Origin of the sequence: Sphingomonas sp. BT-65 (assembly GCF_026107375.2) — a bacterium.
Lineage (GTDB): Bacteria > Pseudomonadota > Alphaproteobacteria > Sphingomonadales > Sphingomonadaceae > Sphingomonas.
In genome coordinates, this window is record NZ_JAPCIA010000001.1 from 2874871 (window position 1) to 2986882 (window position 112012).

The following is a 112012-nucleotide window of genomic DNA, read 5'->3' on the forward strand; positions in this document are numbered from 1 at the left end:
AGAGCACGGTATCGCGATAGTCGGTGCTCTCCGGCGTCATCAGCGCATCGCCGACGCGCTTGCCGTTGATCTCCGCCTCGAACGCGCCGAGCGCCGTGGCGTAGAGCCGCGCGCGGGCGATCGGCTTCGCCACCGCGAACCCGCGGCGCAGCAGGAAGGCGCCGCAGCCGGGAAAGGCCTGGAGCTGGTATTTGCTCGGTTCGGCGACCGGCCAGCCGCTGTCGTCGAACGCGACCGCCTGCCAGCCCTCGGGTGCGTGCAGCGTCGTGCGCGTGCCCTTGGTGGTCAGCCGGAAGGTGCCGTCCGGTCCCTCGGCGCGGAGCATCAGCGCAGTGGCGCATTCGTGGAGTTTGCGTTCGTTGAAGCCGCGCGGGTCCTTGACCGCGACCGCCACGACATGGCGGCCGGCAGAAAGCTGGTGCGTGGTGACTGCGGGCGGCTCGCTGCCCGAGCGAGTGTCGCGATTGGGTCCGCGATTCACCTGCTCGCCGTCGACCCAGACGGTCGCGGGGAAGTTGCAGACCGAGATGAGCGTGACCGGACCGGTCTTGGGCAGGTCGAAGGCCAGGCGGAAGTAGCGCGGGGTCTTGTCCTTCGAGCGATCGCCGCGCACCCATAGCAACCCGGCCTCGCGGTCGCCCTTGGCCATAGCGGTCTCGGCCGCGATCCACTTCGCTTGCCAGTCGCCGACATCGAGCAGCGCCATCTCCCAGCGCGCCATGGGACTGGTGGAAGTGCGACCGCGCGTGTCGCGCACGGTGACGCGCCAGTACACGATCGCGCGCGAGCCGAGCGGCTTGCCGGCATAGGGGATGTCGAGCGATGCGGCGCTCGCCACCTCGCCGCTGTCCCACAGGTCGGGCTTGCCCGCGCGCAGCAGCTCGGCGCTGCTCGCCGCCTCGATCCGGTAGTGGGTTTGGCGCACCCCACGGTCGCGGCTCTCGATCCGCCAGGACAGGCGCGGCGCGCGATCGTCGAGGCCGATCGGGTCGGTCAGGCCCTGCGCCTTGAGCCCGGCAACCTCGAGCGCGCCCGGCGCGAGCGCGGCGGCGGAAGCATGTGCAGAGAGCGCGGCCCCCGCGACTCCCGCGCCCTGCAGCAGGCGGCGCCGATCGATCCTTGTCCCGGCCATCTTCACCCCTCCGCTTCGCTTATTCGCAGCCCTCGCCCTCGCGCCGCTCCGCCTAGTCGCGCGGCCCCGCTGCCTCGATCACCTTGCGCGCCTCGGCCGGCCAGTCGCGGTCGGGGACGAGGAAATTGCCGCGCGCGTCATTGCCGATCTCGGGCAGCCAGCGCCCCCCGGTCGACATCGAATTGTGCCAGTTGCCTGCAGCCCGATTATCGGTCGAAATCTTGCGCGCGTACATCTTCCCGGCGGTGTTGATGTTGAGCCACTTGCCGCCGGTCTCGACGACGTTGCCGGTCACGGTGAAGTGCTTGCTGCCCTCGTCGAGATAGATGCCGATCCGGTTCGAGATGTCGAAGATGTGGTTGTTGCGGATCACCGAATTGGGGTTGGCCGAGAGGTTGTAGATCGCGCCGCCATCCTCGTACCACAGCTTCACGCCGTGGATGCGATTGCCCTCGACCAGCGTGTTCCTGAGCGTGGTCGGGGTGGTGAACTTGGGGTTGTGGACGTAGCCCTTCTGGTTCTGGTCATAGTTCGGGTTACCGCCCGCGTCGTTGTAGCCCCAGCCCCAGCCGACTGCGATCGCGTCGTACGGCGCGTCCGAGATGTCGTTGTGCCGGATCGTGGCGCCGTCCACGTAGGTCGTCAGGATTGCGGCGTTGTCCTTATAGTCCTGGCTGATGGTGACGACCGTGTTGTCCTCGATCACGAGGTCGCGGTTGATCAGGTTCGGATCGCTCGGGTGATGCGCGTCGGTGCGCACGCCGCCCGCCATGATCGCCCCGCCGGCGAGCACCGAGAAGCGGTTGCGCGCAACGCGGATGTTGCTGGTGGCTAGGCCGACGCCGGTCAGGTGGGCGACGGGCTCATTGCCGATGCCGAGCGCGATCTGGCCGAGCTGGGTGAAGTGATTGCCCTCAAAGGTCACGTCCCGCGCCGCCGAGACCTGCACCGCCGCGGGCATCTGGTGCCATTTGAGGCGCATCGATTCGAACTCGACACAGCCCCAGCCGCACTTGTCCCACGCGTCCTTGGGGCGGATCGGCGAGACGTCGCTGAGATAAGCGCCGCTCTGCTGGTTGGCATAGCCGGTCGGCTTGCTCGGGCCCATCCAGGAAGTGTGGGCGAAGGTCAGGCCGCGAAAGGTCAGCCGCTCGACCGGTGCGGCGGGCGTGCCGCTGATCGACACCAGCGTCTCCAGCGTCGGGACGACGACCTTGAGGTCTTTGATGTCCTCGTCGATGCCCGCACGCAGGTAGAGCTTGCCCGCCTGCGGGTCGATCACCCATTGGTGATAACGCGCATGCCAGTCGTTGGTCTTGCCGATCAGCTCGAGCGCATTGACCAGGAACAGTCGCGAATCCTCGGGGAAGATCGGCTTGGTGATCGTGTCATAGCCCCAGCTGTTGTTGTCCCAGGCGGGCTGCTGCATCGTCACGGTGGTGCCGCTGATCGACTTCACCGGCGAGTAGCGATCGGTGAAGAAGCCGGTCGCCTCGAGCTCGAGCCGGTCGGGGCGGGCGAGCTTGGCGATATAGTCGTATTTCGGATTGACGATCTCGAAGCCGTTGGGGCCGAACTTGACGTCGGATGCCTTGAGCTCGACCCAGGGCCGCTCGGCGGTGGTGCCGTTGACCCAGATCTGCCGCGTGTCGAGCCCCTTGGGCGTCGCGGCGACATAGATGCGGCGCTCCGCATCGTAGCTCGCAAAACCCGTGACTTCGATGCCTGACGAGATCACCGGTTTCGCGCCGTCCGCCGCGCGCCACTCGACGCTCTTGCCGTTCTGCCCGCCATCGGCGCGGCGGAAGACCAGCGGCTTGGCGAGCTTGTAGGGGCCGTCGGCGATCAGGACGGTGACATCGTCCTTGGCGTTGCTCGCGCGCACCAGCGCCTGGGCGCGTTCGAGGCTGCGAACGGGCTTGGCCTGCGTCCCCGGATTTCGGTCGTCGCCGCCGGGCGCGACATGCACCGTGACCTGCGCCAGCGCGGTCGAAGCGGAAAGCAGCGCAGCGGCCAGCGCCAGCGTCCGTGCGATCATCGGGAACCTCTCCTGTTCTAGTCGTCAGTTCACCCAGCCACCGTCGATCACGTTGACGGTGCCGGTGGTGAAGGCGCTCTCGTCCGAGGCGAGATAGACGGCGAGCGCCGCCGGCTCGCTCACCCGGCCGAAGCGGCCCATCGCCTGGCGCGCGGTGAACTCGGCATAGGCCTTCTCGAAATCGCCGGTGTCGTGGAGGCGCTGGATCAGCGAGGGCGTCTCGACCGTGCCCGGGCAGATCGCATTGCAACGGATGCCCTTGGTCACATAGTCGATCGCGACCGACTTGGTGAGCCCGATCACCGCGGCTTTCGTGGCGCCATAGGCGAAGCGGTTGGCCACCGCCTTGATGCTCGAGCAGACCGACGACATGTTGATGATCGACCCGCCGCCGCGCGCGATCATGCCCGGCAGCACCGCGCGGATCATGCGGTATTGCGCGGTGACGTTGATCGACTGGGAGAAGTCCCACGCATCCTCGTCGCAGTCGAGGATCGTGCCGGCGTGGACGAAGCCCGCGCAATTGTAGAGCACGTTCAATTCGGGATAGTCGGCGGCGATCGCCGCGACCTCGTCCTTGCTGGTCACATCGAGCTGGCGTGTCTCGGCGCCGTCGAGGCCTTCGAGCGCCTCGGCGCGGACGTCGGTGGCGATCACCCGCGCGCCTTCGCGGACAAAGGCTTCGACGGTGGCCCGGCCGATGCCCTGGCCTGCTGCGGTCACCAGTGCGATCTTGCCTTCGAGACGGCCCATAAACTCTCCCAGGGGGTTGATAACGGCGGTGGACATCGCCGAATGTATTCGTATGATGAATTATGTTTGACGCGCATGCAAGCTTCGACTTGTCCCTCGATCGCCGCTCGACGCTGGGACTCCTCGCAATGCTGCTCGGCAGCCCGGCCTATGCGGAGGCCGCGCTGGAACATGGCGGAATCGAGGATATCCGCAAGCATGGCGCGCGGGGCGACGGCCGCACGATCGACAGCCCGGCGATCAACCGCGCGGTAAAGGCTGCGGCAAAGCGCGGCGGCGGCGTGGTGCTGGTGCCGCCGGGGCGGTATCTGAGCTTCTCGATCCGGCTGCTCGACAATGTCACGCTGGCGCTCGCCGCCGGTGCGGTGATCGAGGCGGCGAACCCCGACCTCCATGGCCGCAACTATGATCCCCCGGAAAACTATCTCGAGGAGCAGTTCCAGGACTTCGGCATCACCCATGTCCACAACAGCCTGATCTATGCCGACGGCGCGTCGAACATCGGCGTGGTCGGTCCCGGCATGCTGCACGGCCTGGGCCTCGACCGCGAGGGGCCGGGCGACCATTGGTGGCAGCGCAAGACCTGGCAATCGGCCAAGGCGCTCGGCATCACCCCCAAGGAGCTGATGCTGCGTAACCCGCAGGAGACGGCGCAGGTCGGGCGCGCGAACAAGACGGTCGGCCTGATGAATTGCCGCAACGTGCGGCTGCAGGACTTCACCATCCTGCAGGCTGGGCATTTCGGGATCATCGCGCATGGCTGCAGCAACATGGCGGTCGAGGGCATCGTCATCGATACCGACCGCGACGGGATCGACATCGACTGCTGCCGCGACGTGCGCGTCGTCAACTGCACCGTCAACGCGCCCAAGGACGATGCGATCGTGCTCAAGAGCAGCGGCGCACTCGGCCGCAAGGTGGTCTGCGAGGACATCCTCGTCCAGGGCTGCAAGACCAGCGGCTACCTCATGGGCTCGCTGCTCGACGGCAGCTATCGCTTGTCCGACTATGGCTCGCCCGACGGCAATGGCGTGCTCGGGCGGATCAAGATGGGGACCGAGACCGTCGGCGGCTTCCGCAACGTGCGCATCGCCGATTGCATCTGCACCAACAGCCGCGGCATCCTGATCGGCATCGTCGACGGAGGCACGATGGAGGATGTGTCGGTGAGCGGCATCACGCTGCGCGACCCGGTCAACCACCCGCTGTTCGTGCACCACGGGGCACGCATGCGCGCGCCCAAGGGCACGCCGGTCGGCAAGATCCGCCGCATCCGGTTCGAGGACGTGCAGGTCTCCGGCGGCGACTGGCGCGAGCCGTGCGGGGTCGAGGGCTTCGCCGACGGGCCGATCGAGGACGTGACCTTCCACGGCGTCGAGGTGCATTCCGCGGGCGGCGGCACCGCGGCCGATGCGGCGCGCGAGCCCGAATATCGCCGCGAGACCAGCCTCGAGGTGAGCTACCTCAAGACGCTGCCCGCGTCCGGCTTCTGGGCGCGCCACGCCAGGCGGCTGACGATCAAGGACTGCCGCTTCAGCGTCGAGAAGCCCGACGCACGGCCGACCGTGGCGCTGCGCAACGTCGAGGGGGCGATCATCGACGGGCTCCTCTCGGACAAGCCGCGCGAGACCGCGATCGTGGCGAAGGACAGCAGCGGGATCGCGACGGGCGACATCCGGATGCTGGCGTGATCCAGCTGGGCGATCTCGCCTTCGGCGCGGCGTCGATCGGCAATCTCTATCGCGCGGTGCCTGACGACCAAGCGCGCGAAGTGGTGGTGCGGGCGTGGGACGCGGGCATCCGCTATTTCGACACCGCGCCGCATTACGGCTTCGGGCTCAGCGAGAAAAGGCTGGGCGCGGCGCTGGCGGAGCTCGACCCGGCGCAGACCGCGATCGTCTCGACCAAGATCGGCCGGCGGCTCGATCCGCGGCCCGATGCCGACCTGTCGGTGGCGCGCCAGGCCTTCGTCTCGCCCGAACCGTATGAGAGCGTGTTCGATTACAGCTACGACGCGGTGATGCGCTCGTACGAGGCTAGCCTGAAGCGGCTGCGGCGCGATCGAATCGACATCCTCTACGCGCACGACCTCGGCAGCTTCGCGCATGGCGATGCACATCCGCGGCTGTTCCGGGAATTCCTCGACGGCGGCTATCGCGCGATGCGTGAGTTGCGCGATTCGGGTGCGGTGAGCGCGATCGGGCTGGGGGTCAACGAGACCGCGGTGTGCATCGAGATGCTGGGGGCGGGGGAGATCGACCTGATCATGCTCGCCGGGCGCTACACCTTGCTCGAGCAAGACCCGCTCGACGACCTGCTGCCGCTGTGCGCCGAGCACGGCGTGCGCCTGGTGATCGCGGGGCCGTACAACTCCGGCATCCTCGCCAAGGGCGTGCGGCACGGCGGCGCGATCCCCAACTTCAACTACGAGCCCGCCCCGACCGCGATCGTCGAACGGGTGGAGGCGATCGAGGATATCTGCGCGCGCCACGGCGTGCAGCTCGCCGCCGCGGCGCTGCAATTCCCGCTCGCGCACCCGCAGGTCGCGTCGGTGGTGCCGGGGATGGGCTCGGTCCGCCAGGTCGAGGATGCGCTCGCGCTGATGGCGCGGCCGATCCCGGCGGCGCTGTGGGCCGAGCTCAAGGACACGGGCCTGATCCGCCGGGACGCGCCCGTCCCGGCGTAATCCGCGTCAGCCCTTGCGGCTGGCTTCGAATAGAAACCAGGCGCGCTCTTCGGCCTGGTCGGTCCAGTCGTCGAGGATGCCGCTGGTCGCATTGTCCTTGGCCTCGTCGACCAGTTCCTTCGCTTCGCGCAGCAGCTCCACCAGCTTGAGATTGTCCTCGCGCAGCTCGACCAGCATGTCGGTGGCGGAGACGAAGGCCGCGTCATTGTCCTTGATCGTCTGGCGGCGCGAAATGTCGCCGATCGAGCGCAGCGTGGTGTTGCCGGTCTTGCGCACGCGCTCGGCGATCTGGTCGGTGGTGGTGAGGATCTGCGTCGCCTGATCGTCGAGCATCAGGTGATAGTCGCGGAAATGCGGGCCCGATACGTGCCAGTGGAAATTCTTGGTCTTGAGGTACAGCGCATAGCTGTCCGCCAGGATGCCGTTCAGCGCATCGGCTACGGTTTTGGTGTCGTTGCGGTTGAGGTCGGTCGGCGTCTTCAGCGCGGCATTCGGTTCGGCCATGGTGGGTCCCCATTGGTTGAGTCGGCAATGAAACGATCCCTTGCCATATAGGGTCCCGTGCTGCGTTGCGAAAAGGCCGATCAGAGCGATCGAGGCACTAGATCAGGCGGAGCGCGCCGAGTGCGAGGATGACCCCGGCGGCGAGGCAGATGAGGCCGAAGCCGATGCGGTAGGCGCGGACCGGCAGCTTGCGCCACGCCTTCTCGCCCGCTAGCGCCGCGGCGGTGTTGACGACGAGCACCGCGGCGGTCGCACCGGCCGCGGCGAGCACCGGCGCGGGCTCCTGCGCGGCGAAGGCGAGGGTGAAGAATTGCGTGGTGTCGCCCGCGGCGAGGATGAACACGCCGAGCAGCGGGGTGAGGAACGCGCCGAGCTTCCAGCCTTCGAGCCGGTCGGGCGGCTTCAGGTGCCACAGCGCGCCCATCGCGGCGAACGCCAGCGCGAGCGCGAGCAGGAGCTGCTTGGCATTGGGCGTGAGCATCGGCGCGATCAGCAGGCCGCCGATCGCTGCGACCGCATTGCCGGCGGCATGCGCCAGCACGGCGGCGAGCGCGACGAGGAAGGGCTTGCCGAAGCGGTCGGCAAGGATCGCGACCAGCCAGGGCGAACGGTCGCCCGCCTGAGTCAGCAGCACCGCGATGAAGGCGGGGACGAGTGCGTCCATCAGGCCAAGATCATCCCGCAAGCCGAATGGCGCAGGCCGCGGCGAAGGCCGCGCCGGTGCGCGCGTCGTCGCGCCCGCAGCGCACCGCATCGCGCAGCAGCGACAGCCCGTCGGCGATCATCGGCCCCCGCTGGCCCACCGCCAGCGCGGCTTCGAGCGCATGGACCACGGGCAGGGCAGGCGTGATGCCGTTGGCGAGCGCGATTCGGCGGATCGCGTCAAGATCGGCGGCTAGCTCCGCCGTCGCAGCGCGGGCGCTGCGCGTCCCGATCGAATCGATTCGCTGACACAGCTCGTTCGCCAGCACCCAGTTGCGTTCGTCCCCCATCGCGCTTCTCCCCGGCGATATGCGTGGACGCTGCGCCCAGCATGGTTAACAGGCCGCTAATCTGCCCTCGCGCTTGACATTGTGCGCTCCACGCGGCATGCGCCCACCCCTGACAGCGGCCAGCCAGCGCGCGGCCGCTTTATTCTTTTGAACCAGACTGCAGGATTCGGGCGATGGCCAAGCCGACAACCGTCAAGATCAAGCTCGTCAGCACGGCTGACACCGGCTTCTTCTATGTCACCAAGAAGAACCCGCGCACTCAGACCGAGAAGCTGAGCTTCCGCAAATATGATCCCGTCGCGCGCAAGCACGTCGAGTTCAAGGAAGCGAAGATCAAGTAAGCTTCGCGCAAGCGAAGATTACGCAGCCCCGGCGCAAGCCGGGGCCCAGGGCCGCGGGCGAATCGCCTCGCGGCTCTTTCCGTTTGAACTCCTCCCCTTCAGGGGAGGTGGCATCGCAAAGCGATGACGGAGGGGCCGTCGTGCGCCAAGCGCGGCGGGCTGCGCCCGCCGCCCCTCCACCGCCTTCGGCGGTCCCCCTCCCCTGAAGGGGAGGACTAGAGGGATCAAAGCAGCGCCTGTACCTCCTCGACGAAGCGCATCACCGAGATCGGCTTGGTGACATAGGCGTTGGCGCCCGCCGCCCTGATCCGCGCCTCATCCTCCTGCCCGGCATAGGCGGTCACCGCCATCACCGGGATGCCCTTGAGCATCGGATCGCCGCGCATCCGCCCGATGATGTCGAGCCCCGAGATGTGCGGCAGCTGGATATCCATCACCACCAGGTCGGGGTTGAAGGCGCGCGCGGTCGCCACTGCTTCGCGCCCGTCGCGCACCGGCGAGGTCTCGAAGCCATGGGCCCGCAGCAGGTCGCAGAAAAGTTTGAGATTGAGTTCGTTGTCCTCGACAACCAGCACCCTTTTTGCCACGCGCAGCTTTCCATCAGAGGTCGCGAAAACCCTAGGCGATGCACGCGGGCGATACAAACGAGGACGCAACGACTTTGGCGCTGGCGGCGCTGGGCTGGACCGTGTCCGACGGTAATCGCGCGCAGCGGCTGCTCGATGTGACCGGCCTGACCCCTTCCGACCTGCGCGCCCGCGCGGGGGAGCCTGCCGTGCTCGGCGCGGTGCTCGGCTTCCTCGAAGCGCACGAGCCCGACCTGGTCGCCTGCGCCGAAGCGCTCGGCGTCGAGCCCGCGGCACTGGTCGCCGCGCACGCCAGACTGGAGAATGCATGAAGCCGCTGCTGATCTGCGACTGCGACGAGGTGCTGCTGCACATGGTACGGCACTTCAGCGCCTGGCTCGACGAGGCGCACGACGTCGAGTTCGACGTGTCGAACCACGACTGGGCCAATGCGATGAAGCGGCGCGGCGGCGATGCGCTGAGCGTCGAAGAGATCTGGAGCTTTCTCGGGGGCTTCTTTCCGGGGGAGATGGCGCGCCAGACGCTGGTGCCGCATGCGCGCGAGGCGTTGGCGGCGCTGGCGGAGAGCGCGGACATCGTCATCCTCACCAATCTCCAGGATCACTGCCGCGAGCACCGCATCGCGCAGCTCGACACGCACGGGATCGTGCATCGCGTCGAATGCAACCAGGGCGGCAAGGGTCGTCCAGTGGCGCAGCTGGTCGAGGAACATGGCGCCGGCGTCGCGGTGTTCGTCGACGACCTTGCCCAGCACCACGAATCGGTCGCGCGCGCCGCGCCGCACGTCCACCGGCTGCACATGGTGTCGGAACCGGCGATGGCGCCGCACGTGCCCCCCGCGCCGTTCGCGCATGCGCGCATCGACGACTGGCGCGAGGCCGAGGCGTGGATTTCCGCCCGCTTCGCCGCCGGGCAGCCTGCAGATCAGCTCGAAACCCAGGGAGAGACCCAATGACCGATGTCCATGCCAAGCTTGCCGAACTCGGCCTGACGTTGCCCGAAGCCGCCGCGCCGGTCGCCGCCTATGTGCCGACCGTGGAAGCGGGCGGGCTGCTTCACATCTCGGGCCAGCTGCCGTTCAAGGACGGCGCGGTGATGACCGGGCGGCTAGGCGAGGACCGCGACCTTGCCTATGGCCAGGAAGCCGCCGAGCGGTGCGGCCTGATGCTGGTCGCGCAGATCGCGAAGGCGCTGGGCGGCTTCGACCGGGTCGAGCGGATCGTCAAGCTCGGCGTGTTCGTCAACTCGACGCCCGGCTTCACCGATCAGCCGCAGGTCGCCAATGGCGCGTCGGAGCTGATGGAGAAACTGTTCGGCGAGGCCGGGCGCCATGCCCGCGCCGCGGTCGGCGTCGCGGCGCTGCCGCGCGGTGCCGCAGTGGAGGTCGACGCGATCGTCGCGCTGCGCTGAGAGAGCCTGTTTGGAAATGCGCCGAAAGGCGCATCCCGAACAGGCGCTGAAGCCGTTGCGCGTGTGACAATTCTGTTGCGCCGCGGCAACAGCGCCAGCGCAATTGCGCTCATTTCCACGAAAGATCATTGTGCGGCGCAGCGGGATACGGCAAGTTGATCAGTGGAAGGAAATAGCCGCGCCGGGGTGAACGCCCTGAGCCACATGGCGGCATCCCTTCCGCTGCAGGCGGGGACCACTCGTATTAGAGAAAGGGATCCCATGCGTTTCACTAAGTCCATTGCGGGCGCGCTGCTGCTCGCCGCGACCGCGACCCCGGCTTTTGCCCAGGAAGAACCCGCGGCGGCCGAAGCCGAAGCCGAAACGAGCGGGCCGCTGACCATCACCGGCGGCGTCACGCTGATCACGGACTATCGTTTCCGCGGCGTCACCCAGACCAACGAAGATCCGGCGATCCAGGGCACGATCAACTTCAACCATGAATCGGGCTTCTATGCCGGCGTCTGGGCCTCGACGATCGACGGCGGCCTCGACGGCAGCACGCCCGCGCTGACCGGCTATGGCGATGCCGAGGTTGATCTCTATGCCGGCTTCACCAAAACGCTGGGCAGTGGCGTCGGCTTCGACATCGGCCTGCTCTACTATCTCTACCCGGACGGCGCGGAAGGCCTCAAGACCGATTTCTTCGAGCCCTATGCCGCGATCACCTACACGATCGGCCCGGTCTCGACCAAGCTCGGCGCGGCCTATGCGTGGGGCGGGCAGGACGGCCTGGCCGGGTTCGACGTCAAGGGTGGCAACGACGACAACATCTACGTCTATGGCGATGCGTCGGTCGCCATCCCGACCACGCCGATCACGGTCAAGGGCCATCTCGGCTATTCGGCCGGTTCGCTCGGCTCGCTCAACGTTCCGGGCGTGCTCGACAACAACTATTTCGACTGGAGCGTCGGCGCGGAGTGGGTCGGTGGTCCGATCAAGGGCGGCGTGACCTATGTCGATACCGACATCTCGAACGAGAATGTCGTCGGCATCGGCAATTTCGCGCAGCGTCGCGGCCGCGGCTCGACCGTGCTGGCCTATATCGGCTTCGCGTTCTGATCGCTTGAGGAAGGGGGCCTCCCGGTCCCCTTCCGACGGCCGGACATGAAAAAAGGCGGCTGCGCCCGGCGCAGCCGCCTTTTTTCGTTCCGGCTGGCTAGCTGATCAGTTCTGCCCCGATCAGTTCTGCCCCGATCAGTTCTGCCCCGATCAGTTCTGCCCCGATCAGTTCTGCGGCGTGGGCGTGGGCGTGGGGGCCGGAGCCGGGGCGGCCGGCGTACCCGCGCCGGTGCGCGCGTCGCGGCCGTCGCCCTGCGGTGCGGCGACGATGTCGCGCGTCGTGCTGCCCTTGTCGACGACATTGGTGTCGGGGCTGCCCGCCGAGGAGCGGATGCCGGTATCGGCGGCGCTGTTGCCGCCGGCCGACTGGACCGCGGCGGCTTCCGAGGCGCTGCGCTGCGCGGTACCGCCGAACAGCGCCTCGAGCGCCTGCTGCGACGGACCGCCCGAATCCTGCGGGCGCGGCGCGCCGGGCTGGGGCGGACGCAGCGCGAAGTCGGGCGGGATCACCAGCGGCGCCTGACGCGCCACGGCGAACTCGTCGGGGCGCTTGCGGTTGAGCATCCCGCCGCTGCCGCAGCTCACGAGCAACATCGCCGAACCGCCGATGGCGGCTACAGCTAAAGACTTACGCATTGGCATTCTCCACAGGGGCAGCGTCGGCACTTGCTTCGGCTTCTTGTTTGTCACGCACGAACAGCGCCCGGATGAGCAGGATCACGACGCCGATGGTAATCGCAGCATCGGCGACATTGAAGACCAAAAAAGGGCGCCATTCGCCGAAGTGCAGATCGGCATAGTCGACGACATAGCCAAAGCGCGTGCGATCGACGATGTTGCCGAGCGCGCCGCCCAGCACGAGCGCCAGCGCGAACATGTCGTTGCGGTTCTTCTCGCGCAGCATCCACCAGCCGACGCCGGCGGCGACCAGCGCCGTCCCGCCCACCAGCGCCCAGCGCATCCATGCGGTCTCCGCGGCCAACAGACCCAGCGACACGCCCGTATTGGCGACAAAGCGCAGGTCGAAAAAGGGCAGGATTTCCTTGAACGCGCCCTCATAGGCGAGACCGAGCCCTTCGACGACGAACGCCTTCATCGCCTGATCGGCGATAAAGATCAGCGCGGCGAGCGCGAAACCAAGCGTACGATTGCGATTCATGAAACCACCTTGCTGCAGCGGTGGCACAGCGCGCCCTCGGCTTCAACCTCCGGCAACAGCCGCCAGCAGCGCCCGCATTTCTCGTGCTCGGTGCGCGCAACGGTGACCTCGCCGTCCTTCAGCTTCACGTCGGCGACGATGAATACCTCGGTGAGCTCGGCGGCGGGGCGCAGCATCTCGGGCACGGTGACCTCGGCTTCCAGGCTCGAGCGGATCGTCTTCTCGCGGCGATAGGGCTCGATCGCCTCGGTCACCTTCTCGCGCAGCGCGCGGATATCGGCCCATTCGGTCGAGATCGCGTCGTCGCCGGGCAGCGCGGGCAGTTCGGGCCATTCGAGGAAATGCACCGACCCATCCTCGCTCGGGTAGCGCGCCTGCCACACTTCCTCGGCGGTGAAGGCGAGGATCGGCGCGGCGTAGCGGACCAGCGCGTGGAACAGCAGATCGAGCACGGTGCGATAGGCGCGGCGCTTGGGATCGCTTTCCGCCTCGCAATAGAGGCAGTCCTTGCGGATATCGAAGAAGAAGGCCGACAGGTCCTCGTTCATGAAATCCGACAGCGCACGGGCGTAGCGGTTGAACTCGAACGCCTCGGCCGCCGCGCGCAGCTCGACGTCGAGTGCCCCAAGCTTGTGGAGGATGTAGAGCTCGAGCTCGGGCATCTTGCCGACCGCGACTTTCTCGGCATCGGTGAAGCCGTCGAGCGCGCCGAGCAAATAGCGGAAGGTGTTGCGGATTTTCCGGTAAGCGTCGCCGGTGCCGGCGAGCACTTCCTTGCCGATGCGCACATCCTCGAAATAGTCGGTCTGCGCGACCCACAGGCGCAATATGTCCGCCCCGCTCTCGCCGATGATCTTGAGCGGATCGACGACGTTGCCAAGCGACTTGGACATCTTGCGCCCCTGCCCGTCGAGCGCGAAGCCATGGGTGAGCACGGCGTCGTAGGGCGCGCGGCCGCGGGTGCCGGCGCTTTCGAGCAAGGACGACTGGAACCAGCCGCGATGCTGGTCGGAGCCTTCGAGATAGAGGTTGGCGCGCGTGCCTGCGCCATAGCGCGCCTCGATCACGAAGCTGTGGGTCGAGCCGCTGTCGAACCACACGTCGAGGATGTCGTTGACCACCTCATAATCGGCGAGAGCATAGTCCGGCCCGAGCAGCGCCTGATGGTCCGCGCCGAACCACGCATCGGCGCCGCCCTGGCGGAAAGCGTCGAGGATGCGCGCGTTGACCGCCTCGTCGCGGAGGTAATCGCCGGTCTGGCGGTGCACATAGAGCGGGATCGGCACGCCCCAGGCGCGCTGGCGGCTGATCACCCAGTCGGGGCGCCCCTCGACCATCGAGCGGATGCGGTTGATCGAACGCTCGGGCACCCAGCGCGTCCGCTCGATCGCGTCGAGCGCGAGATTGCGCAGCGTGGGGGCGTTGTTGTGCGGCGCCAGCGGCATGAAGCCCGCGAAATCGGCGGCCCCGGCGGCGGATTCGTCCTCGGCCTGCGCAGCGACGCCCGCGGGGCGGTCCATCGGGATGAACCACTGGGGCGTGCAGCGGAAGATGATCTTGGCCTTGGAGCGCCACGAGTGCGGATAGCTGTGCGCGAAATCGTCCGACGCGGCTAGGAGCGCGCCGGCTTCGCGCAGGTCGGCGCAGATCGGGCCGTCGCTGGCGACGAACTTCTTGTTGATGACCGATCCCTGTCCGCCGAGCCACAGCCAGTCGGGGCGGTAGAAGCCCGCATCGTCGACCGCGAACACCGGATCGATGCCGTGCGCCTTGCACAGCTCGAAATCGTCCTCGCCATGATCCGGCGACATATGGACGAGGCCGGTACCGGCGTCGGTGGTGACGAATTCGCCGGGGAGGAAGGGGCGGGGCTTGGCGAAGAAGCCGCCGAGACGGTGCATCGGGTGGCGGGCGACGGCGCCGGCGAGTTGCTTGCCAAAGAAAGTACCGAGTGATTTGCCGTCGCCGAGGGTTGGGTCAAATCCCCACCGTTTCATCGTGGCTGCTTGCAGGTCGAGCGCCAAAACAAAGCGGCGGCCGTTCCATTCGACCAACTCGTAATTGACCTCCGGCCCATACGCCAAAGCCTGGTTCACCGGGATCGTCCACGGCGTGGTCGTCCAGATCACCGCATGCGCGCCGACCAGTTCGGGCGCATTGGGCGCCTCCGTGATCTCGAACGCGACGTCGATCTGGGTCGAGACGACGTCCTCATATTCGACCTCGGCCTCGGCCAGCGCGGTCTTCTCCACGGGGGACCACATCACCGGCTTGGCGCCGCGATAGAGTTGGCCGCTGGTCGCGAACTTCAAGAGCTCGCCCGCGATCGTCGCCTCGGCGTCGAACTTCATCGTGAGATATGGATCGTCCCAGTCGCCGATCACGCCGAGCCGCTTGAACTGCTCGCGCTGGATATCGACCCATTTGGCGGCATAGGCGCGGCATTCGGCGCGGAACTCGGCGGCGGGCACCTCGTCCTTGTTGAGCTTCTTGGCGCGATAGGCTTCCTCGATCTTCCACTCGATCGGCAGGCCGTGGCAGTCCCAGCCGGGCACATAGGGCGCGTCCTTGCCCAGCAGGCTCTGACTGCGGACCACGATGTCCTTGAGGATCTTGTTCATGGCGTGACCCATGTGCAGATCGCCATTGGCATAGGGCGGGCCATCGTGGAGGATGAAGCGTTCGCGCCCCGCGCGCTGCTCGCGCAGACGCTCGTAAACGCCGATCTTGGCCCAGCGCTCGAGGATCGCGGGCTCCTTGGCGGCGAGGCCAGCCTTCATCGGGAAGTCGGTCTTCGGCAGGAAGACGGTGTCGCGGTAGTCGCGCTGCGAGTCAGTGTTTTCGGTCATGCGTTTCGGCCGATTAGAGGAAAGCGTGGGAAGGTGGAAGCGCGTTGCCCCTCCCGCGGCCGGGAGGGGCTAGCTAATTCGCAGCGCCGCTTTCGCCGCCTCGCAATCGGCCGCGATCTGCGCCTTCAGCGCATCGAGCGAATCGAACTTCGCCTCGTCGCGGAGGAACTCGATCAGCTCGACCTCGATCGTCTGGCCGTAGAGGTCGCCCGAGAAGTCGAAGAAATAGGGCTCGAGCAGCTCGACCGGCGGCTCGATGCTCGGGCGGATGCCGAGATTGGCGGCGCCGTCTAGCACCCGGCCGTCGGGCAAGTGCCCGCGCACCGCGTAGATGCCGTAGCGCGGGCGGAGGTAATTGCCGAGCTGGAGGTTGGCGGTGGGATAGCCGAGCTCGCGGCCAAGCTTCGCGCCGGGCTCGACCACGCCCTCGATCGCGAAGGGGCGAGTGAGCAGCGCGGCGGCCTCGCGCGGCTTGCCCGCCTGCAGCGCCTCGCGGATGCGGCTCGACGAGATGACCTCGCCCGTGTCCTCGACCGGGGCGATGGTGTCGACGCTGAAGCCGAGCTCTTCGCCCAGCGTGTGCAGCACGCCGACGTCGCCGTCGCGGCCCTTGCCGAAGGTGAAGTCAGCGCCGGTCACAACGCCGCCCGCGCCGATCAGCTCGACCAGCCGCTGCTCGGCAAAGGCGCGCGCGGGCAGACCGGCGAGCGCGGCGTCGAAGCCGAACACCAGCATCGCGTCGGCGCCCGCTTCGCCGAACAGGCGCTGGCGCTGGTCGAGCGTGGTCAGGCGGAAGGATGGCGTTTGCGGCCGGAAATAGCGCATCGGATGCGGATCGAAGGTGGCGACGATCGCCGGCCGCCCCTCGGCGCGCGCGCGCTCGACCGCGCGGCCCACCACCGCCTGGTGCCCGCGATGAAATCCGTCGAAATTGCCGAGCGCCACGATCCCGCCGCGCAGATGCGCCGGTACCGCGACCGCTCCGTCCAGCCGCTCCATTGGCGCGCCTATAGAGAGGCCGTCCGCACGTGCCAACTCACTGGCTTGGTCACTGGGCAGGGGCGATCCCCCCGCGCAGTACGCGCAGGACATTGCCCCCCATCACCTTGCGGATTTCCTCGGGCGTGAAGCCGCGGTCGACCAGTGCTTGCGTGACGAACACCAGCTGCGCGGTGTCGAAGCCGGTGGTGACCGCGCCGTCGAAGTCCGAGCCGAGCCCGACATGGTCGATCCCGACCAGGTCGCGGACATGCGCGATCGCCGCGGCGACCTTTTCCGGCTCGGTGCCGCAGATCGCCGCGTCCCAATAGCCAATGCCGATCACGCCGCCGGTCTTGGCAACGCCGCGGATCTCGTCGTCCGAGAGGTTGCGGTTGACCTTGCACACCGCCTGCACGCCGCCATGGCTGGAGACGACCGGGCGCTTGGCCATCGCCAGGATCTCGGCGACCGACTTGTGGCTGGCATGTGCGATGTCGACGACCATGCCGAGCGCCTCCATGCGGCGCACCGTCGCGCGGCCGAGCGGAGTGAGGCCGCCTTTGGCGATGCCGTGCATCGATCCAGCGAGTTCGTTGTCGAAGAAATGGGCGAGGCCGGCCATGCGGAAGCCCGCGGCGTGGAGCCGGTCGATATTGGCGAGCTTGCCCTCCATGTTCTGCAGCCCCTCGATCGAGAGCAGGCCGCCAACGGTCTTGCTTCCCTTGGCGCGGGTGGCGAGCAGCGAATCGAGATCGGCGGGGGTGCGGATCACGCGGAGCTGTCCGTTCGAGGCGGCCGCGGCGCGCTCGAGCTTCTGCGCGTGGAACAGCGAGCGTTCGAGCAGCGAGGTCCAGGTGCGCGGCGGCTGGAGCTGGGCGAAGGTCAGCAGGGTGATATTGTCGGTATCGGCGCCATTGGCGTCGTAATTCTGGTTCTTCGGCGTTTTGGAGACCGATGAAAAAACCTGCAGCGCGACATTGCCCTCGATCAGCCGGGGCAAGTCGACCTGGCCTTGGGTCGACCGGTCGTTGAGGCTGCGCTTCCACAGCAACGTGTCCTCGTGCAGGTCGGCGATCTGGAGGCTGGCGTGGAGCTTGCGCGTCTCGGGCGTGACGTTCGGGAGCTTGGTCGCGACGACCTTGTTCATGTCGCTCTCGACGATCCCCGGCGCGAGCGCGAAGAAGGCAATCACGGCGATCATGAGAAGGGCTAGCACCCAGAGCCACCACTTCCTCATCGGACTTCCTCCCCCGTCATGCCGGACTCGTTCCGGCATCCACCGTGCCGCAATCGCTGTCGCGCATTGTGTGCGGCAAGGTGGGCCCCGGAACAAGTCCGGGGTGACGATTACGTTAGGTTCGCCGCTCCAGCGTGACGAAACTGTAGGAGGGGCGGTCACCGTCGGCCGGATGATCCTCGCGCGCGGTCTCGCGCCATTCCGGGCCGAACGGCGGGACGACGGCGTCGCCTGCGGGCGAGACATGCACCTCGGTCAGCTCGATTCGGTCAGCACGGTCGAGGAACAGCGCGAAGATCTCCACGCCCCCGATCACGGCGACGTCGCCATCGCCCGCGAGCCGCAATGCGTCCTCGACCGAACTCGCGACCTCCGCCCCCTCGCGCTGCCACGACGCGTCGCGCGTCAGCACGACATGGCGCCGCCCCGGCAGCGGCGACGGAAAGCTCTCGAAGGTCTTGCGGCCCATGACCATCGGCTTGCCCATGGTCTGCGCCTTGAAGCGCTTGAGGTCGGCGGGCAGGTGCCAGGGCAGCTTCCCGTCCACCCCGATCACGCCATTGTCGGCCCGCGCGAGATGGAAGCTGATCAGACCGCGACCTCGGCCTTGATGTGCGGCTGGGCGACATAGTCGTGCAGCACGAAGTCTTCGTACTCGTAGGAATCGATCGAGGCCGGCTTGCGCAGGATCTCTAGCCGCGGGAGCGGGCCGGGCGCGCGGGACAGCTGCAGCTCGGCCTGTTCGAGATGGTTGGAATAGAGGTGGCAGTCGCCGCCGGTCCAGATGAACTCGCCGGGCTCGAGATCGCATTGCTGCGCGAGCATGTGGGTGAGCAGCGCGTAGCTCGCGATGTTGAACGGCACGCCGAGGAAGATGTCGGCCGAGCGCTGGTAGAGCTGGAGCGAGAGCTTGCCGTTCGCGACATGGCACTGGAACAGGCAGTGGCACGGCGCCAGCGCCATCGCGCCGAGCTCGCCCGGGTTCCAGGCTGAGACGATCATCCGCCGCGAGGCGGGGTTGGCCTTGAGCGTCTCGATCAGTTCCTTGATCTGGTCGACATGGCTCCCGTCGGGCGCCTCCCAGTCGCGCCATTGCTTGCCATAGACCGGGCCGAGATCGCCATTCTCATCGGCCCATTCGTCCCAGATGCTGACCTTGCGCGCGTTGAGCCACTTCACGTTGGTGTCGCCGCGCAGGAACCACAGCAATTCGACGATGATCGAGCGGATGTGCAGCTTCTTGGTGGTGAGCAGCGGGAAGCCCTGCGCCAGGTCGAAGCGCATCTGGTGCCCGAACACGCTGCGCGTGCCGACTCCGGTGCGGTCCATCTGTACCGCGCCATGGGCCAGCGCCCGTTCCATGAGGTCGAGATATTGCCGCATTGGAGCCGAACCTAGCCCAGCGCCGGTGCGCCGCCAAGCGCGGGCGCCCGCGAAGCTGTGGATCGTATTCCCTCCGAAATGGAACAAAGTCGCGCCACCGCGGAGACGGTTCGCCTCGACGGATTCGGGGCTTTGCGGCGACGTTGGCGTCATGGCGTCGCAAGCGCTCCTCCCATCCCCCGGCGCGCCGTTCGACGTGATCGGCCGGATCGTCGCGGACAGCGTCGCCGGGGAAAGGGTCGAGGTCGCGGCGTTCGCCTATTGCGACCCGGACGGACGGATGCTTGGGCTGCGCCACGCGCGCGGGACCGAAGCGGACGCGGTGGACTTGCCCGTCCGGCGAGTCGCGATCGACGCGCTCAGCCTCGACGCCACCGTGGTGGTGATGGCGCACAACCATCCGCGCGGAGAGGCCTGGCCCAGCCGCGCGGATCGCGAGGCGACGCGGCGACTGGCCGGCGCGCTGCACGCGCTCGGCGTGCGGCTGCACGAGCATCTGGTCGTCGGCGCGAATGGCGGCGCGTGGAGCTTCCGCGCAGCGGGGCTGTTGTAGCGCTATTCGTCGGTGGTCGATTCGGGCTTCGGCGCGCCGGCCTTCTTCGGCGCGGGCTGGTGACGGCAGGCGCGGATCGCCGAGGGATCGGGGCGCGGCCCCTCGGCCTTGAACATGGCGAGATAGCCGCCCGCCGAGGGCATGTCGCGCTTCGTCACCAACCGATAGCCGACCGCGGCGAACTCGCATTCGAGCAGCGCGGGCGGGGTGCCGTGGTTCTGCGTCTCGCGATCGGCGTCGACCACCACGACCAGCCCGTCGGGCCGCAGCGAGGGCCGCATCCGCCACAGGAACTCATAGGGCTCCTCGATCTCGTGGTACATGTGCACCATCAGGATGCGGTCGAAGCTGTTGGCGGGCAGCTTGGGATCCTCGGGCTCGCCGAGGCGCACGCTGACATTGTCGAGCCGCTCGCGCGAGACGCGCTGCGCCAGCGCGTCGCGCACCCCGGGGATGATGTCCTCGGCCAGCACGCGCCCGTTCTTGCCGACGCGCGCGGCGAGGCGGATCGTGTAATAGCCCTCGCCCGCGCCGATATCGGCGACGGTCGTGCCCGGCTTGATCTGGGCGAGGTCCATCACCGTATCGGCCTCGTTCAAGCGGTCGCGCGCCTCCTCGGTCGACCAGCGTGCCGAGACGATGGTGGCGACCGGCCGGTCGGCGGCAGGGAAGCGGAGGTCCTGGGTAGGCGTCGGTTGCGGGCGCGGCTCGGTCGCGTCGCACCCCGCAACCGCGAGGGCGATCAGCAGCAGCAGAGAGGCGCCCGCTGGCCTCAATCCACGTCCTCCACCTCGACCGTCTCGCCGGTCACGCGCTGTGATAGCGCAGCCGCCATGAACGGGTCGAGTGCTCCGTCGAGCACGTCCGACGGCGCGGTGGAAGTGACGCCGGTACGCAAATCCTTGACCAGCTGATAGGGCTGGAGGACATAGGAGCGGATCTGGTGGCCCCAGCCGATCTCGGTCTTGGCCGAATAGTCGGTCATCGCCGCCGCCTCGCGCTTGGCCAGCTCGGCTTCATACAGGCGGGCCTTCAGCATGCCCATAGCCGTCGCGCGATTCTTGTGCTGCGACCGGTCCTGCTGGCTCGCGACGATGATGCCCGAGGGCACGTGCGTGATGCGCACCGCCGAATCGGTGGTGTTGACGTGCTGCCCGCCCGCGCCCGACGCGCGATAGGTATCGATCTTGAGGTCGCTCTCGTTGATCTCGATATCGATCGAATCGTCGATCACCGGATAGACCCACACCGACGAGAAGCTGGTGTGGCGCCGCGCCGACGAATCATAGGGCGAGATGCGCACCAGGCGGTGCACGCCGCTCTCGGTCTTGGCATAGCCATAGGCGTTCTCGCCCTTGATCAGCAGCGTCGCCGACTTGATGCCGGCCTGCTCGCCGGCGTGATAGTCCATCAGCTCGACCTTGAAGCCGTGGCGCTCGGCCCAGCGCGTGTACATGCGCTGGAGCATCTCGGCCCAGTCCTGGCTCTCGGTCCCGCCGGCGCCCGAATGGACCTCGAGATAGGTGTCGTTGGCGTCGGCCTCGCCCGAAAGCAGGGCCTTCACCTTGTCTTCGTCGGCGCGCGCGGCGAGCGCGGCGAGCGCCTGGGTGCCCTCGATCGCCATCGCTTCGTCGCCCTCGGCGTCGGCCATCTCGATCAGCTCGGATGTGTCGGCGAGCTCGCGCTCGATCGCGCGCGTCGCGGTGATCGATTCGTCGAGCCGGCGGCGCTCGCGCATCACGTCCTGCGCTTCCCTGGGATTGTCCCACAAGGTCGGGTCCTCGACGCGCGCGTTGAGCTCGTCGAGCCGGCGCAGCGCCTTGTCCCAGTCGAGGAAGCGGCGGAGCAGCGCGAGCGCGTCGTTGATCTTGTCGGCATGTGCCTGCGCTTCGGCGCGCATCGTATAAACCTTTCAAACTTCGAGGCCACGGCAGAACCGGACCGTTTATTCGTCACCCCGGCCTTGTGCCGGGGTCCACCGGGCGGCAAGCGGGGCGCAAGAGGTTCAAGTCCATCCCTTCAGGCACCGTGGACCCCGGCACAAGGCCGGGGTGACGATGGGGGCCGGATTGTTGATCATAAGCCCGCTAGTAGATTCCGCCCTCGCGTTGCAAGAAGTCGCTGTCGCGCGGTCGCTCCTGCTGGACGGCCTTCTTCTTGACCTCGGCCTTGGGCGCTTCCTCCTCGGCGTCGCGGCGCGAGCGGCGGCGCGGCTCGCTCTCGGGCTTGAACGCTTCCCAGATCACCGCCGCCTTGGGGTCGGTGCCCGGCCAGGCGCCGAACACGCGGCGGCCCGAGGTACGGTCGATGCGTACCATGCGCATCCCCGGCGGCGCAGTGAAGGGCAGCACGTCGAGCCCCTCATAGGCCTTTTGCGCGAACTGCTTGAAGATCGGCGCGGCGAGCGTGCCGCCCTGGGCATAGCCGCCGAGATTGGTCGGCGTGTCGTAGCCGATATAGAGGCCGGCGATCATCTGCGGGGTGCCGCCGATGAACCACACGTCGCGTGGGCCCGAGGAGGTGCCGGTCTTGCCCATGATCGGGCGATTGAGATCGCGCAGGATCGTCGCGGTGCCGCGCTGGATCACGCCCTCGGTGATGTGCACCATCTGATAGGCGCTCATCGCGTCGATCACCTGGCGCGAGCGGACGACGGGACGCGGCATCGGCTTGCCGTCCCAGTCGGGCATGTTGCAGCGGTCGCACGGGCGCCAGTTCTGCGGCCAGATCACCTTGCCTTTGCGGTCTTGCGCGAAGTCGATCAGCGACGGGGTGAGCGCGCGGCCGTGATTGACCAAGATCGAATAGGCGTTGACCATCCGCATCACCGTGCTCTCGCCCGCGCCGAGCGAGTAAGAGAGATAGGGCGGATATTTCTGCTGGCTGACGCCCATCCGTTGCATCAGGTCGACCACCTTGTCCATGCCGGTGGTGTTCGCCGCCTGCACGGTCATCAGGTTGCGCGACTGCTCGATGCCCCAGCGCATCGTCTTCGGACCCGCGCCACGGGTGCCGCCGAAGTTGCGGAAGCATTTCTGGCCGAGCGCCGCACCCTGATAGACGCAGAAGGGACCGTCGACGATGATCGAGGCGGGGGTCATGCCGTTCTCGAGCGCCGCGGTATAGACGATCGGCTTGATCGTCGAGCCCGGCTGGCGCTGCGCCTGGGTCGCGCGGTTGAACGCCTGCACCGTGGCGTCGAACCCGCCCTGCATCGCGAGGACGCGGCCGGTATTGGGGTCCTCCACCACCATGCCGCCCGACACCTTGGGGATCGAGCGCAGCGCGAACACCCCGCCCTCGGGTGCGACGGCGATCACGTCGCCGCGCTTCAGGGCATTGAACGCCGCGCCGCCCTGGCCGCGCACCGGCATCTGCGCGCCGGAGGCCGGCAAGGTGCCGGTGCGGCCATCGCCAAAGCCGATCTCGGCGCTGCCGCCGGCCTTGGAAATCACGATCGCCGGGCGCCAGTCCTCGTAATCGAGGTTGATGTTGGTGTTGAGCAGCGCCGCGCGCCAATCGTCGCCGGCGAAGTTCGTCTCGCGCATCGGGCCCGACCAGCCGCGGCCGCGATCATAGCGCAGCAGGCCGTCGCGCAGCGCCTTCTGCGCCGCTTTCTGGATCTCGGGGTCGAACGAGGTGCGCACCCACAGGCCGCCGGCATAGACGCTGTACGGCCCCGCCTTCTCGGTCTCGCCGAAGCGGTCGAGCAGCTGGCGGCGGACTTCCTCGATGAAATAGCCGCCGAGCGGGTCGGCGCTGGGCGACTTGCGCGGCACCGCGCCGAGCGGGGCGGCGACGGCGGCGTCATGCGCGGCCTGGTCGATATAGCCGTTCGCCAGCATCTGCCCCAGCACCCAGTTGCGCCGTTCGATCGCGCGATCGGCGTGGCGCTCGGGCATATAGTTGGACGGGCCTTTGGGCAGGATCGCGAGATAGGCGAACTGCGGCAGGCTGAGCTGGCTCAAATCCTTGTCGAAATAGGCATGCGCCGCGGCCTCGACCCCGAACGCGTTGCGGCCCAGCGCGATCTGGTTGAGATAGAGCTCGAGGATCTGCTGCTTGGACAGTGTATTCTCGATGCGGAAGGCGAGGATCGCCTCGCGCGCCTTGCGGACATAGCTCACCTCGTTGGTGAGCAACAGGTTCTTGGCGACCTGCTGAGTGATGGTCGAGGTGCCGCGCGGCGTCTCGCCGCTGGTCATCCCCTGCCAGGCCGCACGCACCAGGCCGGGATAGTCGACCCCGCCGTGCTCGAAGAAGGTCTTGTCCTCGGCCGAGAGGAAGGCGCCGACCAGCAGCTTGGGATATTCGTCGTAGGACAATTCGACGCGGCGCTCGCGGGCATAGCTGCGCAGCGGCGTGCCGTCGGCCTGGCGGACATTGGTGGGCAGCGGCGGCTCATAGGCGCGCAGCATGTCGACCGAGGGCAGGTCGCGCAGGAACAGCGCCCAGAGCAATGCGGTGCCGACGCCCGAGAGCAGCGCGAGCCAGGCGAGCAGCTTGAACCACCAGCGGCGGCGGAGCGCCGCAAACCGGCCTCCGGCATCCTCTCGCGTCAATTTGAGCGTGAAATCGGGTTCGGTCGCGTCCGCCATGTCGGCGGCGGTTTAGCAGGATTGATCGGGCTTGCCAGCCAAGGATGCGGCGGGTTGTTTTGGTGTCTCAAATCCTCCCCTTCAGGGGAGGTGGCATCGCGAAGCGATGACGGAGGGGCGGCCGTCGAAGACGGCGGGCTACGCCCGCCACCCCTCCGCCAGCCTGCGGCTGGTCCCCCTCCCCTGCGGGGCAGGGGAGGATTGATTCACCGCGCCGCCATCCGCGTGGCGAAATGGATCGCGACCGCGCGGCTCACGCCCTCGGCGATGCGGCGGCGGCCGTCGGCGGAGTTGAGCAAGGCGGCGTCCTTCTCGTTCGAGATATAGCCGGTCTCGAACAGGATCGAGGGCACGTCGGGCGCCTTGAGCACCAGCAGCGAGGCCATGCGGTGGTAATTCTCGCGCACCGGGATCAGCCCCTGCGCCTCGCGCCCGAGCAGCCGCGCAAACTTGGCCGAGGCGTTCATCGTCTCGCGCTGCGTCAAGTCGATCAGGATCGAGGAGACGTCGCGATTCTGGGCGGCGAGATCGACTCCGGATAGGATGTCGGACTTGTTCTCGCGCGCGGCAAGGCGCGCGGCTTCCTTGTCCGAGGCGACCTCGGACAGGGTGTAGACCGTCGCGCCGCTGGCCTCTTCATTGTGCGCGGCGTCGCAATGGACCGAGATGAACAAAGCCGCGCCGAGCTTGCGTGCGATCTCGAACCGGTCGCGGTGGAGCAGATAGCGGTCGTCCTCGCGAGTCAGCGCGACGCGCACCCGGCCCGATCCGGCCAGTTCGTCGCGGATCGCCTTGGCGACCTTGAGCGTCAGGTCCTTCTCCTGCAGCCCTTCGGCCGAGATCGCGCCGGGATCGTGCCCGCCATGGCCGGCATCGATCACCACCAGCGGACGATCGTCGTCGTCGCCATAGATGCGCGGCATCCGGTAGGCGGCGGGGCGCGGCGGCACGGGCACCGAGACGCTGTAGGCATGGCGCGTCGAGGCGCGTGCGAAGCTGAACGGCGGGAGGAAGCTCATCCGGCCCTCCGCCGCGGCGCGCGCGAAGCGGGCATCGTCGACCGTACGCAGCTCGAGCGTGAGCGCGGTGCCGTCGGCCGAGAAGCGGCCGCTGGTGACGATCGCGGGGCGGGCGAGGTCGAACACGACGCGCGCGCCCTCGCCGCGCGCCGCCTGGCGCACGGCCTCCACCGGCCCGCCGACATCGGTGCGCGCGCCTGGGCTCGCACCCATCAGGTCGAGCGCGATGCGGTTGGGACCTGCGAGCAGGAAGCTCGACGCCTGCGCCACGCGATCGTCGAACTTGACGACGATGCGGTTCGACTGGACGTCGATGTCGCGGATCGTGCCTGCCCAGCTCGGTGCGCCGGTAAGCCAGCCGGCGAGGAGGGCGAGGAAAAATGACACCCGGGCGATATGCCGCGCCGGGCTGGGGGGGGTCCAGCCCAAATGCATGCAACAACACTCACATAACGAATTACCTGACGGCGATCCGGGTAGCGCCGCGCGGCTTCAAACGAGGTGAAGCAGTGCGGTTAACATCACATTCGGCATGATTTTGCCGGCAAGGGCGGCAGGGATTTGCCGGGTGCCGTCGCGCACCCGTATCCCTTGCGCTTCCGGTTGCCCGGTTCGTTGCAGGGTGCTACGCATCCCCGACCGGCTTGTGCCGGCCGTTCGCCGCCACCATCTTTCGGCGGTAATTCAGGTTGATGCTGTGATGTCGCAATTTTCCCGCCGCTCCGATTGCCAGGCCATTGCGGCCGGCCGGTGCGCGGCGGCGAAGCATCCGGGCCGCGGGCCCGGACGTGCGCGCGCAGCAGACGCAAATCTTCAAACCCGTAATCCTCGCTCCGTCGCAGACGCGACGGGCGACATCATTGACTGCGCGCCGCGGCTGACACCCGCAAGGCGCGCCCGGAGAACATTAAATGACCATGCGTATGCTGATCGACGCACGCCACCGGGAAGAGACCCGCGTGGCGGTCGTCAAAGGGAACCGAATCGAGGAGTTTGATTTCGAGTCCGCCGAGCGCAAGCAGCTCAAGGGCAATATCTATCTGGCCAAGGTGACGCGCGTGGAGCCCTCGCTCCAGGCGGCGTTCGTCGAATATGGCGGCAACCGCCACGGCTTCCTGGCCTTCAGCGAAATCCACCCCGACTATTACCAGATCCCCAAGGAAGACCGCGACGCGCTGCTCCGCGAGGAGGCCGAGCACGCCGCCGAGGAGGCCGCGCTGCGCGCCGAGGCCGAGGGCGACGAGGATCATGACGACGAGCATGACGGCGGCGACGTCGAGGTGCTCGAGCGCCCCGCCGACGAGGACGAGGAAGCCGCCGAGGCGGCCGACGGCGACGAGGAAGCCGGGGGCGGCCGTCCGCGCCGCCGCCGCGGCAAGGGCAGCGACGACCAGGTCGAGGCGCTGCGCCAGCGCCGCATGAGCCTGCGCCGCCGCTACAAGATCCAGGACGTGATCCGCCGCCGCCAGGTGCTGCTGGTCCAGGTCGTCAAGGAGGAGCGCGGCAACAAGGGCGCGGCGCTGACCACTTATCTCAGCCTCGCTGGCCGCTATTGCGTGCTGATGCCCAACACCGCGCATGGCGGCGGCATCTCGCGCAAGATCAGCTCGGCGGCCGACCGCAAGCGCCTGAAGTCGATCATGTCGGACCTCAAGCTGCCGCCGACGATGGGCTGCATCGTGCGCACCGCGGGGCTCCAGCGCACCAAGGTCGAGATCAAGCGCGACTTCGACTATCTCGCCCGACTGTGGGACGAGATCCGCGAGAAGACGCTGGGCTCGTCGGCGCCGGCGCTGATCTATGGCGACAGCGACCTGATCAAGCGCGCGATCCGCGACATCTATAATCGCGACATCGAGGAAGTGATCATCGAGGGCGAGGAGGGCTATCGCCAGGCCAAGGACTTCATGAAGCTCCTGATGCCGAGCCACGCCAAGAAGGTGAAACATTACTCGGATGCCGTGCCGCTGTTCCAGCGCGCGCATGTCGAGGACCAGCTCGCCGCGATGTACCACCCGGTGGTGCAGCTCAAGAGCGGCGGCTATCTCGTGATCAACCCGACCGAGGCTTTGGTCTCGATCGACATCAACTCGGGCCGCTCGACGCGCGAGCACAATATCGAGCAGACCGCGACCGCGACCAACCTCGAGGCGGCGCAGGAAATCGCGCGCCAGTTGCGCCTGCGCGACATGGCCGGGCTCGTCGTCATCGACTTCATCGACATGGACCACGGATCGAACGTCCGGAAGGTCGAGAAGGCGATGAAGGAAGCGCTCAAGAACGACCGCGCGCGCATCCAGGTCGGCCGCATCTCGGCGTTCGGCCTGATGGAGATGAGCCGCCAGCGGCTGCGCACCGGCGTGCTCGAGGCTTCGACCCGCCAGTGCCCGCATTGCGAGGGCACCGGGCTCGTCCGCACCGCCTCCTCGGCGGGCCTTTCCGCGCTGCGCCTGATCGAGGACGAGGCGGCGCGCGGGCGCGGCTCGCTGCTGACTCTGCGCTGCAGCCAGGAAGCGGCGTTCTACGTGCTCAACAAGAAGCGCGCGGACATCGCCGAGATCGAGGACCGCTATGGCGTGATGGTCGAGATCCTCTCCGACGGCGAGCTCGAGGGCGCGCGCATGTCGGTCGAGGCCAGCGGCCCGCCGCCGGCGCACGCGCCCAAGTTCGCCGCGGCGATCGAGGAGCTCGAAGAAGAGGATGTCGTCGAGGAGATCGACGAGGAAGAGGACGAGGAGGAAATCGAGGCCCGCGAGCCGCGCGAGCGCCGCGAGCGTAGCGACGGCGAGGGTGAGGCCGGCCGCAAGCGTCGCCGCCGCCGCCGTGGCCGCCGCGGCCGCCGCGACGAAGAGAATGGCGAGCAGCCTTCCGCCGACGAAGCCGCCGCCGACGGCGAGGCGGACGCGGACGAGGCGGCCGAAGACGCCGCCGAAGCCGGGGAGCCGGTCGCCGAGGACAGCGGGGAGCGCAAGCGCCGCCGCCGTGGCCGTCGTGGCGGCCGCCGCGGCGCGGACGAAGGCACGCCCGAGACCGTCGAGGAATCGGCGGCGGAGATCGAGGAAGCGACCGCCGAGGCCGGCATCGCCGCCGAGCCGCAGCCGGTCGAGGCACCGGCCAAGCCCAAGCGCACGCGCCGCAAGAAGGCCGAAGCCGACGTCGCCGAGACGCTCGTCGCCGCGCTCGACGTGGCGACCGAGGAAGCGGGGATCGCCGCCGAACCGCAGCCGGCCACGGAGGAAGCCTCGGCCAAGCCGAAGCGCACGCGCCGCAAGAAGGCCGACGCGGAAATGGCCCAGCCCGAGGCGGAAGCGCCCGTGGCGGCCGAAACCGCGCCCGAGCCCCAGCCCGAGCCCGTCGCGGACGCGCTGGCCAAGCCCAAGCGCCGCAGCCGCGCCAAGGCGGCGGCCGAGCCGGTCGCGCAGGATCTGGAGCCCGCTGCGGCGGCCGCCGCACCTGCGGAAGGACCGGCCGAAGCCGACGGCGCCGAGGCGTCCGAGGATAGCCCCGGCGAGCCTCGTCGTGGCTGGTGGCAGCGCACGTTCGGTGCGTGACCGGCAGGGCGATGCCTGATGCATGGACGGCGGGGATGGCATCCCCATTCCCGCCGCTCACGCACCGTTCAGGCGGGCCGATCCATCGCGTTCCGGGCCGTCCGGCCGCAACCGGCCGTTGATCGCAGGGGATAATCCGCCATGATGCCCGCCATGAAGCGGCTCGTTTCGATCCTTGCGCTGGTGCTGCTCGTCGGCATCGTCAATCCCGCCTTCGCCCAGTCGATCCTGCGCGACGCGGAGAGCGAGGCGCTGCTCGCCGACATGTCGCGCGACCTGATCAAGGCCGCCAATCTCCAGCCGAACAACGTCCGCATCGTCCTGATCAACGATCCGTCGATCAACGCCTTCGTCGCGGGCGGGCAGGCGGTCTATATCCATTCGGGCCTGATCGACGCCGCCAGCAGCGCCAACGAGGTGCAGGGCGTGATCGCGCACGAGCTCGGCCACGTCACCGGCGGCCATGCGCCGCTCAGCGACCGCATGGCCCGGGGCGCGACGAGCATCACCCTGCTCAGCCTGCTGCTTGGCGCGGCGGCGATGGCAGCGGGCTCGGCCGATGCCGGCATGGGGCTGATGCAGATGGGCCAGCGCGCCGCGCTCGGCAACTATCTCGCCTTCAGCCGCGCGCAGGAAGCCACGACCGACGCGGCCGGCGTCAAATTTCTCTCGGGCGCCGGGATCAGCGGCCGCGGCATGCTCGACTTCTTCAAGAAGCTCCAGCAGCAGGAATATCGCTGGGGCCTGAAGCGTGGCGGCGAGCAGAGCTATGTGATGAGCCACCCGATGTCGGGCGACCGCATCGCCACGCTCACTGCCGATCTCCAGGCCGATCCCGCCTGGAGCAAGCCCAGCAACCCCTCGATCGAGGAGCGGTTCAAGCGCGTGCAGGCCAAGCTGCGCGGCTATGTCTCCGATCCCAAGGATACGCTGCGCCGCTATCCCGACACCGACACCACGGTGCCCGCCCGCTATGCGCGCGCCTATGCCTATCACAAGTCGGGCTACCCGCAGCAGGCCGCGGCCGAGGCGGCGGCGCTGGTGCGGGCCGAGCCGCACAATCCCTATTTCCTCGAGCTCGAAGGGCAGATCCTGCTCGAATCGGGCAAACCCAAGGAGGCGATCGCGCCGCTCCGCGAGGCGACGACCAGCACCAACTACCAGCCGCTGATCGCCACCACCTTCGGCCATGCGCTGATCGCGAGCGAGGATCCGGCGAACCTCGCCGAGGCCGAGAAGGTGCTGCGCCAGTCGGTAGTGCGCGACCAGGAGAACCCGTTCGCCTGGTACCAGCTCGGCATGGTCTATGAGCGCAAGGGCGACAGCGCGCGCGCCGCGCTGGCGACGGCGGAGCGGTCGAGCATGATCGGCGATATGGGCCGCGCGGTGGCGAGCGGGCAGGCGGCGATGGCCGGGCTGCCGCAGGGCTCGCCCGACTGGATTCGCGCGCAGGACATCGTCATGGCCGCGCAGGGCATGCTCCAGGACAGGAAGCGACGGTGATCGAACGCATCGCGAAGAGCCCGCTGGCGCTCGCCGGCCTGGTGGCGCTGTCCGCCGCGCTCGGCGGCGGGCTGGTGCTCGGCGTGCAGGCGCTCGCCCCGGCGCATGTCGCGGACACCGACAAGGCGCGGATCGGCCAGGTCGTGCGCGACTATGTGCTGGCCAACCCCGAGATACTGCCCGAGGCGATGAAGCGCCTGCAGGAGCGCGAGACCGGGCAGGCCGTCGCGGCGAGCCGCACAGCGATCGTCGAGCCCTATGCCGGCGCGTGGGAAGGCAATGCCAAGGGCGACGTCACCGTCGCGGTCTATATGGACTATGCCTGCGGCTATTGCCGCGCGAGCCTGCCGATGATCGCGCGGCTGGTGGCGACGGACAGCAATGTCCGCATCGTCTATCGCGAGCTGCCCGTGCTGAGCGAGGTCAGCCGCACCGCCGCGCGCTGGGGCCTCGCAGCGGCCGAGCAGGGCAAGTTCAAGCCGTTCCACACCGCGCTCTATTCGGGCGGGCAGTTGAGCGAAGCCTCGATCGCCGCCGCGGCCGCCTCGGCGGGCCTCGATACGGCCAAGGCGCAGGCGGCGCTCGCCACGCCCAAGGTCGAGGCGGAGATCACCCGCAACCTCGAGATCGCGGGCAAGCTCGGCGTCTCCGGCACGCCGAGCTGGGTGATCGGCGACCGCGTGATCTCGGGCATGGTGCCCTATGAAGTGCTCGAACAGGCAGTGAAGGCGGCGCGCACCAAGAGCTGAAAGCCGCCGCGGGGGAGGGGATGATGCGTAATGGGTTCATCGGTTTCCTCGGGCTGCTGCTCACCGCGCTCGCCGCGCATCCGGCCGCCGCGCAGGACCCGCGCGACGCCGCCATCGCCGCGCTGGCGCGCGAGCATCCCCGCACCGGGATCGGCGCGGCGCTGATCCGCGGCGGCAAGGTCGTGTGGACCGGCGCGGCCGGCGTGCAGGCCGGCAAGCAGCCGGCAACGCGCGACACGCTGTTCAACGTCGCCTCGCTCACCAAGCCGGTCAGCGCCGAGGTGGTGATGCGGCTGGTCCAGGCCGGGCAAGTCGGCCTCGACGAGCCGATCGCCAATGTCTGGATGGACCCCGACGTCGCGGGCGATCCGCGCGCGAAGCGGCTCACCCCGCGGCTCGCGCTCAGCCATCAGACCGGCTTCCCCAACTGGCGGCCGCAGAACCAGCGCCTGGCCTTCGTGCGCGATCCCGGCACCGCCTTCGGCTATTCGGGCGAGGGCTATGAGCTGGTCGCGCGCTTCGTCCAGCGCAAGCTGCGCACCGATTTCGAGGATCTTGCGGAGGCGCAGGTGTTCCGCCCGATGGGCCTCGCCAATATCGGCTATACGTGGCGCCCGTGGATGGTCGGGCGCGTCGCGGTTCCGGCCAACGGCAACGGCTTTCCCGGCACCACCGGGCCGCGCGCGATCGGCCATTGGGTCGCCGCGGACGACATCTACGTCACCGTCGGCGACTATGCCGCGTTCGTTGCCGCGGTCGCGCGCGGCGACGGCCTCAGCCCGGAGCTCGCCGCCGAGCGGCTGCGCTCGCAGGTCACCGCGCCGGGTTGCGCGAAGCAGGTCGCCGGTTGTCCCGACAGCGTCGGCATGGCGCTCGGCTGGCAGGTGATGACCTTCGGCAAGCGCCGGCTGGCGGTGCATGAGGGCGGCGATCCGGGGGTCACCGCGCTCGCCTATTTCGATCCCGACAGCCGCGACGGCGCGCTGGTCTTCCTCTCGGGCGAGGGCGACGCGCCGCTGGCGATGCGCGTGATCGATGCGGTCGATCCGCAGTCGCTGGTGCTCGCCGGCTATCGTGCGATGCTGCGGTCGCGGGAAAAGTAGCGCCGAACGAATAATGAACGCTGCGGGTTGCGAACCCCGCATCCGTCCCTACATCGCGCGCTCAAAGCAAGGGGGACTTCGTGGAGCCGATCCTCTCCGTTCGCGGCGTCAGCAAGACCTATGCCTCCGGGCAGAAGGCGCTGGGGTCGGTCGATCTCGACATCAACAAGGGCGAGATCTTCGCCCTGCTCGGGCCCAATGGCGCGGGCAAGACCACGCTGATCAGCATCATTTGCGGCATCGTCACGCCGAGCTCGGGGACGATCACCGTCGACGGGCACGACGCGCTTCTCCAGCCGCGCGCGGCGCGGATGAAGATCGGCCTCGTGCCGCAGGAACTGTCGGTCGACATGTTCGAGACGGTGCAGGCGACCACCCGCTACAGCCGCCGCCTGTTCGGCCGCGCCGGCCATGACGACTATGTCGATCAGGTGCTCAAGGACCTCTCGCTCTACGACAAGCGCCATTCCAAGGTGATGGAGCTCTCCGGCGGGATGAAGCGCCGCGTGCTGATCGCCAAGGCGCTCGCGCACGAGCCCGACATCCTGTTCCTCGACGAGCCCACCGCGGGCGTCGACGTCTCGCTGCGCCGCGACATGTGGAAGCTGATCGGCGGCCTGCGCGAACGCGGCACCACGATCATCCTCACCACCCATTATATCGAGGAGGCCGAGGAAATGGCCGACCGGGTGGGGGTGATCAACAAGGGCGAGCTGCTGCTGGTCGAGCAGAAAGCCGAGCTGATGAAGAAGCTCGGCAAGCGCGAGATGGACATCGCGCTGGTCGAGGCTCTGGGCGACGTTCCTCACGATCTGGCCGAATGGCACCTGACCCTCGAGGACGAGGGCACGCGGCTGCGCTACACCTTCGACGCGCAGGCCGAGCGCACCGGCATCCCCTCGCTGCTGCGCAAGCTCGCCGACCTCGGCATCGCGTTCAAGGACCTCGATACCTCCAAGTCGAGCCTCGAGGACATTTTCGTCGACCTTGTCGAACGCCGCGATGAGGAGAAGGCGGCATGAAGGGCTTCAACCACCACGGCGTCTGGGCGATCTACCGCTTCGAGATGGCGCGCGCGCTGCGCACCTTGTGGCAGAGCCTGGTCACGCCGGTGATCACCACCGCGCTCTATTTCGTCGTGTTCGGCGGCGCGATCGGCAGCCGCATGCAGGAGCTGGACGGGGTTGCCTATGGCAGCTTCATCGTGCCGGGCCTGATCATGATGAACCTGCTGCAGCTGTCGATCTCCAACGCCTCGATCGGCATCTACTTCCCCAAATTCACCGGCACGATCTACGAGCTGCTGTCGGCGCCGGTCACGGCGCTGGAGATGGTGATCGGATTTGTCGGCGCGGCGATGACCAAGTCGATCGCGATCGGGCTGGTGATCCTAGTGACGGCGATGCTGTTCGTCGACGTACCGATCAAGCATCCCTTCATGATGGTGACGATGCTGGTGCTGACCGCGCTTACCTTCAGCATGTTGGGCTTCATCATCGGCATCTGGGCCAAGGGGTTCGAGCAGCTCTCGTTCGTTCCCGCGCTGATCGTGACGCCGCTGACCTTTCTCGGTGGCGCCTTCTACACGATCAACATGCTGCCCGATCCGTGGCGCACGATCAGCCTCGCCAACCCCGTGGTCTATCTGGTCAGCGGCTTCCGCTGGAGCTTCTTCGGCACCGGCGACGTGTCGATCGGGGTCAGCCTCGGCTTCACTGCGGCGTTCCTGCTGCTGTGCCTCGGCGTGATCGGCTGGATCTTCAAGACCGGCTGGCGGCTCAAGAACTGAGATAAATTCCTCCCCTGAGCTTGCTCAGGGGAGGGGGACCGCCGCGAAGCGGTGGTGGAGGGGCGGGCGGTGCAACCGCCGAGCTGCGCCCGGCGGCCCCTCCGTCATCGCTGCGCGATGCCACCTCCCATGAAGGGGAGGAGCTAGTTGCCCGCCACCGGCAGCGTGATGAGCGATCCCGCGCAAACGCGCTGGGTCGCCTTCACGAAGTCGCTCGGCTTGGCCTTGTAGATGTTCGGCACGAAGCTCTGCGGGTTGCGGTCGATCACCGGGAACCAACTCGACTGGACCTGCACCATGATGCGGTGGCCCTTCTTGAAGACGTGATCATGGTCGCGCAGCGGCACGTTCCACGCCACGACCTTGTTCGGCACCAGCGGCTTGGGCGTCGCGAAGCTCTCCAGCCAGCGCCCGCGACGCACCTCCATCGCGACCGGCAGCTGATAGCCGTTGAGGGTCTTGGGATAGTCGCCCAGCGCGCTCACCTTGGTCGTGGTGTCATAGTCGTCGGGCAGCACGTCGATCAGCTTGACCACCATGTCGCTGTCGGTGCCCGAGGTCGAGGCCTGGAGCGTCGCGCTGATCGCGCCGCTTACCGTCAGGTCATGCTCGAGCGGCGCGCTGACATAGCTCAGCACGTCGGGCCGCCCGTCGACGAAGCGCTGGTCCGCCGCCTCCCACCATTTCCATTCCTGCGAAGGATAGGTGATCGAGATCGGCCGCGCGCGGTACGGCACCGGGTTGGCCGGGTCCGACACATATTCGCGACAGCCCTCGCCCGCCGGCGCGGTGAACGACAGCGACCCGTCGGCATGGAGATAGAGGCTGGTCGCCTTGGTCCCCGCGGGCGGCCACTTGGCATAGTTCTTCCACTGCCACGACCCGCTCTGGAAGACCTTGGCCTCGCCCCGCGGCTGCGCGCCCTTGCCGTGCAGCCAATAGGCGAAGAAGGGCGCCTCAATGTCGCGCATGAACTCGGTGCCGCTCGGCTTGCCGAAGTTCACATAACCGAGATTGTCGCCCGGGCTCTTCCAGCTGCCATGGTTCCAGGGGCCGGCCACGATCATGCTCAGCCCCTTGGGATCGTCCTTCTCCATCCGCTCGTAGATCTTCCAGCCGCCGAGCGGGTCCTCCTGGTCCCAGAAGCCGACCACGTGGAGCGTCGGCACGGTCGTGCGGCCGAGCCGGTCGGTCCACACCTGGCGCTTCCAGTGATCGTCATAATCGGGATGTTCGATGATCTGCGTCAGCATCGGCACGCTGCCCTTGAAGTGCAGTCTGTCGAGATTCTCGACCGGCCCCAGCTTCAGGAACCAGTCGTACATGTCCACCGGCGGCGGCCCGCCGGGGTTGTAGTTGAAATCCTCGCCGTCCTTGTTGTTCTGGAGGCCATAGGTCCAGTCAGTGAGGTAGGAGAGGCGGAACGCGCCGTAGCGGTGGAGATCGTCGTTCATCCACCAGTCGTTCCACGCCGCCTGCGGGCTCACCGCCTTGAGCGCGGGATGGGGGCGAGCGAGCGCGACGGCGGCGGCGTAACCCGGATAGGAACCGCCGGTCATGCCGACGCGCCCGTTATTGTCGGGCACGTTCTTCACCAGCCAGTCGATCGTGTCGTACGCGTCGCTCGCCTCGTCGGGCGCGCTCGATCCCGCGGGGGAAAGGGTCATCGACATCGCGAACACGCCCTCCGACTTGTAGCGCCCGCGCATGTTCTGGGAGACGAGGATATAGCCGTCGTCCATCAGATATTTCATCGACGCTGGCACCGTCCTCGGCGCCGCGTTCGGCACGCCATAGGGGGTGCGCTGGAGGATGATCGGCAGCTTGCCGCTCTTGCCCGTGGGGCGCAGGATCACCGTCTGCAGCTTCGTCCCGTCGCGCATCGGGATCATCACCTCCTGGAAGGTGAAGGCAGCCGCCTCTGCCTGCGGCGCGGCGTTCTGGCGGGCCGGGGCAGGGGCAGTCAGCGCAGCCGCGGCGAAGGCGGCGGCAAGGACGGCGGCATTACGGCGGTACATCCACTCTCTCCCCGTTTGTGCCGGGAATAGAGGCGGGCCGCGGATTGCTGTCAATCGTCCCGGCGGCGCAGCACCGCGGGCCGCAGCACCAGCCCGTTGAGGTTGAGCAGCGCGTGGATCAGCATCGCGAACCACAGCTCCCCCGTCGCGAGGTAGAGAATCGCGAGCAGCGTCCCGGCGACGCCCGAAAACGCCATGCCGGTCCAGCCCTGATAGCGATGCGCCGCGGCGAACAGCAACGTCGCCAGCGCGAAGCCGATCCCGGCGTTGCCGGTCGCGACGGCGGCGAACAGGGGCAGCGCAAGGCGGAAGAACAATTCCTCGACGATCCCCGCGGCGATGCCCAGCGCCGCGGTCCAGCCGAACTCGCCCCCGCGCTGCGGCAGGATGCGCTCGATGTCGCCTGCGGTGAACGGACGCCGCCCGCGCCGCACCTGCCAGCGCGAGACCGCCAGGCCGAGCGCAGCCCCGCCGACGAATCCCACCAGCACGGCGATCTTGAGCGTGGCCATGTTCCCGCCAAAGCCGGCGAAGTGCCGCGCCTCGGCCTCGAGCCCCGCAAACTCGGCGGGCAGCTGCCACAAATTCCCGATCCGCCCCGCGATCGCGAGCGCGAGCAGCGCGCTCCCGCCGAACGCCAGCGGCGCGCGGCGCATCCAGCGGCGATAGCGGGCGATCCGTCCGCTGCCGGGCGGCACTCCGCCACCCCGGATGTACCAGGTATAGGCCGCGATCAGCCCGAGCAGCAGCGCCCAGTTCAACAGCGCGCGTCCTGATGTTGCGGCACCAGCCCGCTCCCCCACCCGGCCACCCATATCATACTGTCGTTGGGTGGCCGGGTGGGGGAGCGGGCTGGTGCCGTTTCAGCGCAGCTGAAAACAACCCCCATCAGCTGGTGCGGTGCTCGCCCTTGACCCAGCGCACCGTGCCCGAGCTCGATCGCATCACCACGCTCTCGGTGGTCATCCGGCCCGGGCGGCGCTTGACGCCTTCGAGCAGCGAGCCGTCGGTCACCCCGGTCGCGGCGAAGATGCAGTCGCCCTTGGCCAACTCGGTCAGGTCGTACTGCTTGTCGAGGTTGTCGATGCCCCATTTGCGGGCGCGGGCGCGCTCGTCCTCGTTGCGGAACACGAGGCGTCCCTTGAATTGGCCGCCGACACAGCGCAGCGCGGCGCAGGCGAGCACCCCCTCGGGCGCGCCGCCCTGGCCCATATAGACGTCGATCGTGGTGTCGGGGTCGGTCGTCGCGATCACGCCCGCGACATCCCCGTCGCCGATCAGCACCACGCCGCAGCCGATCGCGCGCAGCTCGGCGATCATCTTCTCGTGGCGCGGCCGGTCGAGCACGCAGGCAATGATCTCGCTGGGCTTGACGCCCTTGGCCGCGGCGATCGCCTCGATGTTCGCGGTCGGCGACTTGTCGAGGTCGATCACCTCCGGCGGATAGCCGGGGCCGACCGCGATCTTGTCCATATAGACGTCGGGCGCGTTGAGCAGGTTGCCTTCCTCGGCGATCGCCAGCACCGCGAGGCTGTTCGGGCCCGCCTTGGCGCAGATCGTGGTGCCCTCGAGCGGATCGAGCGCGATGTCGATCTTGGGGCCCTTGCCTGGCGCCGAGCCGACCTTCTCGCCGATATAGAGCATCGGCGCCTCGTCGCGCTCGCCCTCGCCGATCACCACGGTGCCGTCCATGTAGAGCGAGTTGAGCGCGCCGCGCATCGCCTCGACCGCGGCGGCATCGGCTGCCTTCTCGTCACCACGTCCGACCAGCGTGGAAGCGGCGATCGCCGCGGCTTCGGTGACTCGCACCATCTCGAGTACCAGGACGCGGTCGAGCACCTTGCTGGCGGTCTGCATGATCGGCGAAGCCCTCTCTCTATTCGGTTCCGCTGCGCGATAGGAGCGCGCGAAGGGCTTGTCGATGGGGGCCAACGCTGTCATCCATTCAAAAGCCGGCGGCGCTGCGAAACTAAAGGCAAATCGCTGCGTTCGGTACGTAGCGGGGTTTCAAGGGGCGCGTGACATGCTGACCTTGCTCATTGCGTTGAGTGTCGCGAGCGAACCGCCCCGGGTGGTAACCTTGCCCCGGCAAGCGCGCACCGCCGCGATCCGCACGCGCACCGCGCGCAAGCCGATCCCCCGCGTGCTCCCACGGCCGTCGCAGCTCTGCGTGACCGGCAGCTGCTCGCACGCGACCGACACGAGCTACCGTTTTATCGGCGCGGTCAGTCCGGCGTGGAGCGCCAAGATGGACGTGGTCAAGTCGACCGGGGTGCCGTGCGGCCTGCAAGGTGCACCGGTCTGCCCCAAGAAAGGCCGCCGGCTGCTCCACGCCAGCATCGACTGACCGTTCCCGCGCCGCCGCCGTTGTGCTAACGCAACAACCGGGAGGGTCTTGCCCATGTCCGTGTTGCTGATTGCCCTTGCGCTTCAGGCCGGCGGCGAGGAAGCCATGATGCAGGCGTATCGTGAACGGACTCGCGCGGTGATCCCGTGCACGACCACCGATGATGCGGACGAGGTCACGATCTGTGCCCTGCGCGAGGCCGACAAGAGATATCGCCTACCCTTCGTCACCGCGCGCGCCGCGGATAACGTGCCCTACCAGACCGATCGCGTGCTTGAGGACGTGATGTTCCAGTGCGGCGTCAGCGGGCCGTTCCTCGCGCAATGCAAGGGCATGGTCGGCGTGACGGTGAGCGCCGGGTTCGACGGCAAGATCGTGCGCAAGCGTGAGCCCGCGCCCTGATCAGGGCTTGGGCACGGTATCCCGGACCCAAAAATTGCCCCGCTGATGCGTGACCTCGAGCTTCATGGCGGTGACGCGCCAGCCCTGCGGCGTCCGCGCGAATTCGTGCGTATAGGTGCCCCACACCTCCCATAAAGGATCGCCATTGCCCGTCATCCGGTTCCACGCATAGCCGGCCGAGGTCATCCGCGCGCGGTCACCCTCGATCGTCACCATATGGTTGGTGCGCATGTGGAAGCTGGTCTTGGCGGCGGTGAGGTTGGCGGACCAGGCCTTGATCAGGTCGTCGGCGGCGATCTCCGCCGCCGGCTGGCCCGACAGCGACTGGAAATCGACCCGGATGCGGTCGGCGAAGAAGGCGCGCGCGCCGCGCCAGTCCTTCGTGTCCACCGCGCGGTCGATGCCGTCGGCGATACGGACGAGCTCGGCGATGGTGGCGGCGTTATCAGCCGTGACGGGGGTGCTCTGGGCGAACCCGGCGACAGCAAAGGCAACAATGGGGGCAAAGGCAACAGGCAGCATGACAGCGGCTCCGGACAGGATCGCGTCAGCCTAGCGCGCCAACCTCATTCGCCCAAGATGTGCATCCACATCGGCTCGCCGGCGAGGCTGGGCGAGCCGCGCAGTTTCTCCAGTGCCTGCGCGATCGAGCGTTCCGGCACCTCGTGCGTGACGATCGCGACGAGCACGCTGCCGTCGGGCATCGCGCCGCGCTGGATCAGCGATTCGATCGAGACGCCGGCGTCGCGCATCGCTGCGGCGATCTCGGCCAGCACGCCCACCTTGTCGGCGACGGTAAAGCGGAGATACGCGCGGCCGCGGCGCTCGCCGGTCGGCGCGGAGGGCTCCTTCGAGAGGCTCGCCGCGGGCATCGCATAGGGCGGGCCGAACTCGGTGCGCGCGATGTCGATCAGGTCGGCGACCACCGCCGAGGCGGTCGGTCCGTCGCCCGCGCCCGCGCCCTGGAACAGCAGCCGGCCGACGAAATTGCCCTCCGCCACCACTGCGTTGGTCGGGCCCAGGACATGCGCCAGCGGGTGGGCGAGCGGGACGAGGTGCGGGTGGACGCGCTGGAACAGCCCGTTGCCATTGAGGTCGGCGATGCCGAGCAGCCGCACGCGATAGCCGAGCGCCGCCGCCTCGGCGATGTCGGCGGCGAGCAAATGGCGGATGCCGCCGATCGCGACGTCGCCGAACGCCGGCTGCGTCCCGAACGCGATGCTGGCGAGGATCGAGAGCTTGTGCGCGGCATCGATCCCGTCGATGTCGAAGCTCGGATCGGCTTCGGCGAAGCCGGCCGCCTGCGCCTCGGCCAGCACTTCGGCGAAGTCGCGGCCTTCGGCTTCCATCTTGGACAGGATGAAATTGCAGGTGCCGTTGAGGATGCCGTAGACGCGGTCGATCTGGTTCGCCGCGGCGCCCTCGCGCAGCCCCTTGATCACCGGCACGCCGCCCGCGACCGCCGCTTCGAACTTCATCGGCGTGTCGGTCTTCTCGGCGACTTCGGCGAGCTCCAGCCCGTGATGCGCGATCATCGCCTTGTTGGCGGTGACCAGCCCCTTGCCTGCCGCGAGGGTCGCGCGCGCGAGCGCCAGCGCCGGGCCGTCGGATCCGCCGATCAGCTCGACCACCACCTCCGCGCGGGGGTGGCGCGCGAGTTCGGTCATGTCGTCGACCCAGTCGAAGCGCGTGATATCGACGCCGCGGTCCTTGGCGCGGTCGCGCGCGCTCACTGCGACGATCTCGATCGGCCGCCCGGCACGGCGCGCGATCAGCTCGGCATTGGCGTCGATCAGGCGGATCACGCCCGCACCAACAGTCCCAAGGCCAGCAAGCGCGACTCTCAAGGGTTCGGGCAAGTTATTCCCCAATATACGTCACCCCGGACTTGTTCCGGGGTCCACCGGGCGACACGGACCACCCGCGAGGCTCTTTGCGGCACCGTGGACCCCGGAACAAGTCCGGGGTGACGGAGATAAACTTGGGCGGCCGTTACTTCTTCGTCAGCCCGATCTCGCGCAGCCGTTCCGCCAGGTAATCATGCGCGGTGATCGGCGGCTCGCGCTCGGGGTTCGCTGCAGTCACGCATTGCGGCAGCGCCTTGATCAAGAAATCGGGCGCGGGATGCAGGAAGAAGGGCATCGAGTAGCGCGGGGTGCCGCGGCGCTCGACCGGCGGGTTGACCACGCGGTGGGTGGTCGAGGGCAGGACATGGTTGGTCAGGCGCTGGAGCATGTCGCCGACATTGACCACCATCGCGCCCTCCGGCGGGCGCACCGGCAGCCACTGGCCGTCGCGGTCGAGCAGCTCGAGCCCGGCTTCCTCGGCGCCGAGCAGCAGCGTGATCAGGTTGATGTCCTCATGCGCCCCGGCGCGGACATTGGGCGCATCCTCGGTCACCGGCGGATAGTGGAGCAGGCGCAGCACCGAGTTGCCGTCCTTCACCGCCGGGTCGAACCAGTTGGGCTCCAGCCCGAGATGGCGCGCGATCGCCGAGAGCAGCCGGTCGCCCGCAGTATCGAACGCGGCGAACAGCTCGAGGAAGGTCTCACGAAACCCCTCCGGCCGGTCGGGCCAGATGTTGGGCGCCATGTTCGCCTCGAAGCGGTGGCCGGCGGGCAGCTCGCGGCCGATATGCCAGAATTCCTTCAGGTCGACATATTCGGCGCCTTTGGCGATCTCGGTCTTGAACGGCGTATAGCCGCGCGCGCCGCCGCCGCCCTCGACAAAATAGCCGCGCTTCTCGGCCTCGGGCAGGTCGAAGAACGCCTTGGTCGCCGCCCAGGCACGGTCGATCAGCGCCTGCGGCACGCCATGGTCGCTGACCATCGCGAAGCCGAACCGCTCGAACGATCCGCCCAGCGCGGCGGCGAAGCCGTCCGGATCGCGCGCCTGGTCGGCCAGGCTGACCAGCGGGACTTGGGCGAGCGGCGTGTCGAGCATTGCAGGGTGACTCCGGAAAACGATTCCTTCTGAAATAGACCGTCGCGCGCGCCACGAACAGAGGCGGGAGAGGCGCGGTGCCGTGCGCCCCTCCCGCAGTCCATGCGCCTACGCAGCGCCGGAATGGATGACCGCGGCTATTGGCCGAGCACGGTGAGCGTGCCGCGGCTCTTGGCATCGCCCGCTGGATCGAGCTCCAGCGTGAAGTCGCTGCCCTCGCTGGTCTTGCCGCGCAGCTCGCTGCCGTTCGCGGCGATGGTGAACCCGGCGGCCTGCATCTGCTCGCGGAACCAGTTGCGCACCTGGTCCGCCGTGGCGGGCGCGTCGAACTGGACGCGGACCGTATCCTCTCCGCCCTTGTCGCGGTTGGCGTCGATGTTGAGGTTCGCGATCGTCGAGCCGGGATAGAGCTTCAACCCGTCGATCTCGAAATTCTCGGCGCCGATGTCGAACTTGGGCAGCTTGAGCGATCCCTCGAAGCCCGGCGCCTTCACGGATACGCGGCCGTCCTTGTCGGTCTTGATGCTGGCGTCGCCTTCGCCGCTCTTGACCGAGATGCTCGCGCCCTCGCCTTCACCGCCGCCGCAGGCCGCGAACGCGACCGCCAGAGGAAGGACCAGCCAGTTCCGCATCATCGTGACAACTCCACCGTATTAGTTGAACAACACACTAAGCGATGCGGCAAAAAAGATCAACCCGCGGGGTGACGCGCCCGCGGCGATGCGGCATTGGGCCCCGCATGGACGCGCAGACCTCTCATCAGCCCGGCGAAGCGGCCAACCGGTCGCCGATCCCGATGGCGGAGTTCGTCGCGCTGATCGCATCGATCATGGCGCTGACCGCGCTCGGCATCGATTCGATGCTGCCGGCCTTGCCTTCGATCAGCGACGAACTGGGCGTGGCGCAGCCCAATCACCGCCAGTACGTCATTACCGCCTTCATGCTCGGCTTCGGCGTGGCGCAGCTGTTCCACGGGCCGCTCGCCGATCGTTACGGGCGCAAGCCGGTGATCGCCGTCGCGCTCGGCTTTTACGTGGTGACCAACGCCGTTGCGGCCTTTGCGGGCAGCTTCGAGCTGCTCCTGCTCGCCCGCGCGGCGAGCGGCGCGGCGGTGGCGGCGGGACGCGTGGTGACGGTGGCGCTGGTGCGCGACTGTTTCCAGGGCCGGGCGATGGCGCGGGTGATGAGCCTCGCCTTTATGACCTTCATGGTCGTCCCCGTATTGGCGCCCGCCTGGGGACAGCTGATGGTGCTCGTCTTCGGCGACTGGCGGCCGATCTTCGGCGGCATCGCGCTGATCGCAGCGCTGGTGCTGATCTGGTTCACGCTGCGCATGCCCGAGACGCTGGCGCGCGATTCGGTGCATCCGCTTGACCTGCGCGAGATCTGGCGCGGCTACCGCACCATGTTCCGTGACCGCTGGGCGGTGGGCTACACCTTCGCCACCACCGCGATCTCGGGCTGCTTCTTCTCGTTCATCGGCTCGATCCAGCAGATCGTCTACGACGTGTTCAAGCGGCCCGAGCTGCTCACCGCGGTGTTCGCCTCGGTCGCGGGGCTGATGGCGCTCGGCTCGTTCATGAACTCGCGCCTGGTGATGCGCTTCGGGATGCGCTTCCTGTCGCACTTCGCGCTGGTCGCGACGACGGTGCTCGCGGTGATTCACCTGACCGTGATCCTCCTCGGCGGTGAGAATCTGTGGGTGTTCATCGTGCTGCAGGCGCCGATGATGGCGGCGATGGCGCTCGCCAACTCCAATTTCTCGGCGATGGCGATGGAGAATATGGGTGAGATCGCGGGCACCGCATCGAGCCTGCAGGGCTTCATCGCGACGATGGGCGCTGCGGTGATGGGCGCGGTGATCGGCCAGTCGTTCGATGGCACGACGGTGCCGCTCTATCTCGGCTTCACCGCACTCGGCCTCACCGCATTGCTCATCGTGTTCATCACCGAACGGGGTAAGCTGTTTCGTCGCAGCTGAGCCGCGGGCCGGCGCCACCTAACCAAAAAGGGCGCGCTTTCGTCGCGACGCCAAGGAACCGCGCGCATGCCTCCGCCGTTCGCGCTTGAGGAGAAGCATGGAGGGCTGCGATGGGCGGTCATCAGGTATCGGGGCGAGGCCCCGGCGACGACGGTTACGACGAAGACGGCTATGACGAAAGCCAGCGCGCCGAGATCCTCGAGGTGACGCGCGACGGGCCGACCGACGGCACGATCCTGACCGACTTGAGCCCCGACCTTGGCGAAGACCTCGACAATGACGAGGAAGAGGACGAGCTGCTGATGGCGTCCGACGAGGTCGGCGAGGAGTCGATCGCAGAGGACGACGCCGACGATGCCGACGAGGACGAGCTCCAGGCGGAGTTCGACGACGGCACGATCGGCGACGCTGGCCTCGACGATGGCGACGAGGTCGCGCTGAATCCCTGATTCCTGCGAGCCCAGATTCTTGACTGTCGCCTCCGTCCGGCGGACCATCCCGCAAAACGGGAGAGCGCCATGGCAACAGATCCGCGAATCGACGCCTATATCGAGCGCCAGGTCGAGTTCGCCCGGCCGATCCTGACCTGGCTGCGCGCCCGCCTCCACGCCGCCTGCCCCGAGGTCGAGGAAAGCATCAAATGGGGCATGCCGGCCTTCTCGCACCGCGGCCGCCCGCTCGCGCACATGGCGGGGTTCCAGCGCCATGCGAGCTTCGGCTTCTGGTATCGCGAGCAGCTGGCGACTGGCAAGGAAGGCGAGGCGATGGGCCAGTTCGGCCGCATCGAATCGCTCGCCGACCTGCCGGACGAAGCCGGGCTCGAAGCGCAAGTGCGCGAGGCGATGGCGCTGATCGAATCCGGGAACCTGCCCAAGCGCGAGTCCAAGCCGCCCAAACCCGAGGCGGAGGTGCCCGAGGCGCTCGCCGAGGCGCTGGCGCGCGATCCGCTCGCCGCCGAGAAGTTCGACGCCTTCCCGCCCAGCGCGCGCCGGGACTATTGCGAGTGGATCGCCGGCGCCAAGCAGGCGGGGACCCGCGACAAGCGCCTCGCCGACGCGATCGCCTGGATCCGCGAGGGCAAGAAGCGCCACTGGAAATATGAAAGCTGCTGAGTTTGCGTTCGGCACGGGTTATGGCATGATGTAACATCTCTTACGGCAGGAGGTGCAGATGCGTCGTTCCATTGCCTATCGCGAGCCTGAGCCTTTCTCGGCGATCAATACCACGCCGCTGATCGACGTGATGCTGGTGTTGCTGATCATGATGATCATCACCATCCCGACCGCGACCCATAAATTGCCGGTCGAGCTTCCGCAGGGGCCGCCCGGGCAGGTGCTGGACGCCCCGCACCGGCTGGACATCGCCGCCAATGGCGCGCTGGCGTGGGACGGCCGCGCGATCGCCGATGCCGAGCTTCCCGTCTTGCTCGCCGCGATCGTCGCGGCGGACGGCGTGCTCCACTTCAAGGCCGACGAGGCGGCGCGCTACGAGCGCTTCGCCGAGGTGCTGACGACGGTCAAGCGCGCGGGGGTCACGAAGCTCGGTTTCGTGGGCAACGAGCGGATGGCGTTCGACTGACGGCTTTCCTCCACGGCGTAGTTGCCGTAAACGTAAAGAGCTATGGCGCGCTTCACGCAGAGCATCACCGCCGGGCCCGGCGACATCGACGAGCTCGGTCATGTCAACAATGCAGTCTGGGTCCGCTGGATCCAGGACGTCGCGGTGGCGCACTGGCACGCGGTCGCGCCGGCACATCACCGCGACGCCTATATCTGGGTCGTGACGCGGCACGAGATCGACTATCGCGGCAATGTTAGCGAAGGCGAGATGGTGACCGCCGAGACCTGGGTGCCCGATCCGCCGAAGGGCGCGCGCTTCGACCGCCACATGCGATTCACCGGCGCCGATGGGCGGGTGAAAGTCGAGGCGGTCTCGACCTGGGCGATGCTCGACCGCGCGACCGGCCGGCTGGTGCGCGTGCGCGACGAGGTGGCTGCGCCGTTTCTGGAGGGACAGGCATGAGCGACCCGCAGATCCTCAACTGGCGGCGAATCGATGCGCGGCTCACCACCTCGGGCCAGCCGGGCGAGGCGGCGCTGGCCGAGCTCGCCGGTCTGGGCGTGCGGCATGTCATCAACCTCGGCCTGCACGAGCATGAGCGCGCGCTGCCCGACGAGCCGGCGAGCGTAGCCGCGCTGGGGATGGGCTACACCTATATCCCGGTGCCCTTCGACGCGCCGGAAGAGGCGCACTACCAGGCGTTCTGCGCCGCGATGGCCGAGTATGGCGGCGAGCCGGTGCATGTCCATTGCATCGTCAACGCCCGCGTCACCGCCTTCCTTACCCGCTACCGCCGCGAGGTGCTGGGCATGGACCCGGCCGAAGCGCGCGCGCCGATGGACAGCGTGTGGCGGCCGGGCGGCGTGTGGGCGGCCTTCGTCGGCGACGACGATGCGGTCGGCGCCGAGCACCGTTACGCCGGGCGCGACTTCCCCGCGCCGGTCAGCCCGAGTTCCGAAGCGCCGTCGCGATCGCGTTGATCGAGAGCAGGATGCCCTGCTCGATCTTGGGATCGGTTTCCCCCGCGCGGTGGCGCTTGAGCAGCTCGACCTGAAGCAGGTTGAGCGGCTCGATATAGGGCAGGCGCAGCCGGATCGAGGTCTCCAGTGCCGGATGCTTCTCGAGCAGTCGCGTCTGCCGCGTCACCTCGAGCAGCTGGTCATGCGTCGTCCGCCAGCCGTCGCGAATGCGCCCGAAGATCGAGTCGCCCAGCGCGCGGTCCTCGACCAGCGCGGCATAGCGCCCGGCAATGCCCATGTCGGACTTGGCGAGCACCATCTCCATGTTTGCCAGCGCCGAGGCGAACAGCGGCCAGCCCGCCGCCATTTCGCGCAGCAGCCCGCGGTCCTGAAACCCCGACAGCGCCGCGCCCACGCCATACCAGCCCGGCAGCATCACCCGCGCCTGCGCCCAGCTGAACACCCAGGGGATCGCGCGCAGATCCTCGATCGCGTCGGATTTCTTGCGGCTCGCCGGGCGGCTGCCGATCTTGAGGCCGGCGATCTCGGCGATCGGGGTCATCTGGCGAAAGAAGGTCCGGAAGCCCTCGGTGCCATAGACCAGGTCGCGATAGGCCTTGAACGCCGTCCCCGACAATTCCTCCATCGCGCCCTCGAAGCGCGCGGCGTCGGCGGTGCTCAGCTGCTGCGGCTCGAGGCTGGCGAGCAGCGTTGCCGAAGCCATCGCCTCGAGATTGGTCTGTGCGCTCTCACGCGTGCCGTATTTCGCCGCGATCACCTCGCCCTGCTCGGTGATGCGGATGCGGCCCTGAACCGTGCCGGCGGGCTGCGCCTGGATCGCCTGGAACGAGGAGCCGCCGCCGCGCCCCACCGCGCCGCCGCGGCCGTGGAACAGCTGCATGCCGATCCCGGCTTCCTCGAACACCGGCTTGAGCGCGGTCGAGCCCTTGGACAGCCCCCAGGTCGAGGTGAGATATCCCCCGTCCTTGTTCGAGTCCGAATAGCCGATCATCACTTCCTGATGCCCGCGCGCCTTGGCGATCGCGGCGACCTCGGGCAGCGCGAACCAGGCGCGCATGATGCCGGGCGCGGCCTCGAGATCGCCGATCGTCTCGAACAGCGGCACCGCCATGATATGCGCCTGCGGTTCCTCGCCCGGCACGTAGAGGCCCGCTTCCTTGAGCAGCACATGGACCTCGAGCAGGTCCGACACCGACTGCGCCATCGACACGATATACTGGCGGATCGCCGCGCGGCCGTAGCGCTCATGCGCCTCAGCGACGGCATGGACGATCGCCAGCTCCGAGGCAGTCTCCTCGCTGTAGCTCGCATAGCGGCTGGTCAGCGGGCGCGGGCTGGCGAGCTCGCGGCGCAGCAGCTCGACCCGCGCCGCCTCGTCGAGCGCGGCATAATCGGCCTCGACCCCCGCGACCTTCAAGAGCTCGGCGATCACGCGCTCGTGCACCGCGCTGTTCTGGCGCATGTCGAGCGTGGCGAGATGGAAGCCGAAGATGTCGACCGAGCGGATCAGCCGCCCGAGCGCCCCGCTCGACGCCAGCGTCTCGGCGCCTTGCCCGGCGAGCCCGCGGGCGACGGTGGCGAGATCGGCGCGGAACGCCGCCGGGTCGGGATAGCGCTCGCCGGTCAGCGCGCCGGGCCGCGGCGCGGGCTTGCCGGTGAGGTCGCGATAGGTCGCGGCGAGCCGGGCATAGATGCCCGACAGCGCGCGGCGATAGGGCTCGTCGGCGCGGCTCGCGGCATCGTCGCCGCTGCGCTCGGCCAGCGCCGCGACGCCCGCGTCGATCTGCGCATGATGGCTCGAGATCGACAGCTCGGCGCCAAGCGCATGCACCGCGTCGAGATAGTGGCTGAGCACCGTCTCCGCCGAGCGCGACAAGGTGAGGCGCAGCGAGTCCGCGGTGACGAAGGGATTGCCGTCGCGGTCGCCGCCGATCCAGTTGCCCGGGCGCAGGAACGCCGGCACCCGGCTGCCCAGCGCGCGGTCCCAGCGGGCATGAAGCGCGGGCAAGGTGGGGAGGAACACGTCGCGCAGATAGGAGAGCGCGGTCTCGACCTCGTCGGCGACATAGAGCCGCTCCTGCCGCAGCACGCGGGTCTGCCACAGCAGCGCGACCTGGCGCACGATGCCTTCGTCGACCAGATCACCGTCGGGCGTCTCGGCGACGCCCTGGTCCTTGAGCGCCATCAGCTCGGCGATGCGGTTGCGATGGTCGATCATCGACTTGCGCCGCACCTCGGTCGGGTGCGCGGTGAGCACCGGGGCGACCAGCGCGTGCTCGAGCAATTCGGCGATCCGCTCGGGCCCGATGCCATGCTCCTTGAGGCGCGCGATCGCGTGCTCGACATCGGCGCCGGGCTCGGCGGCGATACCCTGGCGGTCCTCGGCCAGGTTGGCGAGCATCGAGAACAGCATGAAGCTGCGCACGAAATCGAGCGTCTCGTCGAGGCTCAGGCTGTCGAGGCCGGGATCGATCGAATCCGCCCCCGCGATCCCGCGATGCCGGTCGACCGAGGCCGAGCGGATATATTCGATACGCCGGAACAGCGCGTCGCCGCCATAGGCGCGGATCACGTCGCCCAGGACGCGGCCGAGATAGCGGATGTCGGGATTGTTGGTGATCGGAGGAGCGCTGGCCATGCGCGCGTGCTGCACCGCGGCATGATCAGCGTCAACCAGTTCGTTTCTTGCGTTACGTCAAGCGCGCAGCATCATGTCGCGGAGTCGTCGATCCGCCGCCGGAAGGTTTCGGGGAGGAAGAGCAGGCCGACTACCAGCGTCAACACCGCGACGCCGATCGGGTACCACAGGCCGTAATAGATATCGCCGGTCGCCGCGACCATCGCGAAGGCGATCGTCGGCAGGAACCCGCCGAACCAGCCATTGCCGATATGATAGGGCAGCGACATCGCGGTGTAGCGGATGCGGGTCGGGAAGATCTCGACCAGCAGCGCGGCGATCGGGCCATAGACCGCGGTGACCAGCAGCACGAGCCAGAACAGCAGCGCGACGATCAGCGGCTTGTTCATCGCCGCGGGGTCGGCCTTGGCCGGGTAGCCCGCGGCATCGAGGGCTGCCTTCATCTCGGCCTGGCGGCCCGGAATGGCGGCCGCATTCATGCCGGCACCGATCCCTCCCTGCGGATTGAAGATCGTGATCGTCCGGTCCCCGATGACGACCTCCGCCCAGTCGTTCGCCGCAGCCCGCGAGACATAGGGTACGCCAGCCTTGGCCAGATAGGATTTGGCGACGTCGCAGGCGGTCCGGTCGAACTTGTTCCTGCCGATCGGATCGAACTGGAACGAGCAGGTCGCAGGGTCCGCGACCACGGTTACCGGCGCACTGGCCTGTGCCGCCGCCAGCGCGGGGTTGGCGGCTCCGGTCAGCGCGTGGAACACCGGGAAATAGGTCAGCGCGGCGAGCGCGCAGCCGGCGAGGATGATCTTCTTGCGCCCGATCTTGTCGGAGAGCCAGCCGAAGATCACGAAGAACGGCGTGCCGATCACCAGCGCGATCGCGATCAGGATGTTGGCGGTGGCGCCGTCGACCTTGAGCGTCTTCTCGAGGAAGAACAGCGCATAGAATTGCCCCGTATACCAGACCACCGCCTGGCCGGCGACCGCGCCGAGCAGCACGATCAGCACCACGCGCAGGTTGCGCCAGGTGCCGAACGCCTCGCTGAACGGCGCCTTGGAGGTCGTGCCCTCCTCCTTCATCTTCTGGTAGACCGGGCTCTCGGCGAGCTGGAGCCGGATCCACAGCGAGACGCCGAGCAGGATGATCGAGACGAGGAAGGGCAGGCGCCAGCCCCATTCGGCGAATGCGGTCTCGCCGATCGCGGTGCGGATGCCGATCACGATGAGCAGCGCCGCGAACAGGCCGAGCGTCGCGGTGGTCTGGATCCAGCTGGTGAACAGCCCGCGCTTCCCCTCGGGCGCATGCTCGGCCACATAGGTGGCGGCGCCGCCATATTCGCCGCCGAGCGCGAGGCCCTGGACGAGGCGCAGCAGCACCAGGATCACCGGCGCGGCGACGCCGATGCTGGCATAGCTCGGCAGCAACCCGACCGCGAAGGTCGACAGGCCCATCAGCCCCATCGTCACGAGGAAGGTATATTTGCGCCCGACCACGTCGCCGAGCCGCCCGAACACCAGCGCTCCGAACGGCCGCACTGCGAACCCCGCGGCGAACGCGCCCAGGGCGAGGATGAACCCGGTGGTCTCGTTCACCCCGGAGAAGAATTTGGCGGAAATGACGGTCGCGAGCAGGCCGTAGAGATAGAAATCATACCATTCGAACACCGTACCGAGCGACGAGGCGACGATCACCTTGCGCTCGTTGCGGCCTGCGACTGCTGGAGCCGTCATGCATTCCCCTCCCCAATTTATGTGATTTAATGGTGGCGCGTTTCGCGGAGCGCGTCGAGCAAGATTTTCTGAAGGGGGTGTCGAATTGCGCCCTGGCCGTAACGTCAGTCGTCGAGCAGCGCCAGGCTGACCTTGGCCGTGCCGCTGCGGTGCATCCCGATCTCGCGCGCGGCGGCGTGGCTCAAGTCGATCACGCGCCCGGCGCGGAACGGGCCGCGATCGTTGATCCGCACCACCACGCTGCGGCCGGTGGCAAGGTTGGTCACGCGCATGCGGCTGCCGAACGGCGCGGTGCGGTGCGCGGCGGTGAGCGTGTCGGGGTCGCAGCGCTCGCCATTGGCGGTGCGGTTGCCGGCGATCTCGCGGCTGAAATAGCTTGCCGTCCCGCTGCCGAGATCGGTGCCCGCTTCCTCCTCGTCCGCCGCCACGGCCGGGACCGCGGCGAAAAGCGCGAGCGCGATGGCGAATGGTCCCCGCATCCCCGTCCCCTTTTCGACGGAAGGGGTGAAACAACAACGGCGCCGAACGGCAATCCGTTCAGCGCCGCGTTGTTTGGAATCCGCGATCAGACGTCGAGATTGGCGACGCTCAGCGCATTCTCCTGGATGAACTCGCGGCGCGGCTCGACCACGTCGCCCATCAGGCGCGTGAAGATCTCGTCGGCGACATCGGCCTGGTCGATCGCGACCACTAGCATCGATCGGTTTTGCGGATCGAGCGTGGTCTCCCACAATTGCTCGGCGTTCATCTCGCCCAGCCCCTTGTAGCGCTGGATCGACAGCCCCTTGCGGCCCGAGGCGAGGATCGCGTCGAGCAGCTCGCTCGGCCGCGCCACCAGCGTCTCGCCCTTGGCCGCGACCACCGGCTCCTCGTCCTCGCCTTCAACCGGTGCCGCTTCGGTCTCGGCCTGCGTGGTCTTGATCGAAACCAGCTTGGCGATTGCGGCATAGCTTTCGGCCTGCTCGGCGGCGAGCGCATGGAGCTTGCGCCCCTCTGCCGAAGCAAGGAACGCTGCTTCGATGATGTGATGATCGGTCACGCCGCGCCACAGCCGCTCGAAATGGAAGCCGCCTTCCTCGGTGACCCGCGCCGACCAGCGCGCATCCTCGTCGGTCAGGTCGAGCCGCTTGGTCACCGCCGCGAGCCGCTCGCCGCGTTGCGCACGCGCCGCTTCGGGGTCGAGCGCGCCGCCCAGCGCCAGCGCCTCGATGATCGAGGGGTCGTAGCGCCGCGGCACGTAGCGCATCAGCGTCTTCATGCGGCGGGCATGTTCGACCAGCTTGGCGAGGTCCTCGCCGAAGCGCGGCCCCTCATTGGTCTCCAGCCGGTTGCCGCCGACGCCCGCCTCGACCAGGTAATCGTCGAGCGCGGCATCGTCCTTCAGATACACTTCGGAGCGCCCCTTGCTCGCTTTGTACAGCGGCGGCTGAGCGATGAAGAGGTGCCCGGCCTCGATGATCTCGGGCATCTGGCGGTAGAAGAAGGTGAGCAGCAGCGTGCGGATGTGCGCGCCGTCCACATCGGCGTCGGTCATGATGACGATCTTGTGGTAGCGCAGCTTTTCGAGATTGAAGTCGTCGCGGCCAATGCCGGTGCCCATCGCCTGGATCAGCGTGCCGATCTCCTTCGAACCGAGCATCCGGTCGAAACGCGCGCGCTCGACGTTGAGGATCTTGCCGCGCAGCGGAAGGATCGCCTGGAAATGGCGGTCGCGGCCTTGCTTGGCGGAGCCGCCGGCCGAATCGCCCTCGACCAGGAACAGCTCGGACTTGGCGGGATCGCGCTCCTGGCAGTCGGCGAGCTTGCCGGGCAGCGAGGCGATGTCCATCACGCCCTTGCGCCGGGTCAGCTCGCGCGCCTTCTTGGCGGCCTCGCGCGCGGCGGCGGCGTCGATCACCTTCTGGATGATCTGGCGCGCGACCGCGGGATTCTCCTCCAGCCATTCGGCGAGCTTGTCGGCCATCAGCGCTTCAAGCGGCTGGCGTACCTCGGACGAGACTAGCTTGTCCTTGGTCTGCGAGCTGAACTTGGGGTCGGGCAGCTTGACCGAAACGATCGCGGTGAGCCCCTCGCGCATGTCGTCGCCGGTAAGGGAGACCTTCTCCTTCTTCAGCGCGCCCGACTTGTCGGCATAATTGTTGATCGTGCGCGTCAGCGCCGCGCGGAACGCGGCAAGGTGCGTGCCGCCGTCGCGCTGCGGGATGTTGTTGGTGAAGCAGAGGACGTTCTCGTAATAGGAGTCGTTCCACTCCAGCGCGACGTCGATCGTCACGTCGTCGCGCGTGCCGCTGATCGCCACCGGATCGGGCATCAGCGGCGTCTTGTTGCGGTCGAGCCACTTGACGAACGCGGCGATCCCGCCCTCGTAGAACAGCTCGACTTCCTTGACTTCCTCGTGCCGCGCATCGCGCAGGAACAGGCGGACGCCGGAGTTCAGGAACGCCAGCTCGCGATAGCGGTGCTCGAGCTTCTCGAAATCATACTCGGTCTGGTTCTTGAACGTACCGCCGTCGCCCGGGACCTTCTCGGTCGAGGCGAGGAAGGTCACGCGCGTGCCCTTCTTGCCCTCGGGTGCCGCGCCGACCACCTTGAGCGGGGCGGTCGCGTCGCCATAGGCGAAGCGCATGTAATGCTCCTCGCCGTCGCGCCAGATGTTGAGGTCGAGCCACTCGCTGAGCGCATTGACCACCGACACGCCCACGCCGTGCAGGCCGCCCGAGACCTTGTAGGCATTGTCGTCCGACGTGTTCTCGAACTTACCGCCGGCATGGAGCTGGGTCATGATGACCTCGGCCGCCGACACGCCTTCCTCGGCATGGATGCCGGTCGGGATGCCGCGGCCATTGTCCTCGACGCTCACCGATCCGTCGGCGTTGAGCTGGATGATGATCCGGTCGCAATGCCCGGCCAACGCCTCGTCGATCGCGTTGTCGGAAACCTCGAACACCATGTGGTGCAGGCCGGAGCCGTCATCGGTGTCGCCGATATACATGCCGGGCCGCTTGCGCACCGCATCCAGGCCTTTCAGGACCTTGATGCTGTCGGCGCCGTAGCTGTTGGTGTTGGGGGTGTTTTCGGGGGTCGTGGTGTCTTCAGATGCCATGCCCAGCATATAGGGTCGCGAGTCACGAAACGGAAGCAAAATGGGGCGCGGCGATGCCCATGCGGCACATATGAAAACTTTACGGCTGCAGGCGGGATTCGCCATGGCATCCTTATCGCCATCCACGCCATCTGGGCGGGCATGGCATATCATCGACAACTGGTTCATGTCCCCCGCACCCGATGGGAAGCGATCACCGCCTGGCTCGGCGGCTTCAAGCCGCTCGAGCTGATCCTTGGCATGGTCAGCGGCATCACGCTGATCGCGGCGATCCATGCCGCGTGGAGCGCGTGATGCTCGATCCGCTGCTCGTCTTCGTGGCCACTGTCGCCTTCGCGATTTGGGGCGTGGGCTATACCTGCCGCATGGCGGTGCTGGAGCAGCGCGGACTGCTCGCGCACCGCGGCGCGCTGCGGCGCAAGCGCTAGCCAGGCGGCGCCACCTCCACCGTGTTAACCATTTGTTAACGCAGTTTGGCGACTACGCATTAATCGTGTCTTATCCGTGTGCCGGGGGGCATCTTTATGCGTAGTGTTGCACTCGCCGTCCTTGTCTCGTTCGTCCTCGCCGGGTGCGCCGCGACGCGCGAAACCGCGGTGGTCAGCGTGGCGCAAATCGAGATCATCGACGATGGCGGCGCCGGACAGGTGATCCGACCGGCCGATCAGGCAAAGCTCGATGCGCTGCCGGCGATCTGGCGGGCCGTCTGGGGCCAGTCGCCCGGACGCGTGCGCGCGGTCGAGGGCGCGCTGCTCGAACCGGGCGCGGCGCTCGATCATCCCGAACTCAGCCCCGGCTCCTATAATTGCCGCCTGATCCGGCTCGGCCGCCGTGCCGGCGCGCGCCGGATGCGCAGCTTCCCGACGCATTTCTGCCATGTCGGCGCGGCCAATGGCGGGCTCAACTTCACCAAGCAGACCGGCAGCGACCTGCCCGCCGGCCATCTCTACAAGACCGAGAAACGCTATACCTTCGTCGGCGCGCTGCAACGCGCGCAGGGCGACAATTCATTGGTCTATGGCACCGATCAGGCGCGCGACATCGCCGGGGTGGTCGAGCGGGTCGGCCCGTTCCGCTGGCGCATGGTCGTGCCCGTGGGCGAGCAGGACCTCGACGTCCTCGAACTGACCCCGGTACCCGTCGAGCGGCAGGCGAGCTGACCGCGGCGGCTAGTCCAGGCTCACAACGCCATCGCGCACCGTGTAGCGGGTCGCCTCGCCGATCCCCTCGAACAGCTCGGGCTCGGTCCCGGTCATCCATACCTGTCCGCGCCCCGCGAGCCGCTCGAACAGCGCGCGCCTGCGGCTGGGGTCGAGATGCGCGGCGACCTCGTCGAGCAGCAGCACCGGCGCGCGGCCGGTGCGATCCGCGACCAGCTCGGCATGGGCGAGGACGATGCCGAGCAGCAGCGCCTTTTGCTCCCCGGTCGAACAAAGCTGCGCGGGCTGGCCCTTGCCGAGATGGGTGACGGCGAGGTCTTGCCGATGTGGCCCGGCGAGCGTGCGCCCCGCGGCAGCATCGCGCGTGCGGCCTGAGCGCAGCGCGTGCGCCAGATCGGCCACGGCCTGCCCTTCGAGCGCCAGCCCCGCCCGTGCGAACGGCCCCTCGGCCTGGTCCGCCAACCGCGCCGCCAGCGCCTCGACCGCGCCGCGCCGCGCTGCATCGATCGCCGCGCCATGCTCGGCCATGCGTGCCTCCAGCGCGGTCAGCCAGTCGGGATCGGCCGGTTCCTCGGCCGCCAGCAGCCGGTTGCGCTCGCGCATCGCCGCCTCGTAGCGCGCGGTGTGGTGCGCATGCCCCGGCGCCAGCGCGAGGGTCAGCCGATCGAGGAAGCGCCGCCGTTCGCTCGCCGGTTCGACGAACAGCCGGTCCATCGCCGGGGTCAGCCACAGCACGGTGAGCCATTCGGCGAGGCTCGCCGCCGCCGCCGCCGCGCCGTTGACGCGCACCACGCGCCGCTCGGGCGCGGCCGCCTGCGTTCCGGTGCCGATTTCGATCCCGTCGGCCAAAGTCGCCGCCACCGCGAACCCGCCGTTGCCGCCCTGCCGCGCGATCTCGGGCAGTGGCGCACGGCGCAGGCCCCGTCCGGGCGCGAGCAGCGACACCGCCTCGAGCACATTGGTCTTGCCCGCGCCATTGTCCCCGGTCAGCACCACGAACCCGGCCCCGGGGGTCAGGGTGGCGGCCGCATGGTTGCGGAAATCGGTGAGGACGAGGCGGGCGAGGGCCATCCGACCGCCTCTAGCGCGGCGGCAGGCGTGCGAACAGCTACCGTGCGGCGATCCGCCCGACGCGCACCAGCACCCCATCGGGATCGCTCACCGCGAACTCGTAAGTGCCCCATGGCTTGAGGTGCGGCGCGCCCGGCTCGATGATCGCCTCGCGCACACGGTCCGCGACGGCATCGACATCGTCGACATAGAGGTACAGGCCGAACGGATTGTACGGCGCCTGCAGCGCCGACATGTCCTCGGCGCGCAGGTGCAGGTCCCAGCCCTTGCCGTCGGTCAGGATGCGATAGTCGCCATAGTCGCTCTCCGGTACGAAGCCGAGCCGCTCGTAAAAGGCCTGGCTGCGGTCGAGGTCCTGGCACGGCAGAATCGCCGCTATCCGGTGGTCGGGCATCGTTTCGTCTGCCTTCTTGCCTATATCGCTTTCGCGCGGGCATAAGCCGCGCTCCGAAGACCTCCTAACAGAAAGCACCGATCCCGTGTCCGAGATGTTCCGAATTACGCTGCCCGACGGTTCCGTCCGCGAGGTAGCCCCGGGGACCACCCCGGCGGACATCGCCGCGGCGATCGGTCCGGGCCTCGCCAAGGCGGCGATCGCCGCGCGCGTCGACGGCGAACTGCGCGACATCACCCGCCCGCTGGAGGGCAACGTGCAACTCGCGCTCGTCACCTCGCGCGACGAGGCCGATGCGCTCGAGCTTGCGCGCCACGACTATGCGCACGTCCTCGCCGAGGCGGTGCAGTCGCTGTTCCCGGGCACGCAGATCACCTTCGGCCCGGCGACCGACGACGGCTTTTATTACGACTTCGCCCCCAAGGGCCGGCCCTTTACCGAGGAGGACCTGCCCGCGATCGAGGAGGCGATGCGCAAGATCATCGCGCAGGACCAGCCACTGATCCGCGAGGTGTGGAGCCGCGCCGACCTCATCGCGCGCTGGAAAGCGCAGGGCGAGACGTTCAAGGCCGAATGGGCGGCCGAGCTGCCCGAGAATGAGGAACTGACCGTCTATCGCGCGGGCAAGGGCGAGGACGCCTGGCTCGACATGTGCCGCGGCCCGCACCTTGCCTCGACCGGCAAGCTCGATCCCCAGGCATTCAAGCTGACGCGCGTCTCGGGCGCCTATTGGCGCGGCGACCAGAAGAACGCGATGCTCTCGCGCATCTACGGCACCGGCTGGCTCAACAAAAAGCAGCTCGACGCGCACCTCCACAAGCTCGAGGAAGCGGCCAAGCGCGACCATCGCAAGCTCGGGCAGGAGATGGACTTGTTCCACCTCCAGGCCGAGGCGCACGGCAGCGTCTTCTGGCACCCCAAGGGCTATATGATCTGGCGCGAGCTGGAGGCCTATATGCGCCGCGCGATCGACGCCGCCGGCTATCGCGAGGTCAAGACCCCGCAGGTGATGGACGCGCGCCAGTGGGAGCAGTCGGGCCATTGGGGCAAGTATCGCGAGAACATGTTCGTCATCCCCGACGAGGTGCCGAACGTCGAGGAGGACGGCCCGCTCGTCTCGAACGACGCCGAGTGGATGGCATTGAAGCCGATGAACTGCCCGGCGCACATCCTGATCTTCAAGCAGGGGATCAAGTCGTACCGCGACCTGCCGCTGCGCTTCTACGAAAATGGCTGCTGCCACCGCAACGAGCCGCACGGCGCGCTGCACGGCCTGATGCGCGTGCGCCAGTTCACCCAGGACGACGCGCACATCTTCTGCCGCGAGGACCAGATCGTCGACGAGGTGCAGGCGTTCTGCGCGCTCGCCGACCGCATCTATCGCGACTTCGGCTTCACCTATTCGATCAAGCTCGCGTTGCGCCCCGACAAGCGCTTCGGCACCGAGGAGATGTGGGACCAGGCCGAGGCGGAGCTGCGCGACGCCGTGGTCCGCGCCGGCCTCGCGACGCCCGAATATGGCTGGGAGGAACTTCCGGGCGAGGGCGCCTTCTACGCGCCCAAGCTCGAATGGCACCTCACTGACGCGATCGGGCGGACGTGGCAGGTCGGCACGATCCAGTCGGACCGCGTGCTGCCCGACCGCCTCGACGCGTCCTATGTCGGCGAGGATGGCGAGCGCCATCGCCCGGTGATGCTCCACCGCGCGATCTTCGGCTCGTACGAGCGCTTCATTGGCATCCTGATCGAGCATTTCGCCGGCCGCCTGCCGGCTTGGCTCGCGCCGGTCCAGGCGGTGGTCGCGACGATCGTCTCCGACGCCGATGATTACGCCAAGAACGCTGTCACCCAGCTCAAGGCCGCCGGCATCCGCGCCGAGAGCGACCTGCGCAACGAGAAGATCAACTACAAGGTGCGCGAGCATTCGCTGGCGAAGGTCCCGCACCTGCTGGTGGTCGGCAAGCGCGAGGCGGAGGAGGGCACCGTCGCCATCCGCAGCCTCGGCGTCGAGGGGCAGCGCGTGATCCCGCTCGCCGAGGCGATCGCCTGGCTCAAGGGCGAGGGCACGCCGCCGGACCTGCGGGGGTGACCTTCCACGCCGCCATCGGCCGCCACGGCGCGGGCGAGCGGCTGGCACGGCACCGGCATGCGCAGGGCTATGTCGCGGTCGTGCTCGACGGCGGCTATCTCGAAGCGGGCGAGAGCGGCCGCATCCGCGCGCGGGCGGGGATGGCGGTCGTCCATCACGCCTGGTCGGCGCACCAGGACGGGTTCGGCGCGACCGGCGCGCAGGTGCTCAACCTGCCGCTGCCTGCCGGGCTGGCCGAGGGCCCGGTGCGCATCACCGACCCCGATGCGGTCGCGCGCCTCGCCGAACGCGATCCCCTCGCCGCTGCGGAACTGGTCCGCGAAACCGCCGCCGCGCTCGCCGCTCCTCCCAGTGACTGGCCCGACCTGCTCGCCGCCGCGCTCGCGGCCGATCCGTCGTTGCCGATCCGCGATTGGGCGCACGCGACCAGCCTCGATCCCGCCTCGGTCAGCCGCGGCTTCGCGCGCGCCTATGGCGTCAGCCCCAAGCGCTTCCGGCTCGAACTGCGCACCCGTCGCGCCGTTCGCGCACTCACGGGCTGGCGCGGCACGCTCGCCGCGCTCGCCGCCGAGCATGGCTTTGCCGATCAGGCGCATTTCGCCCGCGCCGCCGGGGCGCTCACCGGCCTTCCACCCTCGCGGCTGCGCTTGCTGCGCTAGGGCAAAGTCCGTTCAAGCCGGCGTGGGTGCTATAGGATAGTAGCACAGTCATGAACCGCCGCCTCTTCCTCGCCGCCGCGCTCGCGGTCCCCGCCATCCCTGCGCTTGCGCAGACCGCGAAGCCGCCGATGCGCACCCGCTGGAACGTGATCGGCTCGGAGGGCTATGACGCGATCGCGTTCCTCGGCCCGCTGTCCGGCCGCGATCTCTATCGCCGCTATTACGCCGCAGAGGCCGACGCCTTCACGCCCAAGCTGCCGGCCGAAATCCGCGCCGACATCCCCAGGCTCGCCGACGAATCCGACAAGTCGACCTTCGGCCTGCTCTGGCCGGTGCTCGCCAACATCCTGAGCGGGGCAGGGGTCACCACGCTCGATTCGGTCATCGCGTCGCTGTCCGATCTCGACGGCAAGGTAAGCCCCGCCTTCGACAAGAATCCCAGCCGCGAGGATTCCGATTTCGTCTGGCTCAAGGCCAACGCCCCGCGTCTGCTCCGCGTCTTCACCGCGATGCGCGACGCCGGCTTCGCCGCCTTCCGCCGCGACAAGCTCGGCGCGCAGTTCGATGCCCGCATCGCCGAGGTGTCGCGCGCGCTCGCCAGCTACGACGTGGTGCGCTGGCAGGAGAAGCTCACTGGCCGCACCTTCGATCCCGTGATCAACGTCGTGCTGCTCGCCTTCTCCAAGCCGCACGGTGCCAAGATGCAGGACCAGACCTTCCTTCAGGCCGCCGACTACGACACCGCGACCACCGTCCGCATCGCCGCGCACGAGATGCTGCACCCGCCCTTCCCGATGGACGGCCCCGCGGCGAAGGCGGCGCTGGCGGTGCTCGCGAAGGATCCGCTGATCCCGCGCATCGTCCGCGAGCATGATCCCAAATGGGGCTACACCACGCTCGACGGCATGCTCAACGAGGATATGTGCGAGGCGCTCGACCAGCTGATCAGCGAGGCGCTCGGCGTCGCGCGCAACCCTGCCGACCGCTGGCGGCAGGCCGATGACGGCATCCATGTCCTCGCCGCCGCGCTCTACGGCCTGCTCCGCCAGGACAAATGGGTCGAGACCGGCGGCGACATCGAGCAATGGATCGCCAGGGCCGCGGCCACTAGCCGGCTCGGGCCGCAGAGCCTTCACGCCGCCGCCGCGCGCGTGCTCGAACGCCCGGTTGATCGCCTCTGGCCGCTTAGTTAGTGGCGGCACCAGCCCGCTCTCCGCTTGCCTGAAAGGCATTCGCGCCCCATATCAACGTAGCGCCAGCGCCACAGCGTGTGGCTTTTTCGCCAGGACTCGCCCGGCGGGGCTACCCTGTCGTGCGCAGGCGCGCTATTCTAGCTGTCCGAAACTGTAACAGGAGATACCTCCATACGTCCTCCCATGTCCCGGCGCGGGTTCGCGCCCCCGGTGCCCACCGGCCCGCGCTTCAATGAATTCATCCAGTCGCCCAAGGTCCGCGTGATCGACCATGAGGGCGAGAATCTGGGCGTGATGTACACGCGCGAGGCGATGGAACAGGCGCAGGAGCTCGGCCTCGACCTGGTCGAGGTGTCGCCCAACGCCGATCCGCCCGTCGCCAAGTTCCTCGATGTCGGCAAGTACAAGTACGAGGCCCAGAAAAAGGCCAACCTCGCGCGCAAGTCGCAGAAGACGCAGGAGATCAAGGAGATCAAGATGCGTCCGAACATCGACGATCACGACTATGATACGAAGATGAAGGCGGTCCACAAGTTCATCGGCGAGGGCGACAAGGTGAAGATCACCCTGCGCTTCCGCGGCCGCGAACTGTCGCACGGCCAGCTCGGCATGGCGCTGCTCCAGCGCGTCCAGGCGGACACCGCCGAGGACGCCAAGGTCGAGAGCTATCCGCGCATGGAAGGCCGCCAGATGCTGATGGTGCTGGCGCCGAAGTGAACTGATGTGCGGCTGCGCTAGTCGCAGCCGCCATCGCTCCCACAGTCATTGCTGGTCGCCGGTGAACTGGCAGGATGCGTGTAGTGCTCCTCGCCTTCGCGCGCTTTGATCCGTGCGGCATAGAGCGCGACGAAGGTGGTGAGCAGCGAAACGCCGACCGCGATCAGCGCAATCCACACCGCGCTCATGCCGGCGGCTCCCACAGCTCGATCGCATTGCCCTCGGGATCGTGGATTCGCGCGAACTTGCCCGTCTCGGGCGTGTCCCATTCGTCCTTGGTGATGATCGCGATCCCCGCAGCGTTGAGCTGCTCGAGCAACCCCTCCAGGTCGCGGACGCGCAGGTTGATCATGAACGCCTTGTCCGCGGCGAAATAGTCGGTGTCGGCCTTGAACGGCGCGAACACCATCGGCCCGCCCTGCACCTGCCAGAACCACTCGTCGGGCTCGCCCTCGCCATCGGCATTGCATCCGGCGCCGACGCCCAGATGCTCGCGATACCAGCTGTTCAGCGCATCGGGATCCTTCGCCCGGAAGAACAGCCCGCCCATACCGAGTACGCCCATCGCCTGTCTCCTTGCCGGTCCGCGCGAGCGTAACAGGATCAGGCGGCGGTGGCGAATTCCCCCAGGCCGGTGGCGGCGTCGAGCATCCGCCGCTCGAGCGACTTCAGGCGCAGCACCGCGGTGATCTTGTCGCCGGTCAGGTCGGTCACATAGAAGGTGTCGACCGCGCGCTCGCCATAGGTCGCGACATGCGCCGAGTGGATCGTCACCTTCGACTGGAACAGGGCGTAGGCGAGGTGGTGGAGCAAAGCCGGCCGGTCGCGGGCATTCACCTCGATCACGGTGAAGCGGTTCGAGGCCTTGTTGTCGATCAGCACCGCGGGCTCGATCGCGAAGGCGTCGGCGCGCAGCCGCGGCAGCGGCTTGGCGGCGAGCCGCTCGGTCAGCTTGGCGCGGTTGGCCAGCGCCTCGGCGATCCCCGTCTCGATCCGCGCGAGCTGGCCGGGATCGTCGAACGGGCGGCCGAGCGGGTCCTGCACCAGGAAATTGTCGATCGCCATGCCGTCGCGCGTGGTGTGGATGCGCGCGTCGATGATGTTGCCGCCCGCGGCATGGATCGCGCCAGCGATACGGTAGAACAGGCCGGCATGGTCGGCGGCATAGACCGTCACCAGCGTCGCGCCGCGATCGGGATAGACCGTCGCCTCGACCGACAGCTGCGCCTCGCCCGCGCGCTCGATGAAGCGTGCATTGCGCTCGATCACGTCCTCGGGCTCGGCGACCCAATAGGGGTCGGGCAGCCGCTTGATCAGCGCGCTGACGTCGCGTCCCATCGCCGCGGCGAGCGCCTCCTGCTTGGCGGTGATCCGCTCACTCCGCCCGCGCTGCTTGTGGCCGAGCCGCAGCACCTCCTCGGCGCTGTCGTAGAGATTGGTGAGCAGCTGGCGCTTCCACCCGTTCCACACGCCCGGCCCCACCGCGCGGATGTCGACGATGGTGAGCACGAGCAGCATCATCAGCCGCTGCGGCGACTGCACCACCTCGGCGAAGTCGAGGATCGTCTTGAAGTCGGAAAGGTCGCGCTTGAACGCGGTCGCGGACATCAGCAGGTGCCAACGCACCAGCCACGCCGCCGTCTCGGTCTCGGCCGGCGTCAGGCCGAACCGCGGGCCCAGCCGCTGCGCGACCTCGGCGCCGAGCACGCTATGGTCGCCGCCGCGGCCCTTGGCGATGTCGTGCAGCAGCACCGCGACGTACAGCGCCCGGCGCGAGGCGATCTGGTCGAGGATGCCACTCGCCAGCGGATGATCCTCGCGCTTCTCGCCCTTCTCGATGCTGGCGAGCAGCCCGATCGCGCGGATCGAATGCTCGTCCACCGTGTAGTGGTGGTACATGTCGAACTGCATCTGCGCGACGACGCGGCCGAAGTCGGGCACGAAGCGGCCGAACACCCCCGCCTCGTTCATCCAGCGCAGCACCGTCTCGGGATCGCGCGGGGACGTCAGCACCTCCATGAACAGCGCATTGGCGCGCGGATCGTTGCGCTTGTCGTCGATCAGCTTGGCGTCGCGCGCCGCCGCGCGCATCGTCAGCGGATGTACTTCGAGCGCGTGCAGGTCGGCGAGCTGGAACACCTCGAGCAACCGCACCGGCTCCTCGGCGAAGAAGCTGTCGCGCGGCAGCGCGAGGCGCCCGCGATCGAGCACGAAGCCCTTGAGCTTGGCCGGCGAGCGGCGGATGCGCGGCAGCCCGAAGCGGCTCCCGCGCGCCGCGAACTTCTCGTCGAGATGCGCGAGGAACACGCCGGTCAGGTCGCCGACCATCTTCGCCTGCAGGAAGTAGAAGTGCATGAAGCGCTCGACCTTCGACTTGCCCGGCCGGTCGGCGTAGCGCATGCGCTCCGCGATCTCGCGCTGGAAGTCGAAGGTCAGCCGGTCCTCGGTGCGCCCGGCGAGGTTGTGCAGGTGGCAGCGCACCGCCCACAGGAAATTCTCGGCTCTGCGGAACTGGCGGTATTCGAGCTTGGTCAGCAGCCCCGCGCCGACCAGCTCGGCCGGCTCGCGCACGCCATAGGTGTATTTGCCGATCCAGAACAGCGTGTGCAGGTCGCGCAGCCCGCCCTTGCCCTCCTTGAGGTTGGGTTCGACGACATAGCGGCTGTCGCCCATCTTGCGATGGCGCTCGTTCCGCTCGTCCAGCTTCTGCGCGATGAAGGCGCGGGCAGTGCCGTTCTGCACCTCGTTGCGGAAGCGGGCGGCCGCCTCGTCGTAGAGCGCGGTATCGCCCCACACATAGCGCCCTTCGAGCAGCGCGGTGCGGATCGTCACGTCGTTCTTCGCCTCGCGCACCATCTCGTCGAGCGAGCGCGACGAATGGCCGACCTTCAGCCCCATGTCCCACAACGAATAGAGCATCGATTCGATGACCTGCTCGCTCCAGCTGGTCTGTTTCCACGGCGTGATGAAGGCGATGTCGACATCGCTGAACGGCGCCATCTCGCCGCGGCCATAGCCGCCCACCGCGACCAGCGTCATGCGCTCGGCCGCGCTCGGGTTGCTGTTGGGATAGAGGCGGCTGGTGGTGAAGTCCCACAGCACGCGCAGCAGCTGGTCCATCAGGAACGCGCCGCTCGCCGCGCTCTCGTGCCCGCGCGCGGGATGTTCGGTCAGCCGGTTCGCGATCTCCGCGCGGCCCGCCTCCAGCGCGGTCTTGAGCCGCAGCGCCGCGGCCTGGCGCAGCCGCATCGTGTCGGGCGCATCGAGCGTGGCCAGCTCGTCCGCCAGCGCGCGGCGATCGACGATCGCGCGGCGGTTGGGAACGGAGTCGAAGCGCGCGGACATGGGGGGCAGATAGGGGAAGCGTCGCCCGGGCGCTAGGATGGTTTCAGCTGCTCCCGATCCTCCCCTGCCTCGCAGGGAGGTGGCAGCGCGCAGCGCTGACGGAGGGGCGGCCGCGCAGACGGCCGAATGGCGCCGCTGGATACTGCCCTCTGCGGCCACGGCTTGCTCCGCAAGCCGGCTCCGCTGCTGCGATGTGCCGCCGGCACATCGCTGTTCGCAGCTACGCCCCCTCCACCACCGCCTCCCCTGAGCAAGCTCAGGGGAGGAGTAAGCTCAATCCGCCTTCCGCGCCACGCCGACCAGCGCCGGGCGCAGCAGCCGGTCGCGAATCATGTAGCCCGACTGGATTTCCTGCACGATCGTGCCCGGCGCGGCGTCGGCGCTCGGCACTTCCATCATCGCCTGGTGGCGATTGGGGTCGAGCGCCTCGCCCAGCGCCGATACCTTGGAGATGCCGTGCCGCGCGAACACCGAATCCAGCTCGCGGCCGGTGGCTTCGAGCCCGGCGACCAGCCCCTTCATCTTCTCGTCCCCGCGCAGATCCTCGGGAATCGCGGAGAGCGCCCGCGACAGATTGTCCGCCACCGACAGGATGTCGCGCGCGAAGCTGGTCGCGGCATAGGCGCGCGCGTCCTCGGCTTCCTTCTGCGCGCGGCGCAGCAGGTTCTGCGCCTCGGCGCGGGCATAGAGGGTGGCGTTCTGGGCCTCTTCCAACTGCGCCTCGAGCTGCGCGACGCGGTCGTGGTCGGCGACTTCGGGGGCCTCGGCGGCGGTTTCCTGGCGAAGGTCTTCGGTCGCCTCGGTCTTGTCTTCTTCGGTCATAGTCCCTGTTTTCTAATCGGTTCAGGCCAATAGCTTGGCCAATGTCGCGGCGGTGAAATCCACCATGGGCACGACGCGGGCATAGTTCAACCGTGTCGGTCCGATGACACCCACCACGCCGACCACGCGGCCGTCCAGCGATCGCACCGGTTTCGCGATCACCGATGACCCCGACAGCGCGAACAATTTGTTCTCCGATCCGATGAAGATGCGCGTCGCCTCGCCCTCGCGCGCGCTGTCGAGCAGCCGCGCGATCTCCTCCTTGCCCTCGAGCTCGTCGAGCAGCTGGCTCACCCGGTCGAGGTCGTCGGCGGCCGCCGCGTCGAGCAGCCGCGCCTGGCCGCGCACGATCAGCACCGGCCGGTCGCCGCCATCCTGCGACCATATCGCGAGCCCCCGCTCGACCAGCGCCCGCGCCGCATCGTCGAGCGCCGCCCGCTCGGCGCGCAGCTCGCGCTCGACCCGCGCTCGCGCCTCGCTCAAGGTCAACCCGCCGAGCGTCGCGGTCAGATAGTTCGCCGCCTGCTCCAGCGCCGCGGCCGGCATGCCGGGCGGCAGCTCGACCACGCGGTTCTCGACCGACCCGTCCTCGCCGACCAGCACCGCGAGCGCGCGATCCTGTCCCAGCGGTACGAAGCCGAACTGGCGCAGCACGCGCTCCGCCTTGGGCACCAGCACCATCCCCGCGCACGCCGACAGCCCCGAGAGTGCCAACGTCGTATTCGCCAGCGCCTCCTCCACCGGCCCGCCGGTGCCCGCGCGCGCCTCGATCGCGGCGCGTTCTTCCGCCGAGGGCTCGGACGCGCGCATCATCCCGTCGACGAACAGCCTGAGGCCCGACTCGGTCGGCATCCTTCCTGCGCTGGTGTGCGGCGCGGCGAGCAGCCCGAACTCCTCCAGATCCTGCATCACGTTGCGGATCGAGGCCGGCGAGAGGTTGAGTCCCGCCACGCGCGAGATCGTCCGCGACCCCACCGGCTGCCCCGCCTCCAGATAGGATTCCACCACCACGCGAAAAATGTCGCGCGCGCGATCGGTCAGCTCGGTGATCGGCGGGGTGGTCACAGATCAGTCATGTAGCGCCCCTGCGCGCACGCTCAAGGCCGCGCGCCGATCAGCGGCGCCAGCGCGGGGATCAGGTCGGGCGCATTGCCAATCGCATCGGCCATCGCCTGGTTCGCCGCGCGGTCGCAGCCGAAATAATAATAGAGCGTCGTGGTACTCTCCGCGCGCCAGCGTATCTCGGTGCTCGGCATGTCGGTCGCCGCCTGCTCGCATCCCGGCTCGCCATGCGCATAGCGGCGCGTCGTCCCGCGTGCCGGCCGGTAGGGCGCGAGCGCTGCCGCGAACGCGTCATACTGCGCCGGCGTCAGCTCGAAGCTGCGCTCGCCGGTGACGGTGGTGAAGTTCTTGCCGGTGAAGCTCCCGCGCCCGTCCGGCGCGACGGTGAAGCTGTATACTGGGCACGATCCGAAGCACGGCCCCGCCTCATAGGTGATCGCCTCGCGCGACGTTGGTGCCGGCGCCGATGCGGGCGCCGCTCCCGGCGCCGCCCCGCCGCTCTCGGGGATGATCCCGCGGCACCCCGCCACCGCGAGCCCGAGCAACATGATCGCTACCAACCGTCTCATCGCGCACTCCCGATGGATCGCGTGCAAAGACTGGCGCGTTCCGCTCGCGCCGTCTAGGTGCCGCACCTGACAGCCACAGGAGATTTCACCTATGCGCCCAAGCGGCCGCGCCCCCGATCAGATGCGCGCGATTTCGATCGAGCCCAATTTCACCATCCATGCCGAGGGTTCGGTGCTGATCGCGTTCGGCAACACCAAGGTGCTGGTCACCGCCAGCGTCGAGGAGCGCGTGCCGCCCTTCCTGCGCGGCAAGGGGCAGGGCTGGGTCACCGCCGAATACGGCATGCTCCCGCGCGCCACGCACACCCGCGGCAGCCGCGAGGCGGCGAAGGGCAAGCAGTCGGGCCGCACCCAGGAGATCCAGCGGCTGATCGGCCGATCCTTGCGCGCGGTCACCGATCTCACCACGCTCGGCGAGCGCCAGATCACCCTCGACTGCGACGTGATCCAGGCCGATGGCGGCACCCGCACCGCGGCGATCTCGGGCGCCTGGGTCGCGCTGCGCCTCGCGGTCGACAAATTGCTCCAGTCGGGCGCGCTCGAGAGCGATCCGATCCGCCAGCAGGTCGCCGCCGTCAGCTGCGGCATCTACCAGGGCACGCCCGTCCTCGACCTCGACTATGACGAGGACAGCGCGGCCGACGCCGACGCGAACTTCGTCCTCCTCTCCGACGGCAAGATCGCCGAGGCGCAGGCGACGGCCGAGGGCGCCTGCTATGACGAGGAGGGGCTGCTCCGCCTGCTCCGCCTCGCGCGCATCGGCTGCAACGACATCTTCGCCGCCCAGTTGAAGGCGGTCGGCCGGTGAGCGGGGAGGGCAGGGAGCCGCAGGCGATCCGCAAGCTCGCCCCGGGCAGGCTCGTCATCGCCAGCCACAACGAGGGCAAGGTGCGCGAGATCCGCGAGCTGCTCGCCCCCTATGGCGTCGAGCCGGTCAGCGCCGCATCGCTCGACCTGCCCGAGCCCGACGAGACCGGCACCACCTTCGTCGCCAATGCCGAATTGAAGGCGCTGCAGGCCGCCGATCTCTCGGGCCTCCCGGCGCTCGCCGACGATTCGGGCCTGTGCATCGAGGTGCTGGGCGGCGAGCCCGGCATCTTCTCGGCGCGCTGGGCCGGGCCGGCCAAGGATTTCGGCCTGGCGATGGAGCTGGTCGAGAGGAACATCGCCGGCAAGGCGGTCGAGGGCGAGCCCGCGCCGCCGCGCGACGCGCATTTCGTCTGCGCGCTCGCGCTCGCCTGGCCCGACGGCCATGTCGAATGGTTCGAGGGGCGGGTCGACGGCACGCTCGTCTGGCCGCCGCGCGGCGCCAACGGCTTCGGCTACGACCCGATGTTCCTGCCCAACGGCCACGCCGAGACCTTCGGCGAGATGGACCCCGCGGCCAAGCACGCGATGAGCCACCGCGCGGATGCCTTCCGCCAGCTGGTGGCGGCCGTCTTCTGAATTCGAAAGGTCGTCGGCATCCACCTCTCAATTCCTCCCCCTCCGGGGGGAGGAATTGACTCACATCGGTTCCGTCCGCTCGTTCAGGCCGCTTCCAGCGTGCGCTCGGCCGCGAGGAAGTCGGTCAGCCGGTCGGCATTGGGCTCGATGCCGTTCTTCTGCAGGATCACGCCGATATTGCCGCGATGATAGGTGCCGTGCATCGCGACGTGCAGCAGCATGTCGCCGCGCGACATCCGTCCCGGCGCGCCGTTCGAGTAAGTGAAGTCGACGATCTCGTCGCGTCCGGCCGGGCCTAACAGATCGGCGTAGGAGACGTACCAGTCGGCGGTGACGATCGCTTTGCGCGCCAGCGTCTCGAACTCGGGCAGTTCGAACGAGCGCGCGGCGCGGCGGCCATGCGCGCGTCCCTCCAGATTGTCGCCGAAGATCTCGTCGACCGTCTGGATATGGTCGAGCAGCCGCCGGATCAGCACCAGGTCGGGATCGCCGATCCGGCGCAGATTGGCCGCGATCGCCTCGGTCAGGCCGTTGGTCGCCCAGCGTTTGTAGCGCATCAGCGTGTCGTACGGATAGGCCGGCATCGTCGTCCTCTCTGGTCCGGGATTGCGTGCCGGAAATTTGCGAGCTATCGCTCACATTGTCTACTCGCATTGCCCGGATCGGATCGCCATGGCCCGCGCCATTCCCATGACTCCACGCAAAATCGCGTCGCAGCAGCGCTCGCAGGCGACGGTCGAGGCGCTGCTCGACGCGACTGCTCGCATTCTGGTGCGCGATGGCTATGACCGTGCCAGCACCAACCGCATCGCCGCCGTGGCGGGGGTCAGCGTCGGCTCGCTCTACCAATATTTCCCCAACAAGGAATCGATCGTGGCGGCGCTGATCGCGCGGCACACACGCGCGATGCTCGATCTGCTCAAGGACGCGCTGGCGGCGGTCGCTTCGCTCGATCTCGAGCCGGCGATGCGCGAGCTGATCGCCGCGATGGTCGACGCGCACCGCGTCGATCCCGCGCTGCACCGCATCTTCGACGAGCAGATCCCGCGCATGGGCCAGCTCGACGAGATCGAGGCGATCAACCGCGAGGTGTTCGCGCTGGTCCGCGCCTATCTCGACGCGCGCCGCGACGAGATCGCGGTGACCGACCTCGACACCGCGACCTTCATCTGCGTGACCACGGTCGAGACGCTCACGCACGAGGCGGTGCTGCGCCACCCCGACATGATCGAGCCGGCGGGACTGGTCGAGGAAGTCACGCGGCTGGTGGTCGGCTATCTGCGGCCGGTGACCGGCATCTCGCGGACCGTGCCGGCGTCCTGAGCCTTGCGGTCGGCCGCGCGCGGTGCGGTCCAGGCCGTGCAACTCGGCGGTCCCCCGCGCGTCTATCCGGAGGCCCCTGCTGGAGGACGCGATGCACGAACTGGTCGCCGAACGAGTCGGCACGCTGGCGCAGGCAATCCGCGCGAAGGATCTCGATGCGTTGATGGCGCATTATGCGCCGGAGGTGATCGTGTTCGATCTCCGCCCGCCGCTGCGGGTCGAGGGCGCTGCCGCCTATCGCCGGAATTTCGAAGCGTGGTTCGAGGGAGTCGAGGGCGAAATCGCATTCGATGTCGAGCATCTGCGCGTCGAGGGCGCTGGCGACGCCGCCTTCTGCCACTATGTCGCCCATGTCCGTTTTGCCGCGCGCGCGGGCGCCGCGATCGACTATCGGGTGCGCGTGACCGCGGGATGGCGCGAGACCGGTGGGCATTGGCGGATCGTGCACGAGCATATCTCGGTCACGCTGGCGCCGGAGTTGATGCGCGAGGCGCTCGCTCAGCGCGGCGCGTGAGATCGCCCTACGGTAGCGCCCGCTGGCCCCACACATTGCCGGCGGGCGAATAGCGGCACACCAGATAGTCGTCGCGCTGATTGCTCGCGAGCGCGCAGCCGATGCGCGTCGTCGTGCTCCACACGATCTGGCTGTAATGCCCGGCATCGACGAAGCGGCCCGTCCGGCTGACATTGGGGATCGGCGCGTTCACGAAGACGCGGCGCTCGTCGATCCAGTGCCGCGCCATCTCCTCATAGCGATAGGCGCCGCGCGTGCCGGTCCACAGGTTCTCGCCTTGCGCCGTGGGGCCGCCCGGCTGTTTCGAATGCTCGAACACGCCGCGCCGGGCGAGATCGCGGGCATAGCGCTCGGCATCGCGCGCCAGGCCCTCGTCCCATGCCAGTGGCGGCATCCGCACTGCGGCTCGCGCGTCGTTGTGCAGGTCCAGCATGGCGTCGCGCAGCCGGTCATCGCCGCGCGGCGCATTCGCCTCGAACCGGCGCGGCTCGATCACGCGATCGGGTGCCTCCTGCGGCGGCGAGCAGGCGGCGAGAAGGAGCAAGGGCAGCAACAGCATCTTTCGCAAGCCTCCCAACAAGCGCATAGCGCCGCCGCGATGAACGCTTCCCAACCGCCAGATACCCCGGCACTCGCGCTCTACGTCCATTGGCCGTTCTGCGTGTCCAAATGCCCATATTGCGACTTCAACAGCCATGTCCGCGACGTGGTGGACCAGGATGCGTGGCGCAAGGCGCTGCTCGCCGATCTCGCGCATGAGGCGGCGTTGCTGCCCGGGCGGCAGCTCGGCTCGATCTTCTTCGGCGGCGGCACCCCCTCGCTGATGCCGCCCGAGACGGTGGCGGCGGTGATCGAGGCGGCAACCGCGGCCTGGGCGCCGGCCGGCGATCTCGAGGTCACGCTCGAAGCCAACCCCTCCTCGGTCGAGGCGGCGCGCTTCGCCGATCTGGCCGTCGCCGGGGTCAACCGCGTCTCGCTCGGGCTCCAGGCGCTCGACGACGATGCCCTGCGCTTCCTCGGCCGCGCGCACGGCGTCGACGAGGGGCTGGCGGCGCTCGCCACCGCGCAGCGGCATTTCGGCCGGGTGAGCTTCGACCTGATCTACGCCCGCCCCGGCCAGGGCGTCGCTTCATGGGAGGCCGAGCTCGCCCGCGCGCTCAGCTTCGGCACCGAGCATCTCTCGCTCTACCAGCTCACGATCGAGCCCGGCACGCGCTTCGCCACGCTCGCGGCGAAGGGCGAGCTCGCCATTCCCGACGAGGACGAAGCCGCCGACCTGTGGGACGTGACCCAGTCGCTCACTCAGGCCGCGGGGCTGCCGCGCTACGAAGTCTCGAACCACGCCCACCCGGGCGCGGAGAGCCGCCACAACCTCGCTTACTGGCGCTACACCGATTATGCGGGGGTCGGTCCGGGCGCGCATGGCCGCCGCGGCGGCCTCGCGACGCTGCGCCACAAGAAGCCCGAGAACTGGCTCGCCGCGGTCGCCCGCAACGGCAACGGGCTGCAGGAGGAGACCGCGCTTTCCGGCACGGAAGCGGCAATGGAACGGCTCGTCATGGGCCTGCGTCTGACCGAGGGCGTCGATTTGCGCGACATTCCGGAGGGCGCCCTGGACATGGCCAAAGTCGCAAACCCCAACTTCGACCGCTACTTGTTCCGTTCGGCCGATCGCCTCGCCGCGACCGACGCCGGCATGCCGGTCCTCGAAGCCCTGCTCCGCGAGATCGTCCGCGGCTAGGCGCTGGGCCTCAAGTTACTGAAAGCAGAACGGAAATCCCCCGCGCTTGCAATGTTGGAATTCGTTTGCTGGCATGGTTGAGCCGGGACGCCGGCACGCTCTTTGACAAAATGCCAACGCGGAACAATGTCCACACGCGCCGCATACCGGCCCGATTCCACTTTTCAGCGCCCGCCGAACCCCTGCGGCGCCGGGGACACCGTGACGGTCGTGCCGCCGCGGATCTCCTGCACCTCGAGCGCGCGGTCGGCGATGCCGTCGCGGCCGAAGCGGAAGGCGCCGTCGAGCCCCGCGAACCCGTCGCGGTCGCTCAGGCGGTCCGCCGGGAACGCGTCCCCCGGCCGCCAGTCGCGCGCGATGCGGACGGTGAGCAGCACCGAATCATAGCCCAAAGTCGAGAGCCGGTAGGGCGCCGCGCCGAAGCGGGCGCGGTATTTGGCGGCATATTGGCGGTAATAGGTGTCGGAAACGCTGGCGAACCACGCGCCGTTGAGCGCGGTGATGCCGCCCACCGCCGAATCGCTGTTCCACAGCTCGGTACCGAGCACGCGCGCGCTGGGGCTCGCGCGGCGGATGCCGGGGACCGCGGCGACCGCGCCGCTCGCGCTGTCGGCGATCAGCACCGCCTGGAAGGGCGAGCGGGCGAGGCGGGCGATCGCCTGGTTCACCGCGCCGCGGTTATAGGTCTCGAGCGAGGTGACCTTGCCGCCCGCACCCTCGACGGCGCGCAGGAACGCGGTCGAGGCGCGCTCGCCATAGAGGCCGGTCGGCATCAGCCCGGCGAATTCGGTGACGCCGCTGCGCCGGGCATGGTCGACCACGCGCTCGATCGACTGGGCCGGGGCATAGCCCATCAGATAGGTGCCGTTGCCCGCGACGCTGGTGTCGTTGGAGAAGCTGATCACCGGCACCCCCCCGCGGCGCGCGATCGGCGCGACGGCACGCGCATCCTCGGCGAGCAGCGGCCCCAGGATCAGCTTGTTGCCGTCGGCCAGCGCGCGCTGCGCGGCGGCGGCGGCGCCGGTCGCGGTGTCATAGGTGGTGATGCGAACATCCTCGGCCTTGGTGTCGAGGATCGCGAGCTGGGTCGCATTGGAAAGGCTGCGGCCGACCCCGGCATTGGTGCCCGACAGCGGCACCAGCAGCGCGACGCGATGGCGCGCGGTGTCCTCCTCGGGAAGGCCCGGGCGGACCGGGCCCGGGGCGGGGCGCACCGGCGCGGGTTCGGGGCGAGTAGGGGCAGGGGGAGGGCCCGACGGACGGACGCAGGCTGAGACGGCAAGGGCCCCTGCAATGACGATCCCCCGGAGCAGCGAGGCGAAGCCCCGTTGCGGTTTCACTGCTGCCTCTGCCATGACGCTCCCCAATGACACTCGTTCTTGCCCCCGGCCTCTACATCGTCGCGACGCCGATCGGCAATCTCGGCGACCTTTCCCCGCGTGCCGCTGAAATACTCCTGAACGCGGATATTGTTGCAGTCGAAGACTCGCGTGTGACGGCGGGCCTGTTCCGCCACCTCGGCGCCAAGCGCCCGATGACCCCCTATCACGACCATAATGCCGAAGCGGTGCGCCCCGGCCTGGTGGCGCGGATGGCATCAGAAGCGGTGGCGCTTGTGTCCGACGCCGGCACCCCGCTGATCTCCGACCCGGGCTTCAAGCTGGTGCGCGACGCCCGCGCCGCGGGCCATCCGGTGACCACGATCCCCGGCCCTTGTGCGGGAATCGCGGCGCTGACGCTCGCCGGGCTGCCGACCGACCGCTTCCTGTTCATGGGCTTCCTCCCCTCGAAGCAGCAGGCCCGCGCCGAGACGATCGCCGAGGTCGCCGCGATCCGCGCGACGCTCGTCTTCTACGAATCGGGCCCGCGCCTCTCGGCCGCCCTGACGGCGCTGGCCGAGGGGCTGGGCGATCGCGAGGCTGCGGTAGCGCGCGAGATCACCAAGAAGTTCGAGGAATGCGTCACCGGCAGTCTCACCGAACTCGCCGCCCGCTATGCCGACGTCCCTCCCAAGGGCGAGATCGTCGTCGTCGTCGCCCCGCCGGGCGAAGCTCCGCTCGCCAGCGCCGAGGATGCCGACGCCGCGCTGGCCGAGGCGCTGACTCGGCTCCCCGTCTCCAAGGCCGCGGGCGAGGTGGCCAAGCGCTTCGGTCTCGACCGCAAGGCGCTCTACGCCCGGGCGATGGAGCTCAAAGGGTGAGGGCCAAGAATCCTGATGCACGCCGTGTCGCCGAGCAGTCCGGTCGCGATGGCGAGACTCGAGCGGCCTGGTACCTCAGGCTGCGCGGCTGGCGCATCCTCGACCGCCGCGTGCGCACGCCCGCGGGCGAGGTCGACCTGGTCGCGAAGCGCGGCAAGCTGATCGCCTTCGTCGAGGTCAAGGCGCGCAAGACCGCGGCCGAGCTCGACTTCGCGATCGACGAACGGCGGTTGGCCCGGGTTGCCGCGGCCGCCGAATATCTGATGCCGCGCTACGCCACGAACGGCGAGGATATCCGCGTCGACGTGCTGCTGCTCGCCCCCGGCATGCGGCCGCGCTACATCGAGAATGCCTGGATCGGGTGACAAGTCGCCTCCGCGTCCCTACCTGCCTGCGAAATCAATGGAGGAACGCTTGGCCCTGATCGTCGCCGTGCAGATGGACCCGCTCGATGCGATCAACATCGCGGGCGACTCGACCTTCGCGCTGATGCTCTCGGCGCAGGCCCGCGGGCACAAGCTGTTCCACTATGCGCCCGAAGCGCTGAACTATGCCGACGGCCGCGTCTGGACCACCGCGCATCCGGTGACGGTGCAGCGTGTCGCGGGCAATCATTTCAGCTTCGGCGATCCGGTGAAGCTCGACCTCGGCGACGAGGCCGACGTCGTCCTGATGCGCCAGGATCCGCCCTTCGACCTCGGCTACATCACCGCCACCCACCTGCTCGAGCGGATCGCCGACAAGACGCTGGTGGTCAACGATCCCGCCAGCGTGCGCAACGCGCCGGAGAAGGTGTGGGTGCTCGATTTCGCGCGCTTCATGCCGCCGACATTGGTGACGCGCAGCCTCGACGAGGCGCGGGCGTTCCTCGCGAAGCATGGCGAGATCGTGGTCAAGCCGCTCCACGGAAACGGCGGCAAGGCGATCTTCAAGATCGGCCGTGACGGCGCCAACCTGTCCTCGCTGATCGAGCTGTTCAACACCGCCTATCGTGAGCCGCACATGATCCAGGTCTTCCTCCCCGACGTGGCCAAGGGCGACAAGCGCATCGTGCTCGTCGACGGCGAGGTCGCGGGCGCGGTCAACCGCGTCCCGGGCGAGGGCGAGATCCGCTCCAACCTCGCGGTCGGCGGGGTTGCGGCGAAGACCGAGCTGACCGCGAGGGAGGCGGAAATCTGCGCTGCGCTGGGGCCCGAGCTCAAGGCGCGCGGGCTGATCTTCGTCGGCATCGACGTGATCGGCGGCGAGTGGCTGACCGAGATCAACGTGACCTCGCCCACCGGCATCGTCGCGATCGACAAGTTCAACGACACCGATACCGCCGGCATGATCTGGGACGCGATCGAGGCCCGTGTTGCCGCGCGCGGCTGATCTTTTGCGCGCCTCGCGGGTTCATCATCGCCAGTGACCGAGTTCATCCTCAACCTCATCGCCTGGGGCGGCTATCTCGGCATCTTCATCCTGATGACCCTGGAGAATGTATTCCCGCCGATCCCGTCCGAGGTGATCATGGGGCTTGGGGGCATGGCGGTCGCGCGCGGCGACATGAACATGACTCCGCTGCTGATCTGGGGCACGCTCGGCACCACGTTCGGCAACATGTTCTGGTACGCGGTCGGGCGCTGGATCGGCTACCAGCGGCTCAAGCCCTTCGTCGATCGTTACGGGCGCTGGCTGACGCTGCGCTGGGAGGATGTGGAGTGGCTCAACCGCTTCTTCCACAGCCATGGCGGCTGGGTGGTGTTCGTGTTCCGCTTCATGCCCACCTTCCGCACCATGATCTCGCTGCCTGCCGGAATGGCCAAGATGGGGCTGCCGCGCTTCCTGCTCGCGACCTTTGCCGGCAGCGCGATCTGGAACGCGGTGCTCGCCTGTGCCGGGCTGCTGCTGGGGTCGCGGTTCGAGCAGTTGCAGGACTATGTCGGCCCGGTCGCGATCGCGTTCACCGTGATCGCGCTGGCATATTATCTGTGGCGCGTCGTCACCTGGAAGGAACGCCCTAGCCCCTGAAGCTGTCCTTGGCCGCTCGGCGCGCGGCGAGCTGCGCGACGCTCGCCGCGCGCATGAAGGGGTTGGTCGCGCGCTCGAGCGCGATCGTGGTGGGCACCGTCGGCAGCCCCTGCGCCCGCATCCGGTCGACCTCGGCCATGCGCTCGGCCAGAGCCGCGTTGTCCGGCTCCACGACGAGCGCATAGCGGCCGTTCGACTGGGTATATTCGTGCGCGCAATAGACCGCAGTCTCGCCGGGCAGCTGCGCGAGCCGCTGCATGTTGCCGAACATCTGCTCCGCCGTCCCTTCGAACAGCCGCCCGCAGCCCATCGCGAACAGCGTGTCGCCGACGAACACGATCTCCGCATCGGGCAGGTGATAGGCGATGTGGCCGGCGGTGTGCGCCGGCACCTCCAGCACCGTCGCCGCGTGCGCGCCGAGCATGACGGTGTCGCCCTCGGCGACCAGCCGGTCGGCGGTGGGGATGCGCGCAGCTTCGGCCGCGGGGGCGATCACGGTGCAGCCGGTCGCTTCCTTGATCGCGGCATTGCCGCCGGTGTGATCGGGATGCCAGTGGGTGTTCCAGATCGCATCGATCGTCCACCCGCGCGCCTCCGCCGCGGCGAGCACCGGCGCGGCCTCGGCGGGATCGACCACGATCGTCTCGCCCGCGGCGTCGTCATGGGCGAGCCAGATATAGTTGTCGCTGAGTGCGGGGATACGGACGACCTCGATCACGGTGTCTCTCCTAGCAGTTCGAATGCCTCGCGTGCCAGCCGCTCGGTCAGCGCCTGCGCGCCTTCGCTGGACGCGGGGCCATGATCCGCCGCCTGTCCCGCCCAGAGGGGCGAATAGTCGCCGCGCCCCTCGCGCTCCGCCTTGCGGCGCAGTTCGGCCAGCGCCGCCGACGCATAGGGAAAGCGCGGCGCGTCGGGATGGACCGGGCCGATCGAGTCGATCAGCGCATTGCGCACGCCCCGCGCCAGACCACCCGAAAACAAATTGGTGATCGCCGTTTCATCGCGCAGGCTCGCGCGATGGACGTCGCTGATCGTCGCTTCCGGCGTGAAGAGATATGCCGTCCCGAGCTGCACCGCGCCCGCGCCGAGCATCAGCGCGGCGGCGATTCCCGCAGCATCGACGATCCCGCCTGCGGCAATGACCGGTATCCCGGCAAAATCGACCTTGAGCGCGACCTGACGCGTGAGCGCGATCGTTCCGACCGGGCGGTGGCCGTCCAGAAAATAGCCGGCATGGCCGCCCGCCTCGAACCCCTGCGCGATGATCATGTCGACCTTGCCGGTCAGCCACATCGCTTCAGCCAGTGTCGTGGCGTTTCCCACCACGACTGCGCCGCTGCTCTTAACGCGATCGAGCAGCCGCGGCTCGGGCAGCCCGAAATGGAAGCTGACCACTTCGGGTCGCAAGTCCTCGACCGCCGCGCACATCACCTCGTCGAAGGGCGCGCGCAGCGGGGGCGGGGTTTCGGGCGAGCCGACGCCTTCCTTCGCGTAGAAGGGTTTCAGCAGTGCCCGCCAAGCAGCCTCGTCGGGGCGATCGCCTAGGTGATGGCAGAAGAAATTGAGGTTGAGCGGCCCCTCAGCCTCCGCACGCACCTCGGCAACCTGCGCGCGCACCTGATCGGGGGTGAGCATCGCGCAGGGCAGCGATCCCACCGCGCCGCCGCGAATTGCTGCTGCCGCCAGTGCGACACCACCCGCGCCCGCCATCGGTGCCTGCACGATCGGCGCCCGCGCCCCGGTCAGCCGGAGGAATTCCTGAACGGGCCAGCCCGCCATGATCCCTCCGGCCATGTCAGCTCACCAGCTACCGGTATTCGGCATCGACGCCCACGGCTCGGCGGGCTCGAGATGGCCGTCCTGGAGCAGTTCGACCGAGATGCCGTCGGGCGTGCGCACGAACGCCATATGGCCGTCGCGCGGCGGGCGGTTGATCGTGACGCCGGCGTCCATCAGCCGCTGGCACGTGTCGTAGATATTGTCGACGCGATAGGCGAGGTGCCCGAAATTGCGCCCACCGCCATATTCCTCGGCGGCGCTGCCGTCCGCGGGCGGCCAGTTGTAGGTCAGCTCCACCTCGGCCCGGGCGCGCTCGCCGTTCGCCTCGACATCCTCGGGGGCGGCGAGGAAGATCAGCGTGAAGCGGCCCTTCTCGCTCTCCATCCGCCGCACTTCCTTGAGGCCCATCAGCTCGAAGAAGCGGACGGTGGCGTCGGGATCGGCGACGCGGATCATCGTGTGGAGATATTTCATCGGACCCTCTTTTGCTTCGGCCCTCAGATAGGACGCGCCGCGCGAGAGTCTATTCCGCCGGGGCGAATTGTTTGAGCGCGGCGCGCGCGGCGATTCCCTGCTCGGTGCCGGGGGCGAGCTGCGCAGCCCTTTCCCACGCGGCCTTCGCGCTCGCCTCGTCGCGGCTCATCGCGGCGATGTTGCCCGCCTCGAGCTGGACCGAGGCATCGTCATCGGCACGCGCGAGCGCTTCCTTGATGTGGCGCTGGGCGAGCGGGAGGTCGCCGGTGCGGCGGGCGAGCGTCGCCGAGAGCAGCCACGTCATCGGGTCGTCCGGCGCCTTGAGTACCGCCTGCGCGAGATCGGCGCGCGCGCCGCCAAGATTGCCCGCCGCGACCAGCGCACGGGCCCGGTCGAGATGCGCCTCGCCGAGTTCGAGTCCAACGAGATTGCCCGTCGCCAGCGCGGCGTCGAGCGCGGTGCGCGCCTTGGCCGGATCGGCGGCGGCGAGCCAGGCATTGCCGGCCTGCGCCCAATATTTGGAGGCGCGGACGTCGCGCGCCGCCTCCGCCTCGCGCGCCGCGGTCTCGAACGCGCCGCCCGCGCTGATCCAGCGGCGCTGGCTGGCATAGGCCATGCCCAGGCACTGCTGGGCAAGGAAACGCCCGCCGGCGATCCTCCAGCGCTCGGCCTCGGCGATCCCGCGCGCCGGGTCGCCCACCGCAAGCTCGACGCAATTCTCCCAGCGCTGCTGCTCGGGCGCGGGCGGGCCGACGGTCGGCGGTGCCGCGGGAGGAGCAGGTGTGACGATCTGGGCGAGCAGGAACAGGATCATGAAGGGGTGCCGGTATCCGAGCCCAGAATATCCTCAAGCACGCGCAGGATCAGGGCGATGTCCTGCGGGCGCGACAAACGGTGGTCGCCGTCCTTGACCAGCATTGTCTGCACATCGTCTGAACGCAGCAGGCCGGCGAGTTTGAGGCTGTGCTCCCACGGCACGTCGGGATCGCGCTGACCGTGGATCAGGCGCGTGGGGACGCCGATTTCAATTGGTCCCCTCATCACCCGGTTGGCCTCTCCGGACTCCCAGAAGCCGCGCGTGGTGACGGTTGGTTCGGGCGCATAGATTGATGGCTCCTCCAGCCGCCCCTCATCACGCAGCACCGCCTTCTGCTCGGGGGTGAATCCCCAATCGGTGAAGTCGGGCGCCGCGGCGATACCGACCATGGCCACCACCCGCTCACGGCGCGCTAGTGCCGCGAGCAGCATGATCCAGCCGCCCATCGACGAGCCGACGAGCACGACCGGTCCTTCCACATGATCGATCACCGCCAGCGCGTCGTCGCGCCAGCTCGCCAGCGTCTGGTCCTCGAACGCACCGCCACTCTCGCCGCACCCCGCATAGTCGAAGCGCAGACAGGCCCGCCCGCTCGCGCGCGCCCAATCATCGATCGCCACCGCCTTGCTCCCGCTCATGTCCGAGGCATAGCCGGGCAGGAAGACGATGGTGGGTCCTGTGCCCGCGGTGAGATGATAGGCGAGGGCGATCCCGTCGCGGTCAATGCTCTGCATGTGCGCCTCTTAGGCGCGAACGCCGCAGGATTGAACCGTGACGGACTGAATCGCGCGCGATAGGGTCTGCAGATGGACGAGCGCCCGCTGCCCCTGTTGTTCGCCGAGCATCTCGCGCGCGACCGGCGGCGTTCGGTGCACACAGTGCGCGCCTATGAAGCGACGGCGGTGCGGCTAGTGGCGTTCCTGGGAGGACATTGGGGCGAGGCGGTGACGCGCGCCACGCTCGCACGCGTGACCACCGCGGACCTGCGCGCCTATCTCGCGCACCGCCGTAGCGACGGGCTCGCCAACGTCTCGGCCGCGCGCGAGCTGTCGGCAGTGCGCGCCTTCCTCAAGTTCACGGGCGGCGAGGGCGGTGCGGAAATCCCGCATCTGCGCGGCCCGCGCGTCAAGAAGGGCGTGCCGCGCCCGATCGCGCCCGACGAGGCGGTGGCGCTGGCCGAGGAGGTCGCCGACGACGCGCGCGAGCCATGGATCGCGTCGCGCGACCTCGCCGTGCTGCTCCTCCTCTACGGCGCGGGGCTGCGCATCGGCGAGGCGATGGGCTTGACCGGCGCGGTGCTGCCGCTGGGGGAGACGCTGCGCGTCACCGGCAAGCGCGGCAAGACGCGGATCGTGCCGCTGCTTCCGCAGGTCCGCGACGCGGTCGAGGACTATGTCCGCCGCTGCCCCCATGGCACCGCGCCCGGCGAGGCGCTGTTCCGCGGCGCGCGCGGCGGGCCGCTCTCGCCCGCGATCATCCGCCGCTCGGTGCGCGCGGCACGGGCGCGGCTGGGGCTGCCCCCGCGCACCACCCCGCACGCGCTGCGGCACAGCTTCGCGACTCACCTGCTCGGGCGCGGCGCCGATCTTCGCGCCTTGCAGGAGCTGCTCGGCCATGCGAGTCTCAGCTCGACGCAGATCTACACGGCGGTCGACGCGGCGCATTTGCTCGACGTCTATCGCAACGCTCATCCCCGGGCGTGACGTGCGGGTCACTCGGGAACCTTCGGGAAGCCCGGCCATTGCGTTTAGTTCGATCAGTGACAGGAGGTTTCGAATGATCCGACATGGCTGCGCGATCGTCGCGCTGGCGCTCGCGACCGCGGGCTGCGGCGGCACCACCACGCCCGCGGCGAACAGCGACGAACCCATCAACACCGCGCTGCCGGTGGAGAACGAGACGCTCCCGATCGAGAACGGCGCCGCGACGGCGGAGACCGCCACCGCCTCGCTCCAGAAGGCCGATGGCACCCCGGCGGGCAGCGCGATCGCGACCGTCACGCCCGAGGGTCTGAGCGTCGCCGTGTCGGTTACCGGCATCACCGCCGGGAACCATGGCGTGCACGTCCATATGACCGGCAAGTGCGAAGGCCCCAAGTTCGAGACCGCGGGCAGCCACTGGAACCCGAACAACGCCAAGCACGGCCTGGAGAATCCCGCTGGCGCGCATGCCGGCGACATGCCCAACCTGACCGTCGCCGACGATGGCACCGGCACGCTCACCTTCGTGCTCAAGTCGGGCACCATGGCGCAGTTGCTCGACGCCGATGGCTCGGCGTTCGTCGTGCACGCGGGGCAGGACGACCAGAAGACCGACCCCTCGGGCAACAGCGGCGACCGCGTCGCCTGCGGCGTGTTCGCGGCGGGCTGAGCGGCGTTCTGAGGCGGCACCAGCCCGCCCCCCACCGGTCACCCAACGCCAATATCCCATGGGTGGCCGGTGGGGAGCGGGCCGGTGCCGCTCTGCAACAAACTAAGCGCCGATCAGCGGATAGCGCATGACCGGCTCGTAGCTGGCGCCGCCCGCGCCAAGGTGGCTCTGATAGAGGGTCATCGCCTCGAGCGCGAACGGCTCGCTCGCCAGCGCGGCATGATCCGCAAGCCAGCGATCGATCGGCCCCGCCGCTCCGGACATGCGGGCGAGCGTGATATGCGGCAGATAGGCGCGCCGCTCGGGCTCGAGCCCGGCGCGCACGATCGCCTGGTCGACCTTGCGGTGGAGCGCGGCGAGCGGCTCCCGCGGCGCCACCCCGGCCCATAGCGCGTTGGGCCGCCCGCGGCTGTCGAACATGCCGCATCCCTCGAGGCGCAGCTCGAGCGGCGCGTGGCGCACCGATCCGAGCGCGGCCGCGACATCCTCGGCTTCGTGCGTCCCCACCTCGCCGATGAAGCGCAGCGTCAAATGGAGCTGGTCGTCGCCCTGCCAGCGCGCACCCGGTACGCCGCCCATGACGCCGAGCAGGCGCTCGCGAATCGCCCGGGGCGGGCGCAGCGCAACGAACAGGCGATGCATGGCGCGGCTCTTAACCGTTTATGTCGGCCCGCGCGACGCTGGTTTTCCTTGAAACTCCCGCCCGGAACCATGATATTCGGCACCATCCGGCGAGATGCGCCGGGCAAAGGAGTTTGTGATGGCTAACTGGTCTGATCCCCGGACGACCGCCGCGCCGTACGCGACGGCCGCAGGTACGCGCGATGCCGCGTACGATGCGGGGCTGCGGTCCTATATGCTTTCGGTCTACAATTACATGGCCTCGGGCGTGCTGCTCAGCGGCGTCGTCGCGCTGCTCTTCGCATGGGGCGGCCCGACCTCGATGGCCTATTCGGTGTTCGCCAATGGCGGCCCGCTCGCCTGGCTGATCATCCTCTCGCCGCTGGCCATCGTGCTGGCGATGAGCTTCGGCCAGAACAAGATGTCCACCGGCACGCTGCAGGCGCTGTTCTGGGGCTTCGCGGTCCTGATGGGCCTGTCGCTCTCGACGCTGCTGCTGCGCTATACCGGCGCCTCGGTCGCCCAGGCGTTCTTCGCCACCGCGGCCGGCTTCGCCGGCCTCAGCCTCTACGGCTACACCACGAAGCGGGACCTGTCGGGCCTCGGCAGCTTCCTGATCGTCGGCCTGATCGGCCTGATCGTGGCGAGCGTCATCAACATCTTCACCCAGTCGAGCACGCTGTCGCTGATCATCAGCTTCGCGGGCGTGCTGATCTTCGCTGGCCTCACCGCCTATGACACGCAGCGTATCAAGAGCATGTACGCCTATGTCGCGGGCACCGATATGGTGGGCAAGGTCGTGATCATGAGCGCGCTGTCGCTCTATCTCGACTTCATCAACATGTTCCAGTTCCTCCTGAGCATCATCGGCAATCGCGACTGATCGCTCCGGCAAGCACGGAAACACGAGGGCCCGGCCAGCAATGGCCGGGCCCTTTTCGTTGCGCATGCGCAAAGGAACCACGGCTTTCGCCCGCGCGTTTTTCATGCCGACGCACGGGAGTTGGATCATGAACGACGACACACCGAAGAGCGATGGCGACAAAACGGGCGTGAAGCCCGGCGACGCCGGCACTGACAGCTCGATCGAGGAGCGGCTGGAGAAGAATCCCGAAAATAAGCAGGCGCGGCTCGACCGCGCGCTCGACGAATCGATGGACGCGTCCGATCCGCCCGCGACGACGCAGCCGGTGCATTCGCACGAGCCGCCGGCTTCCTCGGGCTATGACGAGGAGAAGGAGCGGAAGATCGCTGAGGAGCGCCGCCAGAAGGCCGAAAGCGAGTAAGCCGCGCTTGCCCGTCCGGCGGGCGGTCCGGTAGGAGGCTGCATGCTTCACCGGATCGTCCGCCTCGCCGCGCTGCTCTTCTTCGCGCTCGCCGCCATCCCCGCGCAAGCGCGTGTCACGGTCACCTTCTGGTCCTATGAGAATGGCGGAGATTTCCCGCATGCCTTCTTCACCGTTCACGGCACGCCCGACCGCGGCGGCAAACCCGTCCAAGGCGCTTGGGGCTTCACCCCCAAGTCGGTGACCCCGGCGATGCTGCTCGGCACCGTCGGCGGGAAAATCGACTATACCACCAAGAAATATGTCGCGCGCAGCATCGCGCATTTCTCGGCGCCGGTCAGCGACGCGCAATATGATTCGCTGATCCGGCTGGTCGGTGAGTGGGGCGAGAAGGGCAACAACAGCTACAACATCAACCGCCGCAACTGCGTGCACTTCGTCGCCGAGGCGATGCGCCGCTCGGGGCTGCGTGTGGTCGAGGACAAGAAGCTGATCAAGAAGCCACGCAGCTTCACCCGGTCGATCGCCGCGCTCAACGCGGGCCGCGTCGCGGTGATCGACAAGCCCGCGGCGCCCTATCTCGCGGCGACGCCCGCGCTTGTCGGCGTCGGCAGCTAGCGTTTCAGGACGTCGAGCGCGGCGGCGGTCATCGCCTCGGCGGCGGTACCGATCACCTTCTCCGCATCGGGCGCCCATTTCGAGCTGTGCAGCGAAGGCAGGCCCTTGCCGCCCGCTGCCTGTGCCGCGTCCCACTTGTCCTGCGGCACGCCGCCGACCCAATAGATCACGCTCTGGATCGACGGATCCGCGATGTGGAAGCGGCCGAAATCCTCGCCCGCCATGGTCGGCGGGATGTCCTTCACGCGATCGGCGCCGAAGCGCGCCGTGAACAGAGTCTTGAGCTCGCTGGCGAAGGGGTCGGTGCTGACCGTCGGCGGGGTGAAGGGTTCGCGCACCTTGACGACCGGCAGCTGGTCCTCGGGAATGCCCGCGGCGATCGCCTCGCCCCGGGCTATGCGCGCTATGCCCTCGAGCAGTTGCTTGCGCACCTCGGGCGTGTAGGCGCGCACGGTGAGCAGCATCAACGCCTGTTCGGGGATGATGTTGTGCCGCGTCCCGCCCTGGAAGCTGCCGACGGTGACCACCGCGGCTTCCTGCGGATCGACCTCGCGGCTCACCAGCGTCTGCAGCGCCGAGACGATCCGCGCGCCGAGCACGATCGGGTCCTTGGTCGTCGCGGGATAGGCGCCGTGGCCGCCGACGCCCTTGACCAGGATATCGACCGAATCGACGCTGGCGAAGGTCGGACCCGAGCGGATGCCGATCGTGCCCGCGGGCAGCGCCGCGCTGTTGTGGAAGGCGATCGCATGGCTCGGCTTGCCGAACCGCTCGTAGAGCCCGTCTTCGAGCATCGCGAGCGCACCCTTGCTGCTCTCCTCGGCGGGCTGAGCGACCATCACCACGGTACCCTTCCACTGGTCCTTCATCGCGGCGAGGTTGCGCAGCGTGCCGACCCAGGCCGCCATGTGCGTATCGTGCGCGCAGGCATGCATGATGCCGGTCTCGACTCCCTCGGGCGTCTTGCCGCGCACCTTGGAGGCGAAGGGCAGGCCGGTCTCCTCGGTCACCGGCAGCCCGTCCATGTCGGCGCGGATCAGCAGCGTCGGACCCTCGCCGTTCTTGAGCACCGCGACCACACCGGTGCCGCCGACCTTCTCGGTCACGGTGTAGCCCGCCTTGCGCGCCTCGACGGCCATCTTCGCCGCGGTATTGACCTCGTGCTGGCTGAGTTCGGGACTGGCGTGGAGGTCGCGATAGAGCGCCATCAGCGACGGCAGCTCCTTCGCGGTCGCATCGCGGACCGGATCGGCGGCAGCGGGAAGGGCGAAGGCGAGGCTGCTCGCCGCGGCGATGAGGAGGTGCTTCATGGCTTGTGTCCTGGATGCGCGTCAGGCGGGGACCAGCTCGATCACGTCGAGCTGCGATTCGAACGTTGGCCACGGCAGCACCAGCCGCCAGCGCGTCGTGCCGACACGCTCGATATAGCCGGCCAGGTCGCGCTTGACGTCCCGGCCATAGTCGAGCGCGATCGTCTCGTCGCCCAGCTCGAGCGCGCCGAGAAAGATCACCCGCGCATCGGTTTCCGCATAGATTTTGCCCGTCGGGCGTTGCGACCCGTCGAGCTTGACGAAGGTCGGCATCTCGCCCTCGCGGCCGATGCGGCAATTGAACCAGGGATAGGCGGTGAAGTCGCGCATCCCCTCGCGCTGGCCGCCGAGCTTGAAGGCGCGGCACTTATAGTCGCCCGCCGGCGGCATCGCGCGGCCGAGCGCCTGGTCGTGCTCGAACAGCGCGCCTTCCGCAGCGATCGCGGCGGCGTCGGCGGCGCGCGCCTTCGGGAGCGCCTCGACCCACGCCTTGCGCCAGTTGCGCAGCCGCTCGCGGTCCTGGTCGGTGGTGATCATCCGCCAGCGCGTCTCGATTACCTCTTCCCCGCCGAGCTTGAGGTTTCCCTCCTTGGTGCAGGCGGTGAAGGCGAGGGCGATCAGGGCAGCGGCGGCGATACGCATCTCAGGCCGCCGTCCAGCCGCCGTCCATGGCATAGTTCGCACCGGTGATCGCGCTCGCTTCATCGCGACAGAGGAAAACCGCGAGCGCGGCGACCTGTTCCGGCTGGACGAACTGCTTGGTCGGCTGGGCATCGAGCAGGACGTCATTGATCACCTGCTCGCGCGTCATGTTGCGCGCCTTCATCGTGTCCGGGATCTGGTTCTCCACGAGCGGCGTCCAGACATAGCCGGGCGAGATGCAGTTGACCGTGACGCCGTCGGTCGCGGTCTCCAGCGCGATCGTCTTGGTGAGGCCGGCGATGCCGTGCTTGGCGGCGACATAGGCCGATTTGTTGGGACTCGCGACCAGGCTGTGGGCGGAGGCGGTGTTGATGATCCGCCCCCATTTCGCCGCCTTCATGTGCGGTACGGCGGCGCGCATCATGTGCCACGCGCTGGACAGGTTGATCGCGATGATCGCGTCCCATTTCTCGACCGGAAAATCCTCGATCGCCGCGACGTGTTGAATGCCGGCGTTGTTGACGATGACGTCCGGCCCGCCGAGTTCGGCGTGGCAGCGCTCGACCATCGCATAGATCGCGTCGGGCTTGGACATGTCGGCGCCGTCGTAGAGCGCCTTGGCGCCGCTCAGCGCCTCGAGGCCGGCGCGCTCGGTCTCGATCGCCGCGGCGTCGCCGAAGCCGTTGATCACCACGCTCGCGCCCTCGGCGGCGAACGCCTTGGCGATGGCGAGGCCGATGCCCGAGGTCGAGCCGGTGATGATGGCGGACTTGCCCTTGAGGAACATGGTGACTCCTTAGCTTCTGGCGAGGTCGAAGGCGGCGGTACGGCCGTCGATGATGTTGCTGGCGACGAGGCGCGCATTCTCCATCGTGCGCTCGGTATCGACCAGGCCGGCTTCCCAATGTTCGCGCATCGAGCGCGCGGAGAATTCGAAGTCGCGGCTGCCGCCTTCCCACGCATTGGCGCGATAGATCAGATGGACGAGGCTCACGGGCTTCTCGTCCGCCACGGCGCGCAATGCGGCGACGTCGGGATCATTGTGCAGCTCGGGCGGGAGCTTGGCGAGCACCTTGCGGATCGCCTCGCGCTCCTGGCGCAGCCGCATCCGCTCGGCCGAGACCTGGCGCGTGCGGCTCGAGAAGCGGATCTCCTTCTCGCGCGCCATCACGTCGGTGATCGTGCGCGGCATCACCGCGGCGGAGGAGAAGAGGTCGACCTGGAACACCAGCATCGGTTCGGCCTGGTGATCGAGCACATGCGTCAGCGGCGTGTTGGAGACGAGCCCGCCGTCCCAATAATATTTGCCGTCGATCTCGATCGGCGGAAGCCCCGGCGGCAGCGCGCCCGAGGCCATGATATGGCGCGCGTCGATCCGCTCCTGAGTCGTGTCGAAATAGCGGAAATTGCCGCTCTCGATCTCGACCGCGCCGACCGACAGGCGCACCGGACCGTCATTGAGCAGATCCCAGTCGATCAGCGAGTCGAGCGTCGCCCGCAATGGTTCGCTGTCGTAGAAGCTCAACGCCGAGCAGCTGCCCGGTGTCGCGAGCATCGGCAAGAAGAGATGCGGGCGGAAGAAGCCCGGCACGCCCTGCGCCAATACCATCGCCGCCGACCATTCGTGCACCGCCTCGCGCACCTCGTCCTGCGGGAAGATCGGGAAGCTCGGCAGCGCGCTGGTGACCGTCTGCCAGAAGGCGGTGAGCCGCTCGACGCGGCGCTCGGGCGGGTTGCCCGCGACGATCGCGGCGTTGACCGCGCCGATCGAGATGCCGGCGACCCAGTCGATCTCGATCTCCACCTCGGCCAGCGCCTCGATCACCCCGGCCTGATAGCTGCCAAGCGCGCCGCCGCCCTGGAGCACCAGCGCCACGCAATCGGGCAGCGGGAGTGGACGCGCGCCCTTCGATCGGCGCCCCGATCTGCTGTGCTGCGGTTCGGCATCGGCCATGGCGCCGGTCATGCCGCGCCGCAGCGAGAAGGGCAATCGCGTTATGTGCAAATCGGCGTGCAACGCGCGGCGGGTTGGGGCATTGTCGCGGATAGGAAACGACAACAGGGTGAGCGCCATGCGGCTCGACGATCTCGATCCCAGCGAAAATGTCCGTGACCTGGGTCAGGGCAGCGGCGGAGGCGGCTTCGGCGGGGGCGGCAACATCCTGCTCGGCCTGCTCCCGATGCTGTTGGGCAGCCGGCTCGGCTGCGGCACGATCGCGCTGATCGCGATCGGCGTCGCGATCTTCATGGCGATCGGCGGCGGTGGTGGGCTGCTCACGGGCGGCGTTGCGCCGACCGGCAGCGGTGGACAGCAGCAGGTAGGGGCGAACAAGCCCTGCGACACGCCGGCGGAATTGCAGGCGTGCCGCGTGATGACCAGCACCGAGCAGACCTGGAACCAGCTCTTCGCGGCGCAGGGCGCGCGCTACCAGCCGCCGGTGCTCAACTTCTACCAGCGCAGCGTCCAGTCGGGCTGCGGCAATGCCTCGTCGGCGGCCGGCCCCTTCTATTGCCCGGCGGATCGCGGCGTGTATCTCGACACCGGCTTCTTCCAGGAGCTGGCGCAGCGCTTCGGTGCGGCGGGCGACTTCGCACAGAATTACGTGATCGCGCACGAAGTAGGGCACCATATCCAGAACATCACCGGCACAATGGAACAGGTCCGTGCCCAGCAAGCCCGGATGAACCGCGCCCAGGGCAATGCACTGTCCGTTCGCGTCGAGCTGCAGGCGGATTGCTATGCCGGCGTCTGGGCGGCGCGCAACAAGAACCGGCTGGAGGCGGGCGACATCGAGGAAGGGATGCGCGCGGCCGAGGCGATCGGCGACGACACGCTCCAGAAGCAGGCGCAGGGCACGGTGGTGCCCGAGAGCTTCACCCACGGCACCTCGGCGCAACGCATGCAATGGCTGCGGCGCGGGCTCGAGACCGGCGACCCGGCGCAGTGCGACACCTTCCAGGGCGCGATCTGATGCCTTCGGTCCTAGCATGAGCGTCGCGTTCCGGCGCGAGAGCGACGAGGAGCACAAGGAACCGCGCTTCGAGCTGCCGATCCCGTCCGGCCCCAATCTGGTGACTGCGCGCGGACTGGCGCTGATCGGCGCGCGCGTGGTCGAGCTCGAGGCCGCGGTCGCTGCGGCGCTCGGCGATGAAGCGCGCGAGGTGCTGCGGCGCGACCTGCGTTACTGGCATACCCGCCAGACCACCGCCGAGCTCGCGCCGGTGCCGGGCGACGGTCTGGTGGCGATCGGATCGCGCGTGCGCTTCCGGTTGAACGGGCGCGAGCGGCGGATCGACATCGTCGGACATGACGAGGCCGAGCCCGCGGCCGACCGGATCGCGTTCCAGGCGCCGCTCGCCGCCGCGCTGATCGGGGCCGAGCCTGGCGAACGCGTCGACTTCAACGGCCGCGACGAGGCGATCGAGGTGATCGCGACGGGGGCGATTCCGGACGCTGCGGCCTAGCAGCAGGTCTCGTCAGGTCGGCACGGCGGATCTGAAATCGACCGCTTTCGCTGATCTCCGCGCGGACGCTGCGCCCGACATGGCCGCCGATCAGTCCGGTCCTTCAGCTGATCCTCCCCATCCCGTGCCGGTCCGCTATTTGGGCGCGGCCTTCTCGATGTCCTTCGCCAGTCCGTGCGCGAACTGGAGGCAGGCGTTGATCGCATTGCTGATCGTCGCATGGTCCCGCGACCGTGTGATGGCGCGGCCATGCTCGAGATTCCGCGCCTGCTCCTCGGCGCTGAGCACCTTGGCCGAGGCCATCGAGTCCGCCATGTAGACGACCAACTTGTGCGAGCTCTGGAAAATGCGGTCGGCATCCGCATTGCCCGACGACTTGGGAACATTGTCCATCAGTCCCCGGCATTGGAACACGGTCACCGCCCCCTCGCGCAAGGCGGCATTCTGCGGCAAGCCCGCATGCGCCGGCATTGCCGTCGTCACGAGGGCGAGCAGGGCTGCCGGGAGGATCCGCGATGTTTGCGATGCCGTACGAGGACCGTTGTGCATGAGCGACTCGGCTGCTGTGGCTGGCGCACCATAGTGCATCGACGCACCGGCGAATAGCGCATGCGAAACGCCCGGGACACCGTCCCGGGCGCTCGTGCGGCAAGGAGCGGAAGCTCCGCCGGTTCAATAGGTGCCGGAGAAGCTCCGGTTGAGATAATGGGCGCCGCGGGTGTCGTCGCGCTCGCCGAATAGCGCGCCGCTGCGCTCCTCGTCGCGCCACGCCGCCTTGGCCTCGTCCGCGCTCTTGCGGATCGTCACCTTGTCGTCGACCGCCTCGATCCAGCGCGACGGGATCGAATGGTGATGGCCGCCGGCATCGGGATCGCTCTTGGTCAGGATGATGCGGTCGCCGCGCACCTTGTCGACGGTGCCGACATGCTGGCCGTCCGAACCGAGTACCTCCATGTGCTCGGTCACGCGCTGGAGCGAGCCGCGCTGGGTCTGGCGTTCGTTGCGCCAGCTGCCGAACTCGTTCTCGAACCGGGTCGCGTTCTCGCGGCGATATTCGTCATAGTCGCGGTCGAGATCCTCGATCTGGCGGCGGCGCCAGCCGTGATAGTCGTCGTCGCGGCTCCAGCGGCTGCCGTAACGTTCGTCATAGCGCGCGTCGGCCGCCCGGCGGCGTTCCGCCTCCTCGTCGCCGAACCACGAGCGGACCTCGTCGCCGGCGCGGCTGAAGAAGTCGCGGTCCTGATAGGCATAGCCTTCGGGGCGGCGCTCATAATCGCGGCCGAAGTCGCGGCGCCCGCCGGCACGGCGCCCCTCGTCATAGCCGCCATAGGAGCTGCCATAGCCGCGATAGCTGCCAGCGCCGCGGGCATTGCTGCCGCGGTTCCAATCGCTGTCGTCGTCGCGGCCGAAGCGCGATCCGTAATAATCGCGGTCCCGCCAGGATTCGCGGCCGCGATCGAGCTGGCCCGCCGCAGCATATTCACGCGCGCTGGAGCGATAGCGGTCTCGATCCGGGTCATAGCCATAGCCGTAGCGCTGCGACGCTTCGCTGTCGCGCGTGCCCCAGATCTCGTCACGGCCCTGGCGTGGATAAGGTTCGTAGCCCATTGGAAATCCTCCTCTTTCATCGGAATTCCGGGCGCGTGGGGTCCACGCGCCCCACAGGTGAAAAAAGGATCGGGAGGGGCATTTGTTCCAGCGCGCCGGGGCCGGGTTGCGGCGAGGAGAAGCAATCCGCCGCCCAGCCGGAAACGCGCGCCAGAAAAAGCGCATCAGGGCCGTTGCATCAGCGCGGGAGTGAAGCTAGAGGGACCGCCTTCCGGCATTGCCGGGGTGGAGCGGGGCTGTAGCTCAGATGGGAGAGCGCTGCAATCGCACTGCAGAGGTCAGGGGTTCGATTCCCCTCAGCTCCACCAGACTTTCACGGCACGAGGCGGATTGAGGACAATCGTCTCGCTATTTTGCTAGCGGGTCGATCCAGCCGATATCGCCTTTGAAGAACGCGGACAGCGTCCACTGCTCCGCTTCCGCGTCGCTCAACTGATGCGAGCGGGGATCGCGCGTGGCAGGCGACGCGCCCGGCCCGCGCGAACGATATTCGGCGTAATAAGCCGTATCCAGCGTCTTAGACCGGTCAGGATACCATTCGCGCCAGCCCGCCGGTGCGATGGGCGCGTCCATCTGCGTGTTGAGCCAGATCACCCGGGCATAGGGCCGCCACGCGCGCCCCAGGAACACGCCGTCCGACGCCGGGTACGAGGTCAGCCGGCAGTCGCTGAACACGAAGGCGCTGTCCTCGTCGGGGCTGTTGCGGCTCTGCGCGGTGTAGAAGATGTTCGAGCGCTCGACCCCGTGGAGATGGCACCGCTCGAAATAGGCCTTGGCATTGCCGAACACGAAGTCGACATGCCCCTCGACATAGCAGTCGCGAAAGACGTGGCGGTTCTGCTTGCCCTGCGGCTGGACCAGATAGAGCGTGTCCTGCGTGCTCAGGATGCGCACGCGGGTGAGCACCGCGCGGTCGCCCGATAGCGCGAGCGCGACTGCCTGCGAGTTCTTGCGCGCCGGATCGCTGCCCCAATCGTTCGCGATCGTCAGATTGTCGGCGCGGAAGCCGTCCCCCGCCACATAGACGCTCGGCGTCTTGTAGGTGTTGCCCACCGTGATCGAGCTGTCGCCATAGACCAGCACGACATCCTCGGGCTTGGCCCCGATACCGGTCAGGTGGACGTTCGCCTTCCCGATCCACAGCTTCTCGCGATAGGTGCCCGGCGCGATCCGCACCTCGCCGCCGGACGCCGGCAACGCCGCGATCGCCGCGCCGACGGTCCGATACCCCTTGCCGCGCGGCGCCACCTGCACCGTCTCGGCGATGGCGAGCGACGACCAGCCGAGCAGCAGCAGGCCGAGCAGCAGCCGCTTCATGCCGGCGACCATGGCTTGCCGTTGATCGTCACGCGCGCAGCGGTGACGTGCGCGTTCACCAGCCGGTTGCCCTGCTTCACATTCTCGAACCGGCAATCCTCGATCCGGATCGCGTCGACCGGCAGCTCGGGATAGCTCTGGATGTCGAGCGCGTAGAGGCTGCCCTTGCTGCGCACGTTGCGCATCGTCACGCCACCCACACGACGCGGCAGGAAATTGCCTCGCGTGCCCTTCCTGCCGGATTCGCTGTAGAGCAGGCTGATCTCGAGCACGCCCTCGCCCACGCTGTCGACCTCGACGTCGCGGAACAGGATATTCTCGATATAACCGCCGCGGAACGAATTGCTCTTGAGCCGCAGCGCGCGCAGCAGGTCGGATCCGCCCATCCGGCAATCGCGGATATAGACGTTGCGGATCCCGCCCGAGGCCTCGCTGCCCAGCGACACGCCGCCGTGCCCGTCGCGCATGCGGCAGTTGCGCACGACGATATTCTCGCTCGGCACGTTGATGCGGCGGCCGTCGAAGTTGCGGCCGCTCTTGATCGCGATGCAATCATCGCCCGCGGTGAAGTCGCACCTCTCGATCAGCACGTCGCGGCACGATTCCGGGTTGCAGCCGTCATTGTTCGGGCCGAGCGAGTTTATCGTCACCCCACGCACGATGACGTTGGTGCACAGCACCGGATGGACGATCCACATCGGCGAGCCGAGGATCGTCGGCCCGTCGATCAGCACGTTGCGGCAGCGATAGGGCTGGATGAAGTTCGGGCGCAGATAGGCTCCCGGGCCCATGATCCGCTCGGACGCCGGCGCGCCGCGCTCGGCCATCTCGGCAAGCCGCCGCTGCGCCGCCTGTCGGCCGGCGTTCATCGCGGCGTCCGTACGCGAGATCCAGCCCCACCAATTCTTCCATCCCGCCTGCCCGTCGAGCGTGCCCGGACCGGTGATCGCAACATCCTCCGCATCGAACGCATAGATCAGCGGCGCGAAGTTCATGCACTCGACGCCCTCGAACCGGGTCAGCACCAGCGGCAGATAGTCGTTGGGGTCGGTCGAGAAACGCAGCGTCGCCCCCGCGGAAACGTGCAGATTGACGCGGCTGCGCAGGCGGATGCCCTTGGTCGGCCAGGTACCCGCCGGGATCACCACCCGCCCGCCGCCGGCCGTGGCGCAGGCGTCGATCGCTGCCCGGATCGCATCGCTGGTCCTGGCAAGGCTCGCCGGATCGGCGCCGTAGCGGCGGATGTCGAAATCCTCGGCGGGAAAGCGCGGCGCGCGGATGCGCGCGAGGATCGCCTCGGCCGGCGCCCAGTCGTCGGCCCGCGCCGCGCTAGCGACCGGAATGGCCGTCGCCAGCGCCCCGCCGGCTGCACCGAACATGAGGTTCCGGCGCGTGATCGCTTCGCCCGCCATCTTCGTTCGCGGATCCATTCAGGCGCCTCTCTCAGAATATGCTGTTGGTCCAGGGCAGCGCCGAAAGCTTCTTTACCGCATGGCATCATGTCAATACATGTTATGTTTATTTGTATAGCCGCGTGGGAGAGCAGAGCTGATGGCTGCGTCGAAACCGGGGAAGCGCGCCGTCGAACCAGACAGCCCTGCATTGACGCGGCGGCATCTTCTCGGCCTCGGCGTGGGGGGAACGCTTCTCGCCGCCGCGCCCGCGGTCGCGGGCGGAGCCCAGCCGCTGGCCCTGCTCGACTATGCCCGCTTCCGTCCGCATGTCGACCGCTTCAACGCGCAGGACCCCGAGCGGCCGCTCAACCTCATTCCGAACAGTGCGGCATGGGAATGGATAACACGCAACGTCCCGGCCTTCGAATGCCCCGATCCGGAGATCGAGGAGATCTACTGGTTCCGCTGGTGGAGCTATCGCAAGGCGCTGGTGCGGACCCCGGAGGGCGCGATCAGCGCCACCGAATTCTACGCGCGAGCGCCGGTGAGCAGCGCGGTCGGCCATCATGTGATGGAGGGCCGCTGGTTGCGCGACCGCAGCTGGGTCGATCAGATTCTGCGCTACTGGCTGAGCCCCGGCCCCGGCGGGACACCGCCCAAGGATCTGTTCCGGTACAGCGGCTGGACCATCTGGGCGGCGTATGAACGCTGGCTGGTCACCGGCGACACCGCCGCGCTGCGCGACATGTTCGACGACTTCCAGACCTATTATCGCGGCTGGGAGCGTGAGCGGATGAATCCGGACGGCTCCTTCTGGCAGTTCGACGTGCGCGACGCGATGGAGGAATCGATCAGCGGATCGCGCACCGACCGCAACCTGCGCCCGCCGCTCAACAGCTATATGTACGGCAACGCGGTCGCGATGGCACGGATCGCGCGCCTGCTTGGCCGGGGGGAGGTGGCGCGTGGCTATGACGCGAAGGCGGCGACGCTCAAGCGCGTGGTGCAGGATCGCCTGTGGGACACGCGGGCGAACTTCTTCAAGGTGCGCTTCGTCCATCCCGGCAAGCCCGATGACGATACGCTGTGCGACGCGCGCGAGCAGATCGGCTTCATCCCCTGGTATTTCGATCTCCCGGATCGCGGGCGCGGCTATGAGGCGGCATGGGCGCAGCTGCGCGACCCGCGGGGCTTTAACGCACCGTTCGGCATCACCACCGCCGAACGCCGGCATCCGCGTTTCCGCTATTTCGTGGCCGGCACCTGCGAATGGAATGGGCCCGTCTGGCCGTTCGCGACCTCGCAGACGCTGACGGCGCTCGGCAACATCCTGTGCGGGCGAACCCAGTCGCAGGTGAGCGCGCGCGACTATTTCGATGGGGTGCGGACCTATGCCAAGGCGACCTATCGCGACGGCAAACCCTATATCGGCGAGTATCTCGACGAGGCTACCGGCAAGTATCTGCACAAGGATCTGGAGCGCGGCCGCTATTACAACCATTCCACCTTCTGCGACCTGGTGATCAACGGGCTGGTGGGACTGCGGCCGCAGCCGGGCAACCGCCTCGTCGTGCAGCCCCTGATCCCGGCCGGCGAATGGGACTGGTTCGCGCTCGACGGCGTCGCCTATCACGGGCGGATACTGACGGTGCTGTGGGACCGCACCGGCAAGCGCTACGGCAAGGGCAGGGGACTGGTCGTGATGGTCGACGACAAACCCGTCGCGCGTGCGGCGAAGCTCAAGCGCCTGACTGTCCCGCTCGCCTGAGACCCGGGCGCCGGATCGCACAGGCACATTGGATTGATATCCCAACCGATGCGGTGCCCTGCTCGCCCCCTTTGAACGCGCAGGTCACCGCATCGGCCGGTCGCCGTCACATCTTCAGGCGTAGGCCCGCATAGAAACGGCGGCCGATCTGGTCATAGACATAATAGGTGCCCGGAATGCCGGCGTACGGGACGATCGGCTCGACATCGAGCAGGTTACGGACGCCGAAGAACAGCTGGTACTGGTCCGAAACCTTAAAGCGCATCTGCATGTTGGTGTAGAAGCGCGGCGGAATGCGGAACTCCTCCTTCGGGATGAAGCTGCCGTCCGCCAGCGGGAAGGTCTGGCGGAACGGCTGCTCGTGATAGTAGCGCGGGACATAGTTGCCGCTCAGCGTCAGGCCGAAGACATCGTCCTCGTAGCTGATGCTGCCCGACCAGGGATCGTCCGGCGTGCCCATCTCGCTTTTGAGGTTGCGGCGCTTGGCTCCAGCGACGGGCGTCGAGTAGCTGCGCAGCAGATGGCTGTAGGAGACCTGAAAGCTCAGCCGGCTGTTCGGCAGCCCGATGCCGGAAAGGCCGGTCATGTAGGAAGCGGTAAAGTCCAGGCCCTCGATCAGGCGCTTGCCCGTGCCGTTCTGCAACTGGCTGCTATAGGTATCGATCGTGCCGATGCTGAAACCGCCGACGGCTTCCGGGCGGCGCGTGAACAGAGCGCACCATTCGGGGCGGCGATCGACGTAGCAGAGGCCTCCAGCCACATCGACGCTGATCGTGCCGATGCCACCGGAAATGTCGACCTTATAGAAATCGGCGGTGAGGATCAGATTCCGGAGCGCATTGATCGACGTCGGGTTGATCACCGCACCAAAGGTCAGCGTGTTCGAGAATTGCGGGCCGAGGTTCGGGTTCGGATCGTTGATCGACCGGATTGAATTGCCGCGATCGGCGGCGCTGAGCGTGAACACGCCGCCATTGGCAGTGATGTTCGCCATGACCAGCGGATCGGCCCGGCAACCGGCGCTCGGCGCAGTCGTCGAGGTGGTCGTCACGCCGATGCACACGTCGCGCGTGCCCGCGTCGAAGGTCGTGGTCTGCGGGCGGGTCAGGTTGTCGATGGTAGGCGCCCGGATCGCGTAGGACTTTGTCCCGCGGAAACGGATGTCGCTGATCGGCGACCATTCGAAGCCGACGTTCCAGCCATAATAGACCTTGTCGAGCTGCCGGTATTTGGACGCCCGCCCCGCGGCGCGGATCGTCAGATTCTCGATGAACGGCGTGTTGTGGATCAGCGGGATCTGAACCTCGCCATAGGCTTCCTTGATCGTGGTCGAGCCGTACGCGTTGCCCCGCGAATCGAAGCCGTTGCGCCCCGCGACATGCAACGGATCATGGGTCGTGAGTTCGGTTTCACGGCGATGCTCGACGCCGGCGACGACCTCGACCGGACCCGCCGACCAGAGCTGGAACAGCGGGCCGCTGATATTGGCCTGGAAATCCGCCAGCGTCTGCTTGGTGTAGCGTGAGCCGGTGGCCTTGGTCCAATCGACCGCGGCCTGCGAGATCCCATTGGTGCCGGCGAAGATGTTGATCGGAATGCAGCCAGCCGCCCGCGCAGCCGCATCGGCGCAGATCGCCTCGGTGCGATTGCCGTTTCCGTTGACGTCGAAGATATCGGGAATGACGTTGAGCGCCTGGGCATAGCGATCGGCGTTCAGCCCGTTCGGCCAGGTGTGGAACTGCGTCGCTTCGCCGTACGAATAATAGGCCTCGTACCGCCAGCCGCCGCCGAGCTTGCCGTCGGCGCCGAAGGTCAGCTGGAACCCGTCGCGCTCCAGCTCCGAATTGTGGCCGCCCCATTCGAGCGCGCGGCGCTGAAAGGTGATGTCGCGCAAACCATCGCGCCAGGTGGCGTTGGTGGTGTCCGTCGCGCTGTTGTAGATCGCGTCGGGCACGAACGGGTTGCGCACGATGGTAACGACGCCCGTGGGCGAAATGACCCGGCTTTCGATGTTGTACGGCGCGCCACCCGGGATGATGCTCTGGCCCGACGAGGACTGATGCGCGAGCGGGCCGCCATAGCCGCGCGTCTTCGAGCGGGCGTAGGTGCCCTGCGCAAACAGGTTGATGTTGTCGGTGATCTGATAGTTGATCCGCGCCGCCGTGTTGAGGCGCTCGAGCGGACTGGCGATCGCCCCGTACGGCGCGCCGTCGAAGAATTCGGAGGCCAGCGGTGCACGTGCAGTCCCGTCCAGAGCGATGGTGTAGGTGCCGCCGTTCCGGGTCACGAACAGGCCGGCCCCGGTGATCGGATTGTTGTCCAGCGCAACCGGTACGAACAGGTTGCGCACCGCCTGAAGATTGGCGTCGCTGCCGCCCCCAATTCGCTGCTGGACGCCGAGGCTGCTGAAGCTGCGGGCGGTGTAATCGCGATTGGCCGAGGAGAGGAACGCCTGGTCCGACCAGCCGACGTAGAACATCGCATTGCCGCGGTCGTTCGCGAAATTGCTGCCCACCGTCAGGTCGGCCGAATATTCCTGGTTGTCGCCTTGCTCCGAGATGCCGGCCTGGACGTTCGCCAGGACGCCTTCGAAGTTCTTCTTGTAGATGAAGTTGACCACGCCGATGATCGCGTCCGAGCCGTAGACTGCCGAAGCGCCGCCGGTAAGCACCTCGACCCGGTCGACGAAGCCGGTCGGAATGAAGGCGAGCTCCTTGCTCACGCTGCGACGGCCTTCGATCAGCGTTAGCGTGAGGGTGTCGCCGCCGTTGCGCAGGCCGACGGTGCTGCCGCCGAGACCCTGGCGGCTGCCGTTGCTGGTGGTGCGGCTGTTGCTGGGATTGCCGAAGGTCGGGTTGTTCTGGATCGCGTCGATGACGGTGATGTAGCCCTCACGCTGGATCTGCTGGCTGTCGATCACCTGCACCGGGGCGGGCGCGGTTAGCGTCGGGCTGCGCAGGCGGCTGCCGGTGACGATGACGTCCTGCTCCCCCGCCTGCTGCCCCGCGGGTGGCTCGGCGACCTGTGGGGCCGCCGCGTCCCGATCGGCGGGCGCGGTCTGCGCCATCGCCGGCAACGGCAGGCTCATGATCAGCGCGATTCCGGCGCTCGTCACGAGGTAGCTCTCGCGTTTGGCCACTTTGTCCTCTCCTGTTTCAACGGCCCTGTCGGCACGATGAAGGAGGACCTAACATATCGATTGGAAAGTTGTAAACTGGTATGACAAAATTACTCCTACTAGATTTGCTATCTATCTTCATATGAATGATTTTTCCTGTCGCTTTCGACGAGACGCGAAAGCCAACTCGCTAGACGAGCCCTTACAAGCCTTTTCCCGAAGGGATGGCGCGCGCGTCTCCGTCCGTCGCGCGTCGCTTCGTATTTTATTTCGCAATCGCAACGAGTTGGCGCCAGGCTGCCGCAATTCATCGCCCGCGCCGTGTGAATTTGTCAAACAAGTGCCAGCCGGTGACCAATTCGGAGGCGGGAAATGTCCGCGGCCTCTTCAAAATGGGAAGGAAACGCGGTAATTTCTCTCCATGCACAGCACGTCAGCGCCTGATAACAACGGCTATACAAGCGACAGCATCGATCTCAGCCATCGCGGCGCGACCCTCGCCGACAAGGTGTATGAGCAGCTTTTCGGCTGGATCTCGAACGGCCAATATGCGCGCCAGTCCAAATTGCCGAGCGAGAATGAGCTCGCCAGGTCGTTCGACGTCTCGCGTCCGGTCATTCGCGACGCGCTGAAGCGGCTGCGCGACGATGGCGTGATCTATTCGCGGCAGGGCGCGGGAAGCTTCGTGCTCGGCCCCGAGACCGGCGAAGGTATCGACGAGGCCGTCAATGCCGGCCCGCTGTTCACCCCCGCGCAGACGATCGCCGACATCCAGCGCTGCTTCGAATTCCGCGAGACGATCGAGGGGCGGACCGCTGCGCTGGCCGCGTTGCGGCGCAACGGCGCGATCCTCGATGAACTCGCCGCCATCCTCGAGCGGCTCAAGCACGCGACGGCGGACCATGTCCACCGCGACGACATCGATCTGGAATTCCACCTCACCATCGCCAAGGCGGCGAACAATCACTATTTCTTGAACGTGCTGTATGCGTTGCGCGAGCAGATCACGGTCGGCATGAAACTGCACGGCATGGCGCTGCTCCAACCGAGCGCGCGGCTCGAGCAATCGACCGAGGAGCATGGCGAGATTCTCGAAGCGATCCGCGCCGGCGACGCCGAGCGCGCCAGCGAGGCGATGCGCGCGCATGTCCGCAACTCGCGCGACCGCCTGTTCGGCGGTGGATTGATCGACCTCAGCCTCTGATCGGAGCGCCGCGCCTAAAGCGCGGCGTGATAGATGGCGGCGATGTCGCGCTCGGTCATCGGACGCGGATTGTTGTCCAGCAACCGGCGGATCCCCGCGGCTTCCGCAGCCATTGCGGGGATATGCGCCGGCTCGATGCCATGCGCTGTCAGCTGCATCGCGATGCCCAGATCGGCGCAGAAGCCGCTCGTCGCCGCGCAGACCTTTTCCTCCGCGTCGCCCAGTCGCAGCAGCTGGACGATCTCGCGCGTGCGCTCGCCCGTCGCCGGCGCGTTGTAGGCGAGCATGTGCGGGAAGATGATCGCGTTCGCCCGGCCATGCCCGATGCCGTGCTGCGTGCTGAGCGGATAGGCCACCGCGTGCCCGCCCGTGGTGTTGACCGGCCCGAGGCAATAGCCGCCATAGAGCGCGGCCAGCGCCATGCCGGCGCGCGCTTCCAGGTCGCCGCCATGCTCGACCGCGCGCCGCAGATAGCGGCCGATCAGCCCGATGCCCTCGCGCGCGTAGAGGTCGATCGCGGGATGGGCGCGGAGGTTGGTGAACGCCTCGACGCAATGCGCGAGCGCGTCGATCCCGGTTTCGGCGGTGACCAGCGGCGGAACCGTCACCGCAAGCTGCGGATCGATCACCGCGATGTCCGCCATCATGTGCCCGCTCTCGATCGCGAGCTTGGCGCCGGTCGCGTCGTCGGTGAGCAGCGCGCGCGGCCCCGCCTCGCTGCCCGTGCCCGCGGTCGTCGGCACTTGCGCCAGTGCGACGCGCCGCGGCGGTGCCTTGCCCGCGCCGATGATCGCTTCGACCGGCGTCGAGCGGCCCAGCAGGACGGCGACCAGCTTGGCCAGGTCCATCACGCTGCCCCCGCCGAAGCCGATGATCAGCTCGGGCTGGTAATCGTCGGCGAATGCGCGCGCTGCCGTGAGCAGCGCGAGATCGGGCTCGTTCACCACCTGGTCGAAGATCGCGACGTCGCCCGGCAGCGCCATGTCCGCCACGCGATCGCGGATGACCGGCGCGGCGATCACCAGCGTGCGCGCGACCGGGCGCGCCGCGGCGAAAGCGCCGACCCGGGCGATCGTCCCGATGCCGAAATGCAGTTGGGGCGGCCGCTCCAGAACGATCGTGCGGTCGGGGTCGATTGCCGTCACTGCGTGTTTTCCGGCGGCGTCCCGCCCGACTTGAACTCGTGGCCGGGCAGCACGCCGTTCACGAAGCTGACGTCGCTCAGCAGCTTGCCCTCGGCGGACCAAGTGCGCGCGCGGCCGTCGGCCATCACCCCGTTCCACCCGGAGACGCTGCGCAGCTTGCCGTTGGGCCACCAGCGGGTCCACACGAAGCGTCCGTCGGGCTGGTGCTCGCGCTGCGAGATCAGCCGCCCTTCGGCGTCATATTCCTTCTCCAGCCCAATCTTGCGGCCGAGCCGGTAGCGTACCTCCCATTGCGGGCGCCCATCGGGATAGAGCCAGCGCTGCGATCCGTCGAAGACGACCGCGCCATTGCTACCGCGGCCCCCCGACCAACTGCCGCGCAGCTTGCCGTCGGGATAGCGCTCCTCATGCACCGTCACACCGCTCACCGCGGTCACGTCGTTGCGCTCGAGCACGTCATTGTCGGGCATGTCCGCTGGCGCGTCGATCCACGCTTCGTTGAAGGCGAGCGCAACCGAAGGCTTGGTGACCGAGGTGACGACATGAATCACCCCGTCCGGCCCCTGCGCGGCGCCGGAATAGCCGAGCGTGCCGCCCTGCATCTCCTCCGCGCGGCCTGGCTTCTCCGAGCGGCCGGTGCCGGGCAGCGGCTTGAACTTCCAGGTGGCGCCGTCGTCCGAGGAGATCGCGATATAGGAGCCGCGCTCGGGCAGCGGCCGGGCGAGCGGCTTGGTGCGGACATAGTCGCCGATCATCATCAGCCGCCCGCTTTGCAGCCGCAGGATGGTCGGGCGCTGTGCCGATCCCAGCGAGGAGAAGGGCAGCTTGGACTTGGTGTAGGTCTTGCCCCCATCGGTCGAGGTCGACAGCGGCATGAGGTCGTCGATATGCGTGCCCTTGCCGCCAAAGCCGAGGATGCGCCCGTCCTTCGCCTCGACGAACACGGTGTGCCGGCCGAAACTGCGCCCACCAGTGTCATACCAGGTCTTGCCGTCGTCATCGCTCGCCCACAGCAGCGATTGCCCATCATTGTATTTCTTGTCGTTGGGATCGGTGCCGCCGTCGCTCGACAGCAGCAGGCGGCCGGACTTGTCGCGGAACGCGCTGTTGATCGGCTGGCGATTATGCGCGCCGACTTTGCCGACGACCTTGGCATAGGCGATCGGCGACCAGCTCGCGCCGTTGTCGGCGGTCGTCATCGACTGGAAGGGGAAGCCTTTCGGCCCCCATTCGACGTTGCCCGAATAGGGCGTGCCCCAGAAGAAGCGCGCGAGCTGGCCGTCGCGCATCAGCAACGGCGCATGGTCGTTGACTCCGACGATGTCGGCGAAGGGCGACGGCGGATCCCACTGGTCCGCGCCATGGCGCAGGCGGGTCCCGATGATCATCGTGCCGGCCTCGTACTCGCGATAGCTCGAATAGATCGCGATCAGCACGTCGCCGTTCGGCATCACGGTGAGCGCCGGGCTGTGGTGGTGATTGCGATACCAGGCGTCCCAGCCGGTCTTGTCGATCGTCACCCCGCCGGTGAAATCGGGCGGCGAAGGGAGGTAGGGGCGACGGCGGAAATAGGGCTTCTTGGGATCGGGGCCCATCGCCGCGGTGGTCAGGTCCTGACGCACGCCCATTGCGTTAAGCGGCGGGGTGACGGCGAGCGGCGCGGTTGCCGGGGCCGTCGCCTCGACCAGCCGCAGTCCGATCGCGTGGAAGCCGCCGGCACCTTCCGCGCCCTTGTACGGCGCGAAGCTCGGCGGGAAGGCGAGCCGGGCCTCGGGCTTTGTATAGTCGATCTCGATCTGCACGTCGGTCGGAGCGCGGCCTGGATTGAACCCCATTCGTCCGCCGCGCACGGCGCGCAGCTGGCCCGAGGCGGCGCCGGTCGGGTCGGTCTGCGGCGCGAGTGGGTAGGGGGCGAACAGGTCGGCGGTCCATTCGGTCGGGCCGTCGCCGAGCCCCTTGATCGCCCCGAAGCGCCCCGGATCCTTCGCCGCGAGCCGGGCGACATATTCCCATTCCGCCTCGGTCGGCAGGCGATAGGTCTTGCCGGTCTGCTTCGACAGCCACGCGGCATAGGCCGTCGCGTCGTCCCAGCTGATCCCCGCGACATAGGGCGCGTGATCGGTCGTCACCGGGGTGTCGGGGCGGAAGCGGCGCCAGTCATCGATCGTCACCTCACGCGCCGCGATCCTGAACGGACGCGAGATCGTGACCTGATGCGCCGGCTTCTCGTTGAACCAGTCGCGCGACATCGTGTCGTCCGCACCCATGACGAAGGTGCCGGCGGGGATCTCGACCATCGCGGGCGCGCCTTCCTGCGCGGTGAGCGGCGAACTCATGGCGCAGAACGCGACCCCGGCGAGCAACGAACGGATCATGCGGGTGCCTTTTTCTGGAGGTCGAATGAGTCGGGCAGCACGTCCGCCATCGCCGCGCGCAGGATTTCGGTTTCGCGCGGTTCGATCGGAAGCCAGGGCGGGCGGACGGCGGCCCAGTCGGCATGCCCCGTGCGCTGCGCGTGCGCCGCCTTGAGCGCCGCGATCTGCGGCCAGCGCTGGAACAGGTTGCGCGCTGCGGTGATGCGCTCCTCGAGTGCGCGCGTCGCGTCGGGCGAGGCGCCCGCGGCGATCTCCCGCGCCAGTTCGGCGAGCCATGGCGCGATCAGGTTCGAGGTCGCGGTGATGCACCCTGCCCCGCCCGCGCGCATCAGCGGCCCGAGCAGGTGGTCCGCGCCCGCGAACACGGCGAGGCCCGGAAACGCCGCGACCAGCCCTCGCATATGCTCCAGATCGCCGCTCGAATCCTTCACGCCGATCACCGCCCCGGGATAGGCGGCGAGCAACCGCTCGATCAGCTTATGGGTGATCGGCACGCCGCTCATCTGCGGAATGTGGTAGAGCATCACGCGCGGCCCCGGCGCCGCGCAGGCGTCGAGCACGCGCGCATAATGGGCGTAAAGCCCCTCCTCGCTCGGCGAGGGATAATAGAAGGGCGGGAGCAGCAGCACGGTGCGCACGCCGCAGCCATGGGCGTGGCGCGTGAGCTCGATCGTCTCGGGCGCCGAGCAGACGCCGGTGCCGGGGACGAGCCGCTCCGGATCGACGCCGGAGTCGACCACGGACTCCAACACCGCCTTGCGCTCGGCAAGCGACAGGCTGTTCGCCTCGCCGGTGGTGCCGAGCAGCGCGATTCCGTCGCAACCCGCCTCGATCAGGTTGCGGGCGTGTGCCGCGGTCCGTTCGCAATCGACCGCGCCGGCTGCATCGAACGCGGTGAACGACGCGCTGAACACGCCCCGGATCGGCAGCGGATCGTTCATGCCGCCATCCCCCGCACCGTCTCGCGCGGACGCGGCGCATCGGCGAGGCGCTTGGCATAGGCCAGCGCGGCCATCATGTTGACGTGCGAGGCGTGCCCCGTCCCCGCGATGTCGAACGCGGTGCCGTGATCGACCGAGGTCCGGTCGATCGGCAGTCCCAGCGACACGTTCACCGTCGTGTCGAACGCGATCAGCTTGGTCGGGATATGCCCCTGGTCGTGATACTGTGCGACGACCAGGTCGAACTCGCCCTGCGCCGCGCGGTAAAATACCGTATCGGGCGAGATCGGGCCGTGCGCGTCGATGCCCTGCGCGCGGGCCTCATCCACCGCGGGCGCGATGCAGCGATCATCCTCGTCGCCGAACAGGCCATGCTCGCCGCAATGCGGGTTCAGCCCGGCCACGGCGATCCGCGGCGCTGCGATCCCGATCCGCCGCAGATGCGCCGCGCCCGCCGTGATCGTCGCCAGTACGCGTGCCGGTTCGACCCGGTGGATCGCATCGGCGAGCGAGACATGTGTGGAGACGTGGATCGTCGATAGCTTTTCCGACGCGAGCAGCATGAACGACGCCGCCGACGCGGTGAGATGCGCGAGCAACCCGGTATGACCATCGAACGCGTGGCCCGCTAGGTTCATCGCCTCTTTGTTGATCGGCGCGGTGCAGATGCAGCCACCTTCCGCGGTGACGATCTCCACCGCCCGCACGATCGCGCGATAGGCGGCGTCGCCCGCCACCGGATCGATCTTGCCGGTCGCGATGGTGGACGCGAGTGGAACATCGTCGAGCCGTACGGTGCCGGCCCGACTGTCGTCGCCGAAGCGGAGCGATGTCCCCACCAGCCGAGCCGCATGCTCGATCGTCTCGCGCGGTCCCACCACGCGCACGGCGCCGCGCGCCGCCTCGTCAAGCTCCGCCAATGCCCGGCAGGTGATCTCGGGACCGACGCCGGCCGGATCACCGACTGTGATGACGATCTGTCCGGGCTGCACGATCCTCGTCCTCATGTCGCTTGGCTTCGCCGCTACAGGCAGCCTGCAATACCCATATCGCGCACTTCACAGCCTGTCATCCTGTAAATTTACTTGTAAGTCCGTATAGGCAGCCTATGCTTCGGCCACTGGGTCAATGGCCGAATTTGTGCGCGAAACAGCCGTTGCCCGCGGACATGATACCAGTTTACATGTCGGCATCGAACGATCGACGGCAAACGTCGCGACGAGTGGAGAGGTACCTGCGTGACGACCCCGATCCTTATTGTCGCCGACGATCTTACCGGCGCGCTCGATAGCGCGGCGCCGTTCGCGTCGCGCGGCTTGCACGTCCGCGTCGCGCTCGGCGTGGACGCGGTCGCCGAGGCTGCTGCCGCCGCGCCGGATGTCCTCGCCATCGACACCCGCAGCCGCAACCTCTCTCCGCTGCTCGCTGCGGCGCGAGTCGAGGCCGCCTGGAGCGCCGCGCAGGCCCTGGCGCCTCGCTTGGTGATGAAGAAGATCGACAGCCGGCTGAAGGGCGAAGTCGCCGCGGAAACCGCCGCGCTACTCGCGGCATCCGGCCGCAGCAGCGCTATCGCCTGCCCGGCAGTGCTCGAGCAGGAGCGGAAGGTGACTGGCGGCCGTCTGACCGGACGGGGTGTCGGCGCGCCGCTCACCGTCGCCGGTCACTTCGGCGGCCTGCCATGCGAATGCCCCGACGCCGCGGATGAGGCCGATCTCGCGGCAATCGCCCGCACGATCCTGGACGCGCCCGACCGTATCGTCGCGGTCGGCGCGCGTGGCCTTGCGAGCGCGCTCGCCAGCCTCATTGCCGGTGCGCCGCAGGATGCCAGCTCTCTGGTGCCGGCTTTGCCGATGGTCATCGCGATCGGATCGACGGATCCGATCACAATCGCGCAGGTCGAACGGCTCCGTCTCGATTGTCCGCAGATCGTGGAACTTCCGGCGTCCACGGCCGCATCGAGCGGCTCGCGCGATCCGGTCATCCTCCTGCTGAGGGGGGCCGGACGTGCCGGATCCGATCCGATCGCCGCGACCGCGCGCTTCGGCCGCGAAGTGGCCGCGCTGGTGCGTGCGACGTCGGCGAGGACCATCCTCTGCTCGGGCGGCGCCACCGCGGCGGCGGTGATGGAAGCGCTCGGAGCGCGGCAACTCGTCCCCGAACATGAGCTCGACCCGGGTGTCCCGGTCGCGCGGATCGAGGGGACTGACGGCATCCGCCTCATCACCAAATCAGGCGGCTTCGGCGATCCCGGCGTGCTCAGCCGGATCGCGCGCCATGCCATCGGTCTTGGCCAGGTGGCAGTATGAGCACCGCCGCGGATCGCGCCGCCGAGCCGGCAGCCGCCGAGCTGCCGCAGGGCCTTCCCAGGGGAATCCGCGCGCATCTTCAGGGTTTCGGTCCCGGGCTGGTGCTCGCCATGACCTTCCTCGGCACCGGCGACCTGATCAGTTCGAGCGTATCCGGCGGCAATTACGGCTATGTGCTGATGTGGACGCTGATCGTCGCCCTCGGCGCGCGCTATTTCATGATTTCGGCGATCGCCAAATACAAGCTGCAGAACCGCTTCGGCGATCGCTCGCTGATGGCCGGCTACCGCCGCGTGTGGAAGGGATTCCCGATCTTCTTCGCGGTGATGATGCTGATCTACGGCATGATCGTCCAATCGGCGTTCCTGCGCGCGGGGACGGTCGGCCTGTACGAATTGTTCGGGCGGCGCGGCGGCGAGTGGGGGCATTTCTGGTGGGGCATTCCCGTCGTCATCGGCACTGCCTTCGTGCTCACCCGCGGCAGCGCCTTCCGGTTGCTCGAATGGAGCGCGCGGGTCGCCTCGATCGTGATCATCGGTTCGTTCGTCTTCGCGCTCGTCCGCATCGGCCATGTCGACTGGGTGGCGCTGTTCAAGGGGCTCACCTTCGACGTGCCGCCCGACAACGGACCGTTCGACGCGCTGTTCATCGCGGTCGCGACGATCGGCACGATCGGCGGATCGGCGGCGAACCTGCTCTACCCCTATTTCATGGCGGAACGCGGCTGGAACGAGCCCAGGCACCGCGCGCTGCAGCAGTTCGACCTGGCCTCGGGCATGGTGCCGCTGCTGCTCATCAACCTGCTGATCTGGATCGTCGCGGCCGAAACGCTGCGCGGGACCGGCATCACCGTTTCGAACGAGGCTGGGCTGGCGCAGATGATGACGCTGGCGGTGGGTCCCTTGGGGCCGACTTTGCTCTGGATCGCCTTCGCGCTCAAGGCGGTCACCAGCTTCCCGGCGCAGGCGCACGGCTTCGCCCGGCTGATGTTCGACGGGTTGCATCTCGGCACGCGGCGCGGCGAACGGTTCAAGGAGATCGGCGACGATCCCTGGTTCAATCGGGCGATGGTGGCATTCTTCATCATCGTGCCGCTGGTGATCACCTTCCCCGGCGCGCCCGATCTCGTCCATATCAGCGTGTTCGGCACTAGCGTCGTGACCGCGCTCACCCTGCCACCGATCTTGCTCGGCATCCTGCTGCTTACGTCGAGCAAGCGCTTCATGCTGGATGCGCATGTCAATCGCTGGTGGCAGACGGCGATCCTGATGATCATCGCCGTGATCGGCATCTGGTCGCTCTACGCGATCGTCACCAATATCGCCGGTATGGTGGCCAAGGCGATCTGACGGCAGCAGGGGAGCGGCTTGCCCGGGCAGCCGCCAATCTGTCGCAGCTATTTGACTGGCGGCGCGCCGTAATAGTCGGGCGCACCGTCGAGCCGCACGTCAATCCGGTCGAGGATGAAGCCAGGGTCGAGCGCATGGATGCGCAGGCGATGCGCGCCCTTGGCCAGCTGCCGGATCGGGATCGTACGGACGGCGGTGTTGGTGAGGACATTCTGCTTCCACTCTTCGCTGCGCCCGAAGGTGCGGAAATCGAGCAGCTGCACCAGCCCGTCGTCGAGCTGGACGGCGATGCGCAGGCCGTTCTCCGACGTGAGCGGATGGACGGGGATGGCGACGATACGTAGCTCGGCATCACCCGTGGCGGATACGTCGAAGCGATAGTCGAGCGGCGCCACGCCGGCCGCGTCGGCGCGCGAGGGCAGGTCGAGCTTCGCGCGCAGGGCGCCGCCGCGCGAGCCGAGTCCGGGGACGATTTCCCAGTCTGATGCTGACGCGCTCGTCGCCGAAAGCGAAACGATGCGGTCGATCCCGGCCGCGGCATTCGGCGCAGTCGTGCGTCTCGCATCCGGCGGTGTCGTGACCTGCGGATAGAGTGGCTCGTCAAACACCGGCAGCCGCCGCGGCGCCATGTCCATCATCCCGCGCCACTTGCCGCTGTTCTGGCTGTTATAGGCGGCCGTGTCGGCGACGATCCGGGCGTGTGCCGTCTTGGCCTGCTCGACATGCGCGTTGATGCTGGTGCGGCCCTGGCGCGTGTAGAGCGAAGCGAGATCGAGGCGCAGGTTGCGCTCGTTGAGGCTCGCCGCTGCACGCACCGGATAGAGGACGAGCTGGAAGAAAGCGTCGCGGCGGTCGGCGGGCAGTGTCGTGGTCAGCGCCTCGGCGCGCGCGGTGATCGCGCGGTAGCGGTCGATCCGGGCCAGCGCCTCGCCGCCGCCGGTGCGGATATAGTCCCCGATTTTGTTGGGGCGAGTCGGCTCGGTCTGGCCGAAGCCCATGAACTCGGGCCGCCGCTCGAAGGCGAGGTCGTAATATTCGGTCATGATCGCGGCGATCTCGGCCGCGTTGGCGCCACTGAACTGGTCCGCGGCCCAGCGCGTAAGGTGCGCGTCCGGCGCCGGCGTGATCGCTTGGGTGTCGAAGGCGAGGTCGAGGAAATATTGCGTCAGATACTCGCCTGGTTTGATGTCGCCGACATTGACCACCCAGAGCTTGCGCGCGTCCATCTGCCACGCCCGGTCGAGCTGCTCGCGGATCAGCGCCGGATGCGTCGTGCCGAGCCACAGATAGTCGTGCGGCCGGCCCCAATAGGAGATGTGATAATAGATGCCCGATCCGCCGGAACGCTTGCGCTCGGCGGGGTTCGAGAGCCGGTTGATATAGCCGTAATTGTCCTCGGGCCAGACGAGTGTCACGTCGTCGGGCACTTTGAGGCCGGTGCCGTAGATGTCGAGCACTTCCTTGTAGAGCGTCAGCACCTGCGGCACCTGATCGGCGGGCTTGCCCTGCGCCGTGGCGAGCAGCTCGCGCTGGATCGCCATCACCTCGGTCATCGCCTGACGCGCCTTCTCCGGCGTGTCGGCGCCCTCCATCGCGGAGTCATGCTTGCCGCGCAGCCCGATCGTGTAGATATTCTCGAAGCCTTTCACCTCCTCCGCGCGGCGGCGCCAATAGTCGACCATCTTGTTGCGATTGGTGAAGAAGTTGAAGTCGCCGTCCTGCTCCTCCCACTCGCGCACATTATTGCGCATCATCGGCTCGGCATGCGAGGTGCCGACCACGATCGCATGGTCGCGCGCCGCCTCGGCATTGCCGGGGATCTGGTAGAAGGGCTTGGTCGAGTCATGCATCGCCGGCCAGATGAGGTTGGCCTTCAATCGCCACATCAGCTCGAAGATGCGCACATAGGTCTTCGGCCCGATATCCCCGGTCTCGGGCTCATAGGTCTTGGCCGCCCAGGGCTGGAGCCCCCAATCCTCGTCGTTGAGGAAGATGCCGCGATACTGGACCGACGGCGCGGGCGACAGGCGGCGGCTGCCGTCGACCGCCAGCCGCTTCACGCGGCGCGGCGTGACATCGGCCCACCATTCCCAGGGCGAGACCCCGATCTCGCGCGTCAGATCGACCACGCCCCAGATCGCGCCGCGCATGTCCGAGCCCGCGATCAAGAGATAGCGCCGCGACGGATCGCGCTTCGAACGGACGAGCAGGCGGGTGTAGCGTTCCCACTGGCCGCACAGCTCGGTGAGATCGATCCCCGTCTCGCGGGCGACCTCGCGAATCAGCGCCGAATCCTGAGGCCCCAGCACGACGCACAGCCGCCCGCACGTCGCAAGATCGCCCGACACGCGCGGTGTCATCCCGGTCAACTGCGTCAGGTCGCGTGCCAGCAGTTCGGCGGCCAGCTGCGCCGGGCGCTCGCCGGAATGGACGATACCGGCAACCTCGCGACCGTCGAACAGCTCGACCTGCCCGGCCAGCGCCGCCGAGGGAAGCAGCGCGGCAAGCGAGAGGAGGACGCGAGTGATCCGGATCGAGCGCACGCAACCTCTCCGCTTTCCACCGCCGCAGATCATGCATCCGGTTGTTGGTCAGGCCAATCTAGCAAATTCAGTCACCCGGCCCACCCAAAAAATGAGACATGATCGCATAATTTGGGTATCAGAGGCGGAATCGGTAACCCTCTTCGCGGCTGCCGTTGCCGAGTTGATAACAAAATCCGGGAGGATGGGGTGAGGGGCAGAGCAATTTCGCTAATGGTCGCGATGGCGGCGATGTGTTGGACGCCCCTCGCAACCGCCCAGCAGGCACGCGAGACGCAGAATCTCGCCGCGCCGGTCAAGACCTTCGGCCGCGTGTCGTTCGACGCGCGCTCGCTGATGATCGACGGCAAGCGCACCATGATTTGGTCGAGCGAGATGCATCATTTCCGCCTGCCCAGCCCCGATCTGTGGCGCGACATCCTGCAGAAGATGAAGGCCAACGGGTTCAACACCGTCGCCTTCTATTTCGACTGGGGCTTCCACAGCCCGAAGCAGGGCGTCTACGATTTCTCCGGCGTCCGCGACATCGACCGGCTGCTGACCATGGCGGAGGAGGAGGGGCTCTACGTCATCACCCGCGCCGGTCCCTATGTGAATGCCGAGCTGACGCGCGGCGGATTCCCGGGCTGGCTGGTCAACCAGCGCGTGAAGGCGCGCACCGATGCGCCGGAATATCTGGAAGCAGCGGACGAGTGGCTGACTCAGGTCCATGCCATCATCGCGCGGCATCAGATCAATGGCGACGGCAAGGGCAATCGCGGCACCGTCATCCTCCACCAGATCGAGAACGAGCTGGCGGTGACCACGCCGTCGCAGCGCCGCTACATGGACCATCTCTACAAGAAGGCGCGCGCCGACGGCATCAACGTACCGATCTTCCACAACGATCAGGGCCGCAACGGTTATTGGACACCGCAGGATTCCAAGGTCGAGCACGTCGTGCCCGGCCCGGTCGATCTCTACGCGTTCGACGGCTATCCCGGCGGCACCTGCACTGTCGAGGGCAAGCCGACGCGCGGCAGCGCGGCGCCCGACTGGGGCTATTACGGTCCGGGCGGCGCGAAGGGCGGCGCCTCGGCCTCGGCCAACACGCCGGGGTTCCTGGCGGAGTTCGGCGGGGGCTGGTTCGACTATTGGGGGTCGAATGGCGGCTATGAATGCAACGCGATCCAGCGCGGCAAGCGCTTCCAGCGCGTGTTCTACGGCACCAACCTCGCCAACGGCATCAACATCCAGAGCTTCTACATGGGCTATGGCGGCACCAGCTGGGGCTGGCTGCCCGCGCCGGTGGTGTTCACCAGCTACGACTATGGCTCGGCGATCTCCGAGCCGCGCGAGGTGCGGCCCAAGCTCGTCGAGATGAAGCAGCTCGGCGGGCTGATCGCGGCGGTGCCCGATCTCGCCGGTATGATCCCGGCGGGGACGCCGCGGATCTCGTCGGACAAGGTGCAGGTCTATCACAACAAGTCGCCCGAGACCGATGCGCGCTTCCTGCTGGTGACGCACAAGCCATCGAACGGGCAGGGCAAT

Annotated in this window: 110 protein-coding genes and 1 tRNA gene (2 of these 111 running past the window's edge); 51 read left to right on the forward strand and 60 right to left on the reverse strand. The window is 68.1% G+C overall.

The window, feature by feature from the left end:
* The 3 genes in view from OK349_RS13820 to OK349_RS13830 are tightly spaced (at most 52 nt apart) and all read right to left on the reverse strand, a layout consistent with a single transcriptional unit that may run on beyond the window.
* A protein-coding gene (locus tag OK349_RS13820; protein WP_265118372.1) for an alpha-L-rhamnosidase crosses the window boundary here: on the reverse strand, positions 1-1132 show its start. It extends 2087 nt beyond the left edge of the window; 1132 of the gene's 3219 nt are visible here — the first part of the coding sequence; its start codon is at positions 1130-1132; its stop codon lies off the left edge, out of view.
* Positions 1133-1184: 52 nt separating this feature from the next.
* On the reverse strand, positions 1185-3170 hold the full coding sequence (locus OK349_RS13825; protein WP_265118373.1) for a right-handed parallel beta-helix repeat-containing protein: 1986 nt from the start codon (positions 3168-3170) through the stop codon (positions 1185-1187).
* Between the two features lie 24 nt (positions 3171-3194).
* A complete protein-coding gene (locus tag OK349_RS13830) occupies positions 3195-3923 on the reverse strand; it encodes an SDR family oxidoreductase (RefSeq protein WP_265118374.1) in 729 nt (242 codons plus the stop codon).
* An 89-nt stretch (positions 3924-4012) separates the two neighbouring features.
* On the opposite strand from OK349_RS13830, the gene OK349_RS13835 reads away from it, so the two are divergent.
* The gene (locus OK349_RS13835; RefSeq protein ID WP_265118375.1) at positions 4013-5614 is read left to right on the forward strand and encodes a rhamnogalacturonidase; all 1602 of its coding nucleotides are present in this window, start codon (positions 4013-4015) and stop codon (positions 5612-5614) included.
* Positions 5611-6609 (forward strand): aldo/keto reductase, encoded by a 999-nt coding sequence (locus OK349_RS13840; RefSeq protein ID WP_265118376.1) that lies wholly within the window; start codon positions 5611-5613, stop codon positions 6607-6609. Before OK349_RS13835 ends, OK349_RS13840 begins: the two co-directional genes overlap by 4 nt.
* Positions 6610-6615: 6 nt before the next feature.
* Here OK349_RS13840 and OK349_RS13845 read toward each other — a convergent pair whose 3' ends face one another.
* The 3 genes from OK349_RS13845 to OK349_RS13855 form a co-directional block, all read right to left on the reverse strand.
* Positions 6616-7113 (reverse strand): Dps family protein, encoded by a 498-nt coding sequence (locus OK349_RS13845; protein WP_265118377.1) that lies wholly within the window; start codon positions 7111-7113, stop codon positions 6616-6618.
* 97 nt (positions 7114-7210) lie between these two features.
* Positions 7211-7777, reverse strand: a complete 567-nt coding sequence (locus OK349_RS13850) for a TMEM165/GDT1 family protein (protein ID WP_265118378.1) — start codon at positions 7775-7777, stop codon at positions 7211-7213.
* A gap of 10 nt (positions 7778-7787) precedes the next feature.
* Complete coding sequence (locus tag OK349_RS13855) at positions 7788-8105, reverse strand: hypothetical protein (RefSeq protein ID WP_265118379.1); 318 nt, start codon at positions 8103-8105, stop codon at positions 7788-7790.
* Between the two features lie 173 nt (positions 8106-8278).
* On the opposite strand from OK349_RS13855, the gene rpmG reads away from it, so the two are divergent.
* Entirely contained in the window at positions 8279-8446 is a 168-nt protein-coding gene (rpmG, locus tag OK349_RS13860) for a 50S ribosomal protein L33 (protein WP_265118380.1), read from the forward strand.
* A 224-nt stretch (positions 8447-8670) separates the two neighbouring features.
* Here rpmG and OK349_RS13865 read toward each other — a convergent pair whose 3' ends face one another.
* A complete protein-coding gene (locus tag OK349_RS13865; RefSeq protein ID WP_265118381.1) occupies positions 8671-9033 on the reverse strand; it encodes a response regulator in 363 nt (120 codons plus the stop codon).
* Between the two features lie 38 nt (positions 9034-9071).
* Here OK349_RS13865 and OK349_RS13870 point away from each other — a divergent pair, with 38 nt between their 5' ends.
* The 4 genes from OK349_RS13870 (at position 9072) to OK349_RS13885 (ending at position 11544) form a co-directional block, all read left to right on the forward strand.
* The gene (locus OK349_RS13870) at positions 9072-9344 is read left to right on the forward strand and encodes a DUF3572 domain-containing protein (RefSeq protein ID WP_265118382.1); all 273 of its coding nucleotides are present in this window, start codon (positions 9072-9074) and stop codon (positions 9342-9344) included.
* Complete coding sequence (locus OK349_RS13875; RefSeq protein ID WP_265118383.1) at positions 9341-9988, forward strand: HAD family hydrolase; 648 nt, start codon at positions 9341-9343, stop codon at positions 9986-9988. The genes OK349_RS13870 and OK349_RS13875 overlap by 4 nt, the downstream gene beginning before the upstream one ends.
* Positions 9985-10443 (forward strand): RidA family protein, encoded by a 459-nt coding sequence (locus OK349_RS13880; protein ID WP_265118384.1) that lies wholly within the window; start codon positions 9985-9987, stop codon positions 10441-10443. Before OK349_RS13875 ends, OK349_RS13880 begins: the two co-directional genes overlap by 4 nt.
* Positions 10444-10704: 261 nt before the next feature.
* Positions 10705-11544 (forward strand): TorF family putative porin, encoded by an 840-nt coding sequence (locus tag OK349_RS13885; protein WP_265118385.1) that lies wholly within the window; start codon positions 10705-10707, stop codon positions 11542-11544.
* A gap of 165 nt (positions 11545-11709) precedes the next feature.
* Here the strand turns inward: OK349_RS13885 and OK349_RS13890 are convergent, their stop codons facing one another.
* The 7 genes from OK349_RS13890 to OK349_RS13920 all read right to left on the reverse strand — a co-directional run bounded on the left by OK349_RS13890 (position 11710) and on the right by OK349_RS13920 (position 19153).
* A complete protein-coding gene (locus OK349_RS13890; protein WP_265118386.1) occupies positions 11710-12180 on the reverse strand; it encodes a DUF3035 domain-containing protein in 471 nt (156 codons plus the stop codon).
* The gene (lspA, locus tag OK349_RS13895) at positions 12173-12703 is read right to left on the reverse strand and encodes a signal peptidase II (protein ID WP_265118387.1); all 531 of its coding nucleotides are present in this window, start codon (positions 12701-12703) and stop codon (positions 12173-12175) included. The genes OK349_RS13890 and lspA overlap by 8 nt, the downstream gene beginning before the upstream one ends.
* Positions 12700-15552 carry an isoleucine--tRNA ligase gene (gene ileS / locus OK349_RS13900; RefSeq protein WP_265118388.1) on the reverse strand — a complete coding sequence of 951 codons (2853 nt, stop codon included), beginning with the start codon at positions 15550-15552 and terminating at the stop codon, positions 12700-12702. The genes lspA and ileS overlap by 4 nt, the downstream gene beginning before the upstream one ends.
* A 69-nt stretch (positions 15553-15621) precedes the next feature.
* Positions 15622-16551: a bifunctional riboflavin kinase/FAD synthetase gene (locus OK349_RS13905; RefSeq protein WP_265118389.1), complete on the reverse strand. Its 930-nt coding sequence runs from the start codon at positions 16549-16551 to the stop codon at positions 15622-15624.
* A 49-nt stretch (positions 16552-16600) separates the two neighbouring features.
* Positions 16601-17770 carry a dipeptidase gene (locus OK349_RS13910; protein ID WP_265118390.1) on the reverse strand — a complete coding sequence of 390 codons (1170 nt, stop codon included), beginning with the start codon at positions 17768-17770 and terminating at the stop codon, positions 16601-16603.
* A gap of 115 nt (positions 17771-17885) precedes the next feature.
* Positions 17886-18362: a dihydrofolate reductase gene (locus OK349_RS13915; RefSeq protein WP_265118620.1), complete on the reverse strand. Its 477-nt coding sequence runs from the start codon at positions 18360-18362 to the stop codon at positions 17886-17888.
* Entirely contained in the window at positions 18359-19153 is a 795-nt protein-coding gene (locus tag OK349_RS13920; RefSeq protein ID WP_265118621.1) for a thymidylate synthase, read from the reverse strand. The genes OK349_RS13915 and OK349_RS13920 overlap by 4 nt, the downstream gene beginning before the upstream one ends.
* Positions 19154-19304: 151 nt before the next feature.
* On the opposite strand from OK349_RS13920, the gene OK349_RS13925 reads away from it, so the two are divergent.
* Entirely contained in the window at positions 19305-19706 is a 402-nt protein-coding gene (locus OK349_RS13925) for a JAB domain-containing protein (RefSeq protein ID WP_265118391.1), read from the forward strand.
* A gap of 2 nt (positions 19707-19708) precedes the next feature.
* Here the strand turns inward: OK349_RS13925 and OK349_RS13930 are convergent, their stop codons facing one another.
* The 4 genes from OK349_RS13930 to OK349_RS13945 all read right to left on the reverse strand — a co-directional run bounded on the left by OK349_RS13930 (position 19709) and on the right by OK349_RS13945 (position 25758).
* On the reverse strand, positions 19709-20482 hold the full coding sequence (locus OK349_RS13930; protein ID WP_265118392.1) for a class I SAM-dependent methyltransferase: 774 nt from the start codon (positions 20480-20482) through the stop codon (positions 19709-19711).
* Complete coding sequence (prfB, locus tag OK349_RS13935; protein WP_265118393.1) at positions 20479-21606, reverse strand: peptide chain release factor 2; 1128 nt, start codon at positions 21604-21606, stop codon at positions 20479-20481. Before prfB ends, OK349_RS13930 begins: the two co-directional genes overlap by 4 nt.
* A gap of 187 nt (positions 21607-21793) precedes the next feature.
* Positions 21794-24304 (reverse strand): penicillin-binding protein 1A, encoded by a 2511-nt coding sequence (locus OK349_RS13940; protein ID WP_265118394.1) that lies wholly within the window; start codon positions 24302-24304, stop codon positions 21794-21796.
* A gap of 206 nt (positions 24305-24510) precedes the next feature.
* Complete coding sequence (locus OK349_RS13945; RefSeq protein WP_372340561.1) at positions 24511-25758, reverse strand: N-acetylmuramoyl-L-alanine amidase; 1248 nt, start codon at positions 25756-25758, stop codon at positions 24511-24513.
* Between the two features lie 476 nt (positions 25759-26234).
* Here OK349_RS13945 and OK349_RS13950 point away from each other — a divergent pair, with 476 nt between their 5' ends.
* The 6 genes from OK349_RS13950 (at position 26235) to OK349_RS13975 (ending at position 34018) form a co-directional block, all read left to right on the forward strand.
* Positions 26235-28874 (forward strand): Rne/Rng family ribonuclease, encoded by a 2640-nt coding sequence (locus OK349_RS13950; protein WP_265118396.1) that lies wholly within the window; start codon positions 26235-26237, stop codon positions 28872-28874.
* A 144-nt stretch (positions 28875-29018) separates the two neighbouring features.
* The gene (locus tag OK349_RS13955) at positions 29019-30377 is read left to right on the forward strand and encodes a M48 family metalloprotease (protein ID WP_265118622.1); all 1359 of its coding nucleotides are present in this window, start codon (positions 29019-29021) and stop codon (positions 30375-30377) included.
* The gene (locus tag OK349_RS13960; RefSeq protein WP_265118397.1) at positions 30374-31126 is read left to right on the forward strand and encodes a DsbA family protein; all 753 of its coding nucleotides are present in this window, start codon (positions 30374-30376) and stop codon (positions 31124-31126) included. Before OK349_RS13955 ends, OK349_RS13960 begins: the two co-directional genes overlap by 4 nt.
* A gap of 23 nt (positions 31127-31149) precedes the next feature.
* A complete protein-coding gene (locus OK349_RS13965; protein ID WP_265118398.1) occupies positions 31150-32229 on the forward strand; it encodes a serine hydrolase domain-containing protein in 1080 nt (359 codons plus the stop codon).
* 80 nt (positions 32230-32309) lie between these two features.
* Positions 32310-33251: an ABC transporter ATP-binding protein gene (locus OK349_RS13970; protein ID WP_265118399.1), complete on the forward strand. Its 942-nt coding sequence runs from the start codon at positions 32310-32312 to the stop codon at positions 33249-33251.
* Positions 33248-34018: an ABC transporter permease gene (locus OK349_RS13975; protein ID WP_265118400.1), complete on the forward strand. Its 771-nt coding sequence runs from the start codon at positions 33248-33250 to the stop codon at positions 34016-34018. Before OK349_RS13970 ends, OK349_RS13975 begins: the two co-directional genes overlap by 4 nt.
* Positions 34019-34161: 143 nt before the next feature.
* Here the strand turns inward: OK349_RS13975 and OK349_RS13980 are convergent, their stop codons facing one another.
* The 3 genes from OK349_RS13980 to glpX form a co-directional block, all read right to left on the reverse strand.
* On the reverse strand, positions 34162-36036 hold the full coding sequence (locus OK349_RS13980) for a CocE/NonD family hydrolase (RefSeq protein WP_265118401.1): 1875 nt from the start codon (positions 36034-36036) through the stop codon (positions 34162-34164).
* A 50-nt stretch (positions 36037-36086) separates the two neighbouring features.
* Positions 36087-36797: a CPBP family intramembrane glutamic endopeptidase gene (locus tag OK349_RS13985; protein WP_265118402.1), complete on the reverse strand. Its 711-nt coding sequence runs from the start codon at positions 36795-36797 to the stop codon at positions 36087-36089.
* 127 nt (positions 36798-36924) lie between these two features.
* Positions 36925-37893: a class II fructose-bisphosphatase gene (glpX, locus tag OK349_RS13990; protein WP_265118403.1), complete on the reverse strand. Its 969-nt coding sequence runs from the start codon at positions 37891-37893 to the stop codon at positions 36925-36927.
* Positions 37894-38059: 166 nt separating this feature from the next.
* Here glpX and OK349_RS13995 point away from each other — a divergent pair, with 166 nt between their 5' ends.
* Together OK349_RS13995 and OK349_RS14000 are read left to right on the forward strand one after the other, a co-directional pair.
* The gene (locus tag OK349_RS13995; RefSeq protein ID WP_265118404.1) at positions 38060-38383 is read left to right on the forward strand and encodes a hypothetical protein; all 324 of its coding nucleotides are present in this window, start codon (positions 38060-38062) and stop codon (positions 38381-38383) included.
* A 54-nt stretch (positions 38384-38437) separates the two neighbouring features.
* Positions 38438-38785 carry a hypothetical protein gene (locus OK349_RS14000; protein ID WP_265118405.1) on the forward strand — a complete coding sequence of 116 codons (348 nt, stop codon included), beginning with the start codon at positions 38438-38440 and terminating at the stop codon, positions 38783-38785.
* On the opposite strand, the gene OK349_RS14005 is transcribed toward OK349_RS14000, so the two are convergent.
* The 4 genes from OK349_RS14005 to OK349_RS14020 all read right to left on the reverse strand — a co-directional run bounded on the left by OK349_RS14005 (position 38786) and on the right by OK349_RS14020 (position 42363).
* Positions 38786-39307: a nuclear transport factor 2 family protein gene (locus OK349_RS14005; protein ID WP_265118406.1), complete on the reverse strand. Its 522-nt coding sequence runs from the start codon at positions 39305-39307 to the stop codon at positions 38786-38788.
* A 44-nt stretch (positions 39308-39351) separates the two neighbouring features.
* The gene (locus OK349_RS14010) at positions 39352-40644 is read right to left on the reverse strand and encodes a homoserine dehydrogenase (protein WP_265118407.1); all 1293 of its coding nucleotides are present in this window, start codon (positions 40642-40644) and stop codon (positions 39352-39354) included.
* A gap of 133 nt (positions 40645-40777) precedes the next feature.
* Positions 40778-41728, reverse strand: a complete 951-nt coding sequence (locus OK349_RS14015) for an isopenicillin N synthase family dioxygenase (RefSeq protein WP_265118408.1) — start codon at positions 41726-41728, stop codon at positions 40778-40780.
* Between the two features lie 137 nt (positions 41729-41865).
* Positions 41866-42363 carry a hypothetical protein gene (locus OK349_RS14020; RefSeq protein ID WP_265118409.1) on the reverse strand — a complete coding sequence of 166 codons (498 nt, stop codon included), beginning with the start codon at positions 42361-42363 and terminating at the stop codon, positions 41866-41868.
* Positions 42364-42467: 104 nt separating this feature from the next.
* Between OK349_RS14020 and OK349_RS14025 the strand changes: the two genes are divergently transcribed.
* The 6 genes from OK349_RS14025 to OK349_RS14050 all read left to right on the forward strand — a co-directional run bounded on the left by OK349_RS14025 (position 42468) and on the right by OK349_RS14050 (position 46249).
* Positions 42468-43709 (forward strand): multidrug effflux MFS transporter, encoded by a 1242-nt coding sequence (locus OK349_RS14025; protein ID WP_265118410.1) that lies wholly within the window; start codon positions 42468-42470, stop codon positions 43707-43709.
* Positions 43710-43819: 110 nt separating this feature from the next.
* On the forward strand, positions 43820-44158 hold the full coding sequence (locus OK349_RS14030; RefSeq protein WP_265118411.1) for a DNA primase: 339 nt from the start codon (positions 43820-43822) through the stop codon (positions 44156-44158).
* A gap of 69 nt (positions 44159-44227) precedes the next feature.
* Entirely contained in the window at positions 44228-44821 is a 594-nt protein-coding gene (locus OK349_RS14035) for a YdeI/OmpD-associated family protein (RefSeq protein WP_265118412.1), read from the forward strand.
* Positions 44822-44879: 58 nt separating this feature from the next.
* A complete protein-coding gene (locus tag OK349_RS14040; RefSeq protein WP_265118413.1) occupies positions 44880-45287 on the forward strand; it encodes an ExbD/TolR family protein in 408 nt (135 codons plus the stop codon).
* Between the two features lie 42 nt (positions 45288-45329).
* On the forward strand, positions 45330-45731 hold the full coding sequence (locus OK349_RS14045; protein WP_265118414.1) for an acyl-CoA thioesterase: 402 nt from the start codon (positions 45330-45332) through the stop codon (positions 45729-45731).
* Positions 45728-46249: a protein tyrosine phosphatase family protein gene (locus tag OK349_RS14050; protein WP_265118415.1), complete on the forward strand. Its 522-nt coding sequence runs from the start codon at positions 45728-45730 to the stop codon at positions 46247-46249. The genes OK349_RS14045 and OK349_RS14050 overlap by 4 nt, the downstream gene beginning before the upstream one ends.
* On the opposite strand, the gene ppc is transcribed toward OK349_RS14050, so the two are convergent.
* The 4 genes from ppc to gyrB all read right to left on the reverse strand — a co-directional run bounded on the left by ppc (position 46212) and on the right by gyrB (position 53726).
* Positions 46212-48887, reverse strand: a complete 2676-nt coding sequence (gene ppc, locus OK349_RS14055; protein WP_265118416.1) for a phosphoenolpyruvate carboxylase — start codon at positions 48885-48887, stop codon at positions 46212-46214. The genes OK349_RS14050 and ppc overlap by 38 nt on opposite strands.
* A gap of 71 nt (positions 48888-48958) precedes the next feature.
* Positions 48959-50614, reverse strand: a complete 1656-nt coding sequence (locus OK349_RS14060; RefSeq protein ID WP_265118417.1) for an MFS transporter — start codon at positions 50612-50614, stop codon at positions 48959-48961.
* Positions 50615-50718: 104 nt separating this feature from the next.
* Positions 50719-51093 carry a septal ring lytic transglycosylase RlpA family protein gene (locus tag OK349_RS14065; protein WP_265118418.1) on the reverse strand — a complete coding sequence of 125 codons (375 nt, stop codon included), beginning with the start codon at positions 51091-51093 and terminating at the stop codon, positions 50719-50721.
* A gap of 86 nt (positions 51094-51179) precedes the next feature.
* On the reverse strand, positions 51180-53726 hold the full coding sequence (gene gyrB, locus OK349_RS14070; protein ID WP_265118419.1) for a DNA topoisomerase (ATP-hydrolyzing) subunit B: 2547 nt from the start codon (positions 53724-53726) through the stop codon (positions 51180-51182).
* Between the two features lie 132 nt (positions 53727-53858).
* Here gyrB and OK349_RS14075 point away from each other — a divergent pair, with 132 nt between their 5' ends.
* The 3 genes from OK349_RS14075 to OK349_RS14085 all read left to right on the forward strand — a co-directional run bounded on the left by OK349_RS14075 (position 53859) and on the right by OK349_RS14085 (position 54877).
* Positions 53859-54011: a hypothetical protein gene (locus tag OK349_RS14075; RefSeq protein WP_265118420.1), complete on the forward strand. Its 153-nt coding sequence runs from the start codon at positions 53859-53861 to the stop codon at positions 54009-54011.
* Entirely contained in the window at positions 54011-54145 is a 135-nt protein-coding gene (locus OK349_RS14080; RefSeq protein WP_265118421.1) for a hypothetical protein, read from the forward strand. The genes OK349_RS14075 and OK349_RS14080 overlap by 1 nt, the downstream gene beginning before the upstream one ends.
* Before the next feature lie 96 nt (positions 54146-54241).
* The gene (locus tag OK349_RS14085) at positions 54242-54877 is read left to right on the forward strand and encodes a DUF4893 domain-containing protein (protein WP_265118422.1); all 636 of its coding nucleotides are present in this window, start codon (positions 54242-54244) and stop codon (positions 54875-54877) included.
* 9 nt (positions 54878-54886) lie between these two features.
* Here OK349_RS14085 and recF read toward each other — a convergent pair whose 3' ends face one another.
* Both recF and OK349_RS14095 read right to left on the reverse strand, forming a co-directional pair.
* Complete coding sequence (recF, locus tag OK349_RS14090; protein WP_265118423.1) at positions 54887-55948, reverse strand: DNA replication/repair protein RecF; 1062 nt, start codon at positions 55946-55948, stop codon at positions 54887-54889.
* A gap of 37 nt (positions 55949-55985) precedes the next feature.
* On the reverse strand, positions 55986-56342 hold the full coding sequence (locus tag OK349_RS14095) for a VOC family protein (protein ID WP_265118424.1): 357 nt from the start codon (positions 56340-56342) through the stop codon (positions 55986-55988).
* A gap of 94 nt (positions 56343-56436) precedes the next feature.
* Here OK349_RS14095 and thrS point away from each other — a divergent pair, with 94 nt between their 5' ends.
* The 4 genes from thrS to infC all read left to right on the forward strand — a co-directional run bounded on the left by thrS (position 56437) and on the right by infC (position 61000).
* On the forward strand, positions 56437-58431 hold the full coding sequence (gene thrS / locus OK349_RS14100; RefSeq protein WP_265118425.1) for a threonine--tRNA ligase: 1995 nt from the start codon (positions 56437-56439) through the stop codon (positions 58429-58431).
* Positions 58428-59090 carry a helix-turn-helix domain-containing protein gene (locus OK349_RS14105; protein WP_265118426.1) on the forward strand — a complete coding sequence of 221 codons (663 nt, stop codon included), beginning with the start codon at positions 58428-58430 and terminating at the stop codon, positions 59088-59090. The genes thrS and OK349_RS14105 overlap by 4 nt, the downstream gene beginning before the upstream one ends.
* A 50-nt stretch (positions 59091-59140) precedes the next feature.
* Positions 59141-60283, forward strand: coding sequence for a hypothetical protein (locus tag OK349_RS14110; RefSeq protein WP_265118427.1), 1143 nt, complete (start codon positions 59141-59143; stop codon positions 60281-60283).
* A gap of 183 nt (positions 60284-60466) precedes the next feature.
* Entirely contained in the window at positions 60467-61000 is a 534-nt protein-coding gene (gene infC, locus OK349_RS14115) for a translation initiation factor IF-3 (protein WP_265118428.1), read from the forward strand.
* A 17-nt stretch (positions 61001-61017) separates the two neighbouring features.
* Here the strand turns inward: infC and OK349_RS14120 are convergent, their stop codons facing one another.
* The 6 genes from OK349_RS14120 to OK349_RS14145 form a co-directional block, all read right to left on the reverse strand.
* Positions 61018-61188 carry a hypothetical protein gene (locus OK349_RS14120; protein WP_265118429.1) on the reverse strand — a complete coding sequence of 57 codons (171 nt, stop codon included), beginning with the start codon at positions 61186-61188 and terminating at the stop codon, positions 61018-61020.
* Positions 61185-61565, reverse strand: a complete 381-nt coding sequence (locus OK349_RS14125) for a VOC family protein (RefSeq protein ID WP_265118430.1) — start codon at positions 61563-61565, stop codon at positions 61185-61187. Before OK349_RS14125 ends, OK349_RS14120 begins: the two co-directional genes overlap by 4 nt.
* 38 nt (positions 61566-61603) lie before the next feature.
* The gene (locus OK349_RS14130) at positions 61604-64345 is read right to left on the reverse strand and encodes a [protein-PII] uridylyltransferase (protein WP_265118431.1); all 2742 of its coding nucleotides are present in this window, start codon (positions 64343-64345) and stop codon (positions 61604-61606) included.
* Between the two features lie 273 nt (positions 64346-64618).
* Positions 64619-65167, reverse strand: coding sequence for a nucleotide exchange factor GrpE (gene grpE / locus OK349_RS14135; protein ID WP_265118432.1), 549 nt, complete (start codon positions 65165-65167; stop codon positions 64619-64621).
* Positions 65168-65188: 21 nt separating this feature from the next.
* A complete protein-coding gene (gene hrcA / locus OK349_RS14140) occupies positions 65189-66232 on the reverse strand; it encodes a heat-inducible transcriptional repressor HrcA (RefSeq protein WP_265118433.1) in 1044 nt (347 codons plus the stop codon).
* A gap of 32 nt (positions 66233-66264) precedes the next feature.
* Positions 66265-66798, reverse strand: coding sequence for a DUF6438 domain-containing protein (locus OK349_RS14145; protein ID WP_265118434.1), 534 nt, complete (start codon positions 66796-66798; stop codon positions 66265-66267).
* A 91-nt stretch (positions 66799-66889) separates the two neighbouring features.
* Between OK349_RS14145 and rph the strand changes: the two genes are divergently transcribed.
* Both rph and rdgB read left to right on the forward strand, forming a co-directional pair.
* Complete coding sequence (gene rph / locus OK349_RS14150) at positions 66890-67606, forward strand: ribonuclease PH (RefSeq protein WP_265118435.1); 717 nt, start codon at positions 66890-66892, stop codon at positions 67604-67606.
* Positions 67603-68244: an RdgB/HAM1 family non-canonical purine NTP pyrophosphatase gene (gene rdgB, locus OK349_RS14155; protein ID WP_265118436.1), complete on the forward strand. Its 642-nt coding sequence runs from the start codon at positions 67603-67605 to the stop codon at positions 68242-68244. Before rph ends, rdgB begins: the two co-directional genes overlap by 4 nt.
* 83 nt (positions 68245-68327) lie before the next feature.
* On the opposite strand, the gene OK349_RS14160 is transcribed toward rdgB, so the two are convergent.
* Positions 68328-68828, reverse strand: a complete 501-nt coding sequence (locus OK349_RS14160) for a DinB family protein (protein WP_265118437.1) — start codon at positions 68826-68828, stop codon at positions 68328-68330.
* A 106-nt stretch (positions 68829-68934) separates the two neighbouring features.
* Here OK349_RS14160 and OK349_RS14165 point away from each other — a divergent pair, with 106 nt between their 5' ends.
* Both OK349_RS14165 and OK349_RS14170 read left to right on the forward strand, forming a co-directional pair.
* Positions 68935-69567, forward strand: a complete 633-nt coding sequence (locus OK349_RS14165; RefSeq protein WP_265118438.1) for a TetR/AcrR family transcriptional regulator — start codon at positions 68935-68937, stop codon at positions 69565-69567.
* A gap of 91 nt (positions 69568-69658) precedes the next feature.
* Complete coding sequence (locus OK349_RS14170) at positions 69659-70081, forward strand: YybH family protein (protein WP_265118439.1); 423 nt, start codon at positions 69659-69661, stop codon at positions 70079-70081.
* A 7-nt stretch (positions 70082-70088) separates the two neighbouring features.
* Here the strand turns inward: OK349_RS14170 and OK349_RS14175 are convergent, their stop codons facing one another.
* Positions 70089-70640, reverse strand: coding sequence for a CAP domain-containing protein (locus OK349_RS14175; protein ID WP_265118440.1), 552 nt, complete (start codon positions 70638-70640; stop codon positions 70089-70091).
* A 39-nt stretch (positions 70641-70679) separates the two neighbouring features.
* Here OK349_RS14175 and hemW point away from each other — a divergent pair, with 39 nt between their 5' ends.
* On the forward strand, positions 70680-71822 hold the full coding sequence (gene hemW / locus OK349_RS14180) for a radical SAM family heme chaperone HemW (RefSeq protein WP_265118441.1): 1143 nt from the start codon (positions 70680-70682) through the stop codon (positions 71820-71822).
* Positions 71823-71986: 164 nt separating this feature from the next.
* On the opposite strand, the gene OK349_RS14185 is transcribed toward hemW, so the two are convergent.
* A complete protein-coding gene (locus OK349_RS14185; RefSeq protein ID WP_265118442.1) occupies positions 71987-73177 on the reverse strand; it encodes a penicillin-binding protein activator in 1191 nt (396 codons plus the stop codon).
* An 11-nt stretch (positions 73178-73188) separates the two neighbouring features.
* On the opposite strand from OK349_RS14185, the gene rsmI reads away from it, so the two are divergent.
* From rsmI to OK349_RS14205, 4 genes are read left to right on the forward strand one after another with little or no spacing between them, the layout of a single operon-like run.
* Positions 73189-74022, forward strand: coding sequence for a 16S rRNA (cytidine(1402)-2'-O)-methyltransferase (gene rsmI, locus OK349_RS14190; RefSeq protein ID WP_265118443.1), 834 nt, complete (start codon positions 73189-73191; stop codon positions 74020-74022).
* Positions 74019-74387 carry a YraN family protein gene (locus OK349_RS14195; RefSeq protein ID WP_265118444.1) on the forward strand — a complete coding sequence of 123 codons (369 nt, stop codon included), beginning with the start codon at positions 74019-74021 and terminating at the stop codon, positions 74385-74387. Before rsmI ends, OK349_RS14195 begins: the two co-directional genes overlap by 4 nt.
* A gap of 49 nt (positions 74388-74436) precedes the next feature.
* Positions 74437-75393, forward strand: coding sequence for a glutathione synthase (gene gshB / locus OK349_RS14200; protein ID WP_265118445.1), 957 nt, complete (start codon positions 74437-74439; stop codon positions 75391-75393).
* A gap of 33 nt (positions 75394-75426) precedes the next feature.
* Positions 75427-76032, forward strand: coding sequence for a DedA family protein (locus tag OK349_RS14205; protein ID WP_265118446.1), 606 nt, complete (start codon positions 75427-75429; stop codon positions 76030-76032).
* Here OK349_RS14205 and gloB read toward each other — a convergent pair.
* The 5 genes from gloB to OK349_RS14230 are packed head-to-tail and all read right to left on the reverse strand — an operon-like array spanning position 76022 to position 79836.
* Positions 76022-76750: a hydroxyacylglutathione hydrolase gene (gene gloB / locus OK349_RS14210; protein WP_265118447.1), complete on the reverse strand. Its 729-nt coding sequence runs from the start codon at positions 76748-76750 to the stop codon at positions 76022-76024. The two genes, OK349_RS14205 and gloB, sit on opposite strands and share 11 nt — an antisense overlap.
* Positions 76747-77826, reverse strand: a complete 1080-nt coding sequence (locus OK349_RS14215) for an NAD(P)H-dependent flavin oxidoreductase (protein WP_265118448.1) — start codon at positions 77824-77826, stop codon at positions 76747-76749. Before OK349_RS14215 ends, gloB begins: the two co-directional genes overlap by 4 nt.
* Positions 77827-77832: 6 nt before the next feature.
* Positions 77833-78285, reverse strand: a complete 453-nt coding sequence (locus tag OK349_RS14220) for a VOC family protein (RefSeq protein ID WP_265118449.1) — start codon at positions 78283-78285, stop codon at positions 77833-77835.
* A gap of 49 nt (positions 78286-78334) precedes the next feature.
* Entirely contained in the window at positions 78335-79099 is a 765-nt protein-coding gene (locus tag OK349_RS14225) for a tetratricopeptide repeat protein (protein ID WP_265118450.1), read from the reverse strand.
* Positions 79096-79836, reverse strand: coding sequence for an alpha/beta fold hydrolase (locus OK349_RS14230; protein WP_265118451.1), 741 nt, complete (start codon positions 79834-79836; stop codon positions 79096-79098). The genes OK349_RS14225 and OK349_RS14230 overlap by 4 nt, the downstream gene beginning before the upstream one ends.
* A 72-nt stretch (positions 79837-79908) precedes the next feature.
* Here OK349_RS14230 and OK349_RS14235 point away from each other — a divergent pair, with 72 nt between their 5' ends.
* The gene (locus tag OK349_RS14235) at positions 79909-80805 is read left to right on the forward strand and encodes a tyrosine recombinase XerC (protein WP_265118452.1); all 897 of its coding nucleotides are present in this window, start codon (positions 79909-79911) and stop codon (positions 80803-80805) included.
* 73 nt (positions 80806-80878) lie between these two features.
* A complete protein-coding gene (locus tag OK349_RS14240) occupies positions 80879-81472 on the forward strand; it encodes a superoxide dismutase family protein (RefSeq protein WP_265118453.1) in 594 nt (197 codons plus the stop codon).
* A gap of 102 nt (positions 81473-81574) precedes the next feature.
* Here the strand turns inward: OK349_RS14240 and thpR are convergent, their stop codons facing one another.
* Positions 81575-82114 carry an RNA 2',3'-cyclic phosphodiesterase gene (gene thpR, locus OK349_RS14245; RefSeq protein WP_265118454.1) on the reverse strand — a complete coding sequence of 180 codons (540 nt, stop codon included), beginning with the start codon at positions 82112-82114 and terminating at the stop codon, positions 81575-81577.
* A gap of 118 nt (positions 82115-82232) precedes the next feature.
* On the opposite strand from thpR, the gene OK349_RS14250 reads away from it, so the two are divergent.
* The 3 genes from OK349_RS14250 to OK349_RS14260 all read left to right on the forward strand — a co-directional run bounded on the left by OK349_RS14250 (position 82233) and on the right by OK349_RS14260 (position 83997).
* Positions 82233-82976 carry a Bax inhibitor-1/YccA family protein gene (locus tag OK349_RS14250; RefSeq protein WP_265118455.1) on the forward strand — a complete coding sequence of 248 codons (744 nt, stop codon included), beginning with the start codon at positions 82233-82235 and terminating at the stop codon, positions 82974-82976.
* 127 nt (positions 82977-83103) lie between these two features.
* Positions 83104-83379 carry a hypothetical protein gene (locus OK349_RS14255; protein WP_265118456.1) on the forward strand — a complete coding sequence of 92 codons (276 nt, stop codon included), beginning with the start codon at positions 83104-83106 and terminating at the stop codon, positions 83377-83379.
* Positions 83380-83421: 42 nt separating this feature from the next.
* Complete coding sequence (locus OK349_RS14260) at positions 83422-83997, forward strand: hypothetical protein (RefSeq protein WP_265118457.1); 576 nt, start codon at positions 83422-83424, stop codon at positions 83995-83997.
* Here OK349_RS14260 and OK349_RS14265 read toward each other — a convergent pair.
* Genes OK349_RS14265 through OK349_RS14280 form a run of 4 tightly spaced genes read right to left on the reverse strand, consistent with a single transcriptional unit; the run spans position 83994 to position 87903 of the window.
* A complete protein-coding gene (locus tag OK349_RS14265; protein ID WP_265118458.1) occupies positions 83994-85307 on the reverse strand; it encodes an amidohydrolase in 1314 nt (437 codons plus the stop codon). The genes OK349_RS14260 and OK349_RS14265 overlap by 4 nt on opposite strands.
* Positions 85308-85328: 21 nt before the next feature.
* Complete coding sequence (locus tag OK349_RS14270) at positions 85329-85949, reverse strand: DUF4893 domain-containing protein (RefSeq protein WP_265118459.1); 621 nt, start codon at positions 85947-85949, stop codon at positions 85329-85331.
* A gap of 1 nt (position 85950) precedes the next feature.
* Complete coding sequence (locus OK349_RS14275) at positions 85951-86736, reverse strand: 3-hydroxybutyrate dehydrogenase (RefSeq protein WP_265118460.1); 786 nt, start codon at positions 86734-86736, stop codon at positions 85951-85953.
* Positions 86737-86745: 9 nt separating this feature from the next.
* Entirely contained in the window at positions 86746-87903 is a 1158-nt protein-coding gene (locus OK349_RS14280) for a patatin-like phospholipase family protein (protein ID WP_265118461.1), read from the reverse strand.
* A gap of 118 nt (positions 87904-88021) precedes the next feature.
* On the opposite strand from OK349_RS14280, the gene OK349_RS14285 reads away from it, so the two are divergent.
* Together OK349_RS14285 and OK349_RS14290 are read left to right on the forward strand one after the other, a co-directional pair.
* Positions 88022-88921: a KPN_02809 family neutral zinc metallopeptidase gene (locus tag OK349_RS14285; protein WP_265118462.1), complete on the forward strand. Its 900-nt coding sequence runs from the start codon at positions 88022-88024 to the stop codon at positions 88919-88921.
* A 16-nt stretch (positions 88922-88937) separates the two neighbouring features.
* Positions 88938-89414 (forward strand): GreA/GreB family elongation factor, encoded by a 477-nt coding sequence (locus OK349_RS14290; RefSeq protein ID WP_265118463.1) that lies wholly within the window; start codon positions 88938-88940, stop codon positions 89412-89414.
* Positions 89415-89549: 135 nt separating this feature from the next.
* On the opposite strand, the gene OK349_RS14295 is transcribed toward OK349_RS14290, so the two are convergent.
* Positions 89550-89897, reverse strand: a complete 348-nt coding sequence (locus tag OK349_RS14295; protein WP_265118464.1) for a hypothetical protein — start codon at positions 89895-89897, stop codon at positions 89550-89552.
* A 189-nt stretch (positions 89898-90086) separates the two neighbouring features.
* Positions 90087-91022: a DUF2171 domain-containing protein gene (locus OK349_RS14300; RefSeq protein WP_265118465.1), complete on the reverse strand. Its 936-nt coding sequence runs from the start codon at positions 91020-91022 to the stop codon at positions 90087-90089.
* Positions 91023-91254: 232 nt separating this feature from the next.
* Here OK349_RS14300 and OK349_RS14305 point away from each other — a divergent pair.
* Positions 91255-91330: transfer RNA gene (locus tag OK349_RS14305), tRNA-Ala, on the forward strand.
* A gap of 40 nt (positions 91331-91370) precedes the next feature.
* On the opposite strand, the gene OK349_RS14310 is transcribed toward OK349_RS14305, so the two are convergent.
* Positions 91371-92339 (reverse strand): pectinesterase family protein, encoded by a 969-nt coding sequence (locus OK349_RS14310; protein ID WP_265118466.1) that lies wholly within the window; start codon positions 92337-92339, stop codon positions 91371-91373.
* The gene (locus OK349_RS14315) at positions 92336-93769 is read right to left on the reverse strand and encodes a glycoside hydrolase family 28 protein (RefSeq protein WP_265118467.1); all 1434 of its coding nucleotides are present in this window, start codon (positions 93767-93769) and stop codon (positions 92336-92338) included. Before OK349_RS14315 ends, OK349_RS14310 begins: the two co-directional genes overlap by 4 nt.
* Before the next feature lie 202 nt (positions 93770-93971).
* Here OK349_RS14315 and OK349_RS14320 point away from each other — a divergent pair, with 202 nt between their 5' ends.
* Positions 93972-95501, forward strand: coding sequence for an MGH1-like glycoside hydrolase domain-containing protein (locus tag OK349_RS14320; RefSeq protein ID WP_265118468.1), 1530 nt, complete (start codon positions 93972-93974; stop codon positions 95499-95501).
* 106 nt (positions 95502-95607) lie between these two features.
* Here OK349_RS14320 and OK349_RS14325 read toward each other — a convergent pair whose 3' ends face one another.
* The gene (locus OK349_RS14325) at positions 95608-98640 is read right to left on the reverse strand and encodes a TonB-dependent receptor domain-containing protein (RefSeq protein WP_265118469.1); all 3033 of its coding nucleotides are present in this window, start codon (positions 98638-98640) and stop codon (positions 95608-95610) included.
* 400 nt (positions 98641-99040) lie between these two features.
* On the opposite strand from OK349_RS14325, the gene OK349_RS14330 reads away from it, so the two are divergent.
* Positions 99041-99823 (forward strand): FadR/GntR family transcriptional regulator, encoded by a 783-nt coding sequence (locus tag OK349_RS14330; RefSeq protein WP_265118470.1) that lies wholly within the window; start codon positions 99041-99043, stop codon positions 99821-99823.
* 14 nt (positions 99824-99837) lie between these two features.
* Here the strand turns inward: OK349_RS14330 and OK349_RS14335 are convergent, their stop codons facing one another.
* The 4 genes from OK349_RS14335 to pdxA are packed head-to-tail and all read right to left on the reverse strand — an operon-like array spanning position 99838 to position 105291.
* Complete coding sequence (locus OK349_RS14335) at positions 99838-100968, reverse strand: iron-containing alcohol dehydrogenase (protein ID WP_265118471.1); 1131 nt, start codon at positions 100966-100968, stop codon at positions 99838-99840.
* On the reverse strand, positions 100965-103343 hold the full coding sequence (locus OK349_RS14340) for an SUMF1/EgtB/PvdO family nonheme iron enzyme (protein WP_265118472.1): 2379 nt from the start codon (positions 103341-103343) through the stop codon (positions 100965-100967). Before OK349_RS14340 ends, OK349_RS14335 begins: the two co-directional genes overlap by 4 nt.
* On the reverse strand, positions 103340-104284 hold the full coding sequence (locus OK349_RS14345) for a dihydrodipicolinate synthase family protein (RefSeq protein ID WP_265118473.1): 945 nt from the start codon (positions 104282-104284) through the stop codon (positions 103340-103342). The genes OK349_RS14340 and OK349_RS14345 overlap by 4 nt, the downstream gene beginning before the upstream one ends.
* Positions 104281-105291, reverse strand: a complete 1011-nt coding sequence (gene pdxA / locus OK349_RS14350) for a 4-hydroxythreonine-4-phosphate dehydrogenase PdxA (RefSeq protein WP_265118474.1) — start codon at positions 105289-105291, stop codon at positions 104281-104283. Before pdxA ends, OK349_RS14345 begins: the two co-directional genes overlap by 4 nt.
* Before the next feature lie 231 nt (positions 105292-105522).
* Here pdxA and OK349_RS14355 point away from each other — a divergent pair, with 231 nt between their 5' ends.
* Both OK349_RS14355 and OK349_RS14360 read left to right on the forward strand, forming a co-directional pair.
* Positions 105523-106590, forward strand: coding sequence for a four-carbon acid sugar kinase family protein (locus tag OK349_RS14355; protein WP_265118475.1), 1068 nt, complete (start codon positions 105523-105525; stop codon positions 106588-106590).
* Positions 106587-107939: an Nramp family divalent metal transporter gene (locus OK349_RS14360; protein ID WP_265118476.1), complete on the forward strand. Its 1353-nt coding sequence runs from the start codon at positions 106587-106589 to the stop codon at positions 107937-107939. The genes OK349_RS14355 and OK349_RS14360 overlap by 4 nt, the downstream gene beginning before the upstream one ends.
* Before the next feature lie 47 nt (positions 107940-107986).
* On the opposite strand, the gene OK349_RS14365 is transcribed toward OK349_RS14360, so the two are convergent.
* A complete protein-coding gene (locus OK349_RS14365) occupies positions 107987-110482 on the reverse strand; it encodes a glycosyl hydrolase 115 family protein (RefSeq protein WP_265118477.1) in 2496 nt (831 codons plus the stop codon).
* A gap of 231 nt (positions 110483-110713) precedes the next feature.
* Here OK349_RS14365 and OK349_RS14370 point away from each other — a divergent pair, with 231 nt between their 5' ends.
* Positions 110714-112012: the start of a glycoside hydrolase family 35 protein gene (locus OK349_RS14370; protein ID WP_265118478.1), read on the forward strand. Its footprint extends 1692 nt past the window's final position; 1299 of the gene's 2991 nt are visible here — the first part of the coding sequence; it begins with the start codon at positions 110714-110716; its stop codon lies off the right edge, out of view.

Bases quoted from the DNA above. Each gene is read 5' to 3' on its own strand.
- lspA (WP_265118387.1), bottom strand. From the start codon at position 12,703: ATGAATCGCAATCGTACGCTTGGTTTCGCGCTCGCCGCGCTGATCTTT.
- OK349_RS13845 (WP_265118377.1), bottom strand. From the start codon at position 7,113: ATGGCCGAACCGAATGCCGCGCTGAAGACGCCGACCGACCTCAACCGC.
- OK349_RS13925 (WP_265118391.1), top strand. From the start codon at position 19,305: ATGGCGTCGCAAGCGCTCCTCCCATCCCCCGGCGCGCCGTTCGACGTG.
- OK349_RS14025 (WP_265118410.1), top strand. From the start codon at position 42,468: ATGGACGCGCAGACCTCTCATCAGCCCGGCGAAGCGGCCAACCGGTCG.
- OK349_RS13965 (WP_265118398.1), top strand. From the start codon at position 31,150: ATGCGTAATGGGTTCATCGGTTTCCTCGGGCTGCTGCTCACCGCGCTC.
- OK349_RS14215 (WP_265118448.1), bottom strand. From the start codon at position 77,826: ATGGCCGGAGGGATCATGGCGGGCTGGCCCGTTCAGGAATTCCTCCGG.
- OK349_RS14035 (WP_265118412.1), top strand. From the start codon at position 44,228: ATGGCAACAGATCCGCGAATCGACGCCTATATCGAGCGCCAGGTCGAG.
- OK349_RS14265 (WP_265118458.1), bottom strand. From the start codon at position 85,307: ATGAAGCACCTCCTCATCGCCGCGGCGAGCAGCCTCGCCTTCGCCCTT.
- OK349_RS13980 (WP_265118401.1), bottom strand. From the start codon at position 36,036: ATGTACCGCCGTAATGCCGCCGTCCTTGCCGCCGCCTTCGCCGCGGCT.
- OK349_RS14300 (WP_265118465.1), bottom strand. From the start codon at position 91,022: ATGGGCTACGAACCTTATCCACGCCAGGGCCGTGACGAGATCTGGGGC.
- recF (WP_265118423.1), bottom strand. From the start codon at position 55,948: ATGGCCCTCGCCCGCCTCGTCCTCACCGATTTCCGCAACCATGCGGCC.
- thrS (WP_265118425.1), top strand. From the start codon at position 56,437: ATGTTCCGAATTACGCTGCCCGACGGTTCCGTCCGCGAGGTAGCCCCG.
- OK349_RS14310 (WP_265118466.1), bottom strand. From the start codon at position 92,339: ATGAAGCGGCTGCTGCTCGGCCTGCTGCTGCTCGGCTGGTCGTCGCTC.
- OK349_RS14005 (WP_265118406.1), bottom strand. From the start codon at position 39,307: ATGCTGCCTGTTGCCTTTGCCCCCATTGTTGCCTTTGCTGTCGCCGGG.
- OK349_RS14330 (WP_265118470.1), top strand. From the start codon at position 99,041: ATGCACAGCACGTCAGCGCCTGATAACAACGGCTATACAAGCGACAGC.
- OK349_RS14065 (WP_265118418.1), bottom strand. From the start codon at position 51,093: ATGCGGGGACCATTCGCCATCGCGCTCGCGCTTTTCGCCGCGGTCCCG.
- OK349_RS13830 (WP_265118374.1), bottom strand. From the start codon at position 3,923: ATGGGCCGTCTCGAAGGCAAGATCGCACTGGTGACCGCAGCAGGCCAG.
- OK349_RS13975 (WP_265118400.1), top strand. From the start codon at position 33,248: ATGAAGGGCTTCAACCACCACGGCGTCTGGGCGATCTACCGCTTCGAG.
- OK349_RS14030 (WP_265118411.1), top strand. From the start codon at position 43,820: ATGGGCGGTCATCAGGTATCGGGGCGAGGCCCCGGCGACGACGGTTAC.
- OK349_RS14315 (WP_265118467.1), bottom strand. From the start codon at position 93,769: ATGGATCCGCGAACGAAGATGGCGGGCGAAGCGATCACGCGCCGGAAC.
- OK349_RS14220 (WP_265118449.1), bottom strand. From the start codon at position 78,285: ATGAAATATCTCCACACGATGATCCGCGTCGCCGATCCCGACGCCACC.
- OK349_RS14145 (WP_265118434.1), bottom strand. From the start codon at position 66,798: ATGAGACGGTTGGTAGCGATCATGTTGCTCGGGCTCGCGGTGGCGGGG.
- OK349_RS14185 (WP_265118442.1), bottom strand. From the start codon at position 73,177: ATGGCAGAGGCAGCAGTGAAACCGCAACGGGGCTTCGCCTCGCTGCTC.
- OK349_RS14235 (WP_265118452.1), top strand. From the start codon at position 79,909: ATGGACGAGCGCCCGCTGCCCCTGTTGTTCGCCGAGCATCTCGCGCGC.
- OK349_RS14250 (WP_265118455.1), top strand. From the start codon at position 82,233: ATGGCTAACTGGTCTGATCCCCGGACGACCGCCGCGCCGTACGCGACG.
- OK349_RS13920 (WP_265118621.1), bottom strand. From the start codon at position 19,153: ATGCGGCAATATCTCGACCTCATGGAACGGGCGCTGGCCCATGGCGCG.
- OK349_RS14175 (WP_265118440.1), bottom strand. From the start codon at position 70,640: ATGCTGTTGCTGCCCTTGCTCCTTCTCGCCGCCTGCTCGCCGCCGCAG.
- OK349_RS14020 (WP_265118409.1), bottom strand. From the start codon at position 42,363: ATGATGCGGAACTGGCTGGTCCTTCCTCTGGCGGTCGCGTTCGCGGCC.
- OK349_RS13950 (WP_265118396.1), top strand. From the start codon at position 26,235: ATGACCATGCGTATGCTGATCGACGCACGCCACCGGGAAGAGACCCGC.
- OK349_RS13995 (WP_265118404.1), top strand. From the start codon at position 38,060: ATGCTGACCTTGCTCATTGCGTTGAGTGTCGCGAGCGAACCGCCCCGG.
- ppc (WP_265118416.1), bottom strand. From the start codon at position 48,887: ATGGCCAGCGCTCCTCCGATCACCAACAATCCCGACATCCGCTATCTC.
- rpmG (WP_265118380.1), top strand. From the start codon at position 8,279: ATGGCCAAGCCGACAACCGTCAAGATCAAGCTCGTCAGCACGGCTGAC.
- OK349_RS14260 (WP_265118457.1), top strand. From the start codon at position 83,422: ATGCTTCACCGGATCGTCCGCCTCGCCGCGCTGCTCTTCTTCGCGCTC.
- OK349_RS14270 (WP_265118459.1), bottom strand. From the start codon at position 85,949: ATGCGTATCGCCGCCGCTGCCCTGATCGCCCTCGCCTTCACCGCCTGC.
- pdxA (WP_265118474.1), bottom strand. From the start codon at position 105,291: ATGAGGACGAGGATCGTGCAGCCCGGACAGATCGTCATCACAGTCGGT.
- OK349_RS14290 (WP_265118463.1), top strand. From the start codon at position 88,938: ATGAGCGTCGCGTTCCGGCGCGAGAGCGACGAGGAGCACAAGGAACCG.
- OK349_RS14085 (WP_265118422.1), top strand. From the start codon at position 54,242: ATGCGTAGTGTTGCACTCGCCGTCCTTGTCTCGTTCGTCCTCGCCGGG.
- thpR (WP_265118454.1), bottom strand. From the start codon at position 82,114: ATGCATCGCCTGTTCGTTGCGCTGCGCCCGCCCCGGGCGATTCGCGAG.
- OK349_RS13955 (WP_265118622.1), top strand. From the start codon at position 29,019: ATGCCCGCCATGAAGCGGCTCGTTTCGATCCTTGCGCTGGTGCTGCTC.
- OK349_RS14095 (WP_265118424.1), bottom strand. From the start codon at position 56,342: ATGCCCGACCACCGGATAGCGGCGATTCTGCCGTGCCAGGACCTCGAC.
- OK349_RS14170 (WP_265118439.1), top strand. From the start codon at position 69,659: ATGCACGAACTGGTCGCCGAACGAGTCGGCACGCTGGCGCAGGCAATC.
- hemW (WP_265118441.1), top strand. From the start codon at position 70,680: ATGAACGCTTCCCAACCGCCAGATACCCCGGCACTCGCGCTCTACGTC.
- glpX (WP_265118403.1), bottom strand. From the start codon at position 37,893: ATGCAGACCGCCAGCAAGGTGCTCGACCGCGTCCTGGTACTCGAGATG.
- OK349_RS14130 (WP_265118431.1), bottom strand. From the start codon at position 64,345: ATGTCCGCGCGCTTCGACTCCGTTCCCAACCGCCGCGCGATCGTCGAT.
- OK349_RS14000 (WP_265118405.1), top strand. From the start codon at position 38,438: ATGTCCGTGTTGCTGATTGCCCTTGCGCTTCAGGCCGGCGGCGAGGAA.
- OK349_RS13880 (WP_265118384.1), top strand. From the start codon at position 9,985: ATGACCGATGTCCATGCCAAGCTTGCCGAACTCGGCCTGACGTTGCCC.
- OK349_RS14275 (WP_265118460.1), bottom strand. From the start codon at position 86,736: ATGTTCCTCAAGGGCAAGTCCGCCATCATCACCGGCTCGACCTCGGGC.
- gyrB (WP_265118419.1), bottom strand. From the start codon at position 53,726: ATGCTGGGCATGGCATCTGAAGACACCACGACCCCCGAAAACACCCCC.
- OK349_RS14120 (WP_265118429.1), bottom strand. From the start codon at position 61,188: ATGAGCGCGGTGTGGATTGCGCTGATCGCGGTCGGCGTTTCGCTGCTC.
- OK349_RS14240 (WP_265118453.1), top strand. From the start codon at position 80,879: ATGATCCGACATGGCTGCGCGATCGTCGCGCTGGCGCTCGCGACCGCG.
- OK349_RS13855 (WP_265118379.1), bottom strand. From the start codon at position 8,105: ATGGGGGACGAACGCAACTGGGTGCTGGCGAACGAGCTGTGTCAGCGA.
- OK349_RS13890 (WP_265118386.1), bottom strand. From the start codon at position 12,180: ATGCGTAAGTCTTTAGCTGTAGCCGCCATCGGCGGTTCGGCGATGTTG.
- OK349_RS14060 (WP_265118417.1), bottom strand. From the start codon at position 50,614: ATGACGGCTCCAGCAGTCGCAGGCCGCAACGAGCGCAAGGTGATCGTC.
- OK349_RS14255 (WP_265118456.1), top strand. From the start codon at position 83,104: ATGAACGACGACACACCGAAGAGCGATGGCGACAAAACGGGCGTGAAG.
- OK349_RS13945 (WP_372340561.1), bottom strand. From the start codon at position 25,758: ATGCATTTGGGCTGGACCCCCCCCAGCCCGGCGCGGCATATCGCCCGG.
- rsmI (WP_265118443.1), top strand. From the start codon at position 73,189: ATGACACTCGTTCTTGCCCCCGGCCTCTACATCGTCGCGACGCCGATC.
- infC (WP_265118428.1), top strand. From the start codon at position 60,467: ATGTCCCGGCGCGGGTTCGCGCCCCCGGTGCCCACCGGCCCGCGCTTC.
- OK349_RS14345 (WP_265118473.1), bottom strand. From the start codon at position 104,284: ATGAACGATCCGCTGCCGATCCGGGGCGTGTTCAGCGCGTCGTTCACC.
- OK349_RS13910 (WP_265118390.1), bottom strand. From the start codon at position 17,770: ATGAGGAAGTGGTGGCTCTGGGTGCTAGCCCTTCTCATGATCGCCGTG.
- rph (WP_265118435.1), top strand. From the start codon at position 66,890: ATGCGCCCAAGCGGCCGCGCCCCCGATCAGATGCGCGCGATTTCGATC.
- OK349_RS14280 (WP_265118461.1), bottom strand. From the start codon at position 87,903: ATGGCCGATGCCGAACCGCAGCACAGCAGATCGGGGCGCCGATCGAAG.
- OK349_RS14015 (WP_265118408.1), bottom strand. From the start codon at position 41,728: ATGCTCGACACGCCGCTCGCCCAAGTCCCGCTGGTCAGCCTGGCCGAC.
- OK349_RS14080 (WP_265118421.1), top strand. From the start codon at position 54,011: ATGCTCGATCCGCTGCTCGTCTTCGTGGCCACTGTCGCCTTCGCGATT.
- OK349_RS13875 (WP_265118383.1), top strand. From the start codon at position 9,341: ATGAAGCCGCTGCTGATCTGCGACTGCGACGAGGTGCTGCTGCACATG.
- OK349_RS14125 (WP_265118430.1), bottom strand. From the start codon at position 61,565: ATGGGCGTACTCGGTATGGGCGGGCTGTTCTTCCGGGCGAAGGATCCC.
- OK349_RS14045 (WP_265118414.1), top strand. From the start codon at position 45,330: ATGGCGCGCTTCACGCAGAGCATCACCGCCGGGCCCGGCGACATCGAC.
- OK349_RS13905 (WP_265118389.1), bottom strand. From the start codon at position 16,551: ATGGAGCGGCTGGACGGAGCGGTCGCGGTACCGGCGCATCTGCGCGGC.
- OK349_RS14360 (WP_265118476.1), top strand. From the start codon at position 106,587: ATGAGCACCGCCGCGGATCGCGCCGCCGAGCCGGCAGCCGCCGAGCTG.
- OK349_RS14165 (WP_265118438.1), top strand. From the start codon at position 68,935: ATGACTCCACGCAAAATCGCGTCGCAGCAGCGCTCGCAGGCGACGGTC.
- OK349_RS14040 (WP_265118413.1), top strand. From the start codon at position 44,880: ATGCGTCGTTCCATTGCCTATCGCGAGCCTGAGCCTTTCTCGGCGATC.
- OK349_RS14160 (WP_265118437.1), bottom strand. From the start codon at position 68,828: ATGCCGGCCTATCCGTACGACACGCTGATGCGCTACAAACGCTGGGCG.
- OK349_RS14340 (WP_265118472.1), bottom strand. From the start codon at position 103,343: ATGATCCGTTCGTTGCTCGCCGGGGTCGCGTTCTGCGCCATGAGTTCG.
- OK349_RS14075 (WP_265118420.1), top strand. From the start codon at position 53,859: ATGGCATATCATCGACAACTGGTTCATGTCCCCCGCACCCGATGGGAA.
- OK349_RS14110 (WP_265118427.1), top strand. From the start codon at position 59,141: ATGAACCGCCGCCTCTTCCTCGCCGCCGCGCTCGCGGTCCCCGCCATC.
- OK349_RS14285 (WP_265118462.1), top strand. From the start codon at position 88,022: ATGCGGCTCGACGATCTCGATCCCAGCGAAAATGTCCGTGACCTGGGT.
- OK349_RS13885 (WP_265118385.1), top strand. From the start codon at position 10,705: ATGCGTTTCACTAAGTCCATTGCGGGCGCGCTGCTGCTCGCCGCGACC.
- OK349_RS13870 (WP_265118382.1), top strand. From the start codon at position 9,072: ATGCACGCGGGCGATACAAACGAGGACGCAACGACTTTGGCGCTGGCG.
- OK349_RS13825 (WP_265118373.1), bottom strand. From the start codon at position 3,170: ATGATCGCACGGACGCTGGCGCTGGCCGCTGCGCTGCTTTCCGCTTCG.
- OK349_RS14050 (WP_265118415.1), top strand. From the start codon at position 45,728: ATGAGCGACCCGCAGATCCTCAACTGGCGGCGAATCGATGCGCGGCTC.
- OK349_RS14230 (WP_265118451.1), bottom strand. From the start codon at position 79,836: ATGCAGAGCATTGACCGCGACGGGATCGCCCTCGCCTATCATCTCACC.
- OK349_RS13940 (WP_265118394.1), bottom strand. From the start codon at position 24,304: ATGGCGGACGCGACCGAACCCGATTTCACGCTCAAATTGACGCGAGAG.
- OK349_RS14225 (WP_265118450.1), bottom strand. From the start codon at position 79,099: ATGATCCTGTTCCTGCTCGCCCAGATCGTCACACCTGCTCCTCCCGCG.
- prfB (WP_265118393.1), bottom strand. From the start codon at position 21,606: ATGCGCGCCGAAGCGCAGGCACATGCCGACAAGATCAACGACGCGCTC.
- grpE (WP_265118432.1), bottom strand. From the start codon at position 65,167: ATGACCGAAGAAGACAAGACCGAGGCGACCGAAGACCTTCGCCAGGAA.
- OK349_RS13850 (WP_265118378.1), bottom strand. From the start codon at position 7,777: ATGGACGCACTCGTCCCCGCCTTCATCGCGGTGCTGCTGACTCAGGCG.
- ileS (WP_265118388.1), bottom strand. From the start codon at position 15,552: ATGACCGAAAACACTGACTCGCAGCGCGACTACCGCGACACCGTCTTC.